This is a genomic window from Streptomyces sp. NPDC002133 (genome assembly GCF_040296405.1).
Lineage (GTDB): Bacteria > Actinomycetota > Actinomycetes > Streptomycetales > Streptomycetaceae > Streptomyces.
Window position 1 is genome coordinate 1 of the sequence record NZ_JBEOXF010000004.1, and the last position, 114501, is coordinate 114501.

A 114501-nucleotide genomic window follows, 5' to 3' on the forward strand; every position below is an offset into this window, starting at 1 on the left:
AGGCGGTGAATGGCGCCGAGGTCGGCCAGTGGGCGTGACTCGCTGATGTCGATGGTGACCACGCCCGCGTCGATGAGCTCGACCAGCGCCGCCAGTTGAGCCGGCGAAGGGCCTCGTCGTCGGGCAGCAGCCGCTGAGCGTCGGCGGGGCTCGGCGGGCCGGGGCGTACGGCACGGGCGAAGAGGGAGCGGACGGCGGCGCGCAGGTCCCGGACGCCGGCCAGGGTGCCGGCGTCCGCCGTGAAGCCCCGGACGTCGAGCACCCCGGTCAGCACGTCCTCCCGCTCGCGCACCCAGCGGGTGAGGCCCTCGTTCTCGAGGAGGTCGTCGGCGACCCCGCCGTGTCCGTCATGACGGATGGTGAGGGCGAGATCGAGCGTGAGGGCGGGGGCCGGGGCGGGCACGGTCATGAACTAATGGTAAAGCCGCTTAAACCCATTAACCCTGAGCGGGGGCCGGCGCCGCCTCACAGGAGCGCATCAGGTGAGGTCGAACTCCCCCTCACGGGCGTTCAGGACGAAGGCGCGCCACTCGGCCGGGGTGAAGATCAGCGACGGGCTTCCGGGCCTGCCGCCGTTGCGCATCGCGATGAAACCCTCGACGAAAGCGATCTCGACGTCCCCCGCGCCCTGGGTGCCCGACCGCCAGTCGGCCTGGCTGAGGTCGAGGTCGGGCTTGCTCCAGCCCGTCAGCGGCTGCTGCCTGGTGATGCTCTCGGCCACGTCCGTACTCCTCCCGGTTCGTCGTCCGGGCTCAGACTAGCGATCGTCGACGGTCACGGACAGGCCGCGGAGCGCAGCGGAACGTGGTCGCCGCCGCTCCGCCCGCACCCGCCGGTCAGTTCGCCGGGGGTTCCGCCCCGACCAGCCACATGGAGAAGAACTGCGATCCGCCGCCGTAGGCGTGTCCGAGCGCCTTGCGCGCGCCGTCGACCTGATGCTCGCCCGCCTGTCCGCGCACCTGGAGCGCTGCCTCGGCGAAGCGGATCATCCCCGACGCGCCGATGGGATTGGTGGACAGCACCCCGCCGGACGGGTTCACGGGCAGATCGCCGTCCAGCTCCGTGACCCCGGACTCCGTGAGCTTCCAGCCCTCGCCCTCCTCCGCGAAGCCCAGGTTCTCCAGCCACATCGGCTCGTACCAGGAGAACGGGACGTACATCTCGACGGCGTCGATCTCCCGGCGCGGATCGGCGATCCCTGCCTGCCGGTAGACGTCGGCCGCACAGTCCTTGCCGGCCTGCGGGGAGACGAAGTCCTTCCCCGCGAACAGGGTGGGCTCGCTGCGCATCGCCCCGCCGTGCACCCAGGCCGGCGGCTGCGGCGAACGGGCCGCGCCCGCGCGGTCGGTGAGGATCATCGCGCAGGCGCCGTCGGACGACGGGCAGGTCTCCGAGTAGCGGATCGGGTCCCACAGCATCGGCGAGGCCTGCACCTTCTCCAGGGTGATGCCGTGCTCGTGCAGATGCGCGTACGGGTTCCTGAGGGCGTTGCGCCGGTCCTTGTACGCGACGAGGGAGCCGACGGTGTCGGGTGCGCCGGTGCGGCGCATGTACGCCCGGACGTGCGGGGCGAAGAAGCCGCCGGCGCCCGCGAGGAGGGGCTGCTGGAAGGGGATCGGCAGCGACAGGCCCCACATCGCGTTCGACTCGGACTGCTTCTCGAAGGCGAGGGTGAGGACGGTGCGGTGGACACGTGCCGCCACGAGGTTCGCCGCGACGAGGGCGGTGGACCCGCCGACCGAGCCCGCGGTGTGGACACGGAGCATGGGTTTGCCGACGGCGCCGAGCGCGTCGGCGAGATACAGCTCCGGCATCATCACGCCCTCGAAGAAGTCGGGCGCCTTGCCGATGACGACGGCGTCGACGTCGGACCAGGTCAGCTGGGCGTCGTCGAGCGCGCGCCGGGCCGCCTCGCGGACGAGTCCGGCGAGAGAAACGTCGTGGCGGGCCGCCACGTGCTTGGTCTGGCCGACGCCGACGACGGCCACGGGCTCCTTACCGGACATGCGGCTCTCCTTCGAGGACGGCGACCAGGTTCTGCTGCAGACAGGGGCCGGAGGTGGCGTGGGCCAGGGCGCGGTCGGACACGCCTCGGTGGATGGCGGCGGCGGCCTCGCCCAGGCGGATGAGACCCGCGGCCATGACGGGGTTGGCGGCGAGGGCTCCGCCGGACGCGTTGACCCTCACCCTCTCGTCGAGGTCGAGGGCCTTGCGGAGCACGACCTCCTGGGCGGTGAAAGGAGCGTGCAGCTCGGCGGTGTCCACGGGTCGCTCGAAGGCCCCGGCACGCTCGGCGGCGAGGCGGGTGGACGGCGAGTCGGTGAGGTCGCGTACGCCGAGGCTGTGCGGCTCGATGCGGTGGTCCATGCCGCGGATCCAGGCGGGCCGTTCGCACAGTTCGCGGGCCTTGTCCCCGGCCGCGAGAATCACGGCGGCGGCACCGTCGCCGATGGGCGGGCAGTCGCCGGTGCGCAGGGGCTGTACGACGTAATCGCCCTGCTCCCGGAGGCCGCGCAGCTGGGCGTGGGGGTTGTCGGCCGCGGCGGTGCGGCTGCGGGTGGCGATGCCGGCGAGTTCCCGCTCGCTCGTGTCCCCGGCATCGATGAGTGCCCGGGCCTGGAGGGCGGCGAGGGCGACCGAGTCGGGCCAGAGGGGGGCGACGTAGTAGGGGTCGAGCTGGCGCGTCAGTACGTCGCGAACGGAGCCGGGCGAGGACTTGCCGTAGGCGTAGACGAGTGCGGTGTCGGCCTCGCCGGTGAGGAGCTTGACCCAGGCCTCGTAGAGCGCCCAGGCGCCGTCCATCTCGACATGGGACTCGGAGATCGGCGGCCAGGCGCCGACCCCGTCGAGTGCCATCGTGAAGGAGAAGGCCCGGCCGGCGAGATAGTCGGAGGAGCCGGAGCAGGTGAAGCCGACGTCACCGGTGCGCAGCCCGGTCCGCGCCAGGACGTCGTGCAGCACCGGCATCAGCATCTCGACCTCGGAGAGCTCTTCGCTGCTGCGCAGATGGTCGGTCTGGGAGAAGGCGACGATCGCGACGTCTCGCATGGCTACAGCAGCTCCTTGTAGGTGTCGTAGTCGGCGTCGGGTTCGCCGGTGGGCCGGTAGTGGTCGGGGTGGCCGCCGCCTTCACTCCACACCGGTTCGACGCGCAGCCCCATGCGCACCTGGTCGTACGGGATCCCTCCGATGCGGCCGTGGAGGGCGAGATCGGCGCCGTCGAGGGCGATGTGCGCGTAGACGTACGGCACTTCGATGTCGAGATTCGCCGGATGACGAGACTTGATGTTGACGATGCAGTAGGTGGTGACCGTGCCGCGCGGGCCGACCTCGACCGGCTCGGAGGTGGCGACGCCGCAGGTGGGGCACGCGCCGCGGGGCGGGACGTACACCTTGCGACAGGACGGGCAGCGCTCGCCGATGATGCGCTGTGCGGCGAGGGCGTTGATGTGGCGGGACTGGGCGCGGCCCGGGCTGTAGGTGTAGTCGAGGCGGGCGGGGGCGACGATGCCGGTTACGGGGTTCTCGAACTCCCCGCGGTGGTCGCGTGCCCCGGCGTTCGGGGCGTTGCCGTCCTCGCCGTTGTTTCCGTCGTTGTCGTCGTTGTCGTCGTTGTCGTCGTCGTAGGGCTCGAAGCAGGCGATGTCGGTGATGGCTCCGCTGCGCTGCGCGGCCCAGCGGATGCGGACGCGCATTCCGGTGCGCACGGCGTCGGGGCCGGAGGCGTCCAGGGCGTGGAGCAGCGCGGTGTCGGCGCCGTCCAGCTTCACCAGTACCCAGGCGAACGGTGTGCCGAGGGGCTGGCCGCGACGCGGCTGCGGGTTCCAGGCCCAGGTGGTGACGGTGCCGGCGGCGGCGACCTCGACCAGGTCGCGGATCTCGTCGGCGGTCTCCGGGTCGTACTCGACGGGAGGGACGAGGACGCGGCCGGCGGACGTCCTGACGCCGAGCACGGTGCGCTCGCGGAGCCCGGTGAGGAAGGCCGACTGGACGGGGCCGAGGGAGCGGGTGAAGGGGAACTCGACGACCAGGGGTGCGCGCAGCACCTCCGGTGCGGGGGCGGCTGACATGTGCGGGCTCCTTGTCTTGGGGTGCGGGCCGTGGGGTGCGGGTGGGGCCGCTGCGCGGGGCCTTCTCCCCGCCCCTTCCCGAACGGGGGCGAGCCCGCCGGCCCCGACGGGGCAAGTGGTGCGGTGGGCCCGAGTGTCCGTCCTCAACCGCCGGGCGGGCTCCCAAGGGGGCGAAGCCCCTCACGCGGCGGAGCCGCACCTCGACACAGCTGGGAAGCGCGGGGTGGGGTGGGGAGAACTCACGCTCGGCGGTACACCGGGTCGCGTTTCTCCGCGAACGCGCGGGCGCCCTCCTTCGCGTCCGCCGTGTCGAAGATGGGCCAGCCGCGTTTCAGTTCGGCCGCGAGGCCTTCCGTCTCGGTCATCTCGGCGGTCTCGTAGACGGACGCCTTGACCGCCTCGACGGCGAGCGGGCCGCAGGCGTTGATCCGGTCCGCGATGGCGAGGGCCTGCTCCAGGGCGGTGCCGTCGGGGACGACGTGGCCGACGAGCCCGATACGTTCGGCCTCCGCCGCCGTGTAGGGGCGGCCGGTGAGGAGCATTTCAAGGGCGTGGGTCCGCGGGATCTGGCGCTGGAGCCGTACGGTCGAGCCGCCGATCGGGAAGAGGCCGCGCTTGACCTCGAAGAGTCCGAAGGTGGCGCTCTCTCCCGCAACCCTGATGTCGGTGCCCTGGAGGATCTCGGTGCCGCCGGCCACACAGTGGCCCTCGACGGCCGCGATCACGGGTTTGCGCGGGCGGTGGTGGCGCAGCATCGCCTTCCAGTGCAGATCGGGGTCGGCCTTCAGCCGGTCCCGGTACTGCTCACCCTCCATCCCCTTCCCGGCCAGGGCCTTGAGGTCCATTCCCGCGCAGAAGGCGCCGCCCGCGCCGGTCAGGACGACCGAGCGGATGCCGTCGTCCTCGTCGGCCTCCAGCCAGCCGTCGTGAAGCCCGACGAGCATCGGCAGTGAGAGTGCGTTCTTCGCCTCCGGCCTGTTCAGCGTGAGCACCAGTGTGGCGCCCTCACGCTGCACGGTGAGGTGTTCCGTACCAGCCATGACCGTCCTCCCGTCTCAAGACCTAGAACAGGTTGCAGGAGCCCGGGTTCCAGTTCAATAGTTTTCTGACACACAGTCAGATTTCTTGTGCGGGACCCCTTCCCAGTTGCGTGCGGCGGCGCTCTAATGACCGCTCCGAGACAGTTGTCAGCGCCGAGTGCGGACCACGGTCAGGAGGAATGGTGGAGTACAACCTTGCCGACCTGTTCGAGTCGGTCGTGGACGTGGTCCCGGACCGCGAGGCGCTCGTGTACGTCGACCATCCCGGTACGGGCGCGGAGCGCCGGCTCACCTACACCGAGCTCGACGCAGCCGCGAACCGCATCGCCCACCACCTGGCCGGTGCCGGGCTGAAGCCCGGCGAGCACCTCGGGCTCCACCTCTACAACGGCGTCGAGTACCTGCAGACGGTCCTGGGCTGCCTCAAGGCGCGCATCGTCCCGGTCAATGTGAACTACCGCTACGTGGAGGAGGAGCTGGTCTACCTCTACCGCGACGCGGACCTCGCCGCTCTGGTCTTCGACACGGAGTTCACGGAACGGGTCGCGGCCGCCCTGCCGCGGACGGAGAAGCTGCGGCATCTGGTGCGGGTGGGGACCCCGGCCGACGGCGCGCCCGCACTCGACTGCACGGCCTTCGCGGACGCGGAGGCGGAGGGTTCGCCGGAGCGCGGCTTCGGGCCGCGCTCGGCGGACGACCAGTTCATCATCTACACCGGCGGCACCACCGGTATGCCCAAGGGCGTGATGTGGCGGCAGGAGGATCTGTTCTTCTCCGGGCTCGGCGGCGGCGCGCCGACCGGCGAGCCGGTGAAGCGCCCCGAGGAGCTGGCCGAGCGGGTGGCCGCGGGCGGCGACGGCATCACCTTCTTCCCCACTCCCCCGCTGATGCACGGCACGTCGACACTCACCGCGTTCATCGGCTTCAACTTCGGTCAGCGGGTGGTGCTGCATCGCAAGTACGTACCCGAAGAAGTGCTCCGTACGATCGAGAAGGAGCGGGTGACCTCCGTTTCACTGGTCGGTGACGCGATGCTGCGGCCGATCGTCGACGCGCTCAACGGGCCGCTGAAGGGGACGGACCTCTCCGCGTTGTTCAGCGTCTCCTCGTCGGGCGCGATCATGTCCGAGACGGTGCGGAGGCAGTTCACGGCGCTCGCACCGAACGTGATGCTGCTGAACAACTTCGGTTCGTCCGAGTCCGGTTTCAACGGCACGGCGACGGACGACTCCGGCCCGGACAAGGGCTTCCGGCTGCGCGTCAACGCCCGTACGCAGGTGGTCGACCCGGCCACGTACGCGCCGGTCGCGGTCGGCGAGCCCGGGCGTATCGCGCAGCGCGGCCACGTTCCACTCGGCTACTACAACGACCCGAGGAAGACCGCCGAGACCTTCTTCCAGAAGGGCGACGAGCGGTGGGTGCTCCTCGGTGACATGGCGACGGTCGACGAGGAGGGCATCGTCACCGTCCTCGGCCGGGGCTCGCAGTGCATCAACACCGGCGGCGAGAAGGTGTATCCGGAGGAGGTCGAGCAGGCGCTCAAGGCTCATCCGGACGTGTACGACGCGCTGGTCGCGGGCGTACCCGACGCGAAGTGGGGCAACCATGTCGCGGCGGTGGTGCAGTTGCGCGAGGGCGCGGCGCCGCTGGACCTGGACTCCGTGCAGGCGCACTGCCGCAGCCGGCTCGCCGGGTACAAGATTCCCCGGCAGCTGGTGATCACGCCTGCGATCCAGCGCTCCCCCAGCGGGAAGGCGGACTACCGGTGGGCGCGGGCGGTGGCGACGGCGGACAGCGAAGGCCGGCCGCAGTAGCGGGTGAGGTACGCCCGGGGCGACGGGCGCGGGGCCGCTTCGACCGCCCCTTGCGTCAATTCCGTTGAGCACGGTCGTGCGGACGTACGTATTCCCCGGCAGGCAGCAGCCAGCCACCTCCGGAGGAACCCCATGGCCGAAGCCGGCAGCAATGTCACCGAGCTCTTCCGCGCGTCCACGGCGCACAGCCCCTCGTACTTCACCCTGAGCAGGGCCGGGGCGTCGGCGCCGGGCGGCGGGGAAGGGGGCAGGCAGGCGATCACCGACTTCTGCATCCCCTGCAACCCGTACTTCCCGACGCCCGAGATGTTCGACGAGCTGGGCGAGCGGCTGCGGGAGATCCTCACGTACTACCCGAGCGGTGCGGACACGATCACCGCTGAGCTGTGCTCGGTCCTCGGCCTCAATCCGCAGACCGTCGCCATGGGCAACGGCTCGACCGAGCTGATCACCTGGATCGACCATCTGCTGGTGCGCGAGTCCCTCGCCGTGCCGGTCCCGACGTTCGGGCGGTGGACCGACCAGCCGATGGAGACGGGCAAGCGGGTCGACATGTTCCCGCTGCCCGAGTCCCACGGGTTCGCACTCGATCCGGCCTCGTTCGTGGACTTCGTACGGGCGCGCGGCTCGCGTACGGCCGTCATCTGCAACCCGAACAACCCGGACGGCGGCCTGCTGCCCCGGCACGGGGTCCTCGCGCTCCTGGACCAGCTGCAGGATCTGGACCTGGTCGTCGTGGACGAGTCGTTCCTGGAGTTCGCCGACGCCGAGGCGGACTCGAGCGTCGTCGCCGACGCCGTACTGCGCCCGAACACGATCGTGCTGCGCAGCCTCGGCAAGAACTTCGGCCTGCACGGTGTGCGCTTCGGCTATCTCGTCGCCAATCCGGGGCTCGCGGGGAAGGTGCGGGCCGCGCTGCCCAAGTGGAACCTCAACTCCTTCGCGGAGACCGTGGTGTTCATGCTCAAGGAGCACCGGCTGGAGTACGCGCACAGCCTGCGGCTGGTACAGCGCGACCGCCAGGAGATGATCTGGCATCTGAGCCGGCTGCCGGGCCTGACCGTCTATCCCTCTCAGGGGAACTTCCTGTACGTGCGGCTTCCGGAGGGCGTCGACGGTGCGGCGCTGCGCGACCGGCTGCTGGAGGAGCACGGCGTCCTCGTCCGCGAGTGCGGCAACAAGATCGGCAGCTCCAGCCGCTATCTGCGGCTCGTGGTGCGACCGCAGACGGATGTGCAGCGGCTGGTGGCCGGGCTGGAGCGGACGCTCTACGGGACGCAGGTCGCGCCGGGCGCCCAGGGGCTGATGCCGGTACCGGGACCGGGGCAGGTGCCAGGGCCGGGGCAGGGTCCTGGTCCGATGCCCGCGCTTGCGCTCCCGTACGCCTCCGGGACGCCCGCGGTGGACCGGCTGATGCGGAGGGCCTGACCGGACGCCGGCCGTCCGGAATTCCGTTGCCGTGGACGTCGTCCGGTGCTGGAGTGCCCGGATGGATCACGATGCGGTGCTGGCACTGTACGACCGGCAGATGCGGCAAGATGCCCCGGCCGACGGCCCCGGGGCGCGGGTCGAGCGCGTGGGCGAGGTGGTGCGGCAGACGGGTGGGGAGCACGGCTGGAACGGGGTCCTCTGGTCGGGCCTGGACGCGGCCACCGCGGACGCGGTCATCGCCGAGCAGGTGCGGCACTTCGCCGCGCTCGGGCGCGAGTTCGAGTGGAAGCTCTACGCACACGACCGGCCGGCCGATCTCGGGGAGCGGCTGCTCGCCGCCGGGTTCGTCCCGGAGCCCGAGGAGACGCTGCTGGTCGCCGGGACGGGAGCCCTCGCCGGGCTGCCGGTCGACGGTCACCTGCCGGAGGGCGTCGAGCTGCACAGCGTCACCGACCCGGTCGGCGTGGACCTTGTGGCCCGGGTCCACGAGCAGGCGTTCGGCACGGACGGCTCCCAGCTGCGGGAACGTCTCCTCGCCCAGCTGTCCGCCGACCCGGCCACAGTGGTCGCGGTCGTCGCGATGGCCGGCGACGTGCCGGTGAGTTCATCGCGGCTGGAGCTGCCGCCGGGGAGGGACTTCGCCGGCCTGTGGGGCGGCGGGACGGTGCCGGAGTGGCGTGGCCGTGGCATCTACCGCGCCTCGGTGGCCTTCCGCGCCCGGGTGGCGGCGGACCGGGGGTACCGCTGGCTCCAGGTGGACGCGATGCCGACGAGCCGGCCGGTTCTGCAACGCCTCGGCTTCGCGGCGCTGAGCACGACGACGCCGTACGTGCACGGCCGCTGACGCGGAGACGGAGGATCAGCGGCCTGCTTCCGTCGATCCCGATCCCGATCTCCATCCCGGTGCCGGTGCTCCGCCCCGGACCCGTGCGGCCCCTTTCCGGCGTCCGGGGCACACGAGCACAGGGCGACCCGCCTCCCACGCGGAAACCGGCGCGGCCGCTTTCGGCGCGGTTGCGGGCCCGGGCACGAGACCGCCGCCGTCTCTGCCGGTGTGCCGACTGCGAGGTGTCGAGCGCCGGGGCCGGGTGGGGGCAGCTGGCGAACATGCGCCATGGCACCTTTTCGCCAATTCCACCCTCTGGCACAGCGTCAGCTCCTGGCTTGAATGGGGCCCCGGCACACGCCGGTGTCGCTCGTTCGTGGCAGCGCCTTCAGGGAGTTGGTACAGGGGATGGGATCCAGATCGAGGACCGCGGCCGTGGTCGCGGCCACCGCGGTGGCGCTGCTCGCCACCGGGCTGCCGGCGGCAGCCGAGCCGGAGCCCGGCACGGGGGGCGGCGGCCGCACGGCGGCGTCGCCGCCCGTGGCCGCGCCCGGGCAGCGCACCGTCACACTGGTCAGCGGCGACCGGGTCGGCTTCACCGGCAGCGGGAGCGGCCTCGAGGTCAGCGGGGTGACCCCGGGCAAGGGCCGGGGTCACATCGCGTTCACCCGGGCCAGGATCAACGACCACGAGTACGTCATCCCCGTCGACGCCACACAGGCCCTCGCCGACGGACGGGTGGACCGGCAGCTCTTCGATGTCACCGCGCTCGCCGCGCAGGGGTACGACGACGCCGCCCGGGCGGACATCCCGCTGATCGCGACGGCACAGGCCGGCCCCGCGCTGCGCGGGTCCGCGCAGCGGGACGCGTTCCCCGAGCTGGGGCTGACGGCCCGTACGGTACGCAAGTCCGAGGCGGCCACGGCCTGGCGGGGCTTCCTCGCGGCCGCGGACGGGAAGTCCCGCGCCGCGGCGTCCGGGAAGCTCTGGCTGGACGCCAAGGTCGAGGCGAGCCTGGACCGCTCCGTCGCCATGACCGGGGCGCCCGACGCCTGGCGCAAGGGTCTCGACGGCAAGGGCGTGAAGGTCGCGGTGCTGGACACCGGGTACGACCCGGCCCACCCCGACCTCAAGAACAAGGTCGTCGCGGAGAAGAACTTCACCTGGGACGAGAGCGTCACCGACCTCAACGGCCACGGCACGCACGTCGCCTCGACCATCGCCGGAAGCGGTACCGCCTCGCAGGGCCGGTACAAGGGCGTGGCGCCGGGAGCCGAGTTGTTGATCGGCAAGGTGCTCGACGGGGGTGGGAGCGGCAGTTTCAGCGGAATCCTCGAAGGCATGGCATGGGCGGCCGCCCAGGACGCCGACATCGTCTCGATGAGCCTCGGCAACAACCTGCCGAGCGACGGCAGCGATCCGCTCTCCCAGGCCGTCGAGACCCTGTCCCGAGACGGCGGACCGCTGTTCGTCGTCGCGGCCGGCAACGAGGGCGCGCCGCGCAGCATCGGCTCGCCGGCCGCCGCACCCAGCGCCCTGACCGTCGGGTCGATCACCAAGGAGGGCGAGATGTCGTCGTTCTCCTCCCGTGGACCTGCGGTGACCGACGGCGGCGTCAAGCCCGAGATCACCGCACCCGGCAGCGCTATCACCGCCGCCCGCGCCGCGGGAACGCTGGACAACGCCGCGGGCAGCGAGTTCTACGCGACGATCAGCGGCACGTCCATGGCGACCCCCCACGTCTCCGGGGCGGCCGCCATCCTCAAGCAGCAGCACCCCGAGTGGGACGCGCAGCGGCTCAAGGCGGCACTCGTCGCCACCGCCGACCCGGTCGACGGCGCGGACGTGTACGAGCAGGGCGCGGGAAGTGTGGACGTGCCCGGCGCGGTCTCGTCCCGGATCACCGCCTCCCCCACCACGGTCTCCGCCGAGCTGGCCTGGCCGTACGGCGGCAGTCCGACCCGGACGGTGACCTACCGCAACAGCGGTGGCAAGGACGTCCGGCTGAGCCTCTCCCTAGCCGGAACGGCACCGGTCTCGCTCGCCTCGCGGCAGCTGACCGTCCCGGCGGGCGGCACCGCCGACGCGACCGTCCGGATCGACACGCGCCGGGCAACCGCCGGCGCCCACAGCGCCTGGCTCACCGCGCGCGGCAGTGACGGCAGCACGGTGCGCACACCTGTCGGCGTCGACGCGGAGGGCCCGACCGCCACGCTCACCCTCGAACCCGCCGCTCTGCGGCCCGGGGTCGAGGTGGCGTACACGAACCTTGTGGTGCAGAACGAGAAGACCGGCGAGGCACAGCTGGTCGGCCTCACCACGGCGCCCGAGGAGATCCGGCTGCCGGTCGGCGACTACCGGGTGTTCGGCGGGGTGTGGGAGTACGTCCGCCACGGCAGGGCGAGCGTGCCCGAGACATCCGTCGCCGTCGCCCGGCGCGTCTCGGTCACCGGCGACCGGACGCTCAAGACCGACATGTCCGCGGCGAAGCCGGTCACCATGGGCATCGACGACCCGGAGATGCGGATCAACGAGTTCGGGTCGGCGACCGGGCTGGTCTCGTCGACCGGCGCGGGCGCCCCGGTCGGGCTGGCCGCGCCCCTCTACAACGGCGCGTACAAGTCGTACGCCGTGGGCAGCTCCCGGATACCGGGGCTGACGTACTTCTCCGCCGCTTCCTGGGAGCAGCCGTACGTCCTCGCGACGACGGTCGGCGGCTCCGGCACTCCGGTGGACGTGCCGGTGTGGCTGATGACGTGGCAGCGGCTGGAGTGGGACCTGGAGAAGCGGGTCACCGACGCGGGCTTCGGCGGGGACCTGTCGGGTCTTGAGCTCAAGGACCGGATCGTTCTCCTCGAGTCGGACTGGAGTCTGGGCTGGGAGGAGATGACCCGGCGCTACGAGGCGGTCAAGGCACAGGAGCCGGCGGCGATCCTGCTGGCGGGGTCGGCGTCGATCGACCCGGCCGACCCGGCGCTGGGCACCGACGCCCACGGCGTGGCGCTGCTGCGCGAGCGGCTCGCCGAGGGAGAGGTGACCCTTCGGATCAAGGGTGAGCGCAACGGCGAACGCACCTACTTCACCTTCCACACCCATGACGACGGGGTGCCGGCCGGTGCGCACTGGCAGGACCGGCGCCGGGACCTGGCCCGCGTGGACCACAGCCTCCGCACCACCGGGTTCCCCAACGACCCCAAGGGGATCTACGGCTGGGTGACCCACAGCGGCCTGCGTCTCGCCCAGCAGTCGACGCTGTTCCGCGCACCGCACCGGATGACGGCGTACTACACGCCCGATGTCCCGTGGACGACGGCCACGTTCGAGTACGCGATCGACGCCCACGGTCCGCTCGGCGTGCAGTACACCAACCCGACGGTGTACCGGGAGGGACGTACGGTCACGGACAACTGGCTGACGGGGCCCTTCAACCCGTCGCTCTCGGTGAACGGACCCGACGGCCGGGCCCAGGCGACCCGCGACGGGGACAAGCTGCGTCTCGCGCTGCCGATGTTCTCGGACGCGGCCGGCCACCAGTCGGACCCCGCGCGGGATCTGGAGTCCGGCGAGACGGTGCTGCGCGACGGCTCTGGCAGGGTGCTCGCCCGGAACGACGAACCGGGGCAGGCCGTCTTCGACGTGCCCGCGCGTGGCCAGTGGTACGAACTCACCTCGTCCGCGCACCGCGACCACGCGGAGTGGACGCTGGGCACCCGGGTGACGGACACCTGGCGCTTCCGCTCGGAGCACACCGGCGGCGAGCGTCCGCTGCCGCTGCTCGACACGCGCTACGACATGGCCGGGCTCGACGGCGACAACTCGGTGCCGGAGGACCGGGAGTTCACCTTCGGTCTCGGCATCGGCCGCCAGGCGGGGGCGAACGGCGCCTCCATCGGGCGGGTGTCGGTGCAGTACTCCACGGACGACGGCGCCACCTGGCAGTCGGCGAAGGTCCGGGGCCGGGACGGCGACCGGCAGGTGACCGTCCCGGCGATGAAGACCGGCTGGGTCTCCCTGAAGGTGACCGCCGAGGACCGCTCCGGCGCGTCGGTCACGGAGACGGTCACCCGGGCCTACCGGGTCGGCTGCCCCACGTACTGGTGCACGTACGCCCCGGCATGGCCGCACTGGCCGGCCGGGTAGTCCGCACGGGGCGCTGACGCGACCCCGCATCGGTGCGGGCCGGCCCGGTGGTCGGCCCGCACCGTGCTGTCGTCCCCTCACGTCGGCCGTGACGACACCGTCCCGCGGGCCGCGTCGGCCGCGCTGCGCGCCGCGTGCGGAACGCCCCGCCGATCGCGCCGGATGAGTGCCGGTCCACGGGTGCGCCGTTGAAAGGCCCCGTTTCCCCGCCGAGACCGGCGTGCGGGCTGTCGGCGTCAGTCGGTGGACAGGCCCGCCGCCGATCGGGCCAGTGCCTCGAGGACCGGGCTGAGAAGCGGGTGGGTCTCGGCGCCGCGGCGGACCGCGGCGAACACGCGGCGGGTGGCGGCTGGTCCCGTGACGGGGAGCACGACGGTGTCCTTGAGCTCCATGCCGCGCAGTGCCGAGCGCGGTACGAGGGCCACTCCCGCGCCCGCGCCCGCCAGGGCGACGACCGCGCGGAAGTCGTCGGACGAGTGCAGGAGGCGTGGCTCGAAGCCGGCGAGTTCGCAGGCGAGGAGCATCACGTCGTGGCAGGGGTTGCCCGGGTAGGGGCCGATCCAGTCGCTGTCGGCCAGCTGGGCGAGCTCCACCTGGCACTCAGCGGCCAGCGGGTGGGACGAGTGGAGGACCGCGTCGAACGGCTCCGCGTAGAGCGGGACACGGGCGAGGCGGCGGTCGTCCTCGTGCGGAGCCCCGCGGTATTCGACCGCGAGGGCCAGGTCGGCCTCGCCGTCGAGGACCATGGGCAGGCTCTCGTCGCCCTCGGCGTCCCTGACCCGTACCCGTATGCCCGGGTGCTGGTCGGCGAGCCGTCCGATCGCGGGGGCGAGGACCTCGGCGATGCCGGTCGCGAACGCGGCGACCGTGACCTCGCCGGCCGCGCCGCCCGCGTAGGCGGCGAGCTCCGCCTCGGCCTGCTCCAGCTGGGACAGCACCGCGTTGGCGTGGGCGAGCAGGATCTCGCCGGCCGCCGTGAGGCGTACGCCCCGGCCGCTGCGGATCAGCAACGTGTGGCCGGTCTCCTGTTCCAGCGCTGCCAGCTGCTGGGAGACGGCCGAGGGGGTCAGATACAGCGCTGCGGCCGCGGCGGTCACCGTACGGTGGTCCGCCGCGGCGCGCAGTATGCGGAGCCTGCGGGGGTCGATCACCCGGCCATTGTCGCCCGCGCGTCGACGAAGGCGGCAACCGCCCGCTCCACGTCCTCGGTGGAGTGCGCGGCGGAGAGCTGGACCCGGATCCGCGCCTGGCCCATCGGGACGACGGGGTACGAGAAGCCGATCACGTACACGCCGCGCTCGAGGAGCAGCTCGGCCATGCGGCCCGCCTCGGCGGCGTCGCCGATCATCACGGGGGCGATCGCGTGGTCGCCGGGCAGGATCTCGAAGCCGGCCTCGGTCATCTTCGTGCGGAAGAGCGCGGTGTTCGCGGCGAGCCTCTCGCGCAGGTCGCCCGCGGACTCCAGCAGGTCGAGGACCTTGAGGGAGGCTGCGGCGATGACCGGGGCGAGGGAGTTCGAGAACAGGTAGGGGCGCGAGCGCTGGCGCAGCAGCTCCACGATCTCCGCGCGGGCGGCGACATAGCCGCCGGACGCGCCGCCGAGGGCCTTGCCGAGGGTGCCGGTGATGATGTCGACGCGGTCCATCACGCCGTGCAGCTCGGGGGTGCCGCGGCCGCCGGGGCCGACGAAGCCGACGGCGTGCGAGTCGTCGACCATGACCATGGCGTCGTAGCGGTCGGCGAGGTCGCAGATCTCGCGGAGCGGTGCGACGTAGCCGTCCATGGAGAAGACACCGTCGGTGACGATGAGCCGGCGGCGGGCGTCCTGCGTCTCCTTGAGCTGCTGCTCGAGGTCGGCGAGGTCGCGGTTGGCGTAGCGGTGGCGGCGGGCCTTGGACAGGCGGATGCCGTCGATGATGGAGGCGTGGTTGAGGGCGTCGGAGATGACGGCGTCCTCGGGGCCGAGGAGGGTCTCGAAGACGCCGCCGTTGGCGTCGAAGCAGGAGGAGTAGAGGATCGTGTCCTCCTGGCCGAGGAAGGCGGAGAGCCGTTGCTCCAGCTCCTTGTGGACCTCCTGGGTGCCGCAGATGAAGCGGACGGAGGCCATGCCGTAGCCCCAGCGGTCGAGGGCCTCCTTGCCTGCGGCGATGACCTCGGGGTGGTCGGCGAGGCCAAGGTAGTTGTTGGCGCAGAAGTTCAGTACGTCACCGGGGGCGCCGCCCGCGGTGACGGCGACGGACGCGGACTGGGGGGTGCCGAGGACCCGCTCGGGCTTGTGGAGTCCGGCGGCACGGATCTCGTCGAGGGTGGCGCGGAGGTCGTCGCGTACGGACGCGTACATGTGGTTCTCCCTTGAGGGGGTGGCTGCGAGCTCGAGGGGTGACTGCGGGCCGGGCCGGAGGGTCAGGCGGTCCAGTCGAGGATGATCTTGCCGCTGCGGGCGGTGGCGGCCTCGTCGAAGGCGGCGTCGAAGTCCTGGTAGCCGTAGCTGCCGGTGATGACGGGGCCGAGGTCCAGGCCGCTCTCCAGCAGGACCGTCATCGCGTACCAGGTCTCGAACATCTCGCGGCCGTAGATGCCCTTGATCGTGATCATCGAGGTGACGATCTTCGACCAGTCGACGGCGAACTCCTGCGCGGGCAGGCCGAGCATCGCGATCCGGCCGCCGTGCGTCATGTTGTCGATCATGTCGCGCACCGCTTCTGGCCGGCCGGACATCTCCAGGCCGATGTCGAAGCCCTCCTTCAGACCGAGGGTGCGCTGGGCCTCGGCGATGTCGGTCTCGGCGACATTGACGGCGAGGGTGGCGCCGACCTTGCGGGCCAGTTCCAGGCGCGGCTCGCTGACGTCGGTGATCACGACGTTGCGGGCGCCGGCGTGCCGGGCGACGGCCGCGGCCATGACGCCGATCGGGCCCGCGCCGGTGATGAGTACGTCCTCGCCGACGAGCGGGAAGGACAGCGCCGTGTGCACGGCGTTCCCGAAGGGGTCGAAGATCGCGGCGATGTCCAGGTCGACCTCGGTGCGGTGCACCCACACGTTGGACGCGGGCAGGGTGACGTACTCGGCGAAGGCGCCGTTGCGCCCGACGCCGAGTCCGATGGTGCTGCGGCACAGGTGGCGGCGGCCGGCCAGGCAGTTGCGGCACTTTCCGCAGACGAGGTGGCCCTCGCCGCTGACCAGGTCGCCGACGGCGATGTCCTGGACGTCCGCGCCGATCGCGGCGACCTCGCCGACGAACTCGTGGCCGATGACGAGGGGCGTGTCGATCGTCTGCTGGGCCCAGCCGTCCCAGGAGCGGATGTGCAGGTCGGTTCCGCAGATGCCGGTACGCAGCACCTTGATCAGCACGTCGCCCGGGCCGTACTCCGGCTCGGGTACGTCCATGAGCCACAGCCCGGGCTCGGCGTGCTGCTTGACAAGTGCCTTCATGAGTGCGGCTCCAGGCATGGCGGGGCGTTGCTGACCAGGTACAACGGCTCGGGTGCGCCGGTGCGGGTCGATGGACGCACACCAATCTGCCGACCCGGGAGCGTTCAGTCCATCGAGGATTTCTTAAGCGGGTCGACAGCGGAGCTTCACGCGAGGCCGAAATCCCTGATCACGGCCAGGAACTCCGCGGGCCTGGTCTCGTGGATCAGATGGCCCGCGTCGATCGTGACGAGCCGCGCATCGGGAATCTGTTCGACGAGCCAGGACAGCTGCTCCTGGTTGACGTGGCTGGTCGCGCCGCCCGCGATGACGAGGGTCGGTGCGGTGACGGCGCCGAGAGCCTCCCGCCATCCCGGGTCCGGGGCGTTGCGCTGGGCGTCGGTGGCCGGGACGACCGGCCAGTCGAAGTCGGTGTCGTCTTCGGGCCGCTCGGCCATGGGGCGCGGCGGGTCCAGCGGAAAGAGCGCGGGGGCGTCCTCGACGACGAGCCGGCCGACGAGCGACGGCGCGTCCGCGGCGAGCAGGTACGCGGCGATGCCGCCCATCGAGTGGCCGACGACGGCGGTGCCCTCGATGCCCAGGGCCCTGATGAAGGCGCGCAGGTCCTCGCGGAAGACGTCGAAGCCGTAGCCGCCGGGCCAGTCGCTGAGGCCGTGGCCGCGGAAGTCGAGGGCGTACACCCGGTGGGTGGCGGCGAGCTGTTCCGCGATACCGGCCCACTCGTGGGCGCTGCCGCCTCGTCCATGGGCCAGCACGACGGGCGGGGCCTCCGCCGCGCCCCGGACGCGGTAGGCGAGGCGTACGCCGTCGGGCGTCGTGACGCTGCGCACGTCCGGATCGAGGAACGCGGCCACGGTGCGGCGGAATGCTCCGGGGTCGTCCAGCCAGGGGTAGTGCGCCGCGCCCGCCTGGACGGCCACCTCGGCGTGCGGGAAGAGCGCGGCCGCCTCCGCGGCGCGGGCGGGGGTGAGATCGACGTCGTACTCGCCCGCGAGGACCAGGACCGGGGCTTCCAGGGCCGTCAGGGCCTTCACCGTGGCGGCCGGGTCGAAGGCGCCGTCGGCGTAGTAGGCGCTTCTCGCCTGCGGGTTGGCCTGGTGCGCGTCGGCGGCGGCGTGCTCCCGGGCGGTACGGTCCCAGCGCCCGTACATCAACGGTTCGACGGCGGCCCACACTTCGTGCGGGTCACGCCCGGCGAAGTACTCCTCCAGGGCGGCCAGCGCCTCGTCGTACAACGGCTCGCCGCGGCGCAGGGCCGCGGCGTCGCGGAGGTCCTGGTCGGTGCCCACGACGCCAACGGCGCGGGCACTCGGGGTGACGAGGGTCAGCGAGCGCACGCGGGTGGGGTGCGCAGCGGCGTACAGCACGGCGAGATTGCCGGACGCCGAGTGCGCGAGGAAGTCGGCGCGGTCGAGTCCGAGGTGTGCGCGGAGCGCCTCGACGTCGTCGACGAGCCGGTCGCAGCGGTAGGTGGCAGGATCGGCGGGCACCGCGGAATCGCCTGTACCGCGCAGGTCGAGCTTGACGAGCGTGCGGTGCGCGGTGAGCCCGCCGAGGTCGCCGAAGTACGCGGAGGCCCGCATCGGGCCGCCCGGCAGACAGATCAGCGGCTCCCCCTCCCCTTCGACGTGGTAGGCGAGTGAGGTCCCGTCCGGCGCACTGATGATCGGCATACGTCGATCCTCTCCGGGCGCCCGGGAACACGCCAACGGATTGCCCGGATGCGCCCGCCGCTCGCGCCGTCGGCGCACTCGCCCTGGCGCGGCGCGGCCTGCCGGAGGTCTTGACGCCCGGGCGGGCGGCTGGATTACTGATCCCGAACAGCTCGACCGAATGATCGGTCGTCCGATTTGCGAGTGACACGGGAGTCATCCGTATGACGGATCAGGCGGACCTGCCGGACCTGCCGAACCTGCTGGACGCCGGCGAGCGACTCGGCCGCGACGAGCTCCGCGCCCTGCAGCTGGAGCGGCTGCGCGCGACCCTGCGCCATGCGTACGAGAACGTCGGCTTCTACCGGGAGTCGTTCGACAAGGCCGGGCTGCGCCCCGACGACTGCCGCTCGCTCGACGATCTCGCGCGCTTCCCGTTCACCACGAAGGCCGATCTGCGCGATCACTACCCGTTCGGGATGTTCGCGGTGGAGCAGTCACAGGTACGGCGCATCCACGCCTCCAGCGGGACGACGGGCCGCCCCACGGTCGTCGGCTACACCGACCGCGACCTCGACACCTGGGCGGACGTCGTGGCCCGCTCGATCCGCGCGGCAGGCGGGCGGCCCGGGCACAAGGTCCATGTGGCGTACGGATACGGACTGTTCACCGGCGGCCTCGGCGCGCACTACGGGGCCGAGCGGCTCGGCTGCACGGTCATCCCCGCGTCGGGCGGGATGACCGCCCGCCAGGTCCAGCTGATCCAGGACTTCCGGCCCGAGATCATCATGGTGACGCCGTCGTACATGCTGACGCTGCTCGACGAGTTCGAGCGCCAGGGCGTCGATCCGCGGTCGACCTCGCTCGAGGTCGGGATATTCGGCGCGGAGCCGTGGACCGAGGAGATGCGGCGCGAGATCGAGGAGCGGTTCGCGATCGACGCGGTCGACATCTACGGACTGTCCGAGGTCATGGGCCCGGGCGTGGCCCAGGAGTGCGTGGAGACGAAGGACGGCCTGCACATCTGGGAGGACCACTTCTACCCGGAGGTCGTGGATCCGTTCACGGGCGAGGTGCTGCCGGACGGGCAGGAGGGCGAGCTCGTGTTCACCTCCCTGACCAAGGAGGCGATGCCGGTGATCCGCTACCGCACCCGGGACCTCACGCGGCTGCTGCCGGGAACCGCGCGGGTGTTCCGGCGGATGGAGAAGGTCACCGGGCGCAGCGACGACATGATCATCCTGCGCGGGGTGAACCTCTTCCCGACCCAGATCGAGGAGATCGTCCTGCGGACACCCGGTGTCGCCCCGCACTTCCAGCTGCGCCTGACCCGCGAGGGCCGGATGGACGCGCTGACGGTGCGTGCGGAAGCGCGCGGCGAGGCGTCGCCGGACCAACGAGAGGCCGCCGCGCGGGAGATCGCGGCGGCCGTGAAGGACGGCATCGGGGTGTCGGTGGCGGTGGAGGTCGTCGATCCGGAGACCCTGGAGCGGTCGGTCGGCAAGATCAAGCGCATCGTGGACCTGCGGGGCTGACACGCGAGAGCGGGTGAACGAAGAGGGGCCCCTGTTCGGGGCCCGTCTCCCTCGCGCCGGCTGCTCTGTCATCCCGCCCAGGCCACGACGGCGGATCCGCCGAACCCGTATCAGTGCTTGAAGGCGTCCTTCGTCTTCTCCTTGGCCTGACGAAGGTCACCTTTCGCCTTCTCGGCGCGACCCTTGGCCGTCAGACCTTCGTTGCCTACCGCCCGGCCGGTGCTCTCCTTCACCTTGCCCTTGGCCTGTTCCGCTTTGGCCTTCGCCTTCTCGCTCTTGGCCACGACACTCACATCCCATTTCCCTCAAAACTCAGTGATAACTTCCACCTCACCCGAAAAACGGCTCTCAAACGCAATCACGCCGACCACGCCGATGGCCACCGCGGCGATCAAGAAAACTAACGCGGCTTGCCGGGCGGGTCCTGAGGGCCCACACCCGTCGCGGCGGAGTCCTTTGCCTGCTGTTCCCCGCGGCAGTCGGTGCTGGCCATGCTGAGCGCCCTCGTGCCGGCTCGGCCTGTCGCCCCGTGATGGCGGGGACGGCTTCGGCTGCTGGGGCGTGCCCCCGCCTCTGCCTGTATCTCGGGGTGCATACACGCGTACCGCCGACGATACGGAAATTCTTCTGCCTGCAGTCGGAGCGGTCATGTCAGGCCGCCAGGTGGCGCGAATTGGTGCTGCCCCGGCAGAGCGGCAGCCGCCTCGGCGCGGCCAGGAAAAAGACTCTCCTGTTCTGCCCTGAGTCCCGGCACAGCTACGCGGGGGCCTGCCGATGCAGTCCGATACCGGAAAGAGGTCGTCGGTCGGCCATTCGGCATGCAGCTGCCGAAAGGCGCACACGCTGGTCAGGGCGAGATCCGCGTTTGCCCCCTGAAAAGCCGGAAAGCCGTGAGGAGAGAGGGGGCGTCCGAAGAGGACGTCCCGCGCACCGGAGGTCGTCATGATCATCCTCGGAGTCATTCTGCTCATCATCGGCCTCTTGGCCAGCATCGATATTCTCTGGACCATCGGCATCATCCTGGTCGCGATCGGGGTTGTGCTGTGGGTTCTGGGCGCCGTAGGACACGCGGTCGGCGGACGACGGCACTACTGGTAGCCCGCGCGGCACTTCCGTCAGGGCAGTCGGCTGAACATGTCGGCGACAACGTCTCAGCGCAGCGATGCGGGTCAGCACGGCCTGGTCCAGAACCGTCACGCTGTGAACCGCCCCACCGAGCCACATCCCTCAGCTGACGGAAAGCTCCGGCCCTGCGCCGGCTCGCTACGCCTCCGACCAACCAACGGAGACCGGCCGTGTGGTCGCATCTACGTCAGGTGGCCGTCGGCTCCTGCAGTCATGAGATGCAGGGCGGGCTGGAACGACAGCCCAATTCCCCACCGTCTGCGGATCGTCCCCGGAATCGGCGGAGACAAGTCCGCCCTCCGACGTGGACGACGGCTGCCTTGCACGGCCCGGGTCCTGCCCGGGCCGTGCAAGGCAGCCGTCGTCAGCATGGTTCGGTGCTCTGCCCTCGAGGGCCGCTGTCTCACCTCCGCTGGACCGGTGGCTCCCAACGGCTCGACAGGGACGGGCCGTCACGGTGTGGTTGAGGCCGCCCGGTCCCGTGTCTCACTCCTACCGGGATCGCTCCTCCCGGTCCTCATCGGCGTCCTCGTCCTCCCATTCGTCTTCCTCCGCAGCTTCTTCTTCGTCCTCGGCATCGCCGTCTTCGTCTTCCGCGGTTTCGTACTCGCTGTCATTCTCCGAGTCCTCGGCCTCTGCTGCTTCTTCCTCTTCCAGTGCCTCTTCGTGTGACATGACGACTTCGCCGTCCCGGATCTCGCCGCGCCAGCCTTCCGGCTCCTCGTCGGTGAGAGTGACGTACCGCTGGAAGTGCTTGAAGTCCAGCCGCATCCGGCGGCCCTGGGCCCGCCAAAGATTTCCGGTCTTCTCGAAGAACCCGGACGGGTAGTACTCCACGACCAGGACGATCCGCGTCAGCGTCGGAGCCAGTTCGTGGAAACTGACCGCGCCCTTGGTGCTGCCCTTTGCTCCTTCGGAGGTCCAAGCAATCCGGTCGTCCGGGATCTGCTCCTGAACAGTCGCTTTGAAGCTGCGGGAGGAGGGGCCGACCTTCACCTTCCAGTCGCTGGTCATCTCGTCGCTCATCGAGACGCTGCGAACCCCCTTGGTGAAGCTGCTGAACTCCTCGTACTGGGTCCAGTGGTCGTAGGCCGTGCGAAGGGGTACACCGACGTCGAGTGCCTCGATGATGTTCATGCTCTTGTTGCCGCCGGACTTGCCCTTTCCGCCGCCGAACGCTTCCTTGGCCTTGTCCACGACGCTGTCCTTGAGGCTTTTGGCCTTCTCGGACAAGAATGCCTTCACGGGGGATTCACCCCCGAGGATGCGCGAGCCGACTTTGAGTAGCGACCCGCCGTTGTCGGCGACATCGGTGAGCTGATCGGTGACGTCAGTGAGCTTGTCACTGGCTTTCTCCGCGAGCCGTTCGACCTGTGAACCGACGAAACCCGAGAGCGCCTCACGCAGTCCGGCCGCTCCGGACTCCTTCGTCTCCTTCCCGGCCATGGTGGGCTACCTCCGGCGATCGGCGCGCTTGGATGTCTTCTTCGCCGCCCGCCCTGAAGATGCCGCCTTCTTTGCGGGGGCCTGCTTCCTGGTGGCGGACTTCTTGGCTGGGGCTGCCTTCTTCGCGGCCGGCTTCGTCGCAGAGGTCTTCTTCCTCCGGGATGGCTCCTTCGCCCCTGCCCCGGAAGAGCTGCGGGCCGAGGGGGCCCTCTCGCGCCTGGACGCGGTACCCCTGTCGGGCCGAGCCGGCTTCCGGGAGCTTCTCCGGCGCTGCGGGCGCTCGGGTTCAGGCTCCTCCGCCTCTTCCTCCTCCGGCTCCTCCTCTTCCTCCGCCTCTTCCTCCTCCGGCTCCTCCTCTTCCTCGTACTCCTCCTCCGGCTCCTCCTCTTCCTCTTCCTCGTACTCCTCCTCCGGCTCCTCCTCTTCCTTCTTGCCGAGGCCGGCCGTGCGGTCACGGAGTGTGTCCGCAAGAGTCCCCATGCCGCGAGTGGCAGCAGCTGTCACTGCCTTGCGCCCGGCGTCGAGGAACTCTCCTTTCAGCTGGTCCTGTAGTTCGGCGACCTGCGGGATCTCCCCCAGCCTGCGCATTCCCTCGGCAGCGAGCTGGCGCGGCTCGAGACCGAACCGTCTGCCCGCCAGATACGTCCCCACGCTCAGGGCGAGCTTGCCCTTCTTCGTACGGCCCAGCACGTAACCGCCGGCAATGGCCGCGGCGAGAGCCAACTTGGTCTGATCGTCCATGCGCTCGTCACCTTCATCGTTCCCTCGGGGACCCGCCTGTGCCGCGCAAAGTGCTGCTGCCAGTGGTCTCCCCCAACAACAGCCACTGCGGCCGAATTCAGGAGCGCAACGAAGGGGGAACCTGGTCCCGCTCGCTTCGGTGTGGGGCCGGCCATCCACAGCCCGGCGATTCCGGCCCCGACGGGCGGTCGCCTCGGCACGAGAGCCCTCGCTCAATGCCGGTCCTGTATTCACCAGTCTCGCCCGAATCGTGCCGGTCGCATCTTGAGAAGCTCTGCCTCCTGCCGCGGAGGCGGCCCGTTGCGGCAGGAGGCGGAGCTTCCGGTCGCTGGACGTCAGCGCCGACTGCTGCAGCGGAGCCGTGGGCGGCAGATGCTTGATGTGCCGCCGTGACGATGGCGCGGCCGTCGTGTCCTTCTAGTGCCCGCCGCGGTTCGGCCGGTGTTCCAGCAGAGAAGGCCCGAGAGCATGCCTGGCGCAGGGAGGTTGTGCAGGTGACGTCGCCTGCCGGTGTCGGTTCACAGCCCGCCGGTTCACAACCCGCCTCCCCGGCTCCGGAGGTGGCACTGGATGATGCCACCTTGGTGGTCCGCGCCCGTGACGGCGACGTACGCGCCTTCGAAGTGCTGGTGCGCCGTTATCAGGGGCCGATGTACCGCTTGGCACTCCACATACTCTCCAACCGTGGCGACGCCGAGGACGTGGTGCAAGAGGTGTTCCTGAGCGCTTGGCGGCGACTGGGGCAGCTACGGGACGACGCGGCCTTCGTGGGCTGGCTCTACCGGACGACGACCAACCGGTGCCTGAACCTCATCCGAGCACGCAGACCAGTTGCCGAAGCCGACCTGGACAGTCGCGAGTCCGCCGAGGCGGCTGGATCGCCTGAGCGGGCGGCGCAGGTCAATGAGCAGTTGATCGCGCTCGCAGCCGCTCTGACGCAGCTGACACCCGAGCAGCGGGCCTGCTGGCTACTGCGGGAAGTTCACGGGCGCCCCTATAAGGAGATCGCGCGAGCCACGGGCACGACCCGGACAGCAGTACGCGGACGCATCGCGCGCGCTCGAGCGCAGTTGGCGGAGGCGATGTCCCCATGGAAATGAGCGACGCCCAGGGCTACATGCTGTCGTGCGGCCGCTCTGTCGAGACGGTGTGGGAACGGCTCGATCCGATGGATACCGGCGTGGCCGACGCCCATGAGCTCACCTGCGAGTACTGCTCTGCCGCTCGGCAGTGCCTGGTGATCCTGCAGGAGGTGACCGGCAGGCTGGCCTCGGAGGAGGCCGGGCCTCCGCTGGGCTTGACCGGCCGGATCATGTCCGCGGTGCGCGCCGAGGTCCGCCGTCACCACATGCTCGCGCTGCCCACCCCGGAGCCGGGCGGGGTGCTCATCAGCGAACAAGCGGTCGCCGCGGTGCTGCGACGCGCCGCCGATTCCGTCGACGGTGTGCGCGCGCGTCGCTGCCGGATCACCGTCACGGAGACCGACGGCGCGATGGAAGTGGCGATGAGCATCGCGGTGGCCTATCGCAGGTTTTCCGCCAACGCCGTCCACGAGGTCCGCGAGCGCGTCCGAGCAGCCGCCGCAGCACGGATCGGGATGACCCTGGTGCGTCTGGACCTGACCGTGGAGGACCTCTACGACGCATGACGCCCCGGGGATCGGGCAGCAGACCGTTGAGACCGGCTGAAGCACAAGGACCTGGTGCTCGCTATGACAACGACCGTGCCGGACGACAAGGCCAGGGTTCCCCGCTCCCAGTGGGTCATCGCCGAGCCCGTGATCGCCGCAGTCGCCGCCCGAGCCGCTGTCGGCGTCCCCGGTGTGGTGCGACTCGAACCCGGCCTGACCGGGCTTGCCTCCCGGATGACTCGTTCAGCACGCCAGAAGATCAACGGCCTCACCCCGGCCCCGACCGAAGGTGTGACGGCCATGGGCGACCACTCCGCCGGGCCATCGACCCTGCGCGTGTCCATCGACCTGGTCACCTCCGGGCAGGACCAGGCCGGGGCCGTGGCCCGGGCCGTACAGCGCGAGGTCACGCGCGCGGTCGGCGATGCCACGGGCCTCACCCCGCAGGCCGTCGTGGTGTCGGTCATGGACATCGACACGTACGGGACCGGTGCGTGATGACACCGCGAACAGAGATGGCCCGCTCACTCCTGGCCGCCCTGGGCAGGATCCGGGGCCTGCGCCCAGCGACCCCCTCCACCACCCACATCGGCTCACGCGTGCCGTGGAACCTCGACACCTTGGCCGTTGGCATCGACGACGAACTCATCGAGATCCGCGTCGTCGCCCTCACCCTCCCCCTTCCTCCGGTGCTGCGCGAAGCGGAGGCCGCCCTACACGCGACCCTGAGGGGAACCCGGTGGACGAACGCCCGGCTGCGCCTCGTCGTCACCGACATCGATGCCGCCGCCCTCACCCATCTCGATGTCGCGAGTGACGCCGGCGCGTGAGGGGCCATGACGTTCTCTGCTGCCACGGGTCCTTCAGGTGTGACGAGCGCGCAACTCGTCCGGATCCAGGAACCGAGGAAAACACCATGACGAACCCGGCCACCACGAACAGTGCCGATCACTCCGCTCTCGCCACAGCTGACGCGGCCAAGAGCCCCACCGACACATCGGGAGCTTCCCCGGCACAAGCCTCCGGGCAGGGGTCCACCACCATCGCCGACGTCGTCGTCCAGAAGATCTCCGGGATAGCCGCCCGCGAGGTACCCGGCGTATACGAGCTGGGTGGCGGAGCGGCACGGGCGTTCGGCGCGGTCAAGGGGCGAATCCCCGGAGCCTCGGCCAGCGCCGGACAGGGCGTCTCTGTCGAGGTCGGCCAGAAGCAGGCGGCCGTGGACCTGGAGATGCTGGTCGAGTACGGGGTGTCCATACCCGAGCTGGCCCAGGACGTCCGCAACAACGTCATCGACTCCGTCGAGCAGATGACCGGCCTGGAAGTCGTCGAGGTCAACATCAACGTCAATGACGTACACATCGCCGCTGACGACAGTGACGGTCAGGGTACCGGCGACCGCGTCCAGTAGCTGCCGCCAGGCCCCGGCGGCGCCCGCAGGACGCCGTGCAACACCGCGGTGCGTACGGGGACCTCACCCATGCGTCCACGCCGCGAAGGCCCCGCGACCTCGCACGTCCCGACTCGTCGCCGCACGGCGCACCGTCAGGGCGACGTAAGGAGAATTGACATGACGTCCACTCAGATGGGGCTGCTGACAGGGCTCGTACTCGGCCTCGCTGCCGCGTTCGGCGGTTTCGACGCCTTCCTCATCGTGCTCGTTCTCGGGGCGGTCGGGTTGCTGGTGGGGCGCTACCTCGACGGCGAACTCGACCTCGCCCAGCTGACCGGCCGTGACAGGGGCGACTTCCATGAACACCGTGATCGCCCCGTCAGGTGAGGCCGAGGCCGATGCGGCGCAGCGCGGCACCACAACGATCTCCGACCGCGCCGTGGAACGCATCGCCACCCGGGTGTTGACCGAAGTCGAGCACATCGGCGGAACAGCCGGCCGGATACTCGGGATAACGGCCCCCGGAGAACATGCCGACCACTCGGCCCGGGTCACCGCAAAGGTCAGTGGCCACTCAGTTGCCACGCTCGATGTTCGTCTATCCGTCGTCTATCCACAATCCGTCGCCCGCACCACCGAGGACGCCCGCGCATGCTTGGTACGCCGCGTTGCGGACCTCACCGGTCTGACCGTGGCCCGTGTCGACATCACCGTCACCGCACTGCGCGTTCCCGACTCCCCCACCAGGAGAGTCCTATGAAACGCCGACCCCGCCGCACCATCCCCGCCACTCTCACCGCGCTGGTCCTGCTGGCCGCCTGCGTCCTGGTCGCCATCGTCGCCATTCAGCTGGCCATCGGCCGGACTCCGATCATCAGCTACCGCTCCGTCACCGGCACCCTGCACAGCATCCACTGGAACGACACCGCCCCCCTCATCGCAGGCGGCACATGCGCCCTGCTCGGGCTGCTCCTGCTGCTCGCGGCCCTCCTGCCGGGAAGGCCGACAGTCCTGCCGCTCACCGGTGACATGGACGCCGGCGTCACAAGGCGCAGCCTGCGCCACGCCCTGCAGAACACCGCCGCGACTGTCGACGGGGTCACCCGAGCGAAGCTGAAACTGGGCCGCCGCACGATCGTCGCCCGCATCCGCACCGACCGGACCAACACCGCGGGGCTCACCGATGCCGTCCGCGGTGCGCTCGATCAGCGCCTCGACCAGGTCGCCCCCCTCAACCGTCCGGCAATGAAGATCCAGCTCCGTGCCACCAGGAACGCACCATGACCAGCCTCAACCGCCCGGCCCGCCTCAACCGCGCCCTGCTCGCCGTCTTCGGTGTCGTCCTGCTGGGCTCGGGCTCCTTCGCCGTGGCGGCTCACTTCGGACAACTCGCCTTCCTCGACTCGCGCGCCGCACTCATTCCTGCCGCCGCTGACCCATCCACCTGGGTACTGTGGGTCGCCGCCGCCAGTGCCATCGTTCTGGGCCTGGTCATGCTGCGCTGGCTCGCTGTGCAACTTGCCCGGCGCCCCAGAACCCACACCTGGCACCTCGAGCAGAATTCCGAGCAGGGCAGTACCGAACTGGCCGCGAACACTGCCACCGCCCCGTTCCTCAGTGAAGTCACCACCTACCCCGGCGTCCACCACGCCCGCGCCGCGCTCGCCGGAACCCGCGAGAACCCTGCCCTCGCACTGGTGATCAACACCGAGCAGGGCGGTGATCTGACCACCATCAACCATCACCTCAACACCCACGGGCTGCCCCGGCTCCGTCAAGCACTCGACCTCGACACCCTCCCCCTCACCGTCGAGTACCGCCTGACCACCCACACCGGCGCCCGCGCACACTAGCCCTGGGATCGGCATGGCCGGGTCCTACCGGCCGGGGACTCTAGATACGGGCGAACCTCTCGCTCTGGTCGGCGAACTCCTGGGCCATGGAACTGCTGACCGTGGGTTGGGTCTCACGGATCGTGTTCAGGTAGTCGTCCGTGGTGGGGCGGGCCCGGGTTCCGCTGTCGAAGGTGCGCTCGAACTGGGCCTGCGAGACGGTACGTGCGACGTGGGCGATGTCGGCGGGGGTGAACCCCTCGCTGGCGGACGCGAGTCTCGCGCTGTCGGCCTCCGCGCCCGCCCGTGCCAGGTAGCTCCCCCACAGCGCGGCCCTGGCGCTGTGGTCGGGAGGGCCGATGGGCATGACGTAATCGAAGCGACCGTGCCGCAGGAAGGCCGAGTCCAGCGTGGTCACGTTGTTGGTGGCGCAGACGAGCAGCCGCCCGTCCTGGCTCCGGAACCGCACGATCGCCTTGAGCAGTTCGTTGACGACCCCGACCGCGGTCGTGTCCGCGCCACTGCGCGTGGATGCAACCTCCTCGACCTCGTCGATGAAGACCAAAACGTGGTCGAGCTGGGCGATCTCGTCGAAGCGTCGGTTCAGCCCGGCCGCCAACCCGTACTCGGCGGCGAGGCGTGCGGGGAACAGTTCGAGGAAGGGCCACGCCAGACGGCTGGCGATCGCGTGGGCGAAGGTGCTCTTGCCCGTCCCTGGCGGGCCGAACAGCATGACCGCGTGCGGAAGCTCCACTCCGTGCTGGGCGGCCAGTTCGGGATGGGCCAGCGGCAGGACCAGGCGGCGCTCGATGAGCTGCTTCTCCCGTCGCATGCCCGCGACCTTCTGCCACAGCCCCCCGGGTGGCAGCTCCGCTCCGAGCGAGGACAGCATGCTGATCGCCTGGGGAGTCACGGGCCCGCGCTTTTCGAAGAAGACCAGGCCCGAGCGGGCGTCGAAGTCGCAGTTGCGCAGGGCGGCGGCACCGGTCTCTCCCTCGGGCAGGGCCGCATGCACCGCGCGGACGCCGCCGGCGAAGAGGCGGTGCTCAAGGGCCGTGATCAGAGCACTGCCGAGACCTCGTTGCCGCCAGGTGGGCGCCATGCAGATGCGCAGGATCCACGCCCGGTCGCCCTCCAGTCTGCTCACCGCGGCGCCGACCATCACATCGTTAGCCATGGCCACCACGGCCGGATGGAGGGCTTGGAGGGCTGCTACGGCGTCGGAGAGCGGGAAGAGGGGAGGCTCTCCGGTCGTGCCGCTCTCCGTGTCGACGCGGATCACCGCCTCGAGATCGTCCTGGGAGTAGTCCCTGATAAGCCAACCCGTCATGATCAGCTCCGCGTACTTGGCCGTACTCCCATCATCAGCTGCCACCAGTGGTGTGACGACCGGACCCTGGGGACCTGGCGATCTGCTGGGGAAAAGCTGCTCCATCACGAGGTCGTCGGATCATCGGTGGTGGCGCCGCGCCACCCGGTCAGGAGGAGCGTTGCATCGTCGGTCATGATCGCGCCTCGTGCGCGCGTGAGCGTGAGGGAAAGGGAGCGGGCCACTGCCCGGGCTCCCTGCCGGAACGCAGCCGGTTCACTCCAGGACGGCGAGGTGGTCGGCGGCGCCCCCGCGCCACTCGATAAGGAAGAGGGTCGCGTCGTCACTGGTGCTCCCGCCCCGTTCCTGCTTCAGGGCATGGGAGAGCGAGCGCACCACCGCCCGCACTCCCTGCTCTGCCTGCTCGATGCGGTTGACCCAGTGGATGAGTTGTTCCTCGCCGAACTGCTCTTCGCCGGCCTCGTGCTCCTCGATCAGGCCGTCGGTGAAGCACAGCACCCGGTCGCCGCGTTGGAGCACCTGCTCACTGACCTGGGGCTCTTCACCGCCGAAGCCGACCGGGAGGGTGGTCGGGCTCCGCAGTTGCCGCAGGACCTGGTGGTTGCGGATCAGCAGGGGCGCGGGGTGGCCCGCGTTGACCCACTGCAGGTGGCCCGTTGTGATGTTCAGGCGCATCATCTGCGCCGTGACGAAGTGTTCGGGCCCGAACTGCTCGGCGATGGCCCGGTCCATGAACGCGTAGATTTCGGACAGGCCGATGCCGGCACGTCTGGCGTGCCGGTAAGCACCGACGGCGACAGTGGCCATCGTGGCCGCGTCCAGGCCGTGGCCCATTGCATCGACCACGGCCACGTGCAGGATGTCGTCGTTGAGGGCGTAGTCGAAGCTGTCGCCGGCGACGTTGTAGGCGGGCTCCAGGATTCCTGCCACCGCGACCTGCGGGACGGACATCGCCAGCGGCGGTAGCAGCGACCACTGGATCTCCGCGGCCACGCTCATGGGTTCGCGGCGCCGGGCGAGGAAGAACTGGTCGGTGTAGCCGTGCTTGGTGACCAGCATGTCGGCGATCAGGCCGGCGAGCCTGCGCAGCAGGCGCCGGTCGTCGTCATCGACGGTCCCCAGGGTGAGGGCCAACACTCCCACCTGGTCGCTGCCGTCCAGCAGCGGCAGATACATCCGGACGCCGTCGGCCTGCGGGACCTCGACAGTGGTCGCACGCAGGAAGGCCGTGCCGGCGTGGGAGGCACCGATCGGCTCGGGCTCACCGACGGCCAGCCCCCTGCCGGGCAGCGGCACAAGGAGGAGCTGTGCGTAGTCCTGCAGGAGGATCAAGATGTCCCGGCCACCGACCCTGGCCACCTCTTCCGCGATCAGTGGGGCGATCAGCTGCGGCGGCATCTCGTGTGCCCGGTCCAGCAGCACTCCCAGCAGCCGCTCACCGAATCCCTCCGACCGGTCCACCGCGCCGTTGCCGGGCTGCTGATCACCCTCCGCCATAGCAATGTCCTTTCACCCACCCGCCTGGTTTCGCCTTCACCTGCTGGGCCGGCTACCTCCGACGGGTCGGACATCTGGCAGCCCGTTGCTCGGCTTCGTACATGCTCGGCCGCCTTGTGCACCGGAATCCGCCCGTTCCCTGCCGTCGCGCCGACAGTGCGCAACGGCCCCGGCGTATACACACCGGGGCCGCCCTTCCGGGTCGGTCGCACGTGAGAGTGCACCGGCCCACTGACCATGCTATGCCTGTGCCGCTTTTCCGGCAGAAGGGATCATTTGGGTAATGCGGTCCTTGGTCGGACAGGGCTTCAGCGCCCGTGTCACCCGCGTTCCTCCTCTTGGGCCTCCATGAGCCGGATTCCCTGATGTGTCAGGGTGACCATCGCGGGTGTATTTCCCTGTGCCCAGTCGACGGTGATGAGTCCCTCGCCGACCAGATAGGCGCAAGCGGCGGCCAGATCCTGCTCGGGGACCTGGAGGTCGTCGTGCAGCTTGGCCCCGGTGATGCCGAGGAGGCGATTGCCTTCCGTGGCCTCGTACAGGGTTTTCATAATCGCTTCGCGGTAGCGCTTCCGCTCGTGGAGTGTTGCCATGATTGCCGCCGACTCGTGCTGGGCGCCGTCGAGGGCCCTCGCCTCAGACCTCGTCCGTCTGCGTGAGGTCCCGCTCGGAGGACTGAGTGGCTTCCAGCCAGGACCGCGCCGGCTCTGCCGTGTGCGTGGTGTCCACAGTGAGGTGGAGGCGGGTTCCGCCGTCGCTGCCGGCGGGGTAGCTGCGCTGTTCGGTGGCGGCGAAGCAACGGCGGAGTACCTCTGCGACCCGACGGGCGGCCTCGGGAGACGCGGCGACGATGCGTACCTCGGTACACCCGCCCGAAGGTGGTTCCGGTGGCTTCATGGTGACCTCGTTCATCGGGGCGATGTGCCGGTGGGCGGGCGCCGTGGCGCCGCACCCACCGCCCCCGGTCAGGAGAAAGGTCTGCGTCATCCGGCACCCTCGTCGGGTTCCTTGGGGCGAGGAGTGGCGGCGGGTGATCCGGCGGGTCCTGACGGCCGTCGGACCTTCCGGCTCCGTCGCCTGACTCCCGGCATGGCATCGCCGTAGCGGAACGCGGCGATCCGTTCGTCGTGCTGCCCATTGAGCAGACGGATCCACAGCACTCCAATGATGATCATGGCGATGATCACGGACACGGTGATGGCGATGTCCATGTCCTTACATCCCTCGGGCGGAACTCAGGCGCCCGGTCGGGTCCGGGTTCCCGGCCGCCGCTGAGGCGTGCCCGCCTTCGGTCTCCCACTCCTCTTCCCGATTCAGCGTCTCCCTCGCGTCACGGGTGACGGCCTCGCGCGCCATCAGCGCGCTGGCGGTGAGGAGGCTGCCGGGGGTGGCTGCGGCGGACATCAGCCGGGCGGCAGCGGCCGCACCAGTCTCCGGTGGGATCACCAGCAGGTCCCAGCGGCCTGCGGTGCGGGAAAGAAGGATCAGCTTATGCGGGTCCTGCTCGTCCTTGAACCAGCCCACATGCACCGTATGCCCCGCCACGGGCACCTTGCGCGGGATCACGGGCCAGTGCGACGGGTTCACCGTGACACGCGTGATCCGTCCCCAGCACGCGTCCAGCACGTCCATCAGGGCGGGCAGTTCACGGGAAAGATCGCGGGAGCGAGGCCACCAGGCGCCGTCCAGAAGGCCTGGACCCGACCCGGCCGGGGTCAGAGACAGGCGGGCCGGTGGTGAGGGAACGCGCTCGTTGATGCTCGTACGGTCGATGGTCGCGGTCATGGCGCGAACCTGTCCCCGGGGCCCGTCTTCGACGTCCCGGTGTTGTTGCTCGCCGCGAGCGGCACCGGCATGGGAGCCGGTGTGCGAAATACTCCCGGTGCCTCCACTGTACTGCGGGGACGGCCCGCTGAACTCGTGCGTCACCAGGGATTTCATCGGTAACCAAGCCATGGATGGCGCGTGGGTAGGCCTGGGGATCGCCACACGGAGTACGGTGAAACCGGCAGCCGCCGGGGGACATCCCAGGCGATCAGCAAACGTACGCCGAACCCCGCAGGCGGGTGAGCACCATGTCCGACGCCGACACCCCGCGTGAATCGAAGCTTCTGCCGGACGCGATCCACAAGGTCGTGAAGCCTGGAACGGCCCTCCTGCGGTTGGAGACGACACATACCCGTCAGGGAATTCTCGACGGTGCCTGGTGGCCGCGATCGCGGGACATCGGCGCCGAGCTTCCCGGCCTGATCAGCGCACTGACCGAGCACCTCGGACCTGTCACGCGCGTCGGCCTCGACACCGCCGCCTGGGAAGAACTGCCCACACGACTGATTGTCGACGACCGGGTCGTGCACATCGACTCCTTCCCGGTCGGTGACGACACCGTCCTCATCACCCGAGGCGACCGGGACCACTTCTCCCTGCTGGTGGTTCCACCGGATGCGACGCCTGACGCGGCACGCGCGGCAATGGCCAGGGCCGTCCGGGCCGACAACGTCAGCCAGGCCGATCAGATCCTCATCGACACCGGCACCGGCCGAGCGCACCCGATCTGACGGCCCCCGTCGGCCGTGGTTCCCCGCTCGATGCCGCACGCATCTGGCACGCGCCACCACGTTGATCACCGCACTTCCGCGTCCCGTCGCCCCGCTCGCGCGTCGGAGCCCCCTGACAGATGCCGCCTCGGCCGAGGCCGGCCTTGGCGGGAATCACCGGTCGGTGGCGCAGACGTACCTCCCGAACAAGGGGAGTCGCCGCGAGCCGGCCTCAGGAGGCGATGTCGGCCATCGCGCCGCCGCCGGTGGTGACGCCGCCTTGCGGCTTGGATGCGGCGAAGGGGGCGTGTCCTGCACCGGTGGTGACGGCGCGCCGGCCGCGGCGATATCCGGCCCGGTGAACATCGTGGAGCAGGACACCGCTGCGGCAACGGCCGCGGCACAACGCCGGCGGCCGGTCCTGGAGGATCCGGATATGGGCATGCTCCGTCCTTCCGCCTTCATGGCTGAAAGTCTGTGCCACCGATGCCTCGGACATCGGCACGCACCCGCATGAACAGCACCGCGACCGGACAAGGCGCGCAAGCCAACCGCGGCCGAACGGGCCGACCGAGCTCCTCGAGGGGTGTACGTCGTCGGCCGAGGCCGGCTGTGGTCCGGGGCCGACAGCCCCGGCGGTGAAGATTCGGATCCGCTGCGACCCGGCGATGACGGCGCTCCCGCCACCGGAGCTCGCGGCGTCGCCGGTCCTGCGCGCACCTGGCCTCACCGCCGCTCGGACGCGGGCAGGCCGGCCTTGTGCGCCGCTTCGGGCTCCGGCGGCTTCCCGACGAGGGGACCGATCCGGGCGACACGGCCACCGCAGCGTTCGCGGCCCGGTCCCGCTGACGCGGCAGGCCGGTTACGGACCGCCCACCCACGACCGGCTAAGCTCGGCAGCTGCTCTCGGTTCCGGGGGAGCGGAAATCGTTTTGAGGAAAGGCTTGTTGACTGTGTGGCAGGAGGCGCCGATCTACGACCGGCTCGTCACGGAGCGCGGTGACGTGCCCGCCCAAGCACGCCGGGAGGCCGAGCAGACCCTGCGGAGCCTGGAGCAGGTCATGCGGTCGGGCATGCCCCCGATGGGCGGGCTTCCGCAGCAGGCGCTGCCGTATCCGCCCGGCCCGTGAGGCCGGCTGTCAGGCGAACCGGTCGCGCAGCTCCCGCTTGAGGATCTTCCCGCTGGCGTTGCGCGGCAGTTCGTCCACGAACAGCACCCGCTTCGGGGCCTTGAAGTGGGGGAGCTTCTCACGGGCGTGGGCCAGGATCTCGTCCTCCGTCACGTTGTCGCGCGGAACGACGACGGCGGTGACGGCCTCGATCCAGCGGTCGTCCGGGAGCCCGACGACCGCGGCCTCCGCGACCGATGGATGGGTGTAGAGAGTGTCCTCGACCTGTCGTGAAGCGACCAGCACTCCCCCGGAGTTGATGACATCCTTCACCCGGTCGACGATGGTGTAGTAGCCGTCGCTGTCACGGACGGCGAGGTCACCGGAGCGGAACCAGCCCTCGCGGAAGGCCTCCTCGGTCTCCTGGCGCTTGTCCCAGTAGCCCTCGCACAACTGCGGCGATCGGTAGGCGATCTCTCCCACGGTGCCGTCCGGGACGTCCTTGCCGTCCTCGTCGACGACCCTCGCCTCGACGTGGCGGACGGGACGCCCGCACGAGTCCATCCGTCCTTCGTGCTCGGCGGGCCCGAGCACCGTGGCGAGCGGACCGATCTCGCTCTGGCCGAAGCAGTTGTAGAAGGCAAGTTCCGGCAGTCGCTCCCGGAGCCGTTCGAGTACGGGCACGGGCATGATCGACGCCCCGTAGTACGCCTTGCGCAGGCGGCTCAGGTCGCGGGTGGCGAACTCCGGGTGGTTGGACAGTCCGATCCAGACGGTGGGCGGCGCGAAGAGACTGTCGGCGCGCCCCGCCTCCACCAGGTCGAAGATCCGTGCGGCGTCCGGCGCGTCGAGGATCGTGTTCTCCGCGCCGACGGCGAGGTACGGCAGCAGGAACACATGCATCTGGGCGGAGTGGTAGAGCGGAAGCGAGTGCACCGGCCGGTCGTCCGGCCGGAGGTCGAGCGCCTCGATCGCGCTCGCGTACTCGTGCACCAGCGCCCGGTGGGTCATCATCGCGCCCTTGGGCAGCGCGGTGGTTCCGGAGGTGTACAGCAGCTGGACGAGCTGCTGGGCTTCCCGGTCGGCGTCGTACGGCCGCGGCTCGGCGAGTGCGGTCAGCAGGGAGTCCTCACTGTCGCGCAGGGGCCGCACGGCGAAGCCCTCCGGGACACGCTCGGCGAGGCCTGGGTCCGCAAGGACAAGGGAACTCCCGGACTGGCGCAGGATGTACGCCAGGTCCTCGCCGGTGAGGTTGTGGTTGACCGGGACGTGCACGAGCCCGGCGCGGGAGCAGGCGAGGAAGGCGATCAGGTAGGCGTCGGAGTTGTGCCCGTAGGCCGCGACCCGGTCGTACTCGCCGAGTCCGTGCTCGCTCAGCACGGCGGCCGCGGTGCTGACGGCACGGTCGAGCTCGGCGTAGGTCCAGGACCGGTCGCCGTAGTGGACGGCGGTGCGGTCGGGGGTGCGCCGGGCGCTACGGCGCAGGACGCCGTCGACGGTGCTGCTGAGGAGACGATCCGTGACTGCCATGGCTGGATCCTGGGCGGCGCCGCCGCACGGGTCAAGCATGTCGCACACACGGATACCGAACGGGATGTTGACACGGAGGGTCCGTGCTGCGTGCATGTACCAACCGGCTTTCACCACAGCCCTCTTGGGAGGCACGTTGCTCTTCCGCACGCGTCTGAGACACCTGGTCCTGGCGGGTCTCGCCCTGGTCACCGCCACCGCTTCACTGCCGCCCGCCGCGGCCGCCGGCTCCCGTGACCAGGACCGGCACCGTCCCTCGGGCGGCGGGCTGTCCGCCGTCATCCGGTACACCGAGTACGGCATACCCCACATCGTCGCGAAGGACTGGGCGGACCTCGGCTTCGGCACCGGCTGGGCGCAGGCGGCCGATCAGGTGTGCACCCTCGCCGACGGTTTCGTGACCGTACGCGGGGAGCGGTCACGCCACTTCGGCCCGGACGCGGCGCCGGACGGTTCGCTGTCGTCCGCGACGAGGAATCTGTCGAGCGATCTCTACTTCCGGGGTGTACGCAACGCGGGAACGGTCGAGAAGCTGCTCGCCGCGCCCGCGCCGGCCGGCCCGAGCAGGCAGGTCAAGGAGCTGATGCACGGCTGGGCGGCCGGCTACAACGCCTGGCTGAAGCAGAACCGCATCACCGATCCGGGGTGCGCGGGAGCGGCCTGGGTGGGTCCGGTGAGCACGCTCGACGTGGCCCGGCGCGGCTTCGCCGTATCGGTGCTGGGCGGGCAGGGGCGTGGCATCGAGGGCATCACCGCCGCTCAGCCGCCGGGTGCGGGCGCCGCCGCCGCGGGCGCCCCGCGTACGGCGACGGACCCGGCGGCGACCGCGCGCGCCGCCCGCGAGCTCTTCGCCGCCGAGAGTGCCGACATGGGCTCGAACGCGGTCGCCTTCAGCGGCGGCACCACGGCGAACGGGCGCGGTCTGCTGCTCGGCAATCCGCACTACCCGTGGCAGGGCGGCCGCCGCTTCTGGCAGTCGCAGCAGACCATCCCGGGCGTGCTGAACGTCCAGGGCGCCTCGCTGCTCGGCACGACCGTGGTCAACATCGGCTTCAACGACCGGGTCGCCTGGAGCCACACGGTCGCGACCGGTGTCACGCTCAATCTGCACCAGCTGACCCTGGATCCGGCCGACCCGACCGCGTATCTCGTGGACGGGAAGCCGGAGCGGATGACCCGGCGTACCGTCACCGTGCCGGTGACGGACGGTCCCGCGATCACCCGGACGCAGTGGTGGACGCGGTACGGACCGGTCGTCACCTCGCTCGGCGCCTCGCTGCCACTGCCCTGGACGACGACCACCGCGTACGCGCTGAACGACCCGAACGCCGCCAACCTCCGCGGCTCCGACACCGCGCTGGGCTTCGGCCGCGCCCGCTCCACCGACGACATCCTGCGGACGCTGCGCCGCACGCAGGGCCTTCCATGGGTCAACACCGTCGCGGCGGACTCCTCCGGGCACTCCCTCTTCGCCCAGGCGCAGGTCCTTCCGCGCCTCACCGACGAACTGGTCGCGCGCTGCTCGACGCCGCTCGGCAAGGTCACCTATCCGGCGTCGGGCGTGGCCGTGCTCGACGGCGCGCGCGCGGACTGTGCGATGGGCACCGACCCGGACGCGGTGCAGCCGGGGATCTTCGGACCGTCGAGGATGCCGGTGCTGAAGGACGCCCCGTACGCCGAGAACTCCAACGACAGCGCCTGGCTGACCAACGCCGACCGGCCGCTGACCGGCTACGAGCGGGTCTTCGGCACGATCGCCACGCCTCGCTCGCTGCGCACCCGCGGGGCGATCGAGGATGTCGCGGCGATGGCGGCGAAGGGTCGGCTGAAGGTCACGGACCTGCAGCGCCAGCAGTTCGCGAACCGTGCGCCGGCCGGCGATCTGGCCGCGGCCGACGCGGCGAAGGCCTGCCCCACGGTGCTGCCGCAGGACACCGAGGCGTGCGGGGTGCTCGCGGGCTGGGACCGTACGGTGAACACCTCGAGTCGGGGGGCGCTGCTCTTCGACCGCTTCTGGCGGAGGTTCACGGCGTCGGTGCCGTCGGCCGAGCAGTGGAAGGTGCCGTTCTCCGCCGCCGACCCGGTCCGCACGCCCCACACCTTGAACACCTCGTCACCCGGCTTCGCCAAGGCCCTGACCGAAGCGGTGGCCGAGCTGCGCGCCGCCGGGATCCCGCTGGACGCGCCGTTGGGTGCGGCCCAGTTCGTGGTAAGGAACGGCACGCGCATCCCCGTTCACGGAGGTACGGAGGCACTGGGCATCTGGAACAAGATCGAGCCGGTCTGGAGCCCGGCCGCGGGCGGGTACGCAGAGGTCGCGCACGGCTCCAGCCACATCCAGGCGGTCGGCTGGAACGGCGGCCCGTGCCCTGACGCCCGCACTCTGCTGACGTACTCCCAGTCGTCGAACCCTGTGTCGCCGCACTACAGCGACCAGACCGGGCTGTACGCGGACGGACGCTGGGTGACGGCGCGCTTCTGCGAGAAGGACATCCTGCGCTCGCCGCAGCTGAAAGTGGTACGCGTCAGGGGCTGAACGACAGGAACACGAAGGCGGCGAACAGCACCAGATGGACGCCGCCCTGGAGCAGCGTGGCCCGGCCGGGTACCAGGGTGAGGACGCTGACCACGGCAGTCAGCGCGAGGAGCACCATGTGGGTGGCGTCCTCACCCAGGATCAGGGAGCCCGGCAGCCACACCGAGGCGAGCGCGATCGCCGGGATCGTCAGTCCGATGCTGGCGATGGCAGAGCCGTAGGCCAGGTTGAAGCTGGTCTGCATCCGGTCCCGGCGTGCCGCGCGCACGGCGGCGAGGGTCTCGGGCATCAGGACCATGAGCGCGATGACGACGCCGACCACGGACGTCGGCAGCCCCGCCGACTCCACGCCCTCCTCGATGGTGGGCGAGACGACCTTGGCGTCACCGACGACCGCGACGAGCGCCACGAACAGCAGCGCGGCGCTCCACCAGGTCTGGCGGACCGCGGGCGGCGGAGCGTGCTCGTCGGGGTCGGTTTCCTGGCCGTCCCGGACGACGGGCAGGAAGTAGTCGCGGTGCCTGACGGTCTGTACGGCGACGAAGAGCCCGTACAGGCACAACGAGGCGACGGCGGCGAACGCCAGCTGGGCCGGTGTGAACTCGGGGCCCGGCCGGCTGGTGGTGAAGGTGGGAACCACCAGGGTCATGGTGGCCAGGGTGCAGACGGTCGCCAGTGCGCCGCCGGAGCCCTCGGCGTGGAAGACGGCGATGCGGGTGCGCAGAGAGGCGACCAGAAGGGACAGTCCGACGATGCCGTTGCAGGCGATCATGACGGCGGCGAAGACGGTGTCCCTGGCGTAGGTGGACGCCTTCGCGCCGCCGCCCGCCATCAAGGTGACGATGAGGCCGACCTCGATGACGGTCACGGCGACGGCGAGCACGAGGGAGCCGAACGGTTCGCCGACCCTGTGCGCGACGACCTCGGCGTGATGCACGGCCGCCAGCACCGCGCCGACCAGGCAGAGCGCGACGACCACGACGGCGAAGGCCGGGAGGGCGCGCCCCCAGCCGAGCACAAGGGCCACCGCGGCGGCGACCGGCGCCCAGGTGGTCCACCGTGCCATGAGCGCTCTCGTGCCGGTCCACATGCGGCCCACGCTGCCAGGAGCCCGAGCGGGCCGCGCGGGCTGCTGCGCCGATAGGGGCCTCCCGCCGAGGGTCCGTCAGCACCCGTCGAGCCGGGCGCTGCTCGCGCCGAACACCCAGGGCCTGGTCTCCGCAGCGGGATGCAGTGCGCCTGAGCATGCCCGGGTCCAGGCGAGGGCGACCTGCGACGGGGTGAGGCCCAGGGGGGACCTGGAGGCCCGCGAAGGGCTGCCGGCCGCGCCGTTCGGCAAGGGTGTCGGCGCGGGAGACGGTCGAGACGGGCGCGTCGGAGATGCCGCCACGGGGCAGCCCGCCCAGAGCATGGCGCAGGCGGTCAGGCAGGACCGTGCGAACGCTCCGGACGGGGACTGCGGACCGGGGTGAGCAGCGCCAGTACCGCTAAGAGCAGACAGCCCGCTCCGGCGGCCAGGCCCACCGGCGCCGTGCCGTGGCGCTGCGCGGCCCAGGTGAGAACGGCCGCTCCGAGCGGAGCCGCCGAGTAGTGGATGGTCCAGAACGCCGAAGTGACCCGTCCGAGCAAGTGGTCGGGGGTCACTTCCTGGCGCAGCGACATGGAGCAGGTCCCGGCGACGCCGACACAGCCCAGGAAGACGGCGGTCAGGGCCGCGATGCCCGGCACGCTCCGGGCCGAGCCGATGCCCGCGAGGGCGATGCCGCAGACCGCCACGGCGCCGATCCACGTGGCGCCGAAGCCGAGCTTTCGGCGGACCGGGGCCACGAGCAGGGCTCCGGTGATGGTGCCCATCGCCCCGGCCGCGAAGACGGTACCGACCGTGTCGTCGCTCCGGCCGAGATCGTGCTTGAGGTGATAGATGAGCAGGTCGTTCATGCCGAGTGTCAGGAAGCTGAAGAAGGACAGGCAGACGGTCAGGGCCCGCAGTACCGGATGTCGCCGCAGGAAGGACACGCCGGCGAGCAAGTCCTTCCACACGGTGTGCCGAGCCGCCCCGCCTTCCCGCGGGCAACACCGCATACAGCAGCCAGATCTGCGGGCCGAACGCCCAGATCAGCGGAATGAGTGCGTACAGCGCCATGCGGGCGAGATCGCAGGCGATCAGGAGCATCCTTCTGTCCAGCCGGTCCACCACGATCCCCGCGAAGACCCCGGCGAAGACCGAGGCCGCGCCGGCCACGGCGGTCAGCAGGCCCATCTGCGCGACGGACCCCGTCTCGCGCAACACCAGCAGCGGCAGAGCGATCAGGGCGAAGGAGTCCCCGACGACCGAGAGGGTCTGCGCGGCCCAGAAGCAGCCGAAGTTACGGTCCCGCCGCGGCGCGCGCAACGGGACCGATAAGTGCTCGTCAGCGGTGGGTTCGGACATGCGAGGAGCATAGGGCGGCAACGGACGCGAAGGATCGACAACGAGCCGGGCCGTGGTGCGTTCGACGCGGCGCCCGATCGCAGCGCAGCGATCACGCGTGGCGGCGCGCCCACCAGATGCTGAATACGCGGACTGAGGATCACAACGGGCGGTCGTGGCCCTCCCAGTACGGGTCGCGCAGGCGGCGCTTGTAGAGCTTGCCGTTCGGGTCGCGGGGCATGGCGTCGATGAAGTCGACGCTCTTCGGGCGCTTGTAGCCGGCCAGCCTGGCCGCGCAGTGGTCGAGGATCACCGCGGCGAGGTCCGGGCCCGGGATCCGGCCCGCGGCCGGTTCGACCACGGCCTTGACCTCCTCGCCCCATTCGCTGTGCGGGATGCCGAAGGCCGCGGCGTCGGCGACCGCGGGGTGGGCGAGGAGTGCGGCCTCGATCTCGGCGGGATAGATGTTGACACCGCCCGAGATGATCATGTCGATCTTGCGGTCGCGGAGGAAGAGGTAGCCGTCCTCGTCGAGCACGCCCAGGTCGCCGACGGTGAAGAAGTCGCCGATGCGGTTCTTCCGCGTCTTGGCCTCGTCCTTGTGGTAACTGAAGCCGCCGGTCGACATCTTCATGTAGACGGTGCCGAGTTCGCCGGGCGGCAGCCGGTTGCCGTCGTCGTCGAAGATCGCGAGTTCGCTGATGGGCCAAGCCTTGCCGACCGTGCCGGGCTTCTTGAGCCAGTCCTCGGCGGTGGCGAAGGCGCCGCCGCCCTCGCTGGCCGCGTAGTACTCCTCGACGCAGTTGCCCCACCACTCGATCATCGCCCGCTTGACGTGGTCGGGGCAGGGCGCGGCGCCGTGGATGGCGTGCCGCATCGACGAGACGTCGTACCCCGCCCGTACCTCCTCCGGCAGCGCGAGGAGCCGGTGGAACTGGGTGGGAACCATGTGCGTGTGCGTGCAGGCGTAGGTGTCGATCAGCCTCAGCATCTCCTGCGGCGACCATTTGTCCATCAGCACCAGCCGGTGGCCGATGTGCAGGGACGCGCCCGCGAACTGCAGCACGGCGGTGTGGTAGAGCGGCGAGCAGACGAGATGGACGTTGTCGTCGAAGGGCCTGATGCCGAAGATGCCGAGGAAGCCGCCGAGGTGGGTCTCCTCGGGGAGCTTGCCGGGCAGCGGGCGGCGGATGCCGCGCGGTCGGCCGGTGGTGCCGGACGTGTAGTTCATGACCCAGCCGAGGGTGCGCTCGCCGGGCACCGAGTCGGGCTGTCCGTCGAGGAGTTCGGCATACGGGCGGAAGCCGTCGATCCCGCCGACGGCGTAGCGGTGGCTCGTGGGCAGCTTCGCCTCGCCGGCGGCGGCGGTGGCCGCGGCGGCGAAGCGTTCGTGGGCGATGAGGACCTTGGCGCCGGAGTCGGCGACGATCCAGGCGATCTCGGGGCCGACGAGGTGGTGGTTGACGGGGACGAGATAGAACCCGGCCTGGGACGCGGCGAGATACGCGGTGAAGAACTCGACACCGTTGGGGAGGACGACGGCGAAGGCGTCACCCCGCTCGAGGCCCGCCGCGCGCAGTCCGTGGACGAGCCGGTTGACGTCGGCGTGCAGCCGGCCGGCGGTCCACTCCTCGCCGTCGGGGGCGATCAGGACCGTGCGGTCGGGGTCGGCCGTCGCCTGCACCCAGAAGCCGTTGGGCTGTCCGCCGGTGGACTGCCCACTGGTCGGCTGTCCGCTGCTCGGCCGTCCGCTCACGACTGGCTCCTTCCGGCGATGCGGTTCAGGCGGTCCATGGCACGTTCGAAGCCACTGGTGAGGTCGTCGAAGACCTGCTGGACGCTGCGTTCGGCGTTCATGCGGCCGACGATCTGGCCGACGGGTGTGCCGAGCAGCGGTTCGATCTCGTACTTCTGGATCCGGGAGACGGCCTCTGCGACGAGCAGGCCCTGGAGGGGCATCGGCAGGGCGCCGGGGCCGTTCGGGTCCTCCCACGCTTCGGTCCACTCGGTGCGCAGTTGGCGGGCCGGTTTGCCGGTCAGGGCGCGGGACCGGACGGTGTCGCCGGAGCCGGCGGCGAGCAGCTTCGCGGTGAGGGCGCGCGAGTGGAGGTCGGCCTCGGTCGTGGTGAGCCAGACCGAGCCGAGCCAGACTCCCTGGGCTCCTAGGGCGAGCCCGGCGGCGATCTGCTCGCCGCTGCCGATACCTCCGGCGGCGAGTACCGGCAGGGGCGCGACGGCGTCGACAGCCTCGGGGGTGAGCACCATGGAGGCGATGTCGCCGGTGTGACCGCCCGCCTCATAGCCTTGCGCGACGACGATGTCGATGCCCGCCTCGGCGTGGCGGCGTGCGTGCTTGGCGCTGCCCGCGAGGGCGGCGACGAGGATGCCGTGGTCGTGGGCGCGCTGGACGACGTCGGGGGGCGGGGAGCCCAGGGCGTTGGCGAGGAGCTTGATCGGGTGGTCGAAGGCGACGTCGAGCTGGCCGCGGGCGACCTGCTCCATCCAGCCGGTGATCCGCCAGCCCGCTGCCTCGCCCTCGGGGAGTGCCGGTACGCCGTGCTTGGCGAGGGTCTCCTCGACGAACCGGCGGTGTCCTTCGGGGATCATTGCCTCGACATCGGCCTCCGTGACGCCTTCGACCTTCTTGGCGGGCATGACGACGTCCAGACCGTACGGCTTTCCGTCGGTGTGCTCCTGCATCCAGTCGAGGTCGCGGGCGAGGTCGTCGGGTGCGGTGTAGCGGACCGCGCCGAGGACGCCGAAGCCGCCCGCTCTGGTGATGGCGGCGGCGACCGCGGGGAACGGCGTGAAGCCGAAGATGGCGTGCTCGACTCCCAGTTTCTTGCTCAGCTCCGTCTCCATGGGCGGCAGGATGCCGCAGCGGAACGGCCGAGGGAAGAGATTTTCTGATGCAGTGTCAGATTTCTGCCGGGTCTTGACGCCTCTTCACCTTGGTAAGAAAGTTTCATGTGTTGCGCGATTTCCGAAGGATTCTTTCAGGGAGGGTGAGGTATGACGGAGGCCTCGGCGGGCAGAGGGATCAGCCGTCGCCGGCTCGGCGGCGGGATGCTGGCACTGGGAGGTGCGCTGGTGATCGGACCGCTTCCGGGCGGCGCCGCAGCGGCGGCGGTCCCAGGACCGGGATCCCGCCATGGACGTACGACGCTGCGGCGCGGCTCTCCCGAGCGGGCGGGGCTCATCGCCGCGCACCTCGACAAGCTGGTCGCGGACGCCGAGAAGTACCTGTCCCCCTCCCCCAAGCACCCCTGGTACGCCGGCGCCGTACTGCTCGCGGGCCGTGGCGGGACGGTGGCCCTGCACCGTCCCATCGGCATGGCGGTGCGGTATGCGGCGTACGACCAGGCGACCGACACGGGCGTCGAGTTCCCGGCCGAGCAGCAGATCCCGATGGCCGAGGACACCGTCTTCGATCTCGCCTCGGTGTCCAAGTTGTTCACGTCGATCCTGGCCGTCCAGCAGATCGAGCGGGGCGCGCTGGAGCTGGAGGAGAGGGTCGCCGCGTATCTGCCGGAGTTCGGGGCGGCGGGCAAGCAGGACATCACCGTACGGCAGCTGCTCACGCACACGTCGGGGTTCCGGGCGTGGATACCGCTGTACAAGGAGCCGACGCGGGACGGGCAGCTGCGCCTGCTGTGGAACGAGGCGCCGGCGAACCCGCCCGGCACCAAGTACCTCTACTCCGACCTCAATCTGATCTCGCTGCAGCTGGTCCTGGAGAAGATCACCGGGCTCGGTCTGGAGCGGCTGCTCCACGACGGGATCACGGCCCCGCTCGGGATGGATCGCACGCGCTTCAATCCGCCGCCCTCGTGGAAGCCGAAGATCGCCGCGACCGAGGACGCGCGACTGCCGTGGTCCGGGCTGGAGAGAGGCCTCGTGTGGGGTGAGGTGCACGACGAGAACGCGTACGGGTTCGGCGGGGTCGCGGGCCACGCAGGGGTGTTCTCGTGCGCCTGGGACCTGGCCGTGCTGGCACGGACGCTGCTCAACGGCGGGGCCTACGGGCGGGCCAGGATCCTGTCGGAGGAGTCGGTGGAGCTGATGTTCACCGACTTCAACACCGCGTTCCCCGGTGACGAGCACGGCCTCGGCTTCGAGCTCTACCAGCACTGGTACATGGGCGCGATGGCCACTCCGCGTACGGCGGGGCACACCGGATTCACCGGCACGAGCCTGGTGCTCGACCCGTCGACCGACTCGTTCCTCGTCGTCCTCGGCAACTCCGTCCACCCGGTGCGCAGCTGGCGCTCCGGCAGCGCGCCACGGGTCGCCGCGGCGACCAACATGGCGCGTGCCGTCGCCGTGCGCCCGGAGCGGGGCCGCACGGCCTGGTTCTCCGGGATGGCCGGCGCCACGACGGCCACGCTCGCTCTGCCGGAGGTCACCCCGGAGAGCGACCGCGCGGGTCTGTGCTGCTCGCTGTGGTGGGACACCGAGCCCGGCTCGGACAAGGTGTTCCTGGAGGCCTCCTCGGATGCGGGCGCCACCTGGCAGCCGGTGCCCTTCACGACCGTGCGCGAGGGGCAGTCCGAGCTCCATCCGGCGGGGTCGGCCACCGGCTGGTCCGGGCGCGCGTGGCACCGCCTCGACGCGTCCCTGGTCCCCTGGCGCGGCCGGCCGGTCCGGCTGCGGTGGCGCTACACGACGGACCAGCTCTATGTGGGGCGGGGGGTGTACGTGGACGGCCTGCGCGTCGAGGACGGCACCCGGGTCCTCTTCGACGAGCGGCGCCCTGGCGATGCGGGGCGGATCGAGGCGGTGGGGTGGACGGCCTCCGCGGACTGACGGGGCCGCACCGGCCACCGGGCCGCGCGGGTGCGTGAGGAGCGACGGCGTGACCGCCTGACGGCAGGACGGCGTGACACGCCCCGGACGACACGGCAGACGTCGTCCGGGGCGGTGTCCTGTCACACGACGCGGCGGCTCGCGTGTCCGTGGCGACGGATGACGTCGGCGTAGTGCCGGCCGCTGCCCTTGACCGTGCGCTTCTGGGTCCCGTAGTCGACATGGACGAGCCCGAACCGCTTGTCGTAGCCGTACGCCCACTCGAAGTTGTCGAGCAGCGACCATGCGAAGTACCCGGCGAGCGGTGCCCCCCGGCGTACGGCACGGGCACAGGCGGCCAGGTGCTGGTCCAGATAGGCGGTGCGCTCCGGGTCGTGCACCTGGCCGTCGGCGCCGACGACATCGGGGTAGGCCGAGCCGTTCTCGGTGACGTACAGCTCGCGTGCCCCGTACTCGTCGGTGAGGCGCACCAACAGGCTCTCCAGGCCGCGGGCGTCGATCTCCCAGTCCATGCCGGTCCGGGGGACGCCGGGGCGGCGCACCTGCCGCACGAACGGCGGCGGGCCGGAGGGATCGGCCGTCACGGTCATCGGGAAGTAGTAGTTGAGGCCGAGCCAGTCCAGCGGCTGCGCGATGGTGGCGGCATCCCCCGGGCGCTCGGGGAGTCCGACGCCGTACACCTCGAGCATGTCGGCGGGGAAACCGCGTCCGTGGACGGGGTCGAGCCACCAGCGGTTCGTGTGGCCGTCCATGCGGCGCGCCGCCTCGACGTCGGCATCGGAACCGCCGGCCGGCTCGACGGTGCTGAGGTTGTTGACGATGCCCACGCGCGCGCCGGGCGACGCGGCGCGGACGGCCTGGGCGGCGAGCCCGTGGCCGAGGAGCAGATGGTACGAGGCGGGGACGGCGGCCCGGATGTCGGTCAGGCCGGGGGCCATTCTGCCTTCCAGGTGGCCGATCCAGGCGGAGCAGAGCGGCTCGTTGAGCGTGCACCACCGGGTGATGCGGTCGCCGAGCGCTCCGGCGACGACGGACGCGTAGGCGGCGAAGTGCTCGGCGGTGTCGCGGGCGGGCCAGCCGCCGCGGTCCTGCAGCACCTGGGGCAGGTCCCAGTGGTAGAGGGTGGCGTGCGGGGTGATGCCGGCGTCGAGCAGGCCGTCGGTGAGGCGCTCGTAGAAGTCGAGCCCGGCGGGGTTGGCCGGCCCGTCGCCGCCGGGGACGACGCGCGGCCAGGCGATCGAGAACCGGTAGTCCGTGATGCCCAGTTCCTTCATGAGGGCGATGTCCTCGGGCCAGCGGTGGTAGTGGTCGCAGGCGACGTCGCCGTGGTCGCCGTTGTCGACGGCGCCGGGAGTGTGCGAGAACGTGTCCCAGATGGAGGGGGTGCGGCCGTCCTCCGTGACGGCTCCCTCGATCTGGTACGCCGAGGTGGCGACGCCCCAGGCGAAGTCGTCGGGCAGGGAGCCGGGTTCGTTCGGGTCGGACACGGAGTTCCTCTCGGGTGTGGTCGTCCGGGGTGGGGTCACTTGACGGCTCCGGCGGTGAATCCGGCCACGAGATAACGCTGGAGCAGCAGGAATCCGGCGACGACGGGCACGCTGACGACGAGGGACGCGGCCATGACCTGGTTCCAGTAGACATCGAAGAGGGTCGAGTAGCCCTGCAGCCCGACGGCGAGGGTGCGGGTGGTGTCGTTCGTCATCACGGACGCGAAGAGCACTTCGCCCCAGGCCGTCATGAACGCGTAGATGGCAACGGCGACGATGCCGGGCGTGGCTGCGGGCACGACGACCCGGAACAGCGCGCGCAGCGGTCCGCACCCGTCGACCAGCGCCGCTTCGTCGAGTTCGCGCGGCACGGAGTCGAAGTAACCGATCAGCATCCAGATGGAGAACGGCAGCGAGAACGTGAGGTAGGTGAGGATCAGGCCGCCGCGCGATCCGTACAGCGCCACTCCCGTCGTGTTGCCGATGTTGACGAAGATCAGGAACAGTGGCAGCAGGAAAAGGATGCCGGGGAACATCTGGGTCGACAGGACGGTCACGGTGAACGCGCGCTTGCCGCGGAAGCGGTAGCGGCTGACCGCGTACGCCGCGAAGACGGCGACGACGACCGAGCAGACGGTCGCGGCGCCCGCCACGATGAGCGAGTTCACGAAGTACCGTGCGAGCGGGACCGTCTGCCAGATGTCGATGTAGGGACGGATCGTCAGTGTGCTCGGCAGCCAGCGGAACTCGTCCGAGACGTCCTGGAGCGGCTTGAGCGAGCTGCTCACCATGACGTACACGGGCAGCAGCACGAAGACCGTGAGCAGGCCGAGGAAGACCGCCCTGATCCACTGGAAGGAGCGGGGCGGTGCGGTCGGTGAACGACGGGCCGCGGCCCGGGGGTCAGCCATCTGCGGTCCTCCTTCGGCGCGAGGTCGCGAAGAGATAGATCCCGGTGACGAGCAGCAGGAACAGCAGCAGCAGGACGGACATGGCCGAACCGGTGCCGAAGTTCCAGGTGACGAAGGACGACTGGTAGATGTGGATCGAGATCAGGTCCGCCGCTTCGGGTGCCGCGCGGCCGAACAGCACGTAGGGCGTGTTGAAGTCGTTGAACGTCCACAGGAACAGCACGAGGACGAGGACCTGGTTGACGGAGCGCAGCGAGGGCAGGGTGATCCGGCGGATCTGCTGGATCATCCCGGCACCGTCGATCGCCGCCGCCTCGTACAGCTCCCGGGGGACGGCCTGGAGGGCGGCGGTGACGATGAGGAACGCGAACGGCCAGCTCTTCCAGACGGCGACGATCACCAGTGCCGTGAAGCTGTTGTCGCCGATCAGCCAGAAGGGCCGGTCGCCGCTGAGGCCGAGCTGGTCGTGCAGGACGTGGTTCACCATGCCGTTGTCGCGCTGGAACATGAACGCCCAGGTGATCACGGCGGCGTAGACCGGCAGGGCGTACGGGGTGAGGAAGAGCGCGCGCAGCAGGCCCCGGCCCCGGAAGCGGTCCTGCATGCAGATCGCGGCGGCGGTGCCGAGCAGCCAGCACAGCCCGACGGTGAGCACGGTGAACAGGCATGTGACGAGGAACGAGTGCAGCAGTGCCTGGCCGGCGGGTCCGTCGACGTCGACGGAGAGCCGGTAGTTGTCGAGGCCGGCCCAGGGGGCGGCACTCCAGTCGCGGATGTGGAACTGGGTCAGTTCGCGGAAGCTCATCACGATGCCGATGACCATCGGCACGAGGTGGATGAGGAGTTCCAGGGCGAGCGCGGGCAGCAGCAGGAGGTACGGGAGGCCGATGCGGCGCAGCCGGCCCGGCGGGCGGCGCGGTCGCCGTGCGGCGACCGCGCCGGGCCGCGGTGTGCGGCGGCCCGGCGGCGCCTGGCCGCGGACGGGGTCCTTGGCGGCGGTCGTCACGTTCGTCGTTCCCCCGCGCTCATCGCGGCATCTGCTGCTGGGCCTTGGCCAGGGCGGCCTTGACGGACTCGTCCGTCACGGGTCGGCCGGCGGCCGCGTCGGCGAAGAGCGCCTTGATGGCCGTACCGACCGCCGTCTCGAACTGCGACTCGGCGGGGACCTGCGGCAGGGGCGTCGCGCTCTTGGCGAGGGTGTCGCGCAGCACGGCGAGGTCGGGTGCGGCGAACGCGGCGTTCTGCTGGGCGGCCTTGACGGGCGGGATGGAGCCGTACGTCTTGTTGAGGAGCGTGTTCTCCTCGTCGCTCGTCATGAACTCCACGAACTCGACCGCGCCGTCGAGGTTCTTGCTGTTCTTGAAGACGGCCATGTTGATGCCGGCGACCATGGAGTTGGTCTGCGCCCCGGTGCCGGGGACGCCCGAGGGCACGGGCACCGGGGCGACGCCCCACTCGTCCGGGTTCATGCCGTGGGCCTTGAAGGAGGTGGCCGCGCTCTGCCACAGCACCATCGCCGTCTTGTCCTTGGCGAAGTCCTGGAGGGACTGGTTCTGGGCGTACTCGGCGTTGCCGGGCGCGACGATCTTGTCCTTGGCCATGAAGTCGACGTACTGCTTCAGGGCGGCGACGTTCTCGGGCGTGTCGAAGGTCGGTTTGCCCGCGTCGTCGAAGAAGGCGCCGCCGTGCTGCTGCGAGAGCACGAACGCCTGGTGGATGTTGTTGGAGAGGTTGCCGCCCTCGGCGCCGAGGGCCCACTTCCCGTCCTTGGAGATCCTCTTGCCGGCGGCGACGAGCTCGTCCCAGGTGGCGGGCGGCTTCTCGATGCCGGCCTCCTGGAACATCTGCTTGTTGTAGTAGAGCGCGTACGCCATCGAGTACAGCGGGACGGCGGCCGGGTCCTGGCCGGGTGCGCCGGCCGAGCCGAGCGCGGAGGCGACGAAGCGGTCCTTGCCGCCGATCTTGTCGAAGTGGGCCTCGTCCCACGGCAGCAGCGCGCCGGTGGCCTGGAGCGAGGCGGACCAGGTGTTGCCGATGTTCAGCACGTCGGGGCCCTGACCGGACGTGGTGGCGGCGAGGATGCGGTTCAGGAGGTCGGACCAGGGGACGACTTCGAGCGTGACCTTGATGCCGGTCCTCTCCTCGAACTTCTTCAGTTCCGGTTCGAGGATCTTCTTGTCCGCCTCGATGTCCGGGCCCTGGTTGGAGGCCCAGTAGGTGAGGGTCTTCGGTGAGCTGTTGCCACCGGCGTCGGGATCGGTCCCGCCTCCGCAGCCCGTGACGGCGGCGAGTGCGGTGACCGTGGCGAGGGCCGCTGCGGCTCGGAATCTGCGCATGGCAGGTCGCCCCTTCCAGGGGGTCCGGATGATGGTTGTGTTCAGTCCCTGAACAGCCTCACGGCTTATTTCAGGACGTGAGTTAAGACCTGAGAGAAGGGTGCGTCAAGATGTGCCGCAGGGGTAGGTTCCGCACCGGAAGGGAGACACATGGCCGAGTCCACCAAGCGGACCGTGCGCGACCTGCGGCGCGCCAGCCGCAGCGCCGTATTGCAACGGTTGTATTTCGACGGGCCGTTGAGCCGCCAGGAGCTCGTGCCGTCGACCGGCCTGAGTTCAGGCTCCGTCAGCAATGTCGTCGGCGAACTCGTCGGCGACGGGCTGCTGGAGGAGGCCGGGAGCGTCGAATCGGACGGCGGCCGCCCCCGCACCCTGCTGCGCGTCGCCCCGGACGGTGGCCGGCTGATCGGCGTGGACGTCGGGGAGACCCGGGTCAGGGTCGAACTGTTCGACCTGGCACTGACCGAACTGGCCCGAGCCGACATGCCGTTGTCGCCACGCCACTACGACGTCGACCGCGTCGTGAACCACATCCGCGACGGAATGGCGGCCGTCCTCTCGGGCGCCGAGGTACCCCCGGACCGGCTGCTCGGCGTCGGCGTCGGCGTCCCCGGCATCGTGGACCGCGCCTCCCCGGCGGGCGCTGTTGTGCACGGCCAGACCATCGGCTGGAGGGCCGTACCGCTGGAGGAGTTGCTCCGCTCGCGCGCCGAACCGCTCGGCGGGGCCCGGTACTTCATCGACAACGGTGCCCGCACGCTCGGGCAGGCCGAGATGTGGTTCGGCGGCGGACGGGGCGCGCGGGACGCCGTGGTCGTGCTGCTCGGATCCGGCGTCGGCGCCTGCATCGTCAGCGACGGGCGGCTGTACGGGGGCGCGCACAGCAGCGCCGCCGAGTGGGGGCACAGCACCATGGCGCTGCGCGGCCGCGGCTGCCGGTGCGGCGCACGGGGCTGCCTCGAGGCATATGTCGGCGCCGAGGCGGTGCTGGAGCGCTGGCGCGAGGCGGGCGGACCCGTCACCGACGACACCGACGAGGAGTCCGGGATCGCCGCGCTGATCTCCGCCGCGTACCCGCCGGGCGGTGCGGACCCCGACCCGGTCGCGCGTGGACTGCTCGACGAGACGGCCGAGTACCTCGGTGCCGGCCTCTCGGACCTCATCAACCTCTGCGCCCCCGAACGCATCCTGATCGGCGGCTGGGCGGGACTCCAGCTCGGACCCCATCTGCTGCCCGCCGTACGGGAGTACGCCACCTCCTACGCGCTGCGCCACCCGGCCGGGCACGCCACGATCGAGCTGGGCCGGCTCGGTCCGGACGCGGTCACCGTCGGCGCGGCGACGCTACCGCTGGCCGCCTTCTTCGCGACCGGTGGAACCCGGCCGGCCACGCCGGAGGAACCGCTCGCGCAGGAGAGCGCGGCGCCCGCCGCACGCACCGGCAGACGGCTGGCGGCGGCACGCGTATCCCACGGCGGGGTCGCCGCGGACTGACCTGCGAGCGATGCCGTCGGGCCGGCCTGCCGACGGTCGCCTGCAGGTGTCGACGGCCCGCCGGGGCCACGGCCGGCGCACGCACGCATGCGGGTTTCTCTCAGCGACCCAGCACCGCCATCGCCGCGTTGTGGCCCGGGATGCCGCTCACGCCGCCACCGCGCACGGCGCCCGCGCCGCAGAGCAGCACATTCGGGTGGGCGGTCTCGACGCCCCAGCGGCCCGTCGAGTCGTCCGCGTAGGGGAAGGCCAGATCGCGGTGGAAGATGTGCCCGCCGGGAAGCCGGAGGTCTCGTTCCAGGTCCAGCGGGGTCTTCGCCTCGATGCAGGGCTGTCCGGCCTCGTCGAGGGCCAGGCAGTCCGCGATCGGCTCGTCCAGGTGGGCATCGAGTTCGGCGAGGGTGGCCTTGAGGAGGGCGTCCCGGGTCGCGTCGGGGGCGTCGGTGAAGAGACGGGCCGGGGTGTGGAGGCCGAAGAGCGTCAGGGTCTGGTAGCCCTGGGCGACGAGCTCCGGGGCGAGGATGGACGGATCGGTCAGCGAGTGGCAGTAGATCTCCGACGGCGGTGCCTCGGGAAGACGTCCGGCGGCGGCCTGGGCGTACGCGGTCGCCAACTGGCCGTACCCCTCGGCGATGTGGAAGGTGCCGGAGAACGCCTGGCGCGGGTCGACGGCGCGGTCGCGCAACCGGGGCAGACGGCGCAGCAGCATGTTGACCTTGAGCTGGGCGCCTTCCGCCGGGGCCGGGGGCTCCTCGCCCAGCAGCGCGGACAGGGCCTGCGGTGAGGCGTTCACCAGAACCTTCCGCGCGGCGACCGTGCCCTCCCCGTCCTCCGTCCGGAACACGACCTCCGCGGCATCGCCGTCCGTGTCGATCCGGATGGCCTCGTGGCCGGTCACGATCTCCGCGCCCGCGGCGCGCGCCGCGTCGGCGAGCGCGTCGGTCAGCGCACCCATGCCGCCGACGGGCACGTCCCAGTCGCCGGTGCCGCCGCCGACGACGTGGTAGAGGAAGCAGCGGTTCTGCACCAGTGAGGGGTCATGGGCATCGGCGAAGGTGCCGATCAGCGCGTCGGTCAGGACCACTCCGCGGACCAGGTCGTCGTCGAAGTTCTCCTCGACGGCGACCCCGATCGGCTCCTCGAACAGCATCCGCCAGGTCTCCTCGTCCCCGACCCTGGCCCGCAGCTCCTCACGCGTCGGCAGCGGCCCCGTCAGCGTCGGGAAGACCCGCTCGGCGGCCTGCCGGGTCCGCTCGTAGAACCTCAGCCAGGACGCGTACTCCCGGTCCGACCCGGTGAGCCGCTCGAACGACTCACGGGTGCGGTCCGTCCCGCCGCCCACCAGCAGACCCGTGGGCCGCCCGCCCCGCACGGTCGGCGTGTACGAGGAGACGGTCCGCTTCCGCACGGCGAAACGCAGCCCGAGATCGTGGACGATCGCGTCGGGCAGGAGGGAGACGAGGTACGAGTACCGGGAGAGTCGGGCGTCGACCCCGGCGAACGGGCGGGTGGAGACGGCCGCTCCCCCCGTGTTCCCGAGACGCTCCAGGACGAGGACGGAACGCCCCGCCCTGGCAAGATAGGCGGCGGCGACGAGTCCGTTGTGACCACCGCCCACGATGACGGCGTCGTACACGGGTCGGGAGAACGCTTCGGCTACTGGCATGCCTCTTCGTAGCACGCGATCACCGCGCGGGCCAGGGGCGACGGCGGAGGACCACTCGTCAGACGTCGAGCACGGCCGTCACATCGCCGGAGGCGATCGCCGCCCTCAGTGCCGCGTGGTCGGCGACGGTCCGGTCCGCGTAGGCCGCCGCGAAGTCGGCCATGGCCCGGTCGAACGCGTCGGACCCGCCGAGGTACGCGGCGATGGCGATCCGCTCCCCCGACCGGGCGTGAGCCCGCGCCAGGGCCCAGCCGCACAGTGCGGCGTAGTCGCTCAGCACGACCGGGGACATGTCGGCGACGTCCGCCGAGCCCTTCATGTCGCGCAGCTGCCGCCAGTAGAAGTGACGGCCGGCCGGGCCGCTCACCCAGCCCAGGAAAATGTCGCTCGCCGCCTGGAGCAGCTTCTGCCCCGCGACGACCCGCTGGCCCTGGTGCTTGTACGCCGACGCCGGCAGATGGGGTTCGAGAACGGACCGCTGGGCCTCCTTGATCTGCAGAAACAGCGGATCCCGGTCGTCCCGGCCGATCAGCAGCACGATGAAGCAGCGCGTGCCGACGCTGCCGACACCGACGACCTTGCGGGCCGCTTCGACGAACCGGAAGCGGTCCAGCAGCACCCGCCGCTCCTCCGGCAGGGTGGAGCGGTAGTCGCTGAGGATCTTCCGCACGGCCGCGGCGTCGGGCAGGTCGAGCGCTTCGAGCAGCGGCGGGTCGTAGACGATGCGTCGGCGGCCTTCCACCGTCTCGGTCAGCTTCTCCAGGGCGTGCAGACTGGTACGGCGGCGGGCCTTGGCGATCTGGGCCTCGAAGTGTGCACGCCCGAGTGTCCGGACGAGCGGGAGGATGTCCTCGACACCGATCCGTTCGTACCAGACATCGAGCTCGCCGAGGCCCGCGAGGCGCCGCATCGTCGTCCTGTACGACGCCGCCGCGGACAGGGCGGCCCGCCAGGCCTTCCCCTCGGAATGGCCATTGTCGAGGGAAGCGACGGCGACGCTGGCGACCAGCCGCTTCACATCCCATTCGAACGGACCCGGAAGGGTCTCGTCGAAGTCGTTGAGGTCGAAGACGAGTTCACGGTCCGGGGCGGCGTAGGCCCCGAAGTTGAGCAGATGGGCGTCGCCGCAGAGCTGAACCGTGAGACCGGTGTGCGGCAGTGCGGCGAGATCGGCAGCGATCACGGCTGGCGCGCCGCGCAGATACGGGAACGGGGACACCGCCATCCGGCCGTAGCGGATCGGCACGAGCTCCGGAACACGGGGCCTGGCCTGCTCCTCGAGGATCCGCAGCGGGTCGGCCCGGTCCGCGGCAGGGATCCAGCGCCCGTGCGCGGACCGGGGCACCTGCTTGCGTGCGGCACGACCGCGCCGCGCCTGTTCGGCCGGGTCCGTCATGCTGCCCAGTCTGCGGGCGGGCGGCCACCGGCGGCGGCGGAGCGGAGCCGTTCGAGTGAGGACGGCACACGCGTCGCATCGGGCCACTCGATCCCGGTGAGGTCAGTGGCCTCGGCTCCCCCGCTGCTGGCGGAGCGCTGCCACGCGGCGGTACAGCTCGACCGCCTCGGCGCCCCTGCCGAGCTGTTCCAGGCAGTGTGCCTCGTCGTTGCGGCTTGCCAGGGCGTCGGGATGGTCGGCGCCGAGCACCCGTTCACGGGCCTCGGCGACCCTTCGGTAGACGGCGAGGGCATCCGCCCAGCGGCCCAGCCAGCCCAGCCCGACGGCCACCTCACGGCGGCTGACGAGGGTGTCGGGATGGTCGGGACCGAGGACACGCTCCCGCATCGCGCAGACCTCCCGGGCCTCGGCCAGTGCCTCCTCCCAGCGGGCGAGCCGCCCGAGGTTCACGCCGAGGCCGTGCCGGGCGCGCAGGGTCTCGGGATCCGCGGGGCCGTGCACCCGCGTGCGGTCGTCGACCAGCGCCCGGTACAGCTCCAGGGCCTCGGCGCTGCGGCCGAGACGGCCCAGGCTGATGCCGACCTCGTAGCGTGCTGAGAGCGTGTCGGGGTGGTCCGGCCCGAGTGCCTGCGCCCGGGCGGCCGCGACCTCCCGGTACGTCTGCAGGGCCTCCGTCCAGCGGCCCAACTGACCCAACGCGTACGCGACTTCATAGCGCGTGACGAGCGTGTCCGGGTGCCCGGCCCCGAGGACGCGCTCACGTGCCGCGGCAACCTCGTACGCCATCCGGTACGAGTCCTCGAGACGGCCGAGCCGGCTCAGGTTGAACGCGAGGTTGTGCCGGCAGCGCAGTGTGTCGGGATGGTCCGGCCCCACGGTGCGCTCGCGGGACGCCAGCACCGCCGCGTACACCTGGTGCGCCTCGAAGTGGCGGCCGAGCTGGCCGAGCACGTACGCCGTCTCCTGGCGGGCGGCCAGCGTCTCCGGATGGTCCGGGCCCAGCGTCCGCTCGCGGCCGTCGGCGACGCGGGTGAACTCGCGCAGCGCGTCCGCCGTGCGCCCCGTCCTGCTGAGGGTGAAGCCGACCTCGTAGCGGCTGGCGAGCGTGTCCGGGTGGTCGGGCCCGAGCGCGTGCTCGCGCTCGGCGGCGACCGACCGGTGCACCTCGCCCGCCTCCTCCCAGCGGCCGAGCCGGCCGAGGCTCAGGACCGCATTGTGGCGGCTCGCGAGGACGGCGAGCAGCTCGGGCGGCGGAGTGGGACGCTCCGGCCGCGGCAGCTGCACGGGCACGGGTCCGCGCAGCGCCACGCCGGTGGTCCACTCGCCGGTGAGGCCCGCGGTGTAGTCGGGCGGGGTGGGGCGGAGCGCGGAGCCGCCGGTCGCCTTGTGGCCGGTGGTCATGCCGTCGGTCCACGACGGCAGCCGCCGCTCGCGCGCGGACGCCGCCTCCTGCTGCTCGGGGCCAGGCGCCTCGGGCTGCGCCCGGCCGGACACGGAGCGGGCCGCGGTGATGCGCCGGAGCAGCTCCTTGGCGTCGGCCGGGCGGCCCTCGGGCGTCTTGGCGAGCAGGTCGAGGACGATCCGGTCGAGGAACGAGGGCAGTTCGCCGCGGTGCTTGCGCGGCGGCACGGGCGGCGTGTCGCGGTGCCCGACGAGCACGGACCAGGGGTCCTCGAGGTCGAACGGAGGGACGCCGGTGGCGATTTCGTACAGCACACAGCCCAGCGAGTAGAGGTCGCTGCGGTGGTCGACATGACCGCCGCCGATCTGCTCGGGCGACATGTAGTGCGGGGTGCCCATGGCGATGCCCGTGCCGGTGAGCCGCGAGGTGAAGCCGATGTCGTGGCCGAGGCGGGCGATGCCGAAGTCGCAGATCTTCACCGTGCCGTCGGTGAGCCGCATGATGTTGGCCGGCTTCAAGTCCCGGTGGACGATGCCCCGTTCATGGGTGTACGCGAGGGCGTCGGTGACCTGCTCCGCGATGTCGACGATGTCGGGCACCGACAGCGGATGCTGCCGGTTGTCCTCCAGCAGCTGGCTGAGGTTGCGGCCCTCCAGCAGCTCCATCACCAGATACAGGACGCCCTCGTACTCGCCGAAGTCATGCACGACGGTGACCCCGCGGTGCTGCAGCGCGGCGGCGACCCGCGCCTCCCTGCGGAAGCGCTCCCGCAGCACACCGGTGAAGGACCGGTCATGCTGCTGCCCCAACGGCTTGAGGCACTTGACCGCGACACGCCGGCCGAGCGACTCGTCGCGAGCCTGCCACACCTCGCCCATGCCCCCGCGCCCGATCACATCGAGCAGCCGGTACCGGCCGTGGATCAGCCTGGTGTCCGCCATCGCGTGCTGTCGCCCCCGTCGCTTCGCCGCGGCCTCCCCGGCCCGTCCAGTGTGACTCCTCCACCCCGCAAACGGGGCGGCTTCTCGCTGTGCCGAATGGCTCCGCGACGGACCAGCCCGGCCCGAAGAACGTTGAGCGCGCCCACCGTGTCAGCGTGCGCGGCGTGGCCGCAGTTGACACAGAGGAACTTCTCCTGTGCGGGCCGGTTCTCCTTGGCGGTGTGCCCGCGTGCGGGGCAGTGCCGGGAAGTATTGCGGAGATCCACCGCAATCACCTCCCGTCCGGCGCACTCTGCCTCGGCGTTCAGTATCGCAAGGAACACCCCCCATCCGGCATCGTTGATCGACTTGTTCAGCCCAGCCTTTGCACCGGCCCCGTTTGGCAGGAAGCTGCCCGGCTTGTCGGGGTTCGGTTGAGGCTCAGATGCCTTGCTCATGTTGCGGATGTTGAGGTCCTCGTGCGCGATGAAGTCGTGTTCGCGTACCAGGTCACCAGCGGCCTTGTGCGCGTGGTCAAGCCGTTGACGACGCACCTTGCGATGCAGCCGGGTGATCCCCTCCCCCGCCTTGAGGCGACGCTTTGAACCGCGCCTGCACCGGGACAGGGCCTGCTGAGCGGCTTCGATCTCCGCGGAGACTTCCCCGCCGTGCCGCGGATCGGACACGAATCCGCCGGCCGAATCGGCAAGGAAGTCGGACAGCCCCATGTCGATGCCGACCACGGAGCCGGTTGCGGACAGCGGCACGAACTCGGTCTGCTCGACCGTGAGAATCACGTAGCAACGACGGCCCTCGCGCTTCACCGAGATCGTTTTGACCTTGCCGACCACCGGACGGTGCCGGTGGACCCTGACATGCCCGGCGCGTGGCGAACGCACCCGGGTCACCGGATCGTGCGGGGCGGAGTCCCAGCGGCAGCCGTCGCCGTCCTCGGGGAAGTCCACGGTGTCGAACCGGTTCACCGGTCGAAAGCGCGGGTACCCGGGCTTCTCCGCCGCCTTGATACGGCGGAAGAACGCGGCGAAGGCCTTGTCCAGCCGGCGCAACGTCGCCTGCTGGGACGAGAACGACCAGCGGCCCTGGCGCTGTGGATCGAACGCCCGGACCTCCTTGAGCTGAGCGGACCGCTGCCCGTATCGGACGGTGGTCTTCGAAGGGTGCCGGTAGGCATCTCGACGTTCCTGCAATGCGCCGTTGTGGAGCGAGCAGTGATCGCGCAGCATCTCGCCGAGCGCAACTGTCCGGCGCACGGTGGGCCGCATCAGGAACTTGTACGCACGAATCATTCCGCCCACCCCCTCGGTTCAGGACAACCCCGGAACATAGCATTGCCCACTTCGCCGCCGGGTGCGGTGGATCACCGCTCCAGGTCGTGAAGATCTGCACCGTTCAATCCCGACCCTGCGGCGCTCGACGTCGCAGGGTCAGGATCGGAATCCCTCCCCGGGGCATGGATTCCCCTGAAGAGGAGGGATAGCCGCCTGTCTGCGGAGTTTGTACGGTGCGGGTCTGCTGCCGGGCCCGAGTCGCGCCATTGCCTTCAAGATGTGACCTGGCGGCAGCTGCCAGCGCACCCGGGAGGGGATGGCGCGCAGTGCGTTCCCGGTGGCGAGGAGCTGGTGGGTGACCCGGTCGGGCGGCGGCGCGGGTCTGCCGTAGAGCTCATGGGCGTAAGGGGGCAGGGCGTAGTACGCGAGTGCCGCAACGCGCCGCCAGAGGAGTCCACGCGCCGGGACGAGGAGGGTGTGGACGGGCGGGCGGCGCAGAAAGTCATCGACAGTGCGGGCGTCGGCCCCGGCGGCGAGTTCGGGCCGCACGGTCTCGAAGTAGGCGGCGAGTTCGCCGATGGATGCGGGCACGCCGGCCGGGTCCAGGCCGAGGAGGCGGGCGCTGACGCGGTGCTCGTCGACATAGCGGTCGGCCTGGGCGTCGCTGAGCAGGAAGCCGGAGCGGCGTGCCACGCCCAGATACGAGTCGATCTCGGCGCAGTGGACCCACAGCAGCAGGTCGGGTCGGTCCACGCCCAGGAGCCGGTGGATCTTCCGGACGCGGGCTCCGGCCCGTTCGGCAGCGTCGGTGGTGCCGTAGGTGATGGTGCCGACGAAATTGACGGTGCGCATGAGGCGACCCCAGGCGTCCCTGCGGAAGTCACTGTTGATCATGACTCCGCGGACGGCGCGCGGGTGGAGGGCCTGGAGGTAGAGCGCGCGGACGCCGGCGACCCACATCATGGGGTCGCCGTGCAGCTGCCAGGTGACCGAGTCGGGGCCGAAGAGGCCCGGGTCCGCGTCGCCGCTCATGCTTCAACGGTAGCGCCGTACGCGGTCGACGCCGCGCCCGCGGCATGCCGGTCCAGCCGCGGCGAGGGGCGACTCATGCGATCTCGACGAGCAGGTCGCCTCCTTCCACCTGCTGAATCCGGTTGATGGCCAAGCGGGTGACCCGCCCGGCCTGCGGGGCGGTGATCGTGGCCTCCATCTTCATCGCCTCGATGGTCGCCACCGTGGCACCGGCCTCCACCTCGCCACCCTCGGCGACCGCCAGCGTCACGACGCCGGCGAACGGAGCCGCAACGTGGCCGGGGTTGGCGCGGTCGGCCTTCTCGGTCACCGGTACCTCGGAGGCCGCCGCTTTGTCGCGCACCTGGATGGGCCGCAGCTGGCCGTTCAGGGTGGACATCACGGTGCGCATGCCTCGTTCGTCGGCCTCACCGACGGCCTGCAATTCGATGAGGAGACGCACGCCGGGCTCGAGGTCGACGCCGTACTCCTTCGACTGCCGCAGCCCGTAGAAGAAGTCCTTGCTGTCCAGCACGCTGGTGTCGCCGTACGCCTGGCGGTGGGTGTCGAAGTCGCGCGTCGGGCCGGGGAACAGCAGCCGGTTGAGCGTGGCCCGCCGGTTCTTCTCGAGCTCCGCGCGGTCCTCGGCCGTCAGCTCCTGCACCGGCTTGGCCTCGGCGCGGCCCTCCAGCGCCTTGCTGCGGAACGGCTCCGGCCAGCCGCCGGGCGGGGTGCCGAGCTCGCCGCGCAGGAAGCCGATGACGGAGTCGGGGATGTCGAACCTGTCGGGAGTGGCCTCGAACTCCTCCGGCGCCACCCCGGCACCGACCAGGTGCAGGGCCAGGTCGCCGACCACCTTGGACGACGGAGTGACTTTCACCAGCCGGCCGAGGATCCGGTCGGCGGCGGCGTACATCGCCTCGATCTCCTCGAAGCGGTCCCCCAGGCCGAGGGCGACTGCCTGAGTGCGCAGGTTGGACAGCTGTCCGCCGGGGATCTCGTGGTGGTAGACGCGTCCGGTCGGTGAGGCCAGGCCGGCCTCGAACGGTGCGTAGATCCTGCGGACGCTCTCCCAGTAGGGCTCCAGGTCGCCGACGGCCTGGAGGTCCAGGCCAGTGGGGCGCTGGGAGTGGTCGGTCGCGGCCACGATCGCCGACAGCGACGGCTGCGAGGTCGTACCCGCCATGGACGCGACCGCGCCGTCCACGGCGTCCACGCCGGCCTGGATCGCGGCGAGGTAGGTCGCGAGCTGACCGCCCGCGGTGTCGTGGGTGTGCAGGTGCACCGGCAGGTCGAACTCGCGACGCAGTGCCGACACGAGCGTGGCCGCGGCCGGGGCGCGCAGCAGACCGGCCATGTCCTTGACGGCCAGGACATGGGCACCGGCGTCCACGATCTGCTCGGCCAGGCGGAGGTAGTAGTCCAGCGTGTACAGCCGCTCCGAGGGGTCGGACAGGTCGGAGGTGTAGCACAGGGCGACCTCCGCGACGGCCGTACCGGTCTTCCGTACGGCATCGATGGCGGGCCGCATCTGGCCCACGTCGTTGAGCGCGTCGAAGATCCGGAAGACGTCGATGCCGGTGGCGGCGGCCTCGTGGACGAAGGCGTCGGTGACCTGGGTCGGGTACGGCGTGTAGCCCACGGTGTTACGGCCGCGCAGCAGCATCTGGAGGCAGATATTGGGAACGGCCTCGCGAAGTGCCGCCAGGCGCTCCCAGGGGTCCTCGGCGAGGAAGCGCAGGGCGACGTCGTAGGTGGCACCGCCCCAGCACTCCAGCGACAGCAGCTGGGGCAGAGTCCGCGCCACCGTCGGGGCGATGGCCAGCAGGTCCTTGGTGCGGACCCGGGTGGCGAGCAGCGACTGGTGGGCGTCGCGGAAGGTGGTGTCGGTGACCCCGATGGTCGGCGATTCGCGCAGCCATCGGGCGAAGCCCTGCGGGCCGAGTTCGACGAGTCGCCTCCGGGAGCCCGCGGGCGGCTCGCCGGCCGGAAGCGGTGGCAGCTTGGTGACCGGGTCGATCAGCTCGGGCCGTTCGCCATGGGGCTTGTTGACCGTGACGTCGGCGAGGTAGGTGAGGAGCTTGGTGCCGCGGTCGGCGGAGTGGCGTGCGGTGAGCAGGTGGGGCCGCTGTTCGATGAACGACGTCGTGACTCGCCCGGACCGGAAGTCCGGGTCGTCCAGGACGGCCTGCAGGAACGGGATGTTCGTGGCCACGCCGCGGATGCGGAACTCGGCCACGGCCCGCCGGGCGCGGCCGATGGCTGTCTCGAAGTCCCGGCCCCGGCAGGTGAGCTTGACCAGCATCGAGTCGAAGTGGGCACTGATCTCCGTACCCGCGTGGGTGGTGCCGCCGTCCAGGCGGATGCCGGAGCCTCCCGGCGAGCGGTAGGCGCTGATCCTGCCGGTGTCCGGGCGGAAGCCGTTGGCCGGGTCCTCGGTGGTGATGCGGCACTGCAGCGCGGCGCCGCGGAGAGTGACGGTCTCCTGCGACAGCCCGAGGTCGGCCAGTGTCTCGCCGGCCGCGATGCGCAGCTGCGACTGGACCAGGTCGACGTCGGTGACCTCCTCCGTCACCGTGTGCTCGACCTGGATGCGCGGGTTCATCTCGATGAAGACATGGTTGCCCTCGCGGTCGAGCAGGAACTCCACGGTGCCCGCGTTGCGGTAGCCGATCTCGCGGGCGAACCGCACTGCATCGGCACAGATCCGGTCCCGCAGCGTCGGATCGAGGTTCGGCGCGGGTGACAGTTCGATCACCTTCTGGTGGCGGCGCTGGAGCGAGCAGTCCCGCTCGAACAGGTGGATGACGTTGCCATCCCCGTCGGCGAGGATCTGTACCTCGATGTGGCGCGGATCGACGACGGCTTTTTCCAGGAACACGGTGGGATCACCGAAAGCGGACGCCGCTTCGCGCGACGCCGCCTCGATGGACTCGCGCAGGGCGGCCGGGTCCTCGACGCGGCGCATACCGCGTCCTCCTCCACCGGCGACCGCTTTGACGAACACGGGGAAGCCGATGTCCTCGGCGGCACGGACGAGTTCGTCGACGTCGGTGGAGGGGGCGGAGGAGCCGAGTACCGGCACGCCGGCCGCGCGGGCGGCGGTCACCGCGCGGGCCTTGTTCCCGGTCAACTCGAGGGTTTCGGCGTTCGGCCCGACGAAAGTGATGCCCGCCTCCTCGCAGGCGCGGGCCAGTTCCGGGTTCTCGGACAGGAATCCGTAGCCTGGGTAGACGGCGTCCGCGCCTGCCCGGCGCGCGGCACGAACGATCTCCTGGACGGAGAGATAGGCCCGGACGGGGTGCCCCGGCTCACCGATCTCGTAGGCCTCGTCGGCCTTCAGCCGGTGCAGCGAGTTGCGGTCCTCGTACGGGAAGACGGCAACTGTGCGCGCGCCCAGTTCGTAACTGGCGCGGAACGCGCGAATCGCAATCTCGCCGCGGTTGGCGACCAGCACCTTGCGGAACATTCCGGATCCCTTCGACCTGGCGGCGATGTACCCCATGGTGTCAGCCGGCCCACGCCGTACCCGGCGGTAGCGTCAAGAGTCCAGAGGCGATCAGCCGACCCAGGCTGGGTGGCGTCGATCACGTCATACGGCCGGAGGACGGCGCGCTCTGTCTCTGGCACCCTTGGGATCCGGACGAGCGGGGCTCCGCGTATTCCCCTCACCTACTCGATCCGCGCCGAGAAGGCATGAGCCACGCGATCCAGCGCGGATCGGGGTAAGCGGGCTCTGTGCTCGGACAGACGTGTTGGCTTCGTGTGGGTCGACGTGCCGGTCCGGCCCTCGTGCTCAACGCGCCAAATCGACTGCAAACCCGCCATCCGAAACGCAACGTCTCACCAGTATCGGCCCACCCGCCAGGCTCTGACCTGGCCGGAAGGCAACCGGCTGGGCCACGATCCCACTGAATCCCGGTGCCGACCATCGACGGCATATGACAACTAGGTGGTCACAGACGGTCATCGCCGCACCCGCGGCATCCCGAGCCCGATCCAGGAGATGATCTCGCGCTGGATCTCGTTGTTGCCGCCGCCGAACGTGAAGATCACGGCGGAGCGGTAGCCGCGCTCCAGCTCACCGTGGAGGACGGCGCCGGCCGAGCCCTCCTTGAGCGGGCCCGCGGCCCCGACGACCTCCATCAGCCAGGCGTAGGCGTCACGGCGCGCCTCGGAGCCGTACACCTTGACGGCGGACGCGTCCTGCGGGGTGAGGCTGCCTTCCTGGACGGCGTTCACCATCTGCCAGTTGAGCAGCTTCATCGCGTCGAGCCTGGTGTGCGTACGGGCGAGGCGGCCGCGGACCCAGCCCAGGTCGATGACGCGACGGCCGTCGGCGAGCTTGGTCTCGGACGCCCAGCGCTGGACGTCGTGGAGGGCGCGGATGGCCATGGTCCCGTGGGCGGCGAGGGTGACGCGCTCGTGGTTGAGCTGGTTGGTGATCAGCCGCCAGCCCTTGTTCTCCTCCCCGACGCGGCGGGAGACGGGCACGCGGATGTTCTCGTAGTAGCTGGCGGTCGTGTCGTGGGACGCGAGGGTGTTGATCACGGTGCAGGAGTAGCCCGGGTCGGAGGTCGGCACGAGGAGCATGGTGATGCCCTTGTGCGGCGGGGCTTCCGGGTCGGTGCGGACGGCGAGCCACACCCAGTCGGCGGTGTCCCCGTTGGTTGTCCAGATCTTCTGGCCGTTGACGACGTACTCGTCCCCGTCGCGCACGGCCCGCGTCCTGAGCGCGGCGAGGTCGGTGCCGGCGTCGGGCTCGCTGTAGCCGATGGCGAAGTCGATCTCGCCGGAGAGGATCTTCGGCAGGAAGTATGCCTTCTGCTCATCGGTGCCGTACTGCATGATCGTCGGCCCGACGGTGTTGAGCGCCATCAACGGCAGTGGCACGCCCGACTGGGCGGCCTCGTCGAAGAAGATGAACTGCTCCATGGGGGTCAGCCCGCGGCCGCCGTACTCCTCCGGCCAGCCGACGCCGAGCCAGCCGTCAGTGCCCAGCCGGCGGATCGTCTCACGGTAGAAGCGCTTCTGGGCGGCGGGGTCGGCGTAGCGGGCGTAGGCGTTGTCCGGCACGAGACCGTCGAAGTACGCACGCAGCTCGGCGCGCAACTGCTGCTGCTCAGGCGTGTATTCGAGGTGCACGGCCCCTCCAGGCTCTCGGGTCTCGCGGTCTCGCGCATGCTCGCTTCGGGTGCTGCGGTCGCTTCGGTCGCGGCGTTCGTCGCGGTCCCGCGTTCGTTGCGGTCGTTGCGGTCGCTGCGGTCACTGCCGCGCGGACACAGTAGAACGTGTTGCAGTAATTCGGAAGGGTGCGGGCCCAGGCCGTGAGCGGCCGCTCGGCGTCGCGGACGGCGTGTCGGAGCGCGTCGGCAGCCTGTGGGGGCCGTGTCGGTGGCGTGCAGGTGGCATGTCGGCAAGGGCCGGCAGGGTCGAGGCTCCCCTGTCCCTCGCCTTGTGGAGGACCCATGGATCACGCCCTTCCGCTCCGCTTCATCCAGGTCACCGGCGTCCGCCGGCTCACCCCGCGCATGGCGCGGATCACCTTCGGCGGACCGGATCTCGCCGGGTTCACCCTGGACGCGCCCGACCAGCAGGTGAAGCTGTACTTCCGTTGTGCGTACCCGTGAGGGCTGACGCCGGTGCGTGCGCGCTCCCGGTCAGACCAGGGCAGCGGCCTCCTCGATCGTGAGGCCGTCGCCCTCCGCGTACGCTCGCGCGTAGTCGGCCGGGGCGAGTGCCGCGCGCACCTCCGTCTCCGCGCGGCGCCGAAGCGCCCCCTCCGCGGCGGGCCGGAGCGGGCGGAAGCCCGAGAAGCCCCCGCCCGGCGCGGCGGCGCGGTGGGCATCGTAGGCGCCGAGGAGCCGTGCGGCGTCCTCGGCGTGTCCGAGGTGGGCGCCGGCCCAGGCGGCGACGGGGAACTGGGCGACGATCATCTCGGGCGCCACCAGGTACGCCAGGCTCGCCAGCTCGCGGACCGCGTCGCGGATGTGGTCCCGTGCGGGCCCGTACGCGCCCTCGAGGCAGTCCAGCCAGGCGTGCATCCCGGCCACCGTCCCGGTGAACAGCGGGGGCGTACCCACGGGGAACTCCTCGGCGGTGAGCCGCAGTTGCTCACGAGCGGCGTCCGTGCGCCCGGTGCCGCCGTAGTGCCGCGCCAGCATCAGACCGGCCGTGCTGACCGCCTTTCCGGCGTGGGCCCGCGACTCCTCCACCGCCTCCCGCAGCATCTCCTCGGCGGCCTCGTCACCGGCTTCCAGCCGTACGGACGCGAGGCGGGCCCTGAACATCGGCACCTGGGCGTGCGCGCCGAGCCGGGCGGACGTCTCCATGGCCCGTTGGAAGTCCCGCGCGGCCTTCTCGGACGCGCCGCGGCTCTCGTGCGCCTCACCGCGTGCGGCCAGCGACTCCGCGACACCCCACAGATCACCGGCGCGCTCGAACACGGCGAGGGCCTCGTCGGCGTCGCCGGGGCCGTCGTCGAGGAGCTTCGCCCGCATGAGGAGGGCGAGGCCCAGATCCCAGCCGTCGTATCCGTGCACGCGACAGGCGTGCACCAGGGCGTCGACGCTCTCGCGGAGCCCGGTGAACTCGCCCGTCATCAGCCGCACGAAGTACCACATTGACCCGGGCTGACGGCAGTTCTGCGGCAGGCCGGGGCCGTATGCGGCGACGATCCCGGGCAGGTCCGGTCCCTCGTCTCCCGCCGCGATCATGAGCAGCCGTACGCCTCTGCGCGCTTCCCACAGCTGCTCCTCGCCCCAGGGCGGCGGCGTGTCCGTGCACCGCTCGGGCAGCGGCACGGCGTGTCGCGCCGGGGCCGCGAACGGGTCGGGCCCGAGCGCGGCGACGGTGGCGGCCCAGTGGCGCGCGTCCGCCTGATGATTGCGCAGCTGCCAGAACCAGCTCATCGACAGCGTGAGGCAGAGGGCGTCCTGCTCGTCGCGGCGCACGGTCGCCGTGCGCAGGGCGGCCCGCACGTTGTCGTGCTCGGTCTCGAAGCGCTCCAGCCACTCCGCCTGGTCCGGGCCCCGCAGCTGGGCTTCGCCGGTCCGTGCGAGTTCCCGGTACGCGACGAGGTGGCGGCGTTCGACGGCGTCGCGCTCACCGGACTCGTCGAGGCGGCGGGCCGCGTACGCGGCGATGGTGTCGAGGAGCCGGTACCGCATCCGTCCGGCCGTTCCGTCGGGCCGGGCGACGACGAGTGACTTGTCGACGAGGGAGGCGAGTACGTCCGCGTCCCCGCACACCGCATCGGCCTGCTCGGGGGCGCAGCCGCCGGAGAAAACGGAGAGGCGGCGCAGCGCGGTGCGTTCGGGCGCGTCGAGCAGGTCCCAGGACCAGTCGACGACGGCCCGCAGGGTCTGCTGCCTGGGCAGCGCGGTCCTGCTGGTCCTGCCGCCGGTGCTGAGCAGCCGGAAGCGGTCGTCCAGGCGGTCGGCGATCTGGCGCGGCGAGAGGGCCCGCAGGCGGGCGGCGGCGAGCTCGATGGCGAGCGGCAGCCCGTCGAGGCGGCGGCAGATCTCGTCGCAGGCCTCCGGGTCCTCGTCCGTGCGGAAGCCGGTGCGGGCCGCCGCGCCGCGCTCGGCGAGCAGGCGCAGGGCTCCGTCCCGGGGCAGCGGTTCCACGGCCCGTACGGTCTCCCCCGGCACGCCCAGGGGTTCGCGGCTCGTGGCCAGCACGGACACGCCGGGGCAGCCGGTGAGCACGGCCTCCACGAGTTCGGCGGCGGCACCGACGACGTGTTCGCAGTTGTCGAGGACGAGCAGCATCCGCCGTGCCCCGCACACCTCCACGAGCTGGGCGAACGGCTCCGGCGCCGGGCCCTGCGGCTGGGCCGCCCCACGTACGTGGGGCTCGCGCGCCCCGAGCACCGTCAGTACGGCCTCGGCCACGCTCGCACCGTCCCGTACGGCGGCGAGCTCGACCACCCATGTGCCGTCGGCGGCGCCGGGTGCCGCGTCGGCCGTCTCCAGTGCCAGCCGCGTCTTCCCGACCCCGCCGGTCCCGACGAGCGTCACGAGGCGGCAGGTGGCCAACTGGTCGCGGAGCGCGCCGAGTTCCCGGTCGCGGCCCACGAAGGAGGTGAGGCGGCTGCGCAGGTTGCCGTGGCGGGGAAACGTCGTGTGCGCCGCGGTGGAGACGGCCGGACGGAGCAAGTCCTGGTACAGCGCGCGCAGTTCCGGGCCCGGATCCGTGCCCAGGTGCTCGGCCAGGGCGGCGCGGATCTGCTCGTAGGCCTGGAGGGCCTCGGCGGGGCGGCCGGCGGCGCGGAGAGCTCGGACGTGCAGGGCGTGGACGGCTTCGTCGAGCGGGTGCGCGGTGGTGAGTTCGGCGAGGCCCGCGAGGGCGGCCTCCGAGTGGCCGAGGGCGACGTCGGCGGCCAGGCGCGCTCTGCGCGCCTCGGCGTGGCGGCGTTGGGCACGGACGGCCACGGGGTCGCCGTCACGGATCGGGAGATCCGCGAGGGCGGGGCCGCGCCACAGGGCCAGGGCCTCGTCGAGGAGGGAGGCGGCACGCGCGGGGTCGTCCGCGCGCAGCGCCTGTGTGCCCTGCTCGGTCAGCCGCTCGAAGCCGTACAGGTCGATCGTGTCCGGCTCGGCCGTGAGCCGGTAGCCGCCGGGTACCGAGGTGATCGCGTCGCGGCCCAGCGTGCGCCGCAGCCGGCCGATCAGGGCCTGGAGCGCGGCGGCGGCGTCCGCAGGCTGCTCGTCGTCGGCCCACACCTCGTCGACGAGTTCACCGGCCCGCAGCGGCCGCCCGCCGACGGCCGCCAGTGCGGTCAGCAGCGCGCGCAGCCGGGCGCCGCTGAGCGGCACCTCGCTCCCGTCGGGGCGGAGCACCTGCGTGGCGCCGAGGATGCGGTAGCGGTAGGTCACCCGGCCATTCTCCCGCCGGTCCCGAATCGCTGCGGTGCCGGACGCTGCGGTGCCGGACGCTGCGGTGCCGGGAGACATGCCGATGGCCCTGCTTGTGGGGTCCCGGGCCATGTCCGCACCGCGGGCTCCGCCTCTACCGTCCGGCCCCATGAACTCACTGAGAGCCACATCACAGCGTCTTCGCAGCCGGCTGCCGGCCCTGCTCGCCGCGCTCGCCTTCCTCCCCGTGTTACCGCTTCCGTCGGCCGCCGCCGCTCCGGTCGTCCAGGAAGTCACCGGCTTCGGCTCCAATCCCGGTGCCCTGCGCATGTTCCGTTACGTCCCCGACGGCCTGCCCGCCGGCCGCCCCGTCGTCGTGGTGCTGCACGGCTGCACCCAGAACGCCGCCGGCTACGGCACCGGCAGCGGCTGGACGGAACTCGCCGACCGCTGGGGCTTCTCGCTCGTCCTGCCGCAGCAGACGTCCGCCAACAACGCGAGCTCGTGCTTCAACTGGTTCCAGGCGGGCGACATCGCCCGCGGCCAGGGCGAGGCCGCCTCCATCGCCCAGATGACCGACCGCCAGCTCGCGGACGTGTCCGGCGACCCGGCCCGCATGTACGTCACCGGGCTGTCGGCCGGTGGCGGCATGACGGCGGTGATGATGGCCGCGTACCCCGAGAAGTTCGCCGCGGGCGGGGTCGTCGCGGGGCTGCCGTACGGCTGCGCGCAGGCGGCCGGTTCCCCGTACGTGTGCATGTACGTCGGCGCGACGCAGACGCCCCGCCAATGGGGCGACCGGGTGCGGGCGGCCCGGCCGGGATACACCGGTCCGTGGCCCGCTATGACGGTCGTGCACGGGACGGCGGACTACACCGTGAAGCCGGTCAACATGGACGATCTGATGCGCCAGTGGACGGACGTCCACGGCGCCGACCAGACCGCCGACACGAGCGACACCGTCGCCGGGTACCCGCACCGGGTGTACCGGGCCCCGTCGGGGAAGGCGGTCGTGGAGACGTACGGCATCACCGGCATGGGTCACGGTCAGCCGGTCGATCCGGGTGCCGCGGCGACGCAGTGCGGAACGACCGGGGCGTACGCGCTGGATGTGAATCTGTGCGCGGCGTACCGGCTCGGCCATGGCTGGGGCCTCGGCTGAGCCCCTGATCTCGATGTCCGAACCCGCCGGACCCGATGACCGGCACGACGGACTCTGGGGTGGAACGAACGGATGAGAGAGGACCACGGTCGCCGGAAGGGACAGCCGGCGTGGCGGCCCTGGGGGCTTCGGCGACCAGGCGCATCTCACCCGCACGGCCCGCCGGCTGACGGGTCGCACCAACGGTCGCACCCCGGCCACGCAGCGTGCGGGCGATCAGGAGCCCCCTGAAGTGCCCGCTGAGGCCCGCCTCGGCGAAGGAGACGGCTACGGAGAACGGGTCGGGCCGGGTCGTGAAGGCGGTCGAGCGGCTCACCGCCCGAGCCGTCGGAGCGAAGACGGTCCTCAGGGCGTGATGTTGTGGTTCAGGCGGAACAGGTTGCCGGGGTCGTAGCGCCGCTTGAAGTGCGCCAGCCGGTCGTATTTCTGGCGGTAGTTGGTCCGTACGCGGTCCTGGCCCTGGTCGTCGTGGTCCATGAAATTGACGTAGCCGCCGGCCAGGGAGTGGGGCCGGAGCGCGGCGACGAAGGCGCGGGTCCAGTCGATGGTCGCCTGGTGCCGGTGATCCCGGATTCGGCGTCCTCACCGCGCGGAGTCGGGACGGGAGGGACGGGGCGGCCCGGGTGCCAGGGCCGTTCGGCCCATGCGCGGAAGGTCGGCGATCAACGAGCGTGGGCGGTGTACGGACGGGAGGAACCGCCATGGAACCCCGGACGCGAATCGCGCTCATCGGCCTCGGCAACGACTTCAGGCACGACGACGGGGTGGGCCTGGCGGTCGTCGACGCCTTGCGGACACGCGCGGCCCACCGGCCGCTGCCACGCGGCACGGCGCTCAGTACCTGCGACGGAGACCCGGGCCGGCTCATCGCTCTGTGGCACGAAGCGGATCTCGCCGTCGTCGTGGACTCAGCGCACGCGTACCCGGATCAGCCGGGCAGGGTGGTCCGGCTGGAACTGGACGGCCGGCAGCTCGCGGGTCCCTCGCGTGCCCACTCCCACGGACATGTGCTCGCCGAGGGCATCGAGCTCTCCCGGATCTTCGGACGCCTGCCCGGACGGCTCGTCGTGTACGCCGTCCAGGGGGTCGACTCCTCGCTGGGCAGCGGACTCTCACCGACGATCGCCGCCGAGGTCGAGCGGGTGGCCGAGCGCATCGAGGACGACGTCGCCCTGCACCGGTGCGCGGTCGCGTACGACCGGCAACCCGCGATGCACGTCCCGTGAGCGGCGCGGAGCACCAGGACCGCCCCGCCCCCGAGAGGTTGATCATGACCGACACGTCGCCGGCGCCACCACAGGCTCACGCCCTCCTCGCGGACGGCACGACCGTGCGCATCCGCACGGTCCTGCCCGGGGACCGTCCGCAGGTGCTGCGGCTGTACGAGGGGATGTCCCCGGAGAACCTGCGGCTGCGGTTCTTCACCATGAACCGCGACAACCCCCGGCACGATGCCGACCGGATGTGCGCCCCCGCCGCTTCCCGGCGCCGGGCGCTGCTGGCCGAATCGGGCGACGAGGTCGTGGGGCTGGGCGAGTACGAGCGGCTCACCGAGGGCACCGAGGCGGACGTGGGTCTGGCCGTCTCGGACGGCTGGCACCACCGAGGGGTCGGCACGCTGCTGCTGGAGCACCTCGTGTCCCTGGCGCGGTCCGACGGGATCACCGCGTTCAGCGCCGACGCGCTGTCGGAGAACCACGAGGTGCTGAAGGTCTTCGGCGACCTCGGGCTCGGCGTCTCACGGCACTTCGAGGGGCCCGAGGTGCGCTGCACGGTCCGGCTCACCGAGGACGAGACCTATCTGTCCGCGGTGGATGTCCGACCCCTATCTGCGCCGGCTCCGCTGAAGGAAGGACAGGCCGTGAAGCACGACATGGTCGGCTCCGTGATGACGAGTGAGGTTGTCCGGGCCACGTACGAGACCCCGTTCACGGAGGTCTCCCAGCTGCTGAAGCAGTACCGGATCAGCGGCCTTCCCGTGGTCGACGACGACGAGCAGGTGCTCGGGGTGGTCTCCGAGACCGACCTGATGCTCCATCGGTCCGGGGACGACGACCCTGAGTCCGCCCACCGGTTCCGCCGGCCCGCCCGCACCGGAAAGGCACGGGCCCGGGAGTCCGGGGCGCTCGCCCGCAACGCGGGTCAGCTGATGACCCACCCGGCCATCACCGTCCACGCCGAACAGTCGATCGCCCAGGCCGCACGGACCATGGCCGAGCGCCGTGTCGAACGACTTCCCGTGGTGGACGAGGAGGACCGCCTCGTCGGCATCGTCACCCGGCGCGATCTGCTCCAGGTCTTTCTGCGGCCGGACGCCGAGATCCGCGGGGAGGTGATCGACGAGGTCCTGGTCCGCGCGCTCCGGCTCGCTCCCGCGACCGTGGGCGTCGAGGTGCGCGACGGCGTCGTGACCCTGTCCGGTCAGCTCGAACGCCGCAGCGAGATGCCCGTGGTCCTGCGCATGACCCGCCAGGTCGACGGAGTGATCGACGTCGTCGATCGCCTTTCCTTCCGTGTCGACGACGCGCATCCCCAGCGCTCGGTCCCGGGCTCGGCGGACATGCCGCTCGAGCGGCCTCCCGGACTCTGACGAAGGGTGTGGATCCGGATGGCGCGTACGGCCCTTGTGGCATACGGCACCAGGAACGGCTCCACGGCGGAGATAGCCCGGTTCATCGGTTCCGTGCTGCGCGACGAAGGGCTGCGGGTCGACGTGCGGCCCGCGGCCGAGGTGGGGGACGTCGGCCCGTACGACGTCGTCGTGCTCGGCGGCGCGCTCTATGCGGGGCGCTGGCACCGGGACGCGCGGCGCTTCGCCCGGCGCCACCGCCACGCCCTCGCCGAGCGGCGGGTGTGGCTGTTCAGCAGCGGCCCGCTGGACCCGTCCGCATCGGAACGGGAGATCGCGCCGGTGCCGGGTGCCCGTCGGGCGGAGCGCCGGCTGGGGGCGGAGGAGCATGCCACGTTCGGTGGCCGGCTGCAGGAGGGTGCGCGGGGGCGCATCGCCCGGATGATCCTCGAGCAGGGCCGCGGCGGGGACTTCCGCGACTTCCATCGGATCGCCGAGTGGGCCGAGCGGATCGCCGCCGACCTGGTGGCGATCGAACCGGAACGGTGGTGATCCCATGCTTCACCGGTTGCGGTCCCACGGCCGTCGGCGCGACAATCCGCTGCGCCGCAGGTCGGATGACGTCGAGAGGTGGACCGCGCTCGCTCTCGGGACCGTGCTGGTCCTCGGTGCTCCCGCGGCGGGGCTGGCCGTCGGCTGGTCGGTGCATCACGAGGGACGGACGACCGCGGCGGAGCAGGCATCGGGCCGGGAACGCGTACGGGCCGTGCTCCTCCAGGACGCGCCCCTGCCGGTCCCCGCGGCCGAAGGGGCCGTGGAGGTGGAGTCGTACCCGGTCCCCGTCCGCTGGACCACTCCGGAGGGCGGTGTGCGAGAGGGCGTCGCACCGGTGTCCGCGGGCTCGAGGCGCGGAGAGCGCGCCGATGTCTGGCTGGACGGGCGAGGCCGTGTGACCGCTGCTCCCAAGTCTGACGCGGACATCTGGCTGGAGAGCTTCGCCGCCGGCAGTGTGGCGGCGGCCCTCAGCGCGCTCGGCGTCGCCGGGACACGGACGGCGGTACGCCGGACGGCCGACAGACACCGGATGGCCGAGTGGGAGCGGGAATGGGCCCGCACCGAACCGGAGTGGAGCCGCCGCGGGGTCTGACGGGCCCGGCGCGCCGAACGGGCCGTGCCAGGGGCCACCCGTCCTCTGGCTGGATCGGCGGGCGAGCGCGCGTCGAGCCCGGAACAGAGTGGGAACAGTTGAGGAGCAGCCATGCCGATTCCCCTCACGCACCGTGAGCGAGGTCATGACGCACACCGCCGTCGCCGTGGGGCGCGAAGTCGGCCCTGAGGAGCCTAAGGTGCCTGAGGAGCCTGAGGAGCCTGAGGAGTTCGTCACGCCGATGGAGCGGTGGACGGTCAGCGATGGAGCGGTGGACGGTCAGCGCCCTGCCCGTCGGGGAGGGCGAAGGCCGCGTGATCGGTGTGGTCCCGGAGCCCCATCCGCCGGCCGAGGAGGAACACCGCCACAACGACCTGACCCGGCTCGACCGGCCGCTGTCCGATGCCGCCGAGGCGGGGCCGTCACCGCCGGTGAGCCGGTGTCGGCCCCTGCCGTCATGGTCCACGCGAGCGTCACCATCGCCGATGACGCCCGGGTCATGGCGCGCAGGCGAGTGAAGCGGATGCCCGTCGTCGACGGCGTCGGCATGCTGGACGGCGTCGACAACCGCAGCGAGCTGCTGAAGGTCGTTCCTGCGCCCCGATCAGGAGATCGCCGACGAGATCCGACGCAGCGTCATCGAGGGGCTGCCGCCCGCCGGGCGGACGGACGGAAGTCTCCGTGAGCGACGAAGAGGTGATCGGAGGGCGAGCTCCGGGACGGGGCCCTGATCCCGCTGCCGGCGCGGGGTGTGTCCGCGGTCGAGGGCGTGGCGGACGTTCGGCCGAATCCGAGCCGCCCACTGCGCGCGAACCCTGACCGTGGGCGGATGATGGGGACCGTTCGGCCCTGTTGCGCCGTACGCCCGGGGCGACATGATCAAGAGGGATCACCAGACCTGCAAGAGGCTCACATGTCCGAGGCACCGGTCTTCTCGGCGGAGGCGCCCATCCGGGTGTTCCTCCTCGACGACCACGAGGTCGTCCGGCGTGGCCTGCACGACCTGCTCGACGGCGAATCCGACATCGAGGTGGTGGGCGAGGCCGGGACGGCCGAGCAGGCCCTGGCCCGGGGTCCGGCGCTGCGCCCCCATGTCGCGGTTCTCGACGTCCGGCTACCCGACGGAGACGGCATCACCGTCTGCCGCGACCTGCGCTCACGCATGCCGGATCTCGCCTGCCTCATGCTGACGTCCTTCGACGACGAGGACGCTCTGCTGGACGCGATCATGGCCGGGGCAGCCGGATACGTGCTCAAGCAGATCAAGGGATCGGACCTGGTCTCCGCCGTACGCACCGTCGCGACGGGGCAGTCGATGCTCGATCCCGCCACGACCGCACGGCTGATGCATACGCTGCGCGACCCCGAAGCCGCCCATCCGGCCGAGGACGAACGGCTCGCCGTCCTCACGGACCGGGAACGGGCCGTACTCGATCTGATCGGCGAGGGACTGACCAACCGTCAGATCGGCAAGAAGCTCTATCTGTCGGAGAAGACCGTCAAGAACCACATCTCGCGGCTGCTGTCGAAGCTCGGTGTGGAACGCCGTGTCCAGGCCGCCGTCATCGCGGCACAGTTCCACGAGCACGAGGAACCGCATCACTGACGGACGGTCACCCGGGACGCTCCGGAGCCTCGGTGAGTCCGGTGCTCACCGATGTCCTCCTCTCACTGCCTTCCAGGCAGCGGTACCCGCCACACCAGTCGGGTACCGCCGCAGGCCCCCGGCGCCACGCCCAGCCCGCCGCCCAGCGACTCGGCGCGTTCCACCAGATTGCGCAGCCCGCTTCGCCTGCCGTCGGGCGCGATGCCGACACCGTCGTCGGTCACGGACACGGTGAGCGTCCCGGCGTTCGCGACGATCGAGACCTCGGCCCTGGAGGCCCTGGCATGGCGGGCCACGTTGGCGAGGGCCTCACCGAGCACGGCGATGACCTCGTCGACGATCGGGCGCGTCACGTCGGTGTCGATCAGGCCCTCCATGCTCAGCGCCGGGGCGAAGCCGAGCGTCCGGGTGGCATCCTCGACGCACCGTACGGCTCGGACTCTGAGTCCGGGTGACGCAGCGGGCGCCTCGTGTTCGCGGAGCCCGAAGATGGTCGAGCGGATGATCTTGATGGTGGCGTCGAGGTCGTCGATGGCACGCCCCAGGCGCTCGGATGCCTCGGGGTGCTGCACGAAGCGCTGGGCGCTCTGGAGCGTCATGCCGGTCGCGAACAGCCGTTGAATCGCAAGGTCGTGCAGGTCCCGGGCGATCCGGTCGTGATCGGCGAGGAGAACCATCTGCTCGGCGTCCCGTCGCCGGTCGGCCAGTTCGAGGGCGAGGGCGGCCTGGCCGGTGAAACCGCACAGGGGCGCGGTCTCCGTATCGGTGAAGGCGGGGCGGCCGACACCGCGGGCGAGCATCAGCACGCCGCGCAGGCTGTCCTTGTCACCCACCAGGACGGCCACCGCGGGTCCGCAGTCCTTCCAGCGACCCGGCTGGAAGGTGACGCGGGGGTCGTTGGCCACGTCAGGGGTGGCGATCAAGCCCTCCTCGCTGTGCAGCGCGGCCGTGGCGAGCGTGCCCTCGCGCCTCGGCAGCGTCACGCCCCGGTGTCGCTCGGCACCCTCGCCGAGCGCGAGGGCCGCGCGCAGTTCTCCGCCCCGCTCCACCAGATAGACGACGCCCAGCTCGGCCCCCGTGATCCGCCGGGCACTGCCCAGCATCATCTCCAGCACGTGGGCCTCGGAGGATCCGGAGAGCAGGGCGCTGCTGAACTCGGCGCTGGCGGCGAGCCATTGCTCCCTGAGGCGGACCTCCTCGAAGAGCCGCGCGTTGTCGACCGCGATGCCCGCCGCGACGGCCAGCGTGGAGAGCACCGACTCGTCCTCGGCGTCGAACTCGACCCCACCGCGCTTCTCCGTCAGATAGAGGTTCCCGAACACGTCTTCCCGCACGCGGATGGGCACTCCGAGGAACGAGTGCATCGGCGGATGATGTTCGGGGAAGCCGGACGAGGCCGCGTGCTCGGACAGCTCCGGCAGACGCAGCGGATGGGGGTGCCTGATCAGTTCCCCGAGCAGCCCGTGTCCGGACGGCAGATCGCCGATCTGCTCGCGGAGCCGGTCGCTGATGCCCACCGGGAGGAACTGGGACAGCCTCTTGTCGTCGCCGATCACCCCGAGCGCGCCGTACTCGGCGTCCACGAGGACGACGGCGGCCTCCACGATCTCGCGGAGCACCTGCGCCAGGTCCAGTCCCCTGCCCACGGAGATGACGGCCTCCAGCAGCCCGTTGAGTCGGTCCCTGGTGCCGCGGACCTCGTCGATGCGCACCTGGAGCTCTTCGAGGAGCTGGTCGAGCCGCAGCCGGGGAGCCTGGCCAGAGCCGCTCGGGACGTCCCCGCCCATGACTCCTCCGCGGGTGTCGACGATCACGATGCGCTTCGCGCAATCTCACGGTAGCTCGACGCAAGCCCTCGCGCCGGGCGCGCCCGCTCCTGCCCGTGTCCGGTGAGTTCTCTCAGGTGCCGCTGGTCCGGAGCCGCGGAGCTGGGGCGACCAGCCCGGTTCCGGGGCCGTTCGGCTCTGCGTTCTCCCGTAGGCGGCGAAGGCCCTGACGACCGCTCCCGCGATCACGGCACGGCCGGCGTGGAACATCGTCGAGACGGCCGGAACGATGGGCCGCAGCAAGGTGAAGCGGCTTCCGATGGTCGAAGAGGGCGGGAAAGCTCATCGGCATGGTCGGCCGGAGCGACCTGCTGCGGGCCTTCCTGCGTCGGGATCGAGGCCATCGGCGACGAGATCGGCAGGGACGCACTGGGCCGGACACCGGGGCCGGCCCCCGAATGGGCGCGGATCGTCGTGAGCGTGGGAGTGGTGCCCCTGACCGGCGAGGTCGAGGAGCGGGGCGGGCATCCCCGTTGTCGAGCGCCTCCGCCGCTCCGTGGTCACCGTGGTCCCCGTGGTCCCCGTGGTCCCCGTGGTCACCGTGCACCAGATGATCGGCTACGCGTAGGACAGCCTCCGCCGGCCCGGACGTCGAGCCGCCGCGGAGAGAGCCGGAAGACCGTGCGGGAAACCCCGGCCAGGACCGGTTCCGCACGACAAACGGCGGAAAGGGCCCATCCGCTTCTCGCGGATCCTGATTGCACGGTGCACGGTCGCCGACCGCTTCTCCGCGTCCTCTGCAGAGACCCTTTCCGTCACTTCCATGGAAGCACCCGAAGCGGGACACCACCAGGGCCCAACAGTCCCCGGCCGGCCCCGCGCGGCAGCGCTGCGGCCGTGCCGGGCGGTTCCGCCGGCGCGCCTGCGGAACCGTCGGCCGAGGGTGGGCCTGCGTGTCGAGCGCTCCACCCTCGTCGGGCCGGCCGGACGCGGCGGGGCACACGTCGCCGCGTGGCGGCAGGTCCGGGCCCTGTCGGTCCCGGCACCCGGCCCTTTCGGCCCTCGAACGGGACGCCCCGACCGGTGCATGGTGGTCCTGGGACCACAACGACAGGAGTGGCCGGGATGAAGCACAGCAAGGTCGGGAACCTGATGGTGGGCGAGGTCGTTTCGGTCGTCCCGTCGACGCCGTTCAAGGATGTCGCCAAGCAGCTCGCGGAACACGACATCAGCGGCCTGCCCGTGCTCGACGAGGACGACAGGGTGCTCGGCGTCGTTTCCGAGAGCGATCTCCTGGTGCGGCAGGCATCGGCCGGGTCCGCCGGGCGGGGACGCCGGCCTCCCGCGCACGGTGCCGGTCCCGTCCCGGACAGCGACAAACGCGACGCGCTCACCGCCGCAGAGCTGATGACCGGGCCCGCCGTCACCGTGCATGCCGACGACACGGTCGCGGAGGCCGCCAGGACCATGCTCCGGCGCAGTGTCGAGCGCCTGCCCGTGGTCGACGAGGAGGACCGCCTCGTGGGCATCGTCACCCGGCGCGACCTGCTCCAGGTGTTTCTGCGCCCCGACCCGGAGATCCGCCGCCGGGTGATCGCAGAGGTCCTCGTGGACACCCTGGGTCTCGCGCCCGACGCCGTGGGCGTTCATGTCGTCGACGGCGTGGTCACGTTGGAGGGGCTGCTGGAGAAGCGCAGTGAGATCCCCGTCCTGCTGCGCCTGACGGAGCAGCTGGACGGAGTGGTGTCGGTGACCGACCGCCTCACCGCGCGTGTCGAGGACTCCCGGGCACCGAGCGAGCGGACCGCTGACGGGGTTCTCCGGTGAGCGAGGCGATCGTCGGGACGGACCGGTGGCTCCTGGGGCCGGGGTCCGCGGGCCGTGTGCGGGCTGCTGCGTACGGCCGCGTGGGCGAGAATCGGTCGAGGGGCCGTTCGGCGCCGGCGAGAGACCCTCGCCCCCTGCTGCCGTCCGCTCCCCGCCGTGACGCTGGAGGCGTCACCGCGCCCGCGGCCCCGAGGAGGTCCGCACCATGACGAGCCACGTGACCGTCGGCGTGGACGGGTCGCCCGAAGGCCTGGCCGCAGCCGAGTGGGCCGCCGACGAGGCCCTGCTGCGCAAGGTGCCCTTGTGCCTCGTCAACTCGGACGAGTGGCCCATGTCCGCGGCCGTTCCTGTCGCCGGCCCGACCGAGCAGCTCCGCTGGGTGGACAGGATGCTCGACGAGGCGGCCGACGATCTGCGGCGACGCCGGCCCACGCTGGAGATCACCACCCGGCGGCTGTGCGGGAGGCCCGCGGCCGCCCTGTCCGTCGAGGCGGGCCGGGCGGACATGCTGGTGCTCGGTTCCCGCGGGCTGAGCGGGTTCACGGGCTTTCTCATCGGCTCGGTCGGCGTGGCCACGATCGGTGCCACCGAGCAGCCGGTCGTTCTCGTCCGGGCACCACGGCAGCCGGACGAGCCGCCGCCCGTCCACACCGGCCACTACCGCGACCTGGTCGTCGGCGTCGACATCCACCAGTCCTGCGACAAGCTCCTGGCCTTCGCCTTCGACGAGGCCGCACGGCGGGACTGCGCCCTGCAGGCCGTGTACGCCTGGAAGGTCGCGCCTCTTCTCCGCTACGCCCCGAACGCGGACCCCGGAATCGAGCGGGAGATTGCGCGGCAGGTCGCGGGGGCGCTCGGCGACCTGCTGACGCCCTGGCGGGAGAGGTTCCCGTCGGTGAAGGCCGTCGAGAGAACACTCATCGGCGCTCCCGCGCAGCAGCTGGTGGAGTCCGCCGCCGACGCGGATCTGGTCGTCGTCGGCCGGCGCATCCGCAGAACTCCCCTGGGTGCGCACATCGGCCCCGTCGCCCACGGGGTGATGCACCACTGCGCCGCACCGATCGCGGTCGTGGCCCATGACTGACCGCTTCGTCCGGCAGGAGATTTCCGTGCCTTCACCACCACTCGACACCGCAGCAGTGACCGGCCTCGTGGAGGACGCCACGTCGGCCCCCTCCATGCACAACGCCCAGCCCTGGGCATTCCGGTTCGTGCGCGACAGCGGCCTGTTGCAGGTGCGCGGCGATCCCGAGCGTGCCATGCCCAGGACGGACCCGGAACACCGTGCCCTCCATCTGGGCTGCGGCGCCGCGCTGTTCAACCTGCGGGTGGCGGCCGCGCACGCGGGCAGGGAACCCCTCACCACGCTGCTCCCCGACCCCGCCGACGCCTGGCTGCTCGCCGAGGTGAGTCTTGCCGGACCCGTGCGCCCCGACGACGATCTCGCCGTCCTCCACCCCGCCATCCGCAGGCGGCACACCAGCAGGCTCCCCTTCACGGACGAGGAGATCCCCGACGGCATCCTGGCCGGGCTGTGCGGCGCCGCGCTCCTGGAAGGCGCCCATCTGTACGTGCCCGACGCCTGGCATGTGCAGTCGGTACTGGACCTGGTCCACGACGCGGAGGGCCGCGAGGCGATGGACGCGGCCGCGCGCGCCGAGACGGACCGCTGGACGCACACGGACACCGGGGAGGGCGCGCCCCGCCCGGAGGGAATCACCGCCTATGCGTTCGGCCCCCGGCAGCATGACGTCACCGCGCCCGTGCGGGACTTCGCCGGCCGGCGGCCGGTTCCGGACCGCGACTCCGCCACCTTCGAGAAGCTGCCCCGTCTCGCCCTGCTGGGCACGGCGACCGACACTCCCGTGGACTGGCTGCGGGCCGGCCAGGCCATGGAGCGGGTCCTGCTCCAGGCCACTGCGGACGGGCTGGTCACGTCCCTGACGTCGCAGGCCCTCGAATGGCCCGAACTGCGGTGGGCCGTGCGCGATCCGGGATCGGCGATGGGCCACGTGCAGATGGTGATCCGCCTCGGATACGGTCCCACGGGCCCGGCGACCCCACGCCGTCCGGTGGGTGAGGTCCTCGACATCGTGTGACGCGTCCCCGCGCGTGGCCTGACGGTCCCGTGGGAACCGCGTGTCATGACGGTCCCGTGGGGACACCGCCGTCGCTCACGGACACCGCCGTCGTGCGGCGGATGCGACTGCAGACGCACAGAGGTTTCAGCGACCCGAAGCGGTCCAGAGCGGTTCCACCTTCTCCCACTCGCGCTCCCACTGCGCGAGCGTCCTGCTCTCCAGAACACGCAGGCGCAGCGACACGACGCCGCAGGCCGCGAGGGAGAGCCCGCCGCCGACGACCAGGCCCGCAGCGGCCGCGCTCACGGCGACATCCCGGTCGGAGCGGGGCGGCGAGGCCCGGTCGCCGGCGTCGTCCACCCAGACCTTGACGGTGGTACCTGCCGGGGTGCCGGACGGAACGTGGAGCGTGCCCGTGTGCTGACGGGACGGCGGGAAACGCCAGACCACGCGGGCCGTGGCCTCCGAGCCCGCTTCACTCCGGGTCTCGCCGGGGTCCCGTTCGGCCGCGGTCACGGTCCTCGCACTGATGTGATGCCGGTGCGGTGCTTCGACGCCGGCCTCGCTGCTTATCGTCTCCCACGTGGCCACCCCGGCGGCGGAGCCGACGGCCAGGGCGAGCGGCAGGGACGCGACGAGGGCGAGGACCGCTCTGCTGCGTGACCGGTCGGCCCGGCGGGTGAGCGGGCTGGGATCACGGCCCGCAGCACGCCGCAGATGCCGGCGCAGGGTGGTGCGGTGCGGGTTCTCCCCGGACTGCGAAGGGGTCGGGGACATGGGGACCTCCGGCGCGCGAGGCTCCGCTTCACGGGGCCGTGGTGAGTTCCGATCCGGTGGGCCCAGTGCTGGATGCGTTCGGGATTCCGGAAGTCGCCGCCCTCCCCGTGGCGTACGAGGTATCGCGCGATCCAGCCGGGCGTGGTGGCGCTGCCGCCGAAGGGGACGTGCCCGCGGGCGTGCACCCGGTCCATGACCTTGGCGGCACCGGGCACCGGGCACCGGGCACCGGGCACCGGGCACCGGGCACCGGGCACCGGGCACCGGGCACCGGGCACCGGCGGAGTGTCGCCCTGCTCGGCGGAGCTGTCCACGGGGCCGCCGCTGAAGAGCCGGACGGGCCGCTCGCGCAGAGCTACCGCGCGTTGGGCTCGGCACGGCGCCGGGCGTCGCGGTGCCAGTGTCCCGCGTGGAGCGAGCTGCCGAGCACCACGGCGTCGTAGCCGCTGACGTCCCTGACGCAGCAGGCCGGGGGCACGGCCGTCCCGTAGCCGTCGTCGCTCAGGGCCCCGGCCGATCTCGCCTGCGATGCCGGCGGTGGCACCGTGTGTGCTGCCGCAGGCCACGAGCACGCGCTTGGCGGTCATGACGCGTCCTTCCTTGCGTCCCCGGCGCTGCCCTGCACGGGATCCGCTCCGCCTCGGATCCCTCCACAGGGAGCCCCGTCCCTGTCACCGTCCCTCCTCGGCCCGACCGGTGTCTTGGGGCGTTCAGTCCCGTTGTGGGGCCGTTCGGCCCGTCCGCGCCGGCCGGTACCGGTGCCGCTGCGCTCAGTCCGGCGGCTGCCGGCCGGCCGGGCTGCCGCCGCCCCCCGATGCCTCCGGATCTTCCGCGGGACCTCCCCGGGGACCTCCTTCGGGATCGACGACCCGGCGGCCGGTGATCCGAGTGGGAGCGATCACCAGCCAGAGGTCCCGCTCTCCTCCGGCCCAGGGCAGGGAGTGCGCTTCGGCCTCCAGCCGTCGCACCTCGTCCTCGTCGGTGACGGCTCGGCCGCGTCCCACGACGAGCACGCTCCAGCCCTGGCTGAAGGCATCGTCGATGTGGTCCACCTCGAAGGCGACGTCGGCACCGTCGGCGCAGGCAGGGACGGAGCCCATGGCGGTGCGGAAGGCGATCCCGGCATCGCTGAACAGGTAGTTGACCGGTACGACCGACGGACCGTCCGGCGTGAACACGGCCACTCTTCCCACCCCGTGCATGGACAGCAGCCGGTGGCACTCCTCTTCGTCGAGTTCGCGCAGTTGTGCGTTGCGGGCGGCGCCGCTTCTGCCCGGCGGCCGGTCGAACGTGCCTCCGGTCAGTTCGGCGACCGTGGTCCCCAGCGCGTCGGCGAGCCGCAGCATGACGCCGATCCCGGGCGTTGCCGCACGCTCCTCGATGTACTCGACGTAGGCGGTGGCGGCTCCGCTGCGGTCCGCCAGTTCGTCCCGGGTCAGCCCGAGTTCCTCACGCCGGGCCGCGATCCGTCGCCCGAGATCGGTGCGCCGGCCGTGCACGGTGTCGGCGCCCGCATTCCCGGAGGTCTCCCTCGGCACGTTCCTCGGCACGTTTCTCACCTCCTTCACGATGCCGCCGGCGGCTCTGCCGCGGAGCGGGCGACGGCGTCGTGCCCGGGTCCGCCCAGCGCCACCTTGAGCGCGCCGGTCTCGGCGGCGCGGGAGAAGACGTCGTAGGCCTCCTCCATCTGCCCCAGCGCGAAGCGATGGGTGACCAGTGAGGACGCGGGCAGCCGGTTGGTAGCCATCATGCGCAGCAGCAGCGGTGCGGAGTGTGTGTCGACGAGGCCCGTGGTGATGGTCACGTCCTTGATCCACAAATCCTCGAGGTGCAGCGCCGCGGGTTTGCCGTGCACACCGATGTTGGCGACGCGGCCTCCGGGACACACCATCCGGGTGCACATTTCGAAGGACTCGGGCACGCCCACGGCCTCCATGACGACATCGGCTCCGAGCCCTTCGGTCAGGTCGTCGACCAGCTGCTCCGGCCGCTCGCCGGCGTTTGCCGTGGCGTCGGCGCCCAGTGCGCGGGCGGCCGCCAGACGCGACTCGGCGAGGTCGATCGCGATGATCCGCCCCGGGGTGTAGAGGCGGGCGGTGACGATCGCCGCGAGCCCGATCGGCCCGGCACCGACCACGACGACCGTGTCACCGGGCCTGACGTTGCCGTTCAGGACACCTACCTCGTAGGCCGTGGGGAAGATGTCGGCGAGCAGGACGGCGTCGTGGCTGTCGACGCTGCTGGGCAACGGGTGCACCGACAGGTCGGCGAAGGGCACGCGTACGTATGCGGCTTGGGTGCCGTCGATGAGGTGTCCCAGGACCCAGCCTCCGCGGCACTGGCCGTACCTGTTCTCCCGGCAGAACCGGCAGCGGCCGCACGCGGAGATGCAGGAGACCAGCACCCGGTCGCCCGCGCGCACCGTGCGGACGTCCCCGCCGGTCTCCATGACCTCGCCGACGGCTTCGTGTCCGAGGATCGTGCCCGGGGCCACCTCGGGCACGTCGCCTTTGATGATGTGCAGGTCGGTGCCGCAGATGGTGGCAGCGTCGACGCGGACGATCGCGTCCGCCGCGTCCTTGATGCCCGGGTCCGGTACATCCTGCCACGCGGTCCTGCCCGGTCCCTGGAAGACCAGTGCCTTCATGAGGTGGCCTCTCTCGGTGCTGCCCTGTTCACCTGCTGCCGGGACGGCCCCGCTGCCCGAATCGGCGGTCACCGTCAGGTTGTCCCGGCGGGCGGGGCGGCCGCTTGGGCCGGACGGGCCTCCGGCAGGCCCTGTCGGCCCTTTCGGGCGGCGCGACCACGAACGCCTCCTTGCCGGAGGGCGGCTCCTCCCAGGGTCGGGCCGCGCTGCGGCGCCGCCACCGGCAGCGTCTCAACCGGCAGCGCAGGTGACGGCGTCCGATCTGAGCCGTTCGGTCCTGTGGGTGGGCCCACCAGGCCCTGTCCGCACGCCGGGTCACCGCCGGAGGCTGAGGTGACGAGCCACCCGTGACCGTCATGCGGAGCGCTCGGCACCGTGCCGGCGCCGCTTCCGCGCGTCGGAGAGGAATCCCGCCATGGTCGGCCGCCCGTACACCGTGAACGACGTCATGACCAGGATCAGCCCCAGGGCCCGAGCACCTTTCAGCGCGTCAGGCCGCTTCGTTCCCGGCGCCCTTCACGACCTCCGGGCGGACGATGACGACCGGACACGGCGCGTGCTGTGTGACCTGCTGGCTCACCGAACCGAGCAGCATGCGGGTGAACCCGCCACGGCCGCGGTGGCCGACCACCAGCAGTTCGGCTCCTTCAGACGCGTTCAGCAGCACCTCGGCCGGGTTGCCCCGTACCAGACGCTCGTGCACCCGGGTCTCACCGGTCTCGCCGAGCACCTCGCGTACCTCGCGGACGAGACCTTCCTGGGCGGCCTCCGCGTCGAAATCGGCATCCACCGCGGGAGCCGACCACCCGTGAGCCCCCGGCAGCTCGTACGCCGCCACCGCGTCAACCGTCGCCCCGATCAGAGCGGCGTGCCGGACGGCCCAGCGCAGCGCCCCGTAGGACGAGGGCGAGCCGTCGACGCCCACGACGATGCGCGGAGCCGGTTCGCTCGTGCCCATGCTGTTCCACCTCTCTCACAGATCCCGTCTTCCACGCTGCGCGTCTCCTGGGTATTCCGCCAGGCAAGGGCCGCCGTGAGGAGCGCCTCCAGGAGCGGACGGGGGCGCCTTTCAGCTCTCCCAGGTCCAGTCGGCGACGTCCGGCATGTCGACTCCGTGCTCCCGGATCCACGCATGGTGCCGGGTCCGGGCGTCGGCCATCCTCTGGCGCACGGCCACCGCCCGGACGCCCAGACCGGGGACGCGGTCGATGACGTCCATCACCAGGCGGTAGCGGTCCAGGTCGTTGCGGACGACCATGTCGAACGGCGTCGTGGTCGTCCCGAACTCCTTGTAGCCGCGCACGTGCAGGTTCGGGTGCCCGGCACGGCGGTAGGCGAGGCGGTGCACCAGCCAGGGGTAGCCGTGGTAGGCGAAGATCACGGGCTTGTCGCGGGTGAAGAGGGAGTCGTACTCGGAGTCCGGCATCCCGTGCGGGTGCTCCCCCTGGGGCAGCAGCCGCGTCATGTCGACGACGTTCACGACGCGGACGGCGAGGTCCGGGAGGTGCTGCCGCAGCAGTCCGGCAGCGGCCAGGACCTCCTGCGTCGGCACGTCCCCGGCGCAGGCCAGTACGGCGTCGGGGGCGCGCCCCGCGGTCTCGGTCCCGGCCCACTCCCATGCGCCGGCGCCGCGGGCGCAGTGAGTACGGGCCTCGTCGAGGGTGAGCCAGTCGAAACAGGGCTGTTTGCCGGCGACGATCACGTTCACGTAGTCCCGGCTGCGCAGCGCGTGGTCGGCCACGCAGAGCAGGGTGTTGGCGTCCGGTGGCAGATAGACGCGCACCACTTCGGGGCTCTTGTTGAGGACGTGGTCGACGAATCCGGGGTCCTGGTGCGAGAAGCCGTTGTGGTCCTGGCGCCAGACGTGTGACGTGAGCAGATAGTTGAGGGAGGCGACCGGTGCCCGCCACGACAGCTGCCGCGAGGTCCTGAGCCATTTGATGTGCTGGTTGACCATCGAGTCGACGATGTGGACGAAGGCCTCGTAGCAGGAGAACAGCCCGTGCCGTCCGGTGAGCAGGTAGCCCTCCAGCCAGCCCTGGCAGCAGTGCTCGGAGAGGATCTCCATCACCCGGCCGTCCCGGCTCAGATGCTCGTCGGTCGGGACGATTTCGGCCTGCCACGCCTTTCCCGTTGCGTCGAAGACGGCCTGCAGCCGGTTGGAGGCGGTCTCGTCCGGCCCGACCAGGCGGAAGTTCCGGTGCTCTGCGGAGTCCCGCATGATCTGGGCGATGAGGTCGCCGAGCACGCGGGTGGGCTCGTGCAGCGTCGCTCCCGGGCTGTCGACGGGCACGGCGAAACGCTCCAGCGGCGCGACGGGCAGGTCGCGCAGGAGAAGGCCGCCGTTGGCGTGCGGGGTGGCACCGAGCCTGCGGTCTCCTTCCGGGACGCAGGCGAGCACGTGGGGGCGGGGCCCACCGGTCTCGTCGAAGAGTTCCTCCGGACGGTACGAGCGCAGCCACGCCTCGAGTTGGGCGAGATGCCGGGGATTGTCACGGACGCCCGCCAGCGGGACCTGGTGGGCCCGCCAGGTGCCCTCGACGGGTTGGCCGTCGACGCGTGCGGGTCCGGTCCAGCCCTTGGGGGTGCGCAGGACGATCAGGGGCCATCGCGGCCGTTCGCTGCTCTTTCCGGCACGGGCGGTCCGCTGGATGCCGGCGATGCGCTCCACTGCCCGGTCCATCGCGGCGGCCATGGCCCGGTGCACGTCCATGGGGTCGTCCCCGGTGACGTGCAGGGGCTCGTGGCCGTAGCCGCGCAGCAGATCGTCGAGTTCGTTCTGCGGCAGCCGGGCCGGCACGGTCGGGTTCGCGATCTTGTAGCCGTTGAGGTGCAGGATCGGCAGTACCGCCCCGTCGTGAACGGGGTCGAGGAACTTGTTGGAGTGCCAGGAGGCGGCCAGCGGCCCGGTTTCGGCCTCTCCGTCGCCGATCACACAGGCGACCAGCAGCCCGGGATTGTCCAGGGCGGCCCCGTAGGCGTGTGCGAGGGCGTAGCCCAGCTCACCGCCTTCGTGGATGGAGCCGGGTGTCTCGGGGGCGACATGGCTGGGCACCCCGCCGGGGAACGAGAACTGGCGGAAGAGCCGGTTCATGCCGGCCTCGTCCCGGCTCACGTCCGGGTACGTCTCGCTGTAGCTGCCCTCCAGCCAGGAGTTGGCCAGCACGGCGGGCCCGCCGTGGCCGGGGCCCCAGACGCATAGGGCCTGCAGGTCACGTGCCTTGATCACACGGTTGAGATGGGTGTGGACGAAATTGAGTCCGGGTGACGTGCCCCAGTGCCCGAGGAGGCGCGGTTTGATGTGCTCAGGTCGCAACGGCTCGGTCAGCAGCGCGTTGCCCATCAGATAGATCTGCCCCGCGGCCAGGAAGTTCGCCGCCCGCCAGTGCGCGTCCAGGTCGCGCAGTTCCTTCCGGCTCAAAGCCGTCCGGCCGTGACGCTTGACCGTGACCATCAGACCCTCCGTAACGTCGTTGCATGGCAGACAAGAAACACACCGGCCGGCAGGCGGCGATGTCGCGCTCGTTGTACGAGCGGGAGCTGCTGCGCCTGCAGACGGAGCTGGTGAAGCTGCAGGAATGGGTACGTGCCGAGGGCGCCCGTCTGGTCGTGGTGTTCGAAGGGCGGGACGCGGCCGGCAAGGGCGGCACGATCAAACGGGTCACCGAACACCTCAATCCCAGGGTCGCGCGGATCGTCGCCCTCCCGGCGCCCACCGAGCGTGAACGCACGCAGTGGTACTTCCAGCGCTACACGGAGCACCTTCCCGCCTCAGGAGAGATCGTCCTGTTCGACCGGAGCTGGTACAACCGCGCGGGTGTCGAACGCGTCATGGGTTTCTGCACCAAGGAGGAGCACCAGCGCTTCCTTCACCAGTGCCCGATCTTCGAGCGGATGCTGGTCGAGGACGGCATCCTGCTGCGCAAGTACTGGTTCTCGGTGAGCGACGCGGTCCAGGAGGAGAGGTTCCGCCGGCGGCTGGCCGACCCCACCCGCCGCTGGAAGATCTCCGGGATGGACCTCGAGTCGCTCACCCGATGGGAGGCGTACTCCCGGGCGAAGGACGACATGTTCGTCCACACCGACATCCCGGAGGCCCCCTGGTACGTCGTCGAGAGCGACGACAAGCGGAGGGCGCGGCTGAACATGATCGCGCATCTGCTGTCGACGGTTCCGTACGAGGCGGTCCGGCTGCCGGTGATCGAATTGCCGGCACGGCCGCCGGGCACCGGGTACCAGCGGCCTCCCAGGGATCTGCAGTCCTACGTTCCCGACCATGCGGCACGCCTGATCGAGCAGGCGGAGTAGTCGCGGACGGAGCAGTCGCGGCACCGGCCTCACTCCCCCAGGGCACGACACCGACGGGAAACGCCCTCCGTGCCCCGGTCCGGCGCTCGGCCGGGGCCCGGGGAGGGCGGACGGGCTCCGATGGGGACCGTACGGCCCGTGCGGCGGCCGGCGCTCAGCCGATGCTGCCGGGCGCATCCGCCGTCGGCGGCAGGTGGGCGCCGCGCAGGGTCTCGATGTCGCCGTAGGCCGCGATCATCAGGCGGCGCCCGAGGTCCTGGACGGCGCGGCTCGCGGCCAGTTCGTCGCCGATCTCCGGAACATCCGTGTCGTCGGGCCTGCACCGCGCGACTCCGTGGCCGGTGAGCACCGTGGTCCCGGTGTCCAGGTCCACGCGTGCCTTGGTGGTCCCGTCCTCCTCGAACAGATACAGCCGGATCTTCCACTCCGCCGTTCGTGTCATGACGCCCGCTCCGTCCGCGCGCCGCAGGCTCACTGCGGCACCTGCATCGTTCCGCTGCCGTGGGGTGCGTAGAGATCCAGAAGCCGGATCCGGGTGGTCTGCAGCCGGTGTGCGACCACGTCGAGAACGCGCCGCGTGAGGGCCAGGCCGAGCGCGGGCTCCGCCTCGCACAGCGCCCGCACCGCCCGGGCATCGAACTCATGGGCCCGTACCAGGCTGAACGCCTCGGCGCCCAGCCGCCAGGTGTACGGAGGGACCAGCCACGACCATCCGAGCAGATCACCGTGGCCCAGCGTGTCGACCGTGGCGGCTCGGCTGCCAGGGGCCTGGAGGTCGAGGGTGGCCGCGCCGGTACGGATGATCCAGAACCGGTCCGCGGGGTCGCCCTCGTCGAAGATCCGTGTGCCTGCCGGGATCACGACCTCGTGGGAGCACGTCATCAGGCGGTCGCACTCGTCCGACGGAAGGCCATAGAGAAATGTGCCGGTCATGGACTGTCCTCCCAAGGGCCGGGACCGGGCGGCGAGTCCGCAGGGGCTACCGGCCGTTCTCGCTCCAGCCTGCGCCCGCGGTGCGCCGCGGGCATGGGCCGTTCGGCTCGACCCGCGGGCCCGAACGGGTCTGCGATCGCTCGCGAGCGCGCTGCGGACCACCGGGGCCGTGGTCGTTGCGCACGCGGCTCTCCGCTCTGTGGGGCTCCGCGACGCACGTACTCGACGGGTGCGCCCCGCCGCGCCGCACCGGGCAGCGACGGCACCGGCGACGGCCCGTGACTCACACGCGGGCCGCGGCCCTCAGGTCGCGGTCGAAGATCTGGACGCCCTCGTCGAGGCCAGCGGCCGGTTCACGCCCGCCGACATCGGGGCGGAGCGAGCTGGAATCGTTCCGCGGCCTGCGGATGTTCCAACGGCAGCACGAGCCGCCGCTCGATGAGGCTCTTCTCCGCGTCCATCCCCGCGATGTGGTCCCACAGCCCTGCCTCCGGCACCGCGCCGCCGAGCTGATCCAGAAGGGTGGCCTCGGCCGAATCCGCGGACAGCACCTTCTTACCCGCTCCCGCCCCCGACCTCACCGCTCCAGACACGCCTCGCCGACCGCGAGCGCCGCGGCCATGATGCTCAGCTGTGGATTGACCTCGGGGCAGCCTGGCAGCACCGACGCGTCCGCGACGAGCACTCCGTGCACCCCCCGGAGCCGTCCCACGGCATCGGCCGGGAACCGCTCGGGGTCGACGCCGGCGGCGACCGTGCCAGTGGGGTGGTAGGCGGAGAGGTGCAGGTGCCGGGGACCGACGCGGGCCAGGATGTCGTCCAGTGCGGCAAGGGTGCGAGCGCGCGGGGCTGTGGGGATGCCGGTGAGGACCTCCTCGGCGCCGGCGGCGAACAGCAGCTCGCCCATGGCGCGCACGGCCCGCATCAGACGGCCGGCGTCACGGCGGTCCAGGTCGTAGCGGACCAGTGTGCGGTCGCGGCCGAGCACGCGGCCCGACGGACGGTCGGCGATCATGGCGCCGAGGGTGGCGAGCCGCTCGGCGTCCTCCAGTTCGCGCCGCAGCTCGCTGCCGAGGCCGGGCAGGACGAAGGAACCCATGCCGGGTGGGGTCGCGGTGGCCTCGATCAGTACGCCGCCTTCGTGGTGCTCCTCCACGCCCACGCTCTGCAGGACTCCCTCCCAGGCGGTGACCGGCTCGGGGAAGCGACCGGCGACGCTGGTGGCCGGATGGACGCTGAGGTTCCGTCCGAGGCGCGGGTGTCCGCCGAGGCCCGAGCGGCGCAGCAGGGGCGGTGACTGCAGGGCGCCCGCGGCGACGACGACCAGCGGGGCGAGGATCTCGAACTCGCCGCCGCCCTCGCGTCGTACGCGTACGCCCGCTGCCCGGGGACCTCCCGGGCGGTCGCCGTCCACGATGATCCGCCGCACCTGCGCGCCGGTGACGATCCGGGCGCCCGCGGCGCAGGCGTCGGGCAGCACGGAGAGCTGCACGCTCTGTTTCGCGCCGGTCGGGCAGCCCACGACGCACTGGCAGGAGCCCCTGCAGCCGGGCGCGTTGCGGCGCAGGGGTGCGGCCCGCCAGCCGAGGCGTTCGGCTCCGGCGAGGGCGATCCGGCCGTTGTCGCCGAGGACGTCGAGGGGCTGGGGGGCCACGCGCAGGGTGCGCTCGGCCTCGTCGAGGTACGGGCCGAAGCGGTCGGCGAGCGCGAAGCCGAAGTCCTTCGACCAGCGTGCGAGTACATGGTCCGGAGTGCGGTAGCAGGTGCCGGAGTTGACGACGGTGGTGCCGCCGACGGCCCGGCCCACGGGCAGCAGCATCGGCGGACTTCCCAGGGCGACGGTGGCGCCGCCGTCGCGGTACAGCTCGGCGAACCGGTCGAGCGGGGTGCGTCGGCCGAACGACTCGGTGGAGTGGTGCTGCCCTTCCTCCAGGACGACGACACGCAGTCCGGCGCGCGCCAGCGTACGTGCGGCCATGGCCCCGCCCGCGCCGGAGCCGATGACGACGGCGTCCGCGGTGGAGCGTGCGGGCCAGGCATCGGCGGGGGTGCAGTCGAGCGGAGGATCTGTTCGCGACAACGAGCTTTTCCGGAACCCTTGTTGGAGCATCCGCTCGGTTCCGGCGGCGAGCAGGACGGGCACTTTGAGCACGTCGAGCAGGGGCAGGAGCGCGGGGCGCGCGCCCAGCCCGCCCAGCACGGCCTCCCGCTCGGGGCCGGTGAGTGCGGCGAGCCTGCGGCCGGTGCGGGCCACGGCGTACGCGTCGATGGCGTGGGCCGCGGCCCGTACGCCTGCCCGGGCGGGATACGGCATCGAGTCGAGGACCGCGTCCAGCCTGCCGGGTACGCGTGCGGGCCAGTCGCCGCTGCCGCCGGCCGTGCCCTCGTCGGCGATGAGGGCGGCCACCAGTCCACCGAGGCTCATCGGGTGCCCACCTCCGCGTGTGCCGTGCCGTCCAGGGCCCATTTCGCCTCCGTACGCCAGCCGCCCGGCCACCACCAGCGCTCCAGCAGCACCAGCGCGTCCGCGCTCTCGCTGTTGCGGCAGACCGCCTGCGCACCGTCCGGGTCGGTGTAGTCGAGGGCGAGGGTGCCCTCCTCCGGCTGGGTGACCTCGACCCGGATGCGGCGCAGTCCCGCCCGCCCGGTCACCGTCCACACGGGCAGCCCGATGGCGGCGCGGAAACGACCGAGCCCCGCCCAGCCGAGGGCCGTGCGCTCCGCCCGGCGCGGCCAGGTGCGGCCGCCGCGACGCAGGCGCAGGAAGACCAGCGGCGGCAGGCGCCGCAGGCCGGGGCGCATGGAAACCGCGGCGACGATCTCCAGGACGTCTCCGCCGCCCAGGTCCGCGTGCAGCCAGGCCCAGCGGCGGGCGTTGCCGTGGCCGTAGATCCGGGCAGAGGCTCCGGGCGCGGCGGCCAGCGTCAGAGGCGCGTCGTCGTACGTGAACGTCCCGTCGTACGAGGCGCGCGCGGCCGGCAGGATCTGGGCGGCCGGCAGCAGGGGGCGGCGCCAGGACCAGCGGGGGAAGGTGAACAGCGGTGTGTCCGTGGGCTGTTCGGTGAGGTCCCACCGCAGGGTGCCGGCCGAGCCGGTGAGCCGGCCGGGCACGGCCGACACCCCGTCCGCGGCGAAGCCCGGCGTGCCTCCGGTCCACTTGGCGGGGCCGAAGCGGGCGTGCCGTACGGGTGCGTCCTTCGGGAACACCGCGGCCCAGCCGTGCGCGTAGGGCTCGGATCCGTCGGCGGGCGCGGTGAGTTCGTGGTGGAGCCAGAGACCGGCGCCGGTCGCCGGGTCGGTGAGCGTGGTGTACCAGACCTCGGTGCGGCCTGCTTCGCCGTTCCAGCGGGGCGCCATCAGTGCGTCCGGGTCGTCGTGGCGCGGGAAGCGGAAGCTCGCCAGGAAGGGCAGCAGCTGCGTGGCGAGAGGGAAGCGCAGGGTGCCTGTGCCGACCTGGGCCCCGTCCTCGTAGAGCGTGTACGGCAGCACGGTCATCGACGCGAGTGGCCTGAGCGGGGTCACGGACTTCCAGCCGTCGAGGGTGAGGCGGCGGCCGTCGGCGGCGAAGGAGATGCGGTAGCGGATGCGGCGTCTGGCCAGCGGCGAGATCTCCAACTCCCCCTGGGCGTGGGCGTCGTCGGCCCAGCCCGCGATGCGCATCCGGCCGGTGGTCCGCGCCTCGATCGTGCCGAGAGGGCGCATCACACGGTCCGCACGGACGCGCAGATCGAGTCGGACCCGGCGGGTCCGGTCCTCGCCGTCGAGGCGGACCGTGCCGAGCATGGTCTCGCTGAACGAGGTGCCTCGTGTGCCCGTGCCCGTGCCCCTGCCCGTACTGTCGCTCCTGCTCATGCGAGTCCCTCCAGCATGATCCGCTCGGTCGCCGTCAGATACGCCTCGGCCGCGCGCCGCGCGCCGCTCTCGTCACCGGCCGCCACCGCGTCGACCACCGGCTCCAGCCGCCCGTGCGCGACGTCGGCGTCGAGGAAGGGGCCGACGAGCGCGCCTCGCACCGGTAGATAGGCGTTGAAAAGGGTGTTGGTGAGCAGGACGTAGACCCGGTTGCCGGTGGCGCGGGCCAGCGCCCGGTGCACCTCGATGTCGGCGAGCTGCACGGCGTCCCCGCCCTCGGCCCGGCGCACCGCGTCCAGCAGGGTCCGCAGCTCGCCGCGGTGCCCGGGAGTCGCCCGGACGGCGGCCCGTTCGGCGATCAACGCGCCGACGCTGCGCCGCACTTCGAAGATCTCGCCGATCCAGTCGGGGCTGTGGCGCACGAGCATGGGCAGCAGATCGGCCCCGCCGAGCCGTGCGTAGTCGCGCACCCGCGTGCCGACGCCGTGCCGGGTCTCCAGCAGTCCGGCCTGGACGAGTCGGCCGAAGGCGTGCTTGAGGGTGGTCCTGGTGACACCGTAGCCGTCGGCCAGTTGACGCTCCGGCGGCAGATAGCTGCCCGCCGGGTGGCGCCCGGCGAGGATGTCCTCGCGCAGCCGGCTCTCCAGCACGTCGACGATGCTCTCGCGGGGCAGTGCCTCCACGCCGTTCCTCCTAGTGGCTCAGTGGATGAGCCACTCAACCAATAGGGGTTTACGAAGTCAATGGCCTGACAGGGCGCGTCACATAGGTCTTCAGCGCAAGATGCACCTGCAACGCCTGGTCGCCGTGCCGCCACTGCTTCCCGACCAGCGCCGAGATCCGGTCGATGCGCTGGTAGAGCGTGTTGACGTGGACGTACAAGGCGGCAGCGGTACGCGACAGACTGCCGTCGCAGGCGAAGTACTCCAGCGCCGTACGGACGAGTTCGCTGCCGCGCGCCGCGTCGTGCTCCACGAGCGGCCCGATCGTCCGGGCCACGAATCGGTCCAGCTCGCGGCGGTCCGCCTGACCGAGGAGGATGCCGTGGATGCCCAACTCGTCGCGGCAGGCGCCCTCTCCAGCCCGGTCGAGAGCGAGCAGCACGTCCAGGCAGCGGGCGGCGTCGCGGTGCGCCTCGACCACGGCCGCCGCGCCCGGCACGGCCGCCTCCGCGCCCACGGTCACCCTGCCCCCGCCGCTCCCGGCGGTCAGGACTTCGGCGAGGGTACGGGCGGCCCTGCCCGGGTCCTCGGCGCCGGGCAGGACGACGACGGTGTTGCCTCCGTACTCGCCCGCGATCCCGCCCAGGCGCCCGGCGTGAGCGCTCGCCAGTTCCGTGATCCGGCGCCTGCGGTCGGGGTCCTCGCCACGCGCCGCCAGCACGATGTGCGCGTCCTCCAGGTCGAGACCGACCAGAGCGGCCCGACGGCGCAGCCCGTCGGGGTCGCGGTGCGGCGCGCCCAGCAGGTCGTCGAGGATCTCGCCGCGCAGCCGCTGCTCGGCCTCGGCGACCGACCGCTCTCCGAGCAGCATCAACGCGGCTGACTGGGCGGCCCGTTCGAGAGCGTGGACATCGGTGGCGTCGAGTCCGCCGCGTACGAAGAAGAGCGTGCCCAGGTGTTCGCCGACCGCGACGATGGGGGTGACGCACGTGCCGCCGCGGGTCACGGAGGTCCGCCGGGCGCGCACATCGCCCAACTCCCGCTTCCACGTCGCTGGTTCGGGCGGCTCCTCGCCTGCGGCCGCCAACGGGCGGTCGTGCGCGTCGAGGACCAGGACACTGCCGTGCAGCACCTCGGCGAGGGCCTGCGCGAGCCCGGCGGCACCGCCGCCCTCCAGGGCGACGGCGGTCAGCCGCTCGTGGACGGCGGCGGCCTTGCGCACCTCCTCGAAGAGTGTGGCGTTCTCGATGGCCAGCGCGGCATGGTTGGCCAGCGAGATGAGCAGCTCGACCTCCTCGGGCGAGAACGGCCGTACGCGCCGGTTGGCGACGAACAGCACGCCGTACACCTGGTCTCCGAACTTCAGCGGCACGCCCTGGATGGCCACCAGTCCCTCGGCGGCGATGACTCCGTCCACGTAGTCGGAGTGGGCGAATCGCTCGTCGTTGGGGTAGTCGGCCGTGTGGTAGGGCTGGGCGGTCTCGGCGACGAGCCCGCCGAGACCGGTGCCGACCGCGAGCCGGCCGTTCTTGAACGGCTCGGTCGTGATGCCGTCGGTGACCCGGACGTAGGTGTCCCCCGCCTCCGGGTCGGAGAGCAGCAGATACGCGACGTCCGTGCCGACGAGCGTGCGTGCCCGGCGCACGATCGCCTGCAGGACGTCCTCCAGGTCGCGCAGCGAGGCGAGGTCGCCCGCCGTCTCGTAGAGCCCGGCAAGGGCAGCCTCGCGGCGGCGGTGGGCGGCGAGCCGGGAGCGTATCTCCAGGGCGTCGTCGACCAGCGGGGCTTCCGCCTCGACGGCGTGGAACGCCGATTCGTCCGCCTCCTCCCGCAGGAGTCGGAGCAGGGACCGGGTGGCCGTGCGCGTCGTCGTCACACGGCCAGTGATACCTCACACCCGCTGTTTCTCCGATATGGATGCGTCCTCCATCACTGACGGCGTGGCGGTGGAGGTTTTCTCCATGAACCGCGTCAGGAGTCCCGCCACCGTGCCCCACGCTCCGCGCCTCAGCAGCAGCACCGCGGCGATGAAGACCGCGCCGGTGACGAGCTGGACGGACTCGAAGCCGGCCGTGGACAGCCAGTCCTCCAGCCGTACGACGACGGCGGCGCCGACGACCGGACCCCACAGCGTGCCGATGCCGCCGAGCAGCACCATCACCACGGCCTTGCCGGAGGTGGTCCAGTACACCTCCTGGAGCGAGGCGAAGCCGTGGTTGATCGCATACAGTCCGCCGGCGATCCCGGTGAGGAAGGCGGAGCCGGTGAAGGCGGCGAGCCGGTAGCGGTCCACGCCGTAGCCGAGGGCGCGCGTCCGCTCGGGGTTGTCGCGTACGGCGGTGAGGACCCGGCCGAAGGGTGAGCGCACGGTCCGCCACGCCGCGAAGAGGCCGAGCAGCACCAGCGGCAGGGCGGCGTAGTAGAAGACGAAGCCGTCGTCGAGGTCGACGCCGGGCAGGTCGCGCGGGATGGCCTGCAGTCCGTTCTCGCCTCCGGTCACGTCCTTCCACTGGTTGGCGGTGAAGTAGACGAGCTGGGCGAAGGCGAGGGTGACCATCGCGAAGTAGATGCCGGTGCGGCGCACGGCGAGGCAGCCGATCGGCAGGGCGAGCGCGGCCGCGACCAGCGCCCCGCCGAGGACGGCCACCGGGAACGGCAGACCGGTGTGGATCGCGATGAGCCCGGTCGCGTACGCCGACGAGCCCCAGAAGGCGGCGTGCCCGAAGGAGAGCAGTCCGGCGTAGCCGATGAGCAGATCCAGCGCCACGGCGAACAACGCCCAGCACAGGATGTCGGTGGCAACGGGCGGATACAGCAGCCAGGGCAGTGCGAGCGCGCCCATGAGCCCGGCGACGAGCAGCGGCAGGCCACCGCGCTCCACGACGTACTTGACGATCACGTGAGCCCTTCCTTGCCGAACAGTCCGGCCGGGCGGGCCAGCAGTACGACGGCCATCAGCAGGAACACCGAGGTCTGGGACAGCGCGGGGACATAGAGGTTGCCGAGCGCCTGGAGCATGCCGATGGCGAAGCCGGCGGCGACCGCGCCGGGCACCGAGCCGAGGCCGCCGATGACGACGACGGCGAAGACGGTGATGACGAGGTCCGCGCCCATCTGCGAGTTGACGGCGCGCATCGGCGCGGCGAGGACCCCGGCGAAGGCGGCCAGCGCGATCCCGAAGCCGAAGACGGGAGTGACCCAGCGGCCCGTGTCGATGCCGAGCGAGCGGGTGAGTTCGGGGCGTTCGGTGGCGGCCCGCACGATGGTGCCCGCCTTCGTCCGGGCGAGGAGCAGCCACACCGCGCAGCAGGTCACCGCCGAGACGCCGAGGGCGAAGACCTGGTAGGCGGGGAAGGTGAAGGCACCGAGGTCGAGCGACCCGGGGAACGGCCCGCTCGCGTAGGGCCGGGACGCCGAGCCGTACTCCGACCTCAGCAGGTCCTGGCAGACCAGTGCGATGCCGAAGGTGAGCAGGAAGCCGTAGAGCGGATCGAGATCGGCGATCCGCCGGATCAGCAGCCGCTCCACGGCGATCCCGGCCGCACCGAGCGCGAGCGGGACGAGCAGCAGCGCCCACCAGAAGCCGAGCCCGGCAGCGTCCGCGAGCCACACCGCGCCGAAGGCGCCGAGGGTGTAGACGGCGCCGTGGGCGAAGTTGATGACCCGGAGCATGCCGAAGATGACGGCGAGGCCGAGGGCCAGCAGCGCGTAGAAGCCGCCGCTGACCAGCCCGTTGAACGCCTGCTGAAGGCTGCCTGTCAAGGTGAGTTGGGCCGTCACAGCTTGCACGCCGGGTCGGCGGGTGCGAAGGCCTGCGCGGCCGGGATCGTGCTGACCAGTTCGGTGGTGTCGGCCGGGTCGCCGCCGGGCTTCTTCACGCGGGCGAGGTAGGCGTCGTGCGTGACCCGGTGGTCGGCGGCGCGGACCGTGGCATGGCGGGCGAAGACGTCCTCGAACTCCATGCCGTCGAGCTCCTTGCGCACGGCGGCGGGGTCGTCGGTCCCGGCCCGCTGGATCGCCTCCAGGTACTGGGTGGCCGCGGAGTAGTTGCCGGCGTGGTCGAAGCTGGGCACCTTGCCGGTGCGCTCCGTGAAGCCCTTCGACCAGGCCTTGGCCTTCGCGTCCATGTTCCACCACCAGGCGCTGGTGAACTGCGCGCCGGCCAGCTTGTCGGCGCCGATCGCCTGGATGTCGGTGTCGGAGATCAGCCCTATGGCGAGCCCGATGCCCTTGTCCTTCAGCTTGAACTGGTCGTACTGCTTGACGACGTTGACGAGGTCGCCCCCCGCCTGGAGGACGCCGAGGACCTGCGGTTTCGGCTTCATCGACGACGCCTTGAGGAGGAACGTGGAGAAGTTGTCGTTGGGGAAGGGGGTCGGGTCCTTCCGCACCACCGTGCCGCCCGCGCCCTTGACCGCCGCCTCGAACCCGGCGCTCATCGCCTCGCCGAAGGCGTAGTCGGGGTAGAGCAGGTACCAGGTCCTGCCGCCCTCGGCGGTGACGGTCGCGCCCGTGCCGTGGGCGAGCATGTACGCGTCGTACGCCCAGGCGTAGGTGTACGGGTTGCAGGCCTTGCCGGTGAGTTCGGGCGTCGCGGCGCCGACGTTGAAGTACAGCTTCTTCGCCTGGCCGGCGACGGTCTGCACGGCGAGTGCGGCGGACGAGGTCGGGACGTCGAAGAGCGCGTCGGCGCCCTTGCGTTCGTACAGCTCCCGGGCCTTTGTCGAGGCCGTCTCGGGCTTGTTCTGGTGGTCGGCGGAGAGGACCTCGATGTCCTTGGCGACGGCCTTGTCGCCGTACTTCCTGCGGTAGTCGTCGACGGCCATCTTCACGGCCTCGACGGAGCCGGGGCCGGACAGCGAGGCGTAGACGCCGGACAGGTCGGTGACGACGCCGAGGGTGACCTTGCCGCCGCTGACCTTTCCGCCGGAGGACGAGGGGCCGCCTCCGCCGCAGCCGGCCAGGGTGGCGAGGAGCACGGTCGCCGCGGCCGAGGCGGTGAGGGCATGCCGAAGGTGGGTCATGGCTTTCCTTTCGAGGGTGGTGCGCAAGGGGGTGCTGGGGCCTGTCCTGTGGATCAGGCCCTACAGGCCGAGGCGGTCGAGGAGTTCGTGCTCCCGGTCCCGTACGGCGGAGTTGTCCAGGGACTCGACGACACGGCCGCGGTCGAGGAGGTGGTGCCGGTCGGCGACGGTGACGGCGAAGCGGAGGTTCTGCTCGACGAGGAGCACGGTGACCCCGTGCCGTTTGGCCTCGCGAAGGACGTCGCCGATGCGCTGGACCATGACGGGGGCCAGGCCCTCGGTCGGCTCGTCGCACAGCATGATTCGCGAGCCCATCCGCAACACCCGGGCCAGCGCGAGGAGTTGCTGCTCCCCGCCCGAGAGCCGGGCGGCCGGAGTACGACGGCGCTCGGCGAGCACGGGGAAGGTGTCGTGCACGCGCTCCAGCGGCCAGCCGTGCGCACGGTCGCTGTACGGGAGGGCGAGGTGCTCCTCGACGCTGAGCCCTGCGTAGATGCCGCGGTCGTCGGGGACATGACCGAGGCCGAGGCGGGCACGGCGGTGGGCGGGGAGGCGGTCGACGCTCCGGCCGGCGAGGGCGATGCAGCCGGTGGCCTGCCGGTGCAGGCCCATGACGCAGCGCAGGAGGGTCGTCTTGCCTGCGCCGTTGCGGCCGACGAGGGTGGCGATCTCGCCGGGAGCGACGGCGAGGGACACCTGGTGCAGGGCCTGGGCCTGGCCGTAGAAGGCGTCGAGGGCCTCGACGCTCAGCGCCGGCACGGGCGCGGTCGGTTCGGGCCGGTCCGTGGCGAGGTCACTCATGGCCCGCCCCCAGATACGCCTCGACGACGCGCTCGTCGGAGCGCACCTCGTCGTACGGGCCTTCGGCCAGGATCCGGCCGCGCTGCAGCACGCTGACGCGGTCCGCGAGCGAGGCGACGACCTGCATGTTGTGCTCGACGAGCACGACCGTACGGCCTTCCCTGACGCGGCCGATCAGCTCCACCGTCCGCTCCACGTCCTCGACGCCCATCCCCGCGGTCGGTTCGTCGAGCAGGAGCAACCGCGGCTCGAGGGCGAGTGCGAGGGCGAGTTCCAGGGCACGTCCCCGCCCGTACGGGAGCCGTCCCGCGGGTTCGTCCGCCCAGCGGCCGAGGCCCACCTGGTCGAGGAGTTCCCGCGCCCGCTCGCGGTGCCGGGCAAGGGCCCGGTCCGAGCGCCAGAAGGCACGGCCGAGCGGGCTGCCGGACATCAGCGCCAGTTCCAGGTGCTCCACGGCACTCGCGTGTTCGAAGAGGCTGGTGACCTGGAAGGAGCGGGCCACGCCGAGGCGTGCGATGCGCTCGGGCGGGCGGCCGGTGATGTCGTTTCCGCCGAGGAGGATCCGGCCGGCGCTGGGTTTCGCATGGCCGGTGAGGAGATGGAAGAGCGTGGTCTTGCCCGCGCCGTTGGGTCCCACCAGTGCGTGCACCGTGCCTTCGGCGATCCGCAGATCGACCGGGCCCACGGCGGTGAAACCCCCGTAGTCCTTGGTGAGCGCCCGGGTTTCCAGCACGGGGCGGCTGATCAGGGTCATGCCGACCTCGAGTTTTCCGGTTCGACACCGGCGGTCGCCGGCGTGGCTCAGACCGTAGGAACGAGCGGCGTCGTACGGCGACGGAGAAAGTCTCCACTCATGCGGACGCGACGGCGTGGGACCGCTCCATGGCGCCCTGCACGTCCGGAGGCGAACGATGTCGGTCGTTACCCGGTAGTCACCACCATGCTTCCTGGAGGTTTCCGTGCCCTCGTACCGCCGCACGATTACCCCGCACCGGAGGGCTTCGTGAATCTCGCGCGTCTGTTGTCGGACACCGCGGCCCGGCACCCCGACCGTCCCGCCCTGCGTCTGGACGACGAGGTGGTGTCGTACGCACGGCTGGAGCGGGACGCCGCACGCGCCGCGTCCTGTGTGCGCTCCCTCGGTGTCCGCCCGGGCGACCGGGTCGGGCTGTGCCTGCCCAACGTGCCCGCGTTCGCGGTGCTGTACTACGGCATCCTGCGGGCCGGGGGTGTCGTCGTGCCGATGAACCCGCTGCTCAAGGTGCGGGAGACGGACTACTACCTGGCGGACTCGGGCGCGGAGCACCTGCTGGGCGCGGACCGGGACTGGCCGGCCGTCTTGAACGGGCACGAGGCGTCCGACGATGTCGTCGACCGCTCCCCGGACGACACCGCAGTCATCATCTACACCTCGGGCACCACGGGCCGTCCGAAGGGCGCAGAGCTCACCCACGGCAATCTGCTCCGGAACGTCACGGCCACCAACACCTCGCTGCTGCGTCTCAGCGAGCACGACGTGCTCTTCGGTGGGCTCCCCCTCTTCCACTCCTTCGGCCAGACCTGCGCCCTCAACTGCGCGGTGGCGGCGGGCGCGTGCCTCACTCTGCTGCCGCGCTTCGACGCGGGCCGGGCGCTGGAGCTGCTGGTGCGGGACCGGGTCACCGTCTTCGAGGGCGTACCGACGATGTACGCGGCGCTGCTCGCCCACCCCTCGCGGACCACCGCGCACCGCGAGCATCTGCGGCTCGCCGCGTCGGGGGGCGCGGCGATGCCCGTGGAGATCCTGAACGCCTTCGAGGAGGCGTTCGACTGCCCGCTGCTGGAGGGCTACGGCCTGTCGGAGACGTCGCCGGTCGCCGCCTTCAACCGGCCCGAGGGCCCGCGCCGGGCCGGGACGATCGGTGTGCCGATCGACGGCGTCCGCATGCGGATCCAGGACGAGACGGGGCGGGAGGTGCCCGACGGGCAGCCGGGCGAGGTGGCGATCAGCGGCCACAACATCATGAAGGGCTACTGGAACCGCCCCGATGCCACCGCGGAGGTGATCCAGGACGGCTGGTTCCGCACCGGTGACCTTGGCGTGCGGGACCCTGACGGGCCGTTCCGGATCGTCGGCCGCAAGAAGGAGATGATCATCCGCGGCGGGTTCAACGTCTACCCGCGCGAGATCGAGGAGGTGCTGTACGAGCATCCGGCGGTCGCCGAGGCCGCGGTGCTCGGCACCCCGCATCCCGAGCTGGGCGAGGAAGTGACCGCCGTGGTCGCGCTCAAACCGGGACACGCAGCGGCCGTCGCCGCCGACGAACTGCGGGAGTTCGTCAAGGCGCGCGTCGCTCCGTACAAGTACCCGCGTCTGGTGCGGATCACCGACGCGCTGCCGAAGGGACCCACCGGCAAGATTCTCAAGCGGGAGATCACTCCTCCGCCTCTGCCGATCCCCTAGGGCCTGTACGGGCCCCAGGTCCCTTCGGCCCCCCACGACAAGCCGAAGGAGCACGAACGATGAGGTTCCGCTCGCCCAAGCGACTCAAGCCAGCGAAGCGACCGAAGAACCTGAGAGCCGCCGTCGTCACCCTCGCCGTCGCCCTGGCCGCGTGCTTGGGGCTCGCCACGCCTGCCCAGGCGGCCTTCGAGCCCGCCCTGCCCCGACTCAACATCACCGACACCTACATCACCGGAATCTCCTCCGGCGGTTTCATGGCGTCCCAGCTGCAGGTGGCCTACTCCGGCACCTTCAAGGGCGCGGGCGTCTTCGCCGCCGGCCCTTACTACTGCGGCAAGGGAGGCATCGTCACCGGTCTGATCGCCTGCGGTACCGGCCTGATCTCCACCGACCCCGAAGGCATCGAGCAGATAGCCCGGCGCTGGTCGAGGGAGGGGAAGATCGACCCGGTCGCGAATCTCGCGGGCAAGCCCGTCTACACGTACCACGGCACCAAGGACCCGCTGGTCCAGGACCGTGTCAGCGATGAAGGGGTGCAGTTCTACCGGGACTTCGGGGCCCGGACGCTGTACCACGACACGGATCCGGCGGGGCACGGCTGGCCGACCCCGTACGCCCCGCTTCCGTGCGGGTGGACCTTCTATCCGTTCCTCATCAACTGCGGGAACGACCCGCAGGGCGAGATGCTGCGGCACTGGCTCGGCGACGGCAACGTCAAGGCGCCCGCGGCGACCCAGACGGGCACGCTCACCGAGCACGACCAGGACCGCTACACGCCGGGCGGCTGGGCGCAGTGGTACAGCCTGGGCACCAAGAACTTCCTCTACACCCCCAAGTCCTGTGCCCGGGGTGCGGAGTGCAAACTGGTCGTCGCCCTGCACGGCTGCCTCAGCGACAACAAGTTCGTCGGCAGTCGTTTCGCCCGCGAGTCCCACCTCAACGAGTACGCCGACACCAACAACCTCGTGATCCTCTATCCGCAGACCGACATCAGCATCGCCCGGCTCAACCCGCAGGGCTGCTGGGACTGGTGGGGCTACACGGGCAGTGACTACGCCCAGAAGTCCGCACCGCAGATGCGCGCCATCGTCAACCAGATCCACGCACTCGGCGGCTGACCCCGCCGCAGTACCCGAAGGGAACAACAGATGACCAAGCCGGCCGAGCTCGACCTCCCGGTGGACGGCGGGACGCTGCGTGTCCTGCGTTTCGGCGAGGGAGCGCGCGTCGCCGTCGCGGCGCACGGAATCACCGCATCCGCGATGTCCTTCGCCGCCGTCGCCCGCCATCTGCCGCCGGACTGGTCCCTGTTCGCCCTCGACCTGCGGGGCCGGGGCCACAGCGCGTCCGCCCCGGGCCCGTATGGTTTCGACAGTCACGCCGCCGACCTGTGCGCGGCCGCGGAGCGGTGGGGCGGCGGTCTGCCCGTCGCCCTCACCGGCCACTCGATGGGCGCGTACGTCGCGCTGCGCGCCGCGGCCCGCCGCCCAGAGCTCTTCGACCGGCTGCTCCTCGTCGACGGCGGCCTGCCGCTGCCGGTGCCGGCGGACGCCGACCCCGACGCCCTCCTCGACGCGACCCTGGGCCCGGTGATCGCCCGGCTGTCGCAGAGGTACAAGAGCGACGAGGCGTACATGGCCCTCTTCCGCGACCACCCCGCGCTCGGTCCTCACTGGAACGACGACATCGAGGCCTACGTCCGCTACGACATCACGGGCCCCCACGGCGCGCTTGGCTCCCGCGCGCAGGAGGGTCCCGTCCGCCACGACGGCCGGGAACTGCTCACATCGGCGGAGTCCTTCGGCGCGGACCTCGCCGCCCTGTCCGTACCGGCTCGCCTGCTCTACGCGCCCCGGGGCCTGATGGGCACGGAGCCCGGCATGCTCCCGGCCGTCCTCGTCGAGAGCTGGGCCGCCCGGGTGCCGTTGTTGTCCGACGAGTTCGTTCCGGACTGCAACCACTACACGGTGCTGATGGGCGCTCCGGCGAAGACCGTTGCGGACCGGCTGACCTCACCCGCGCAATAGCTGCGCCATACATCCGGGCGCGCACGCCGAGAATCAGACATATGGTGCATAAGTGCCGGTTTGGCGGCCAAGGAGGCGCTGATGTCCGAACTCATCGTGATCGGGTACGACGACCACGCCGCGGCGGAGAAGGCCTTCCGGGCGGTTCAGCGGCTGGAGAAGGACAAGGTCGTCGACCTCACCGGGCTCGCCGTCCTCAGGGTCGACGAGAAGGGCGGGACGCACGTCGACACGCCCCGCAGGGAGGAGACGGTGGCCATGCCGGCCACCGCCGGTGTGCCCTGTGGGCCCTCGTCATCGGCATCTTTCTCGCCACCCCGGGCCTCGGCCTGGTCGGCGCCCCGCTCGGGGGCCCGCTCCGACTAGGGCCGTCCGCGGCTCCGTGCAGGACATGGCCCCCTCCGGGCGTGGCCTCCCTGCAGGGCGTGGTTCCCATACGGCGCACGCCCGCCTCTTCAGCGTTCCCCGCAAGCTCTGGAAGGGTCCCGATGCACCCCGTTCTCAGCTCCGATACTCTCGCCCGGCTGCGCCGGCAGCGCCCCTATCCGGCGGTGTCGGTCCTGATGCCCACGCACCGACGTGAGCCGGACAGCGCTCAGGATCCCGTCCGCCTGCGGAATCTGATGGCGGAGGCCAAGGAGCAGTTGGAGGCCGATCCTGCCGTCACCCGGGACACCCGGATCGACGTGATCAAGCAGCTCGACCAGGCACTGTCCGAGATCGACCTGGTGCACTCCGAGGACGGCCTGGTCGTTTTCGCCGCGCCGGGAGAACACGAGGTGTGGACGCTGGGCCGCACCGTGCCGGAGCGCGTCGTGCTCTCCGACACGTACCTGACCCGCAATCTCGTCTCTGCGCAGGCCGCCGAGCGACCCTTCTGGGTGCTGGCCGTGTCCTCGGACCGGGTCTCCCTCTGGAACGGTGGACCGGACCGTGTCACCGAGGAAAGCGCGGGCCCCTTCCCGATGACACGGGTCCGCGAGAACGAGGACGTCGAGCGCGAGGAGCGCATCGGCAACGTGCCCAGCGCGTTCACCGACGAGGAGACCCGCCACTTCCTGCGGGAGGCGGACCACGCCATGAGCGGCGTGCTCAAGGCCGACCCCCGGCCGCTGTACGTGGCCGGTGAGGCGGCCGCGCTCTCACTTCTCGGCGACGTGGGCAATGTGGCCAGGGGCGCCACCGCCCAGGTCCCGCACGGCGGTCTCGCGTCGGGTCCGGCGGACGCCGTGTGGCAGGCGATGCGGCCGTACGTCGAGGCCCAGGCCGAGAAGGACGTCGCAGGGGTGCTGGAGGAGCTGGACAAGGCCCGCGGCCGCAGGACGTTCGCCGCGGGCGTCGACGAGATCCGGCAGAACGTGAAGGACGGCCGGGTCTCGCTGCTCGCCGTCGAGGAGAACTACCGCGAGACCGTACGCGACTCCGGCGGGCATCTCCTTCCCGCGGAGGCGGGTGACCTGGACGCCGTCGACGACATCGTCGACGACATCGTCGAGCAGTCCCTGGAGACGGGTGCGGAGGTCCGCTTCGTACCGGACGGCACGCTCGCCGAGATGGGCGGCATCGCGAGCACCCTGCGCTACTGAACGCGGCCGCACCGGGGGTGGCCCGATCACCACAGGGGAAAGGACAGAACCTCATGACCTCTTGCCGGAAGAGCCCGTCGGGCGGCCGGCGGTTGGCGGCCGCGGTGCTGACGCTGGTCGCCGTCACCACGGGCACGGCCGCCCTGGCCTCGTGCGACACGGGCGGCGATTCCAGCGGCACCACGCCGGTCAGCCCCCGCCCGACGCCGCCCCACACCGCCTCGTTCACGGGCAGCCCGCCCGCCGCCCTGGCCTCCGCCGAGGCCTCCGCTCGCGCGAGGGCCTCCGCCGCGGCGTCGTCCGCCTCCGCTGCCGCGTCCTCGCTCGAGGCATCGATCTCGGCCGAGGTGGCCCGCGCGAACGCGGCGGCCGCGGAAGCGCTGAAGGACGTGCAGGGCGGCGGCAACGCACGGTCCGACGTCTCGCTCACCGGGAAGCCGAGGGCCGAGACGGCCGGGCTCCAGGTCGTCGTGGTCACCATCACCAACCGCACCCAGCAGCAGGCGTCGTACGCCGTGCAGGTCGACTTCACCGACTCCTCCGGCAAGGTGGTGGAGAGCCGCATCGTCGGAGCGGAGGATCTCGACCCCGGGGAGCAGGCGCAGCCCCTCGCCATCAGCCGGAAGCCCGCCGACATGAACCTGACCCCCACCGTCGCCAAGGCCCAGCGCTACTGACACCCGCCTCCCGTCGCCGCACCGGCCCCCACGCGGACAGCGCCCGGGTGGGATACCAGCGTGGCACGTTGATCCGCCGCAGCCGGTGGCCTTCACTCGGTACCGGCCGTGGCCGCAGTCCTGCGCGATCAGCCTGCGAGTCGTCGTCACCGCACCCGACCGGCTACGGGGGTCGTCCACTGTGCCCGTGGTGTCCAACGGAGATCCCGGCGGATCGCCTTCGCTGGGTGCTGCGCTCGACAGCGCACCGATGTCGCGTCTGCATCTGAAATTCTGGTGGCTGGCCGGACTGGGGATCCTCCTCGACGGCTTCGACTTCTTCATCATCGGCGTCGCCAATCCCCTCATCGCGAGGGAGTTCGGCGGGAGTTCGGCCGAGCAGGGCCTGCTGTCGGCCGCGGCGATCGTGGGGGCCGCCCTCGGCGCCGCGCTGCTGGGTCCGCTCGGCGACCGCATCGGCCGGAGCCGGATCTTCCGGATCGACCTGTGGCTGTTCGTCGTCTTCTCGGTGCTGTGCGCCTGCGCATGGGACATCTGGTCCCTGATCGCGGCGACCAGTGCGCTGGCGTTCGCGGTCACCCTGGCCTTCCGCATCGAGCCGGCCGGCCGCTCGCTCGACGAGCTCTCCGGCGAGGAGACCGCCGCGGTCTCCCCCCGTGTGACCCCGCCGTAGTACGCCTTCGGACGGCGATCGGGGGTGGACGCCCGAACCGGGCCGGACGGGTCCTGCGCCCTGCGCGCCGTTTGCGCCGATACTGACAGGACCGAGGCGTGCAACCCGGCGCCGGCACGGTGCGAACCTGAGCAGCCCCCGACCGGAGTGATCGTTACCAGTCTCATCAGGAGGTTCCCATGAGGATGCTCATCAATGTGCCCGAGACGGTCGTCGCCGACGGCCTGCGGGGACTGGCCGCCGCGCATCCCGAGCTGACCGTCGACGTCGAGAACCGGGTCGTGCTGCGGGGTGACGCGCCCGTCGCCGGAAAGGTGGCGCTGGTGTCCGGGGGCGGGTCCGGACACGAGCCCTTGCACGGGGGGTTCGTCGGTCCGGGGATGCTGTCCGCGGCATGCCCGGGCGAGGTGTTCACGTCCCCGGTGCCCGACCAGATGACACGGGCCGCCGCCGCCGTGGACAGCGGGGCCGGAGTGCTGTTCGTCGTCAAGAACTACACCGGCGACGTCCTCAACTTCGACATGGCGGCCGAGCTCGCCGAGGACGAGGGTGTCCAGGTCGCCAAGGTGCTGGTGAACGACGACGTGGCGGTGACGGACAGTCTGTACACGGCGGGCCGCCGCGGAACCGGCGCGACGCTGTTCGTGGAGAAGATCGCGGGTGCGGCGGCCGAGGAGGGCGCGCCGCTGGAGCGCGTCGAGTCGATCGCCCGCGACGTGAACGCGCGGTCGCGGAGCCTCGGCGTGGCGCTGAGCGCGGTCACGACACCGGCCAAGGGAAGTCCGACGTTCGACCTGCCGCCCGGAGAACTGGAGTTGGGCATCGGTATCCACGGCGAGCCGGGCCGGGAGCGTCGGCCCATGATGACGTCGCGGGAGATCGCGGACTTCGCGGTGAACGCGGTCCTGGAGGACCTCGAGCCGTCCAGCCCGGTCCTCCTGCTCGTCAACGGCATGGGCGCGACACCGCTGCTGGAGCTGTACGGCTTCAACGCGGAGGTGCACCGGGTGCTCGGCGAGCGGGGCGTACCCGTGGCCCGCACGCTCGTCGGGAACTACGTCACCTCGCTCGACATGGCCGGCTGCTCGGTGACGATCTGCGCGATGAACGAGGAACTGCTGCGGCTGTGGGACGCGCCCGTGCAGACCCCGGCGCTGCGCTGGGGGCGCTGACCATGGCAGAGGGTCGGGGAGCACGCGTACTGGACACCGGGTTCTTCCGCCGCTGGATGTCCGCCACCTCCGCCGCCGTGGACCGTGAGGCCGCGCACCTCACCGAGCTGGACTCGGCGATCGGCGACGCCGACCACGGCACCAACATGCAGCGCGGGTTCACCGCCGTCACGGCCGTTCTGGACAAGGAGGCACCCGACACCCCGGGGGCCGTACTCGTCCTGTCGGGGCGGCATCTGATCTCGACGGTCGGCGGAGCCTCCGGGCCGCTCTACGGGACCCTGCTGAGGCGTGCGGGCAAGGCGCTCGGCGACGCGGCCGAGGTGTCGCAGGAACAGCTCGCCGACGCACTGCGCACGGGCGTCGCCGCGGTCGCGCAGCTCGGCGGCGCGAAGGCGGGTGACAAGACGATGCTGGATGCGCTGGAGCCGGCCGTGGCAGCGCTGGGCGAGTCGTTCGCCGCCGCCAGGGAGGCCGCCGAGCAGGGGGCGCTCGCAACCGTGCCGATGCTGGCGCGCAAGGGCAGGGCCAGCTACCTGGGCGAGCGCAGCATCGGGCACCAGGATCCCGGCGCCACGTCCTCGGCGCTGCTGATCGCCGCCCTCGGCCAGGCGGAGTCGGGGGACGGGGCGGCTGCGGCGGAGGCGTCGTGAGCCTCGTCGGGATCGTCCTCGTCTCACACAGCGCACAGGTCGCCGCTTCCGTCGCCGAACTCGCCCGCGAGCTCGCGGGCGGCGGCGCGGCGGCCCCGGTCGCGCCCGCCGGCGGCACGCCCGACGGGGGGCTCGGCACCAGCTCGGAGCTGATCACGACGGCCGCGGAGGCCGTGGACCAGGGGGCCGGCATCGCCGTCCTGGCCGACCTCGGCAGCGCCGTGCTGACGGTGAAGGCGCTGCTCGCCGAGGGCGACGAGCTGCCCCAGGGCACCCGGCTGGTGGATGCGCCGTTCGTCGAGGGCGCGATCGCCGCGGCCGTCACGGCGTCCGCCGGCGGCGACCTCGACGCGGTGGAGGCGGCGGCCACGGAGGCGTACGGGTACCGCAAGGTGTGACCGTGCGCATCCGTGCGCGACTTGTGATGTACCTGGTCAAAGCACTAATGTCGCACCGCCTTGGTGAACGGGAAACCGGTGCGGTACCGGTGCGGCCCTCGCCACTGTGATCGGGAAGTCCGGCTCCATCCGCAAGGAAGCCACTGGACCGCCGCGGGAGACCGCGGCGTCCGGGAAGGCGGAGCCTGGGCGGCAGCCTGTGTTATCTGGGGGAGAGACCCCCGGGCCCCTCCCGTCAGCCAGGAGACCGGCCAAGGCGCGTCGTCCATCCACGAGGTGCTGGAGAGGTCTCCCAACCATGCATATAGCCGAGGGGTATCTGCCCCCGTTGCACGCGGCCGCCTGGGGCGCCGCGTCCGCCCCGTTCGTCGTTCACGGCGTGCGGGCGCTCACCCGCGAGGTCAAGGCCCATCCCGAGTCGACTCTGCTGCTCGGCGCGTCGGGTGCGTTCACCTTTGTTCTTTCGGCGCTCAAGATTCCCTCGGTGACGGGCAGTTGCTCCCATCCCACGGGGACCGGTCTGGGCGCGATCCTGTTCCGGCCGCCGATCATGGCGGTGCTGGGCACCATCACCCTGCTGTTCCAGGCATTGTTGCTCGCGCACGGCGGGCTCACCACACTCGGCGCCAACGTCTTCTCCATGGCGGTCGTCGGACCGTGGGCCGGATATGCGGTGTACCGGTTGCTGCGGCGGTCCGGACTGCCGCTGATGGTGAGCGTGTTCTTCGGCGCGTTCGTGGCGGACCTGTCCACGTACTGCGTCACCAGCGTGCAGCTGGCCCTGGCGTTCCCCGACCCGAGCAGCGGCTTCCTCGGCGCGCTCGGCAAGTTCGGCGGCATCTTCGCGGTCACCCAGCTCCCGCTGGCGGTCAGCGAGGGGCTGCTCACCGTGCTGGTGATGCGGCTGCTGGTGCAGTCGAGCACGGGTGAGCTGACCCGGCTCGGTGTGCTGCTGCAGGGCGGGAACAAGACGGAGGCGGTCGTCCGATGAGCCGAAACGCGAAGGTCAACACGCTGCTGCTGTCGATCGTGGCGGCGCTGGCCGTACTGCCGCTCGCCCTGGGCCTCGGGGACGGCGAGGAGGAGCCGTTCGCCGGTGCCGACGCGCAGGCGGAGGCGGCGATCACCGAGCTCGAGCCGGATTACGAGCCCTGGTTCAGCCCTCTGTACGAACCGCCGTCGGGCGAGATCGAGTCGGCGCTGTTCTCACTGCAGGCCGCGATCGGCGCCGGCGTCCTGGCGTACTACTTCGGGCTGCACAGGGGGCGGCGGCAGGGCGAGGCCCGTGCGGCGGAGCGCGCCTCCCAGGACGCCGGCTCCTCCGCCACGGAGACCGAGGCGTAGGCGCGGATGCTGCCGATCGACGCGGCGGCGCACAGCAGTCGCTGGCGCCGCCGCCATCCGTGCGAGAAGGCGGTGCTCGGGCTCGGGCTGACGGTCTGTGCGATCTCGCTGCCGCCGTGGCCGGGCGCCGTGCTGGTCGCGGCCGCCGCCGTCACCGTACTGCTCGGCCCGGCCGGGGTCACGCCGCGGCTGCTGTGGCGGGCGTGGCGCATTCCGCTCGGGTTCTGTGCGACGGGGGCGGTGCCGCTGCTGTTCGCGGTGGGCGGGCCCGAGGGGTTCGTCGCGCTCGCGCCGGACGGGGCGCTGCACGCGGGGCGGCTGCTGCTGCGGACGTCGGCGGCGTCGCTCGGGGTGCTGCTGTTCGCGTTCACCACGCCGGTGTCCGACGTACTGCCCCGGCTGGTGCGCGCGGGCGTGCCGGCACCGGTGGTCGATGTGGCGCTGGTCATGTACCGGATCAGCTTTCTGCTCCTCGACTCGCTGCGCCGGATCCGCGAGGCTCAGGCGGCCCGGCTCGGCCACACCTCCCGCGCGGCGACGTGGCGTTCCCTCGCGGGTCTCGGGGCGACCGCGTTCGTCCGCGCCTTCGACCGGGCCCAGCGGCTCCAGACGGGGCTCGCAGGACGCGGCTACGACGGGACGCTGCGGGTCCTGGTGCCGCAGGCGTCGGTGTCCGCGCGATTCCTGGCCGCGACCGGCGGGCTCCTCGCGGGGATCGTCGCCCTCACCCTCGTACTGGAAAGGTCCGTCCTATGAGCGAGTCTCCCGTGGTGGAGCTGGTCGACGCCGGGTACGCGTACGCCGAGGGACCGCAGGTGCTCGCCGGAGTGGACTTCGCCGTGGCAGCCGGGCGATCGCTCGCGCTGCTCGGCCGCAACGGCAGCGGCAAGACGACGCTGCTGCGGCTGCTGAGCGGCGGGCTGCGGTGCGGGCGGGACCGGCTGCTGCTGGACGGCGAGCCGGTGTCGTACGACCGCGCCGGGCTGACCCGGCTCAGGACGGCCGTGCAGCTCGTCGTGCAGGACCCGGACGACCAGTTGTTCGCGGCGTCCGTCGGTCAGGACGTGTCCTTCGGGCCGATGAATCTGGGGCTGCCGGAGGACGAGGTACGGGCGCGGGTCGCCGAGTCGCTGGAGGCCCTGGACATCACGGCGCTCGAGGACCGGCCGACGCATCTCCTCTCGTACGGCCAGCGCAAACGGGCCGCGATCGCGGGTGCGGTGGCGATGCGGCCGCGGGTGCTGATCCTGGACGAGCCCACCGCGGGCCTCGACCCGCACGGCCAGGAGCGGCTCCTGGAGGTGCTGGACCGGCTCCGGAAAGCGGGCACGACCGTGGTGATGGCCACGCACGACGTGGATCTCGCCCTGCGCTGGGCGGACGACGCGGCCGTCCTGTCGCCCGCGGGCCTGCGCACGGGAGCGGTCTCCGCGCTCCTCGCCGACCGGGAGCTGCTCGACGCGGCACGGCTGCGCAGGCCGTGGGCGCTGGCGGCGGCGGAGGTCCTGCGCGCGCACGGCCTGCTGACCGGGGACACTCCGGGGCCGCGCACCCCGGAGGAACTGGACCGCTGGGCGGTGCCGGCGTAGCGCACATCACGCCCAGCCCGTTGTGCAACTTGTTGCACAACGGGCTGCCGGCGTCTACAAAGGGGGCGACGACATGCGCGAGGAGGCGCCGGATGACCCTGTACCCGCACTTGCTGAGCCCGCTCGACCTCGGGTTCACGACGCTCCCCAACCGGGTGCTGATGGGCTCGATGCACATCGGCCTGGAGGAGGCGGAGAACGGCTTCGCGCGGATGGCCGCCTTCTACGCCGCCCGCGCACGCGGCGGGGTCGGCCTGATCGTCACCGGCGGTATCGCCCCCAACGAGGAGGGGCGTCCGTACGACGGCGGCGCCAAGCTCACCACCGAGGAGGAGGCGGCGCAGCACCGCACCATCACCGAGGCGGTGCATACGGCGGGCGGGCGGATCGCGATGCAGATCCTGCACTTCGGCCGGTACGCATACCACCCCCAGCTGGTCGCGCCCAGCGCGCTCCAGGCCCCCATCAGCCCGTTCGTCCCGCGTGCCCTCACCGACGAGGACGTCGAGCGGACGGTCGAGGACTATGTGCGGGCGGCGGAGCTCGCGAAGTCCGCCGGGTACGACGGCGTCGAGATCATGGGCTCCGAGGGCTATCTCATCAACGAGTTCATCGCGAGCGCCACCAACCGCCGGGACGACCGCTGGGGCGGCTCGTACGCCGACCGCACCCGCTTCCCGCGCGAGATCGTCCGCCGCACGCGCGAGCGCGTCGGCGAGGACTTCATCATCATCTACCGCCTCTCGATGCTCGACCTGGTGCCGGGCGGCTCGTCGCTGGAGGAGGTCGTCGCCCTCGCCGAGGAGATCGAGGAGGCCGGCGCGACGATCATCAACACCGGTATCGGCTGGCACGAGGCCCGCATCCCGACGATCGCGACCTCGGTGCCGCGCGGCGCCTACACCTGGGTGACGCAGAAGCTCATGGGCTCGGTGTCGGTACCGCTCGTCACCAGCAACCGCATCAACACGCCCGAGGTGGCCGAACGGCTGCTCGCCGAGGGACGCGCCGACATGGTGTCGATGGCGCGGCCCTTCCTGGCCGACCCGGACTTCGTGGCGAAGGCGCGCGAGGACCGCGCCGAGACGATCAACACCTGTATCGGCTGCAACCAGGCCTGCCTGGACCACACCTTCAGCGGCAGGATCACCTCCTGCCTGGTCAACCCGCGTGCCTGCCACGAGACCGAGCTGGTCCTCGCCCCCACCCGGCTGCGCAAGCGCCTCGCCGTCGTCGGCGCAGGACCGGCGGGACTCGCCTTCGCGGTGTCGGCCGCCGAACGCGGGCACGAGGTGACGCTCTTCGACGCCGCGGACGAGATCGGCGGACAGCTCAACATCGCCAAGCGGGTGCCGGGCAAGGAGGAGTTCGAGGAGACGCTCCGCTACTTCCGTACGCAGCTGGAGCTGCGCGGTGTGGAGGTGCGGCTGAGGACGCCGGTCACGCCGGAGCTGGTCACCGGGTACGACGAGATCGTCGTCGCCACCGGGGTCACGCCCCGCACGCCCGCGATCGAGGGTGCCGACCATCCGAGCGTCGTCAGCTACCTCGATGTCCTGCGCGACGGGGCGAAGGTCGGCGAGCGCGTGGCCATCGTCGGCGCGGGCGGGATCGGCTTCGACGTCGCGGAGTTCCTCACCGACGGCGGCGAGGGGGCGAGTCTGGATCCCGAGACGTACTTCCGGCAGTGGGGCGTGGACACCGCCTACGCCACGCCGGGCGGGCTGCGGACCCCCGAGCGGCCGGAGCCGCCGCGCACGGTGCATCTGCTGCAGCGCAAGGCGACCAAGGTCGGCGCGGGGCTCGGCAAGACGACCGGCTGGATCCACCGCACCGAACTCAAGCACCGCGGGGTCACGATGGTCGCCGGGGCGACGTACGACCGGATCGACGACGACGGTCTGCACATCACCGTCGACGGCACACCCGCGACGCTCGCCGTGGACACGATCGTGCTGTGCGCGGGACAGGAGCCGCGGCGCGATCTGTACGAGGAGCTGAGCGCGGCGGGACACACCGTGCACCTCATCGGCGGCGCCGACGTCGCGGCGGAGCTGGACGCGAAGCGCGCCATCGACCAGGGCACACGGCTGGCGGCGGCGATCTGATCGCCCCGGTCGCCCGTCCTTAGGATGCGGTCATGTC

General features: G+C 71.4%; 102 protein-coding genes, 2 pseudogenes and 1 riboswitch (1 of these 105 only partly in view). Of the genes and pseudogenes, 48 read left to right on the forward strand and 56 right to left on the reverse strand.

Annotation, left to right across the window (positions count from 1 at the left end; translation table 11 throughout):
- The 6 genes from ABT078_RS06395 to ABT078_RS06420 all read right to left on the reverse strand — a co-directional run.
- Positions 1-409: ABATE domain-containing protein (locus tag ABT078_RS06395; RefSeq protein ID WP_351224434.1), on the reverse strand; the 409-nt coding region annotated here is incomplete at its 3' end.
- A 69-nt stretch (positions 410-478) separates the two neighbouring features.
- Positions 479-721, reverse strand: a complete 243-nt coding sequence (locus ABT078_RS06400; RefSeq protein ID WP_351224436.1) for a DUF397 domain-containing protein — start codon at positions 719-721, stop codon at positions 479-481.
- Between the two features lie 115 nt (positions 722-836).
- Positions 837-2006, reverse strand: a complete 1170-nt coding sequence (locus ABT078_RS06405) for a thiolase family protein (protein WP_351224438.1) — start codon at positions 2004-2006, stop codon at positions 837-839.
- A complete protein-coding gene (locus ABT078_RS06410; RefSeq protein WP_351224440.1) occupies positions 1996-3048 on the reverse strand; it encodes a thiolase family protein in 1053 nt (350 codons plus the stop codon). The genes ABT078_RS06405 and ABT078_RS06410 overlap by 11 nt, the downstream gene beginning before the upstream one ends.
- 2 nt (positions 3049-3050) lie before the next feature.
- Positions 3051-4070 (reverse strand): Zn-ribbon domain-containing OB-fold protein, encoded by a 1020-nt coding sequence (locus ABT078_RS06415; RefSeq protein WP_351224442.1) that lies wholly within the window; start codon positions 4068-4070, stop codon positions 3051-3053.
- Between the two features lie 239 nt (positions 4071-4309).
- Complete coding sequence (locus ABT078_RS06420) at positions 4310-5110, reverse strand: crotonase/enoyl-CoA hydratase family protein (protein ID WP_351224444.1); 801 nt, start codon at positions 5108-5110, stop codon at positions 4310-4312.
- Positions 5111-5292: 182 nt separating this feature from the next.
- Between ABT078_RS06420 and ABT078_RS06425 the strand changes: the two genes are divergently transcribed.
- From ABT078_RS06425 to ABT078_RS06440, 4 genes are all read left to right on the forward strand, one after another.
- Positions 5293-6924, forward strand: a complete 1632-nt coding sequence (locus ABT078_RS06425; protein ID WP_351225044.1) for an acyl-CoA synthetase — start codon at positions 5293-5295, stop codon at positions 6922-6924.
- A 132-nt stretch (positions 6925-7056) separates the two neighbouring features.
- Entirely contained in the window at positions 7057-8352 is a 1296-nt protein-coding gene (locus tag ABT078_RS06430; protein WP_351224446.1) for a pyridoxal phosphate-dependent aminotransferase, read from the forward strand.
- Positions 8353-8413: 61 nt separating this feature from the next.
- The gene (locus ABT078_RS06435) at positions 8414-9199 is read left to right on the forward strand and encodes a GNAT family N-acetyltransferase (RefSeq protein ID WP_351224448.1); all 786 of its coding nucleotides are present in this window, start codon (positions 8414-8416) and stop codon (positions 9197-9199) included.
- Positions 9200-9589: 390 nt separating this feature from the next.
- On the forward strand, positions 9590-13321 hold the full coding sequence (locus tag ABT078_RS06440) for a S8 family serine peptidase (RefSeq protein WP_351224450.1): 3732 nt from the start codon (positions 9590-9592) through the stop codon (positions 13319-13321).
- Between the two features lie 236 nt (positions 13322-13557).
- Here the strand turns inward: ABT078_RS06440 and ABT078_RS06445 are convergent, their stop codons facing one another.
- The 4 genes from ABT078_RS06445 to ABT078_RS06460 all read right to left on the reverse strand — a co-directional run bounded on the left by ABT078_RS06445 (position 13558) and on the right by ABT078_RS06460 (position 18426).
- Complete coding sequence (locus ABT078_RS06445; RefSeq protein WP_351224452.1) at positions 13558-14472, reverse strand: LysR family transcriptional regulator; 915 nt, start codon at positions 14470-14472, stop codon at positions 13558-13560.
- Positions 14469-15662 (reverse strand): glycine C-acetyltransferase, encoded by a 1194-nt coding sequence (locus ABT078_RS06450; protein ID WP_351224454.1) that lies wholly within the window; start codon positions 15660-15662, stop codon positions 14469-14471. The genes ABT078_RS06445 and ABT078_RS06450 overlap by 4 nt, the downstream gene beginning before the upstream one ends.
- Before the next feature lie 62 nt (positions 15663-15724).
- On the reverse strand, positions 15725-16753 hold the full coding sequence (gene tdh, locus ABT078_RS06455; protein WP_351224456.1) for an L-threonine 3-dehydrogenase: 1029 nt from the start codon (positions 16751-16753) through the stop codon (positions 15725-15727).
- Positions 16754-16899: 146 nt separating this feature from the next.
- A complete protein-coding gene (locus tag ABT078_RS06460) occupies positions 16900-18426 on the reverse strand; it encodes an alpha/beta fold hydrolase (RefSeq protein WP_351224458.1) in 1527 nt (508 codons plus the stop codon).
- Positions 18427-18629: 203 nt separating this feature from the next.
- Here ABT078_RS06460 and paaK point away from each other — a divergent pair, with 203 nt between their 5' ends.
- Complete coding sequence (gene paaK, locus ABT078_RS06465; RefSeq protein WP_502981168.1) at positions 18630-19940, forward strand: phenylacetate--CoA ligase PaaK; 1311 nt, start codon at positions 18630-18632, stop codon at positions 19938-19940.
- Positions 19941-20050: 110 nt separating this feature from the next.
- On the opposite strand, the gene ABT078_RS06470 is transcribed toward paaK, so the two are convergent.
- Complete coding sequence (locus tag ABT078_RS06470) at positions 20051-20224, reverse strand: CsbD family protein (RefSeq protein WP_351224460.1); 174 nt, start codon at positions 20222-20224, stop codon at positions 20051-20053.
- A 658-nt stretch (positions 20225-20882) separates the two neighbouring features.
- Between ABT078_RS06470 and ABT078_RS06475 the strand changes: the two genes are divergently transcribed.
- Positions 20883-21038 (forward strand): DUF6131 family protein, encoded by a 156-nt coding sequence (locus ABT078_RS06475; RefSeq protein WP_351224462.1) that lies wholly within the window; start codon positions 20883-20885, stop codon positions 21036-21038.
- Between the two features lie 519 nt (positions 21039-21557).
- Here the strand turns inward: ABT078_RS06475 and ABT078_RS06480 are convergent.
- Positions 21558-22511: an SRPBCC family protein gene (locus ABT078_RS06480; protein ID WP_351224463.1), complete on the reverse strand. Its 954-nt coding sequence runs from the start codon at positions 22509-22511 to the stop codon at positions 21558-21560.
- Positions 22512-22517: 6 nt separating this feature from the next.
- Entirely contained in the window at positions 22518-23252 is a 735-nt protein-coding gene (locus ABT078_RS06485; RefSeq protein ID WP_351224465.1) for a histone protein, read from the reverse strand.
- A 560-nt stretch (positions 23253-23812) separates the two neighbouring features.
- Here ABT078_RS06485 and ABT078_RS06490 point away from each other — a divergent pair.
- The 9 genes from ABT078_RS06490 to ABT078_RS06530 all read left to right on the forward strand — a co-directional run bounded on the left by ABT078_RS06490 (position 23813) and on the right by ABT078_RS06530 (position 28128).
- On the forward strand, positions 23813-24352 hold the full coding sequence (locus ABT078_RS06490) for an RNA polymerase sigma factor (RefSeq protein WP_351224467.1): 540 nt from the start codon (positions 23813-23815) through the stop codon (positions 24350-24352).
- Positions 24343-24900, forward strand: a complete 558-nt coding sequence (locus ABT078_RS06495; protein WP_351224469.1) for an Asp23/Gls24 family envelope stress response protein — start codon at positions 24343-24345, stop codon at positions 24898-24900. The genes ABT078_RS06490 and ABT078_RS06495 overlap by 10 nt, the downstream gene beginning before the upstream one ends.
- A 63-nt stretch (positions 24901-24963) precedes the next feature.
- Positions 24964-25380 carry an Asp23/Gls24 family envelope stress response protein gene (locus ABT078_RS06500; protein ID WP_351224471.1) on the forward strand — a complete coding sequence of 139 codons (417 nt, stop codon included), beginning with the start codon at positions 24964-24966 and terminating at the stop codon, positions 25378-25380.
- Positions 25380-25712, forward strand: a complete 333-nt coding sequence (locus tag ABT078_RS06505; protein ID WP_351224473.1) for a hypothetical protein — start codon at positions 25380-25382, stop codon at positions 25710-25712. Before ABT078_RS06500 ends, ABT078_RS06505 begins: the two co-directional genes overlap by 1 nt.
- Positions 25713-25798: 86 nt before the next feature.
- The gene (locus ABT078_RS06510) at positions 25799-26293 is read left to right on the forward strand and encodes an Asp23/Gls24 family envelope stress response protein (RefSeq protein ID WP_351224474.1); all 495 of its coding nucleotides are present in this window, start codon (positions 25799-25801) and stop codon (positions 26291-26293) included.
- A gap of 159 nt (positions 26294-26452) precedes the next feature.
- Entirely contained in the window at positions 26453-26662 is a 210-nt protein-coding gene (locus ABT078_RS06515; protein WP_351224476.1) for a hypothetical protein, read from the forward strand.
- Complete coding sequence (locus ABT078_RS06520) at positions 26634-27035, forward strand: Asp23/Gls24 family envelope stress response protein (protein WP_351224478.1); 402 nt, start codon at positions 26634-26636, stop codon at positions 27033-27035. The genes ABT078_RS06515 and ABT078_RS06520 overlap by 29 nt, the downstream gene beginning before the upstream one ends.
- Positions 27032-27559 (forward strand): DUF6286 domain-containing protein, encoded by a 528-nt coding sequence (locus tag ABT078_RS06525; protein ID WP_351224480.1) that lies wholly within the window; start codon positions 27032-27034, stop codon positions 27557-27559. Before ABT078_RS06520 ends, ABT078_RS06525 begins: the two co-directional genes overlap by 4 nt.
- Positions 27556-28128 carry an Asp23/Gls24 family envelope stress response protein gene (locus ABT078_RS06530; RefSeq protein WP_351224482.1) on the forward strand — a complete coding sequence of 191 codons (573 nt, stop codon included), beginning with the start codon at positions 27556-27558 and terminating at the stop codon, positions 28126-28128. Before ABT078_RS06525 ends, ABT078_RS06530 begins: the two co-directional genes overlap by 4 nt.
- Before the next feature lie 40 nt (positions 28129-28168).
- Here ABT078_RS06530 and ABT078_RS06535 read toward each other — a convergent pair whose 3' ends face one another.
- The 6 genes from ABT078_RS06535 to ABT078_RS06560 form a co-directional block, all read right to left on the reverse strand.
- The gene (locus ABT078_RS06535) at positions 28169-29437 is read right to left on the reverse strand and encodes an ATP-binding protein (RefSeq protein WP_351224484.1); all 1269 of its coding nucleotides are present in this window, start codon (positions 29435-29437) and stop codon (positions 28169-28171) included.
- Between the two features lie 255 nt (positions 29438-29692).
- Complete coding sequence (locus tag ABT078_RS06540; RefSeq protein ID WP_351224486.1) at positions 29693-30934, reverse strand: PP2C family protein-serine/threonine phosphatase; 1242 nt, start codon at positions 30932-30934, stop codon at positions 29693-29695.
- Between the two features lie 320 nt (positions 30935-31254).
- Positions 31255-31527 (reverse strand): hypothetical protein, encoded by a 273-nt coding sequence (locus ABT078_RS06545; RefSeq protein WP_351224488.1) that lies wholly within the window; start codon positions 31525-31527, stop codon positions 31255-31257.
- A gap of 43 nt (positions 31528-31570) precedes the next feature.
- Entirely contained in the window at positions 31571-31831 is a 261-nt protein-coding gene (locus tag ABT078_RS06550) for a hypothetical protein (RefSeq protein ID WP_351225048.1), read from the reverse strand.
- Between the two features lie 86 nt (positions 31832-31917).
- A complete protein-coding gene (locus ABT078_RS06555; protein ID WP_351224490.1) occupies positions 31918-32145 on the reverse strand; it encodes a hypothetical protein in 228 nt (75 codons plus the stop codon).
- A 4-nt stretch (positions 32146-32149) separates the two neighbouring features.
- Positions 32150-32719: a DUF5994 family protein gene (locus tag ABT078_RS06560; protein ID WP_351224492.1), complete on the reverse strand. Its 570-nt coding sequence runs from the start codon at positions 32717-32719 to the stop codon at positions 32150-32152.
- A gap of 290 nt (positions 32720-33009) precedes the next feature.
- Here ABT078_RS06560 and ABT078_RS06565 point away from each other — a divergent pair, with 290 nt between their 5' ends.
- Entirely contained in the window at positions 33010-33492 is a 483-nt protein-coding gene (locus ABT078_RS06565) for a DUF5994 family protein (RefSeq protein ID WP_351224494.1), read from the forward strand.
- Positions 33493-33703: 211 nt separating this feature from the next.
- Here the strand turns inward: ABT078_RS06565 and ABT078_RS06570 are convergent, their stop codons facing one another.
- The gene (locus ABT078_RS06570; RefSeq protein ID WP_351224496.1) at positions 33704-33970 is read right to left on the reverse strand and encodes a hypothetical protein; all 267 of its coding nucleotides are present in this window, start codon (positions 33968-33970) and stop codon (positions 33704-33706) included.
- A 448-nt stretch (positions 33971-34418) separates the two neighbouring features.
- On the opposite strand from ABT078_RS06570, the gene ABT078_RS06575 reads away from it, so the two are divergent.
- Positions 34419-34601: a hypothetical protein gene (locus ABT078_RS06575; protein WP_351225081.1), complete on the forward strand. Its 183-nt coding sequence runs from the start codon at positions 34419-34421 to the stop codon at positions 34599-34601.
- Positions 34602-34610: 9 nt separating this feature from the next.
- On the opposite strand, the gene ABT078_RS06580 is transcribed toward ABT078_RS06575, so the two are convergent.
- Entirely contained in the window at positions 34611-36110 is a 1500-nt protein-coding gene (locus ABT078_RS06580) for an acyl-CoA synthetase (RefSeq protein WP_351224498.1), read from the reverse strand.
- Between the two features lie 136 nt (positions 36111-36246).
- On the opposite strand from ABT078_RS06580, the gene ABT078_RS06585 reads away from it, so the two are divergent.
- The gene (locus ABT078_RS06585) at positions 36247-38646 is read left to right on the forward strand and encodes a penicillin acylase family protein (RefSeq protein ID WP_351224500.1); all 2400 of its coding nucleotides are present in this window, start codon (positions 36247-36249) and stop codon (positions 38644-38646) included.
- On the opposite strand, the gene ABT078_RS06590 is transcribed toward ABT078_RS06585, so the two are convergent.
- The 4 genes and pseudogenes from ABT078_RS06590 to ABT078_RS06605 all read right to left on the reverse strand — a co-directional run bounded on the left by ABT078_RS06590 (position 38636) and on the right by ABT078_RS06605 (position 43918).
- Entirely contained in the window at positions 38636-39736 is a 1101-nt protein-coding gene (locus tag ABT078_RS06590; RefSeq protein WP_351224502.1) for a calcium:cation antiporter, read from the reverse strand. The genes ABT078_RS06585 and ABT078_RS06590 overlap by 11 nt on opposite strands.
- 332 nt (positions 39737-40068) lie before the next feature.
- Positions 40069-41077 (reverse strand): annotated as a pseudogene (locus ABT078_RS42605) (MFS transporter).
- 139 nt (positions 41078-41216) lie between these two features.
- A complete protein-coding gene (locus ABT078_RS06600; protein WP_502981169.1) occupies positions 41217-42812 on the reverse strand; it encodes an acyl-CoA synthetase in 1596 nt (531 codons plus the stop codon).
- Positions 42809-43918 (reverse strand): NAD(P)H-dependent flavin oxidoreductase, encoded by a 1110-nt coding sequence (locus tag ABT078_RS06605; RefSeq protein WP_351224506.1) that lies wholly within the window; start codon positions 43916-43918, stop codon positions 42809-42811. The genes ABT078_RS06600 and ABT078_RS06605 overlap by 4 nt, the downstream gene beginning before the upstream one ends.
- 150 nt (positions 43919-44068) lie before the next feature.
- On the opposite strand from ABT078_RS06605, the gene ABT078_RS06610 reads away from it, so the two are divergent.
- The gene (locus ABT078_RS06610; RefSeq protein WP_351224508.1) at positions 44069-45862 is read left to right on the forward strand and encodes a serine hydrolase domain-containing protein; all 1794 of its coding nucleotides are present in this window, start codon (positions 44069-44071) and stop codon (positions 45860-45862) included.
- A gap of 122 nt (positions 45863-45984) precedes the next feature.
- Here ABT078_RS06610 and ABT078_RS06615 read toward each other — a convergent pair whose 3' ends face one another.
- From ABT078_RS06615 to ABT078_RS06630, 4 genes are read right to left on the reverse strand one after another with little or no spacing between them, the layout of a single operon-like run.
- Positions 45985-47349 (reverse strand): GH1 family beta-glucosidase, encoded by a 1365-nt coding sequence (locus tag ABT078_RS06615; protein WP_351224510.1) that lies wholly within the window; start codon positions 47347-47349, stop codon positions 45985-45987.
- 35 nt (positions 47350-47384) lie between these two features.
- Positions 47385-48260: a carbohydrate ABC transporter permease gene (locus ABT078_RS06620; protein ID WP_351224512.1), complete on the reverse strand. Its 876-nt coding sequence runs from the start codon at positions 48258-48260 to the stop codon at positions 47385-47387.
- Complete coding sequence (locus tag ABT078_RS06625) at positions 48253-49266, reverse strand: carbohydrate ABC transporter permease (protein WP_351224514.1); 1014 nt, start codon at positions 49264-49266, stop codon at positions 48253-48255. Before ABT078_RS06625 ends, ABT078_RS06620 begins: the two co-directional genes overlap by 8 nt.
- Before the next feature lie 19 nt (positions 49267-49285).
- Entirely contained in the window at positions 49286-50596 is a 1311-nt protein-coding gene (locus tag ABT078_RS06630) for an ABC transporter substrate-binding protein (protein ID WP_351224516.1), read from the reverse strand.
- A gap of 150 nt (positions 50597-50746) precedes the next feature.
- Between ABT078_RS06630 and ABT078_RS06635 the strand changes: the two genes are divergently transcribed.
- Positions 50747-52090: an ROK family transcriptional regulator gene (locus tag ABT078_RS06635; RefSeq protein ID WP_351224518.1), complete on the forward strand. Its 1344-nt coding sequence runs from the start codon at positions 50747-50749 to the stop codon at positions 52088-52090.
- A gap of 100 nt (positions 52091-52190) precedes the next feature.
- Here ABT078_RS06635 and ABT078_RS06640 read toward each other — a convergent pair whose 3' ends face one another.
- The 7 genes from ABT078_RS06640 to ABT078_RS06670 form a co-directional block, all read right to left on the reverse strand.
- Positions 52191-53756: a phytoene desaturase family protein gene (locus ABT078_RS06640; protein WP_351224520.1), complete on the reverse strand. Its 1566-nt coding sequence runs from the start codon at positions 53754-53756 to the stop codon at positions 52191-52193.
- Positions 53757-53814: 58 nt separating this feature from the next.
- On the reverse strand, positions 53815-55152 hold the full coding sequence (locus ABT078_RS06645) for a DUF2252 domain-containing protein (RefSeq protein ID WP_351224522.1): 1338 nt from the start codon (positions 55150-55152) through the stop codon (positions 53815-53817).
- Positions 55153-55254: 102 nt separating this feature from the next.
- Entirely contained in the window at positions 55255-57495 is a 2241-nt protein-coding gene (locus tag ABT078_RS06650) for a serine/threonine-protein kinase (protein WP_351224524.1), read from the reverse strand.
- Positions 57477-58781 (reverse strand): RNA-guided endonuclease InsQ/TnpB family protein, encoded by a 1305-nt coding sequence (locus ABT078_RS06655; protein ID WP_351224526.1) that lies wholly within the window; start codon positions 58779-58781, stop codon positions 57477-57479. The genes ABT078_RS06650 and ABT078_RS06655 overlap by 19 nt, the downstream gene beginning before the upstream one ends.
- A 138-nt stretch (positions 58782-58919) precedes the next feature.
- Positions 58920-59795 carry an oxygenase MpaB family protein gene (locus ABT078_RS06660; RefSeq protein WP_351224528.1) on the reverse strand — a complete coding sequence of 292 codons (876 nt, stop codon included), beginning with the start codon at positions 59793-59795 and terminating at the stop codon, positions 58920-58922.
- 73 nt (positions 59796-59868) lie between these two features.
- The gene (locus ABT078_RS06665; RefSeq protein ID WP_351224530.1) at positions 59869-63243 is read right to left on the reverse strand and encodes a pyruvate carboxylase; all 3375 of its coding nucleotides are present in this window, start codon (positions 63241-63243) and stop codon (positions 59869-59871) included.
- A gap of 497 nt (positions 63244-63740) precedes the next feature.
- Positions 63741-64919 carry an acyl-CoA dehydrogenase family protein gene (locus ABT078_RS06670; protein ID WP_351224532.1) on the reverse strand — a complete coding sequence of 393 codons (1179 nt, stop codon included), beginning with the start codon at positions 64917-64919 and terminating at the stop codon, positions 63741-63743.
- Between the two features lie 323 nt (positions 64920-65242).
- Here ABT078_RS06670 and ABT078_RS06675 point away from each other — a divergent pair, with 323 nt between their 5' ends.
- Complete coding sequence (locus tag ABT078_RS06675; protein WP_351224534.1) at positions 65243-65404, forward strand: siderophore-interacting protein; 162 nt, start codon at positions 65243-65245, stop codon at positions 65402-65404.
- Between the two features lie 30 nt (positions 65405-65434).
- On the opposite strand, the gene ABT078_RS06680 is transcribed toward ABT078_RS06675, so the two are convergent.
- Positions 65435-68653, reverse strand: coding sequence for an ATP-binding protein (locus tag ABT078_RS06680; RefSeq protein WP_351224536.1), 3219 nt, complete (start codon positions 68651-68653; stop codon positions 65435-65437).
- A gap of 148 nt (positions 68654-68801) precedes the next feature.
- Between ABT078_RS06680 and ABT078_RS06685 the strand changes: the two genes are divergently transcribed.
- Positions 68802-69794: an extracellular catalytic domain type 1 short-chain-length polyhydroxyalkanoate depolymerase gene (locus ABT078_RS06685; protein ID WP_351224538.1), complete on the forward strand. Its 993-nt coding sequence runs from the start codon at positions 68802-68804 to the stop codon at positions 69792-69794.
- Positions 69795-70139: 345 nt separating this feature from the next.
- Here ABT078_RS06685 and ABT078_RS06690 read toward each other — a convergent pair.
- A pseudogene (locus ABT078_RS06690) lies at positions 70140-70337 on the reverse strand (BBE domain-containing protein); the annotation flags it as partial.
- Positions 70338-70495: 158 nt separating this feature from the next.
- On the opposite strand from ABT078_RS06690, the gene ABT078_RS06695 reads away from it, so the two are divergent.
- The 6 genes from ABT078_RS06695 (at position 70496) to ABT078_RS06720 (ending at position 75116) form a co-directional block, all read left to right on the forward strand.
- Positions 70496-71020, forward strand: coding sequence for a hydrogenase maturation protease (locus ABT078_RS06695; protein WP_351224540.1), 525 nt, complete (start codon positions 70496-70498; stop codon positions 71018-71020).
- Positions 71021-71064: 44 nt separating this feature from the next.
- Positions 71065-72384 (forward strand): GNAT family N-acetyltransferase, encoded by a 1320-nt coding sequence (locus ABT078_RS06700; RefSeq protein ID WP_351224542.1) that lies wholly within the window; start codon positions 71065-71067, stop codon positions 72382-72384.
- Between the two features lie 18 nt (positions 72385-72402).
- Positions 72403-72915, forward strand: coding sequence for a flavodoxin domain-containing protein (locus tag ABT078_RS06705; protein ID WP_351224544.1), 513 nt, complete (start codon positions 72403-72405; stop codon positions 72913-72915).
- A gap of 4 nt (positions 72916-72919) precedes the next feature.
- Positions 72920-73510, forward strand: coding sequence for an Rv1733c family protein (locus tag ABT078_RS06710; protein ID WP_351224546.1), 591 nt, complete (start codon positions 72920-72922; stop codon positions 73508-73510).
- A 457-nt stretch (positions 73511-73967) separates the two neighbouring features.
- Positions 73968-74195 carry a CBS domain-containing protein gene (locus ABT078_RS06715; protein ID WP_351224548.1) on the forward strand — a complete coding sequence of 76 codons (228 nt, stop codon included), beginning with the start codon at positions 73968-73970 and terminating at the stop codon, positions 74193-74195.
- Between the two features lie 228 nt (positions 74196-74423).
- A complete protein-coding gene (locus ABT078_RS06720; RefSeq protein WP_351224550.1) occupies positions 74424-75116 on the forward strand; it encodes a response regulator in 693 nt (230 codons plus the stop codon).
- Between the two features lie 62 nt (positions 75117-75178).
- Here ABT078_RS06720 and ABT078_RS06725 read toward each other — a convergent pair whose 3' ends face one another.
- On the reverse strand, positions 75179-76903 hold the full coding sequence (locus tag ABT078_RS06725; RefSeq protein ID WP_351225052.1) for a sensor histidine kinase: 1725 nt from the start codon (positions 76901-76903) through the stop codon (positions 75179-75181).
- Between the two features lie 1104 nt (positions 76904-78007).
- Between ABT078_RS06725 and ABT078_RS06730 the strand changes: the two genes are divergently transcribed.
- The 3 genes from ABT078_RS06730 (at position 78008) to ABT078_RS06740 (ending at position 80808) form a co-directional block, all read left to right on the forward strand.
- A complete protein-coding gene (locus ABT078_RS06730) occupies positions 78008-78709 on the forward strand; it encodes a CBS domain-containing protein (protein WP_351224552.1) in 702 nt (233 codons plus the stop codon).
- 205 nt (positions 78710-78914) lie between these two features.
- The gene (locus ABT078_RS06735; RefSeq protein ID WP_351224554.1) at positions 78915-79793 is read left to right on the forward strand and encodes a universal stress protein; all 879 of its coding nucleotides are present in this window, start codon (positions 78915-78917) and stop codon (positions 79791-79793) included.
- A gap of 25 nt (positions 79794-79818) precedes the next feature.
- Positions 79819-80808 (forward strand): Acg family FMN-binding oxidoreductase, encoded by a 990-nt coding sequence (locus ABT078_RS06740; protein ID WP_351224556.1) that lies wholly within the window; start codon positions 79819-79821, stop codon positions 80806-80808.
- 126 nt (positions 80809-80934) lie between these two features.
- Here the strand turns inward: ABT078_RS06740 and ABT078_RS06745 are convergent, their stop codons facing one another.
- The 5 genes from ABT078_RS06745 to ABT078_RS06765 form a co-directional block, all read right to left on the reverse strand.
- Positions 80935-81567 carry an Rv1733c family protein gene (locus tag ABT078_RS06745; protein ID WP_351224558.1) on the reverse strand — a complete coding sequence of 211 codons (633 nt, stop codon included), beginning with the start codon at positions 81565-81567 and terminating at the stop codon, positions 80935-80937.
- Positions 81568-82337: 770 nt separating this feature from the next.
- Entirely contained in the window at positions 82338-83117 is a 780-nt protein-coding gene (locus ABT078_RS06750) for a helix-turn-helix domain-containing protein (RefSeq protein WP_351224560.1), read from the reverse strand.
- 14 nt (positions 83118-83131) lie between these two features.
- Positions 83132-84214, reverse strand: a complete 1083-nt coding sequence (locus ABT078_RS06755) for an alcohol dehydrogenase catalytic domain-containing protein (RefSeq protein ID WP_351225054.1) — start codon at positions 84212-84214, stop codon at positions 83132-83134.
- Positions 84215-84704: 490 nt separating this feature from the next.
- Positions 84705-85172, reverse strand: coding sequence for a universal stress protein (locus ABT078_RS06760; protein WP_351224562.1), 468 nt, complete (start codon positions 85170-85172; stop codon positions 84705-84707).
- A gap of 111 nt (positions 85173-85283) precedes the next feature.
- Entirely contained in the window at positions 85284-87668 is a 2385-nt protein-coding gene (locus ABT078_RS06765; protein WP_351224564.1) for a phosphoketolase family protein, read from the reverse strand.
- A gap of 23 nt (positions 87669-87691) precedes the next feature.
- Between ABT078_RS06765 and ppk2 the strand changes: the two genes are divergently transcribed.
- Entirely contained in the window at positions 87692-88522 is an 831-nt protein-coding gene (ppk2, locus tag ABT078_RS06770; protein WP_351224566.1) for a polyphosphate kinase 2, read from the forward strand.
- 154 nt (positions 88523-88676) lie between these two features.
- Here the strand turns inward: ppk2 and ABT078_RS06775 are convergent, their stop codons facing one another.
- The 12 genes from ABT078_RS06775 to ABT078_RS06830 all read right to left on the reverse strand — a co-directional run bounded on the left by ABT078_RS06775 (position 88677) and on the right by ABT078_RS06830 (position 100548).
- Positions 88677-88964: a DUF1876 domain-containing protein gene (locus ABT078_RS06775; RefSeq protein ID WP_351224568.1), complete on the reverse strand. Its 288-nt coding sequence runs from the start codon at positions 88962-88964 to the stop codon at positions 88677-88679.
- Positions 88965-88993: 29 nt separating this feature from the next.
- A complete protein-coding gene (locus ABT078_RS06780; protein ID WP_351224570.1) occupies positions 88994-89455 on the reverse strand; it encodes a cyclic nucleotide-binding domain-containing protein in 462 nt (153 codons plus the stop codon).
- A 353-nt stretch (positions 89456-89808) separates the two neighbouring features.
- Complete coding sequence (locus tag ABT078_RS06785) at positions 89809-90006, reverse strand: hypothetical protein (protein ID WP_351224572.1); 198 nt, start codon at positions 90004-90006, stop codon at positions 89809-89811.
- 26 nt (positions 90007-90032) lie between these two features.
- Entirely contained in the window at positions 90033-91880 is a 1848-nt protein-coding gene (locus ABT078_RS06790) for a GMC family oxidoreductase (protein ID WP_351224574.1), read from the reverse strand.
- Positions 91877-93307: a tocopherol cyclase family protein gene (locus tag ABT078_RS06795; RefSeq protein WP_351224576.1), complete on the reverse strand. Its 1431-nt coding sequence runs from the start codon at positions 93305-93307 to the stop codon at positions 91877-91879. The genes ABT078_RS06790 and ABT078_RS06795 overlap by 4 nt, the downstream gene beginning before the upstream one ends.
- Positions 93304-93990: a FadR/GntR family transcriptional regulator gene (locus ABT078_RS06800; RefSeq protein ID WP_351224578.1), complete on the reverse strand. Its 687-nt coding sequence runs from the start codon at positions 93988-93990 to the stop codon at positions 93304-93306. The genes ABT078_RS06795 and ABT078_RS06800 overlap by 4 nt, the downstream gene beginning before the upstream one ends.
- Positions 93991-94039: 49 nt before the next feature.
- On the reverse strand, positions 94040-95845 hold the full coding sequence (locus tag ABT078_RS06805; RefSeq protein ID WP_351224580.1) for a helix-turn-helix domain-containing protein: 1806 nt from the start codon (positions 95843-95845) through the stop codon (positions 94040-94042).
- Between the two features lie 15 nt (positions 95846-95860).
- The gene (locus ABT078_RS06810) at positions 95861-96868 is read right to left on the reverse strand and encodes a branched-chain amino acid ABC transporter permease (protein ID WP_351224582.1); all 1008 of its coding nucleotides are present in this window, start codon (positions 96866-96868) and stop codon (positions 95861-95863) included.
- Positions 96865-97731 carry a branched-chain amino acid ABC transporter permease gene (locus ABT078_RS06815; RefSeq protein ID WP_351224584.1) on the reverse strand — a complete coding sequence of 289 codons (867 nt, stop codon included), beginning with the start codon at positions 97729-97731 and terminating at the stop codon, positions 96865-96867. Before ABT078_RS06815 ends, ABT078_RS06810 begins: the two co-directional genes overlap by 4 nt.
- A 14-nt stretch (positions 97732-97745) precedes the next feature.
- Positions 97746-98993 (reverse strand): ABC transporter substrate-binding protein, encoded by a 1248-nt coding sequence (locus ABT078_RS06820; protein WP_351224586.1) that lies wholly within the window; start codon positions 98991-98993, stop codon positions 97746-97748.
- Positions 98994-99053: 60 nt separating this feature from the next.
- Positions 99054-99794: an ABC transporter ATP-binding protein gene (locus ABT078_RS06825; RefSeq protein WP_351224588.1), complete on the reverse strand. Its 741-nt coding sequence runs from the start codon at positions 99792-99794 to the stop codon at positions 99054-99056.
- Positions 99787-100548 (reverse strand): ABC transporter ATP-binding protein, encoded by a 762-nt coding sequence (locus ABT078_RS06830; protein WP_351224590.1) that lies wholly within the window; start codon positions 100546-100548, stop codon positions 99787-99789. Before ABT078_RS06830 ends, ABT078_RS06825 begins: the two co-directional genes overlap by 8 nt.
- Positions 100549-100797: 249 nt before the next feature.
- On the opposite strand from ABT078_RS06830, the gene ABT078_RS06835 reads away from it, so the two are divergent.
- From ABT078_RS06835 to ABT078_RS06910, 16 genes are all read left to right on the forward strand, one after another.
- Positions 100798-102237: a long-chain-fatty-acid--CoA ligase gene (locus tag ABT078_RS06835; protein WP_351224592.1), complete on the forward strand. Its 1440-nt coding sequence runs from the start codon at positions 100798-100800 to the stop codon at positions 102235-102237.
- 59 nt (positions 102238-102296) lie between these two features.
- On the forward strand, positions 102297-103355 hold the full coding sequence (locus ABT078_RS06840; RefSeq protein ID WP_351224594.1) for an extracellular catalytic domain type 2 short-chain-length polyhydroxyalkanoate depolymerase: 1059 nt from the start codon (positions 102297-102299) through the stop codon (positions 103353-103355).
- A gap of 30 nt (positions 103356-103385) precedes the next feature.
- Positions 103386-104264 carry an alpha/beta hydrolase gene (locus ABT078_RS06845; RefSeq protein WP_351224596.1) on the forward strand — a complete coding sequence of 293 codons (879 nt, stop codon included), beginning with the start codon at positions 103386-103388 and terminating at the stop codon, positions 104262-104264.
- Between the two features lie 81 nt (positions 104265-104345).
- Complete coding sequence (locus ABT078_RS06850) at positions 104346-104630, forward strand: hypothetical protein (RefSeq protein ID WP_351224598.1); 285 nt, start codon at positions 104346-104348, stop codon at positions 104628-104630.
- Positions 104631-104752: 122 nt separating this feature from the next.
- Positions 104753-105850: a baeRF3 domain-containing protein gene (locus tag ABT078_RS06855; protein ID WP_351224600.1), complete on the forward strand. Its 1098-nt coding sequence runs from the start codon at positions 104753-104755 to the stop codon at positions 105848-105850.
- A gap of 53 nt (positions 105851-105903) precedes the next feature.
- Positions 105904-106527, forward strand: coding sequence for a hypothetical protein (locus ABT078_RS06860; protein ID WP_351224602.1), 624 nt, complete (start codon positions 105904-105906; stop codon positions 106525-106527).
- A 250-nt stretch (positions 106528-106777) separates the two neighbouring features.
- Positions 106778-107200: an MFS transporter gene (locus ABT078_RS06865; protein ID WP_351224604.1), complete on the forward strand. Its 423-nt coding sequence runs from the start codon at positions 106778-106780 to the stop codon at positions 107198-107200.
- Positions 107201-107379: 179 nt separating this feature from the next.
- On the forward strand, positions 107380-108372 hold the full coding sequence (gene dhaK, locus ABT078_RS06870; protein WP_351224606.1) for a dihydroxyacetone kinase subunit DhaK: 993 nt from the start codon (positions 107380-107382) through the stop codon (positions 108370-108372).
- Positions 108373-108374: 2 nt separating this feature from the next.
- Complete coding sequence (gene dhaL / locus ABT078_RS06875) at positions 108375-109025, forward strand: dihydroxyacetone kinase subunit DhaL (protein WP_351224608.1); 651 nt, start codon at positions 108375-108377, stop codon at positions 109023-109025.
- Positions 109022-109423 carry a dihydroxyacetone kinase phosphoryl donor subunit DhaM gene (dhaM, locus tag ABT078_RS06880; protein ID WP_351224610.1) on the forward strand — a complete coding sequence of 134 codons (402 nt, stop codon included), beginning with the start codon at positions 109022-109024 and terminating at the stop codon, positions 109421-109423. Before dhaL ends, dhaM begins: the two co-directional genes overlap by 4 nt.
- Positions 109424-109440: 17 nt before the next feature.
- A riboswitch (cobalamin riboswitch) is annotated at positions 109441-109693 on the forward strand.
- 28 nt (positions 109694-109721) lie between these two features.
- The gene (locus tag ABT078_RS06885; RefSeq protein ID WP_351224612.1) at positions 109722-110414 is read left to right on the forward strand and encodes an energy-coupling factor ABC transporter permease; all 693 of its coding nucleotides are present in this window, start codon (positions 109722-109724) and stop codon (positions 110412-110414) included.
- Positions 110411-110767 carry an energy-coupling factor ABC transporter substrate-binding protein gene (locus ABT078_RS06890; protein WP_351224614.1) on the forward strand — a complete coding sequence of 119 codons (357 nt, stop codon included), beginning with the start codon at positions 110411-110413 and terminating at the stop codon, positions 110765-110767. The genes ABT078_RS06885 and ABT078_RS06890 overlap by 4 nt, the downstream gene beginning before the upstream one ends.
- A gap of 6 nt (positions 110768-110773) precedes the next feature.
- The gene (gene cbiQ / locus ABT078_RS06895) at positions 110774-111523 is read left to right on the forward strand and encodes a cobalt ECF transporter T component CbiQ (protein WP_351224616.1); all 750 of its coding nucleotides are present in this window, start codon (positions 110774-110776) and stop codon (positions 111521-111523) included.
- Positions 111520-112356 carry an energy-coupling factor ABC transporter ATP-binding protein gene (locus ABT078_RS06900; protein ID WP_351224618.1) on the forward strand — a complete coding sequence of 279 codons (837 nt, stop codon included), beginning with the start codon at positions 111520-111522 and terminating at the stop codon, positions 112354-112356. The genes cbiQ and ABT078_RS06900 overlap by 4 nt, the downstream gene beginning before the upstream one ends.
- A 92-nt stretch (positions 112357-112448) precedes the next feature.
- Entirely contained in the window at positions 112449-114464 is a 2016-nt protein-coding gene (locus tag ABT078_RS06905) for an oxidoreductase (protein WP_351224620.1), read from the forward strand.
- Between the two features lie 32 nt (positions 114465-114496).
- On the forward strand, positions 114497-114501 hold the 5' end (the start) of the coding sequence (locus tag ABT078_RS06910) for a PadR family transcriptional regulator (RefSeq protein ID WP_351224622.1). 526 nt of this gene lie beyond the right edge of the window; 5 of the gene's 531 nt are visible here — the first part of the coding sequence; its start codon is at positions 114497-114499; the stop codon falls past the right edge of the window.

Excerpts from the sequence above, each read along its gene's own strand:
- ABT078_RS06520 (WP_351224478.1), top strand. The coding sequence starts at position 26,634 with ATGAACACCGTGATCGCCCCGTCAGGTGAGGCCGAGGCCGATGCGGCG.
- ABT078_RS06735 (WP_351224554.1), top strand. The coding sequence starts at position 78,915 with ATGACGAGCCACGTGACCGTCGGCGTGGACGGGTCGCCCGAAGGCCTG.
- ABT078_RS06695 (WP_351224540.1), top strand. The coding sequence starts at position 70,496 with ATGGAACCCCGGACGCGAATCGCGCTCATCGGCCTCGGCAACGACTTC.
- ABT078_RS06535 (WP_351224484.1), bottom strand. The coding sequence starts at position 29,437 with ATGACGGGTTGGCTTATCAGGGACTACTCCCAGGACGATCTCGAGGCG.
- ABT078_RS06865 (WP_351224604.1), top strand. The coding sequence starts at position 106,778 with ATGTCGCGTCTGCATCTGAAATTCTGGTGGCTGGCCGGACTGGGGATC.
- ABT078_RS06610 (WP_351224508.1), top strand. The coding sequence starts at position 44,069 with ATGACGGAGGCCTCGGCGGGCAGAGGGATCAGCCGTCGCCGGCTCGGC.
- ABT078_RS06760 (WP_351224562.1), bottom strand. The coding sequence starts at position 85,172 with ATGGGCACGAGCGAACCGGCTCCGCGCATCGTCGTGGGCGTCGACGGC.
- ppk2 (WP_351224566.1), top strand. The coding sequence starts at position 87,692 with ATGGCAGACAAGAAACACACCGGCCGGCAGGCGGCGATGTCGCGCTCG.
- ABT078_RS06900 (WP_351224618.1), top strand. The coding sequence starts at position 111,520 with ATGAGCGAGTCTCCCGTGGTGGAGCTGGTCGACGCCGGGTACGCGTAC.
- ABT078_RS06570 (WP_351224496.1), bottom strand. The coding sequence starts at position 33,970 with ATGTCCGAGGCATCGGTGGCACAGACTTTCAGCCATGAAGGCGGAAGG.
- ABT078_RS06780 (WP_351224570.1), bottom strand. The coding sequence starts at position 89,455 with ATGACCGGCACATTTCTCTATGGCCTTCCGTCGGACGAGTGCGACCGC.
- ABT078_RS06825 (WP_351224588.1), bottom strand. The coding sequence starts at position 99,794 with ATGAGTGACCTCGCCACGGACCGGCCCGAACCGACCGCGCCCGTGCCG.
- ABT078_RS06435 (WP_351224448.1), top strand. The coding sequence starts at position 8,414 with ATGGATCACGATGCGGTGCTGGCACTGTACGACCGGCAGATGCGGCAA.
- ABT078_RS06420 (WP_351224444.1), bottom strand. The coding sequence starts at position 5,110 with ATGGCTGGTACGGAACACCTCACCGTGCAGCGTGAGGGCGCCACACTG.
- ABT078_RS06790 (WP_351224574.1), bottom strand. The coding sequence starts at position 91,880 with ATGAGCCTCGGTGGACTGGTGGCCGCCCTCATCGCCGACGAGGGCACG.
- ABT078_RS06450 (WP_351224454.1), bottom strand. The coding sequence starts at position 15,662 with ATGTACGCGTCCGTACGCGACGACCTCCGCGCCACCCTCGACGAGATC.
- ABT078_RS06730 (WP_351224552.1), top strand. The coding sequence starts at position 78,008 with ATGAAGCACAGCAAGGTCGGGAACCTGATGGTGGGCGAGGTCGTTTCG.
- ABT078_RS06550 (WP_351225048.1), bottom strand. The coding sequence starts at position 31,831 with ATGAAGCCACCGGAACCACCTTCGGGCGGGTGTACCGAGGTACGCATC.
- ABT078_RS06705 (WP_351224544.1), top strand. The coding sequence starts at position 72,403 with ATGGCGCGTACGGCCCTTGTGGCATACGGCACCAGGAACGGCTCCACG.
- ABT078_RS06890 (WP_351224614.1), top strand. The coding sequence starts at position 110,411 with ATGAGCCGAAACGCGAAGGTCAACACGCTGCTGCTGTCGATCGTGGCG.
- ABT078_RS06605 (WP_351224506.1), bottom strand. The coding sequence starts at position 43,918 with ATGGAGACGGAGCTGAGCAAGAAACTGGGAGTCGAGCACGCCATCTTC.
- ABT078_RS06440 (WP_351224450.1), top strand. The coding sequence starts at position 9,590 with ATGGGATCCAGATCGAGGACCGCGGCCGTGGTCGCGGCCACCGCGGTG.
- ABT078_RS06560 (WP_351224492.1), bottom strand. The coding sequence starts at position 32,719 with ATGACCGCGACCATCGACCGTACGAGCATCAACGAGCGCGTTCCCTCA.
- ABT078_RS06620 (WP_351224512.1), bottom strand. The coding sequence starts at position 48,260 with ATGGCTGACCCCCGGGCCGCGGCCCGTCGTTCACCGACCGCACCGCCC.
- ABT078_RS06630 (WP_351224516.1), bottom strand. The coding sequence starts at position 50,596 with ATGCGCAGATTCCGAGCCGCAGCGGCCCTCGCCACGGTCACCGCACTC.
- ABT078_RS06510 (WP_351224474.1), top strand. The coding sequence starts at position 25,799 with ATGACGAACCCGGCCACCACGAACAGTGCCGATCACTCCGCTCTCGCC.
- dhaL (WP_351224608.1), top strand. The coding sequence starts at position 108,375 with ATGGCAGAGGGTCGGGGAGCACGCGTACTGGACACCGGGTTCTTCCGC.
- ABT078_RS06500 (WP_351224471.1), top strand. The coding sequence starts at position 24,964 with ATGACAACGACCGTGCCGGACGACAAGGCCAGGGTTCCCCGCTCCCAG.
- ABT078_RS06755 (WP_351225054.1), bottom strand. The coding sequence starts at position 84,214 with ATGAAGGCACTGGTCTTCCAGGGACCGGGCAGGACCGCGTGGCAGGAT.
- ABT078_RS06565 (WP_351224494.1), top strand. The coding sequence starts at position 33,010 with ATGTCCGACGCCGACACCCCGCGTGAATCGAAGCTTCTGCCGGACGCG.
- ABT078_RS06710 (WP_351224546.1), top strand. The coding sequence starts at position 72,920 with ATGCTTCACCGGTTGCGGTCCCACGGCCGTCGGCGCGACAATCCGCTG.
- dhaK (WP_351224606.1), top strand. The coding sequence starts at position 107,380 with ATGAGGATGCTCATCAATGTGCCCGAGACGGTCGTCGCCGACGGCCTG.
- ABT078_RS06475 (WP_351224462.1), top strand. The coding sequence starts at position 20,883 with ATGATCATCCTCGGAGTCATTCTGCTCATCATCGGCCTCTTGGCCAGC.
- ABT078_RS06715 (WP_351224548.1), top strand. The coding sequence starts at position 73,968 with ATGGTCCACGCGAGCGTCACCATCGCCGATGACGCCCGGGTCATGGCG.
- ABT078_RS06505 (WP_351224473.1), top strand. The coding sequence starts at position 25,380 with ATGACACCGCGAACAGAGATGGCCCGCTCACTCCTGGCCGCCCTGGGC.
- ABT078_RS06650 (WP_351224524.1), bottom strand. The coding sequence starts at position 57,495 with ATGGCGGACACCAGGCTGATCCACGGCCGGTACCGGCTGCTCGATGTG.
- paaK (WP_502981168.1), top strand. The coding sequence starts at position 18,630 with ATGACGGATCAGGCGGACCTGCCGGACCTGCCGAACCTGCTGGACGCC.
- ABT078_RS06655 (WP_351224526.1), bottom strand. The coding sequence starts at position 58,781 with ATGATTCGTGCGTACAAGTTCCTGATGCGGCCCACCGTGCGCCGGACA.
- ABT078_RS06845 (WP_351224596.1), top strand. The coding sequence starts at position 103,386 with ATGACCAAGCCGGCCGAGCTCGACCTCCCGGTGGACGGCGGGACGCTG.
- ABT078_RS06580 (WP_351224498.1), bottom strand. The coding sequence starts at position 36,110 with ATGGCAGTCACGGATCGTCTCCTCAGCAGCACCGTCGACGGCGTCCTG.
- ABT078_RS06405 (WP_351224438.1), bottom strand. The coding sequence starts at position 2,006 with ATGTCCGGTAAGGAGCCCGTGGCCGTCGTCGGCGTCGGCCAGACCAAG.
- ABT078_RS06820 (WP_351224586.1), bottom strand. The coding sequence starts at position 98,993 with ATGACCCACCTTCGGCATGCCCTCACCGCCTCGGCCGCGGCGACCGTG.
- ABT078_RS06545 (WP_351224488.1), bottom strand. The coding sequence starts at position 31,527 with ATGGCAACACTCCACGAGCGGAAGCGCTACCGCGAAGCGATTATGAAA.
- ABT078_RS06795 (WP_351224576.1), bottom strand. The coding sequence starts at position 93,307 with ATGAGCAGGAGCGACAGTACGGGCAGGGGCACGGGCACGGGCACACGA.
- ABT078_RS06555 (WP_351224490.1), bottom strand. The coding sequence starts at position 32,145 with ATGGACATCGCCATCACCGTGTCCGTGATCATCGCCATGATCATCATT.
- ABT078_RS06665 (WP_351224530.1), bottom strand. The coding sequence starts at position 63,243 with ATGTTCCGCAAGGTGCTGGTCGCCAACCGCGGCGAGATTGCGATTCGC.
- ABT078_RS06525 (WP_351224480.1), top strand. The coding sequence starts at position 27,032 with ATGAAACGCCGACCCCGCCGCACCATCCCCGCCACTCTCACCGCGCTG.
- ABT078_RS06590 (WP_351224502.1), bottom strand. The coding sequence starts at position 39,736 with ATGTGGACCGGCACGAGAGCGCTCATGGCACGGTGGACCACCTGGGCG.
- tdh (WP_351224456.1), bottom strand. The coding sequence starts at position 16,753 with ATGAAGGCACTTGTCAAGCAGCACGCCGAGCCCGGGCTGTGGCTCATG.
- ABT078_RS06905 (WP_351224620.1), top strand. The coding sequence starts at position 112,449 with ATGACCCTGTACCCGCACTTGCTGAGCCCGCTCGACCTCGGGTTCACG.
- ABT078_RS06540 (WP_351224486.1), bottom strand. The coding sequence starts at position 30,934 with ATGGCGGAGGGTGATCAGCAGCCCGGCAACGGCGCGGTGGACCGGTCG.
- ABT078_RS06700 (WP_351224542.1), top strand. The coding sequence starts at position 71,065 with ATGACCGACACGTCGCCGGCGCCACCACAGGCTCACGCCCTCCTCGCG.
- ABT078_RS06675 (WP_351224534.1), top strand. The coding sequence starts at position 65,243 with ATGGATCACGCCCTTCCGCTCCGCTTCATCCAGGTCACCGGCGTCCGC.
- cbiQ (WP_351224616.1), top strand. The coding sequence starts at position 110,774 with ATGCTGCCGATCGACGCGGCGGCGCACAGCAGTCGCTGGCGCCGCCGC.
- ABT078_RS06530 (WP_351224482.1), top strand. The coding sequence starts at position 27,556 with ATGACCAGCCTCAACCGCCCGGCCCGCCTCAACCGCGCCCTGCTCGCC.
- ABT078_RS06640 (WP_351224520.1), bottom strand. The coding sequence starts at position 53,756 with ATGCCAGTAGCCGAAGCGTTCTCCCGACCCGTGTACGACGCCGTCATC.
- ABT078_RS06660 (WP_351224528.1), bottom strand. The coding sequence starts at position 59,795 with ATGAGCGGCGACGCGGACCCGGGCCTCTTCGGCCCCGACTCGGTCACC.
- ABT078_RS06860 (WP_351224602.1), top strand. The coding sequence starts at position 105,904 with ATGACCTCTTGCCGGAAGAGCCCGTCGGGCGGCCGGCGGTTGGCGGCC.
- ABT078_RS06635 (WP_351224518.1), top strand. The coding sequence starts at position 50,747 with ATGGCCGAGTCCACCAAGCGGACCGTGCGCGACCTGCGGCGCGCCAGC.
- ABT078_RS06720 (WP_351224550.1), top strand. The coding sequence starts at position 74,424 with ATGTCCGAGGCACCGGTCTTCTCGGCGGAGGCGCCCATCCGGGTGTTC.
- ABT078_RS06685 (WP_351224538.1), top strand. The coding sequence starts at position 68,802 with ATGAACTCACTGAGAGCCACATCACAGCGTCTTCGCAGCCGGCTGCCG.
- ABT078_RS06745 (WP_351224558.1), bottom strand. The coding sequence starts at position 81,567 with ATGTCCCCGACCCCTTCGCAGTCCGGGGAGAACCCGCACCGCACCACC.
- ABT078_RS06460 (WP_351224458.1), bottom strand. The coding sequence starts at position 18,426 with ATGCCGATCATCAGTGCGCCGGACGGGACCTCACTCGCCTACCACGTC.
- ABT078_RS06840 (WP_351224594.1), top strand. The coding sequence starts at position 102,297 with ATGAGGTTCCGCTCGCCCAAGCGACTCAAGCCAGCGAAGCGACCGAAG.
- ABT078_RS06415 (WP_351224442.1), bottom strand. The coding sequence starts at position 4,070 with ATGTCAGCCGCCCCCGCACCGGAGGTGCTGCGCGCACCCCTGGTCGTC.
- ABT078_RS06430 (WP_351224446.1), top strand. The coding sequence starts at position 7,057 with ATGGCCGAAGCCGGCAGCAATGTCACCGAGCTCTTCCGCGCGTCCACG.
- ABT078_RS06765 (WP_351224564.1), bottom strand. The coding sequence starts at position 87,668 with ATGGTCACGGTCAAGCGTCACGGCCGGACGGCTTTGAGCCGGAAGGAA.
- ABT078_RS06515 (WP_351224476.1), top strand. The coding sequence starts at position 26,453 with ATGACGTCCACTCAGATGGGGCTGCTGACAGGGCTCGTACTCGGCCTC.
- ABT078_RS06725 (WP_351225052.1), bottom strand. The coding sequence starts at position 76,903 with ATGGGCGGGGACGTCCCGAGCGGCTCTGGCCAGGCTCCCCGGCTGCGG.
- ABT078_RS06850 (WP_351224598.1), top strand. The coding sequence starts at position 104,346 with ATGTCCGAACTCATCGTGATCGGGTACGACGACCACGCCGCGGCGGAG.
- ABT078_RS06495 (WP_351224469.1), top strand. The coding sequence starts at position 24,343 with ATGGAAATGAGCGACGCCCAGGGCTACATGCTGTCGTGCGGCCGCTCT.
- ABT078_RS06855 (WP_351224600.1), top strand. The coding sequence starts at position 104,753 with ATGCACCCCGTTCTCAGCTCCGATACTCTCGCCCGGCTGCGCCGGCAG.
- ABT078_RS06775 (WP_351224568.1), bottom strand. The coding sequence starts at position 88,964 with ATGACACGAACGGCGGAGTGGAAGATCCGGCTGTATCTGTTCGAGGAG.
- ABT078_RS06885 (WP_351224612.1), top strand. The coding sequence starts at position 109,722 with ATGCATATAGCCGAGGGGTATCTGCCCCCGTTGCACGCGGCCGCCTGG.
- ABT078_RS06485 (WP_351224465.1), bottom strand. The coding sequence starts at position 23,252 with ATGGACGATCAGACCAAGTTGGCTCTCGCCGCGGCCATTGCCGGCGGT.
- ABT078_RS06480 (WP_351224463.1), bottom strand. The coding sequence starts at position 22,511 with ATGGCCGGGAAGGAGACGAAGGAGTCCGGAGCGGCCGGACTGCGTGAG.
- ABT078_RS06830 (WP_351224590.1), bottom strand. The coding sequence starts at position 100,548 with ATGACCCTGATCAGCCGCCCCGTGCTGGAAACCCGGGCGCTCACCAAG.
- ABT078_RS06410 (WP_351224440.1), bottom strand. The coding sequence starts at position 3,048 with ATGCGAGACGTCGCGATCGTCGCCTTCTCCCAGACCGACCATCTGCGC.
- ABT078_RS06645 (WP_351224522.1), bottom strand. The coding sequence starts at position 55,152 with ATGACGGACCCGGCCGAACAGGCGCGGCGCGGTCGTGCCGCACGCAAG.